The following is a 113,021-nucleotide window of genomic DNA, read 5'->3' as shown; positions in this document are numbered from 1 at the left end:
GCTGGTCGGCCTGCCCAGGCTCTATGGCGCCTGGCACCATGTCATGGTCGGGCTGCTGCAGCATGGCGGCCTGGCCGATAACGTCACCGACCACAGGCTGAACAGCCGCACCGTCTACATGAACCCGATCAGCCGCTTCATCTACTGGAACATGAACTACCATGTCGAGCATCACATGTTCCCGATGGTGCCGTACCATGCGCTGCCGAGGCTGCACGAACTGATCAAGCACGATCTGCCGGAACCGACACCGTCGATCTTGGCCGGCTATCGCGAGATGATACCGGTCTTCCTGCGCCAGCTGCGCAACGAGGACTATTTCCTCAAACGCGAGCTGCCGCCGACCGCACGGCCATATCGCGAAGAATTCCACAACGACACTATCGTCGCCGCGGCGGAATGATCGTGCTTCCATCCGATCTGGACTGTTTATTTTAACGCAATTCCGGGCGGAAAACCGCTGCGCACTTTTTCTGGATTGCTTTTAGGGAGGACTTGAATGAGCGACTGGGTCGAGGCCTGCGCCACCGGCGACATAGACGAGGAGGATGTGATGCGCTTCGACCATGGCGGCCGCACCTTCGCCATCTATCGCAGCCCCGACGACGAGTTCTTCGCCACCGACGGCCTCTGCACGCATGAAAAGGTGCACCTGGCCGATGGGCTGGTGATGGACGACATCATCGAATGCCCCAAGCACAATGGCCGCTTCAACTACAAGACGGGTGACGCCCGCGGCGCCCCGGTCTGCGTCAATCTCAAGACCTATCCGGTCAAGGTCGATGCCGGCAAAGTCCTGATCCAGATCGGATGACTGACATGGCGGGGGGGATGCTCATCATCGGCGCCGGCGAATGCGGCGGGCGGGCGGCATTGGCGCTGCGCGACCTCGATTATCGGGGGCCGGTGACGCTGGTCGGCGACGAGCCGCATCTGCCCTACGAGCGCCCGCCTCTGTCCAAGGAGGCGATGGCCAGCGATGCGCCCGAGATCAAGGCGATCGCCAGCGACGCCATTCTGGCCGAGAAATCGATCCGGCATATACATTCCGTCCAGGCCGTGGCGATCGATCGCGCGGCGCATGCGGTGCGCCTGTCGGACGGATCGGTCCTGCCTTACGACAAGCTCCTGCTGGCAACCGGTTCGACGCCGCGCAAGCTGCCGATGCCGGGACTGGGTCCGCGCTGCGTCTATCTCCGCACCTTTGCCGATGCGCTCGCCATTCGTGCGCATCTCACCGCCGGCAACCGCATCGCCATCATCGGCGGCGGTTTCATCGGTCTCGAACTCGCGGCCGCGGCCCGCAAGCTAGGCGCTGCGGTCACCGTTATCGAGGCGCAGCCGCGCATCCTGATGCGCGGCGTGCCGGCCGAGATCGCCGAAATTATCCACGATGCACACATCGCCGAGGGCGTTGATATTCTGTGCGGGGACGGCATCGCGTCCATCGCCGACGACGGCAACAAGGTGCGCATAGCGCTTGCCGGCGGCCGGGAAATCGTCGCCGACCTCGCGATCATCGGCATCGGCGCCGTGCCGGTGACCGGGCTTGCGGCCGAAGCTGGGCTGGCGATCGACAACGGCATTGCCGTCGATGCCGAGCTGCGCAGCAGCGATCCCGACATCTTTGCCGCCGGCGATTGCTGCTCGTTTCCGCTCGCCGTCTATGGCGGCCGCCGCGTACGGCTGGAAGCCTGGCGCAACGCCCAGGAGCAGGGCGCGCTGGCGGCGAGGAATATGCTGGGTGCCGGCGAGGCGCATGCGGCGGTGCCATGGTTCTGGTCGGATCAATATGGTCTGTCCCTGCAGATTGCCGGGCTGTCCGACGAAGGCAGCAGCACCGTGCGCCGCGACCTCGGCGACGGCGCTTTCATCCTCTTCCATCTGGCCCAGGACGGCAGGCTGGTGGCGGCCAGCGGCATCGGCCCCGGCAACGCGGTCGCCCGCGACATCAGGCTGGCTGAAATGCTGATCGGCAAGCGCGCGAAGCCGGCGCCGGAAGCACTGGGATCGCAGGACGTCAAGCTGAAGTCGCTGCTGGCGGCTTGAGCCTGCTCTGCCCCTTGTGGGAAGGGTAATCGCATATGGAATTCCTGAGATGTCTGCCCGGCACCGACCCCCACCCCTAACCCCTCCCCACAAGGGGAAGGGAGACTTCCGTCGGCGCCGACCTAGGCTAGTCGCCTGACTTTTCGGCGCCAAAGAAGAATAAAAGGCACGCGACAGCGTTCCCTCCCCCTTGTGGGGAGGGTTAGGTTGGGGGTCCTTCTTCGCAAGAGTCCATATGCGATACCCTCCCCACAAGCGGGAGGTAGAGGCCTGAGCTCAAACCCGCTAAAACAGCGCCTTCAGCTCCGCCAATTTGTCATTCACCAGCCAGCCATAGTAATTCTCTTCCGGCAGCTTTTCCGGCTCGCCGGCGGCGCGGCGCCTGTCGTTCTCAGCTTTCAAGGCATCGGCGCGCTGCTCCGGATTGCCGACATTGTAGAGCGTGGCGGTCAGCCCGGGATTGCCCGAAATGTCGAAGCCGGCAATGCTTTTGTAGGCATCGATCGATTTCCGGATCGTCGCGGCGACGTAGGGCAGCGTCAGGTCGGGATCCATGATGGTCTTGTAGACCGAATTGGGATCGCCGACGTCGAGCCTGGGCAGGCCGGAAACCTTGTGCACCAGATCGCTCATCTGTAGGGCGGTCAGCGGATTGAGCTGGCCGAGGCCGAAGGTCTGGCCGGCATAATAGGGCTGGAAGAAGGTGGCGCCGAAACGGTCGTCGGGAAAGTTCGTCCCGCCGACGCTCTTGCCGCGAAACGAACGGTTCCACACCTGTTCGCGGCATTCCCACAGATCGTAGCTGTCGGACATCCCTGCGCATTTCTTGAATTCCGGCCGCTGCACGAAATCGGTGATGTCCTCGCCGTCATAGGCGAAGGACAGCTTGCTGGAGAGATAGGAGATCGCCTTGACGTAGTAGGTCTGCAGCCGGTCATAGGCATCGACATTGTAGGTGTGCTCGCCGACGATGGCGCCGACGATGTGCAAGGGATCGATGCCGTAGGTGGCGGCTGCCTTCTTGATCTTGCCGCGCAGATCGGCGTCGTTCTGCAGCAGGGCGTAGACCTTGCGGTACTTCGCCTGGAAGCTGGTGTTGGTCGCTTGCGTGCGCCGGCTGGAGGCGCCCGGAATATCGGGCTGCACGGCATTGCGATTTCCCGGCGGCACCAATGTCGCTGCCTCGGCGGCGAACAGCGTCGCCGCCAGCGTCAAGCCGAGAATAACCAGAATCAGTTTTTTCATGCACCCGCCGCCCAAGCAATTCCAGGAAAAGTGTGAAACGGTTTTCCGGAATTGCGTCAAACCAAGAGATCGAGAATTGCCGCGCAAACTAGGTAAAGCTCTTGGTCGAGTCGAGAGCGCCCCTTCACCCGGCACTACGAAAGCTGCCAGATGATACCATCTGGCCACACATGATTTTGCTGGCCGGAAAATGTTGCCTGGACCGGCGCCGGAACGTTCCGGCGCCGTCGTTCAAAGGATGAACCGCGACAGGTCGGTATTCCTGGACAGGTCGCCGACATGCTTTTCCACATAGGCGGCGTCGATGGTGACGCTGGTTCCGTTGCGGTCGGGCGCGTCGTAGGAGATTTCGTCCAGCACCCGTTCCATCACTGTCTGCAGTCGTCTTGCGCCGATGTTCTCGACGCTGGCGTTGAGGTCGACGGCAATGCCGGCCAGCGAATCGATCGCGTCGTCGGTGAAGGTCAGGTCGACGCCCTCGGTCTTCATCAGAGCGATATACTGCTTGATCAGGCTGGCCTCTGTCTCGGTCAGGATACGGACGAAATCGTCCTTCTCCAGCGCCCGCAGCTCGACCCGGATCGGCAGGCGGCCCTGCAATTCCGGCAACAGGTCTGACGGCTTGGACACGTGGAACGCACCCGAGGCGATGAACAGGATGTGGTCGGTCTTCAGAGGTCCGTATTTGGTCGCCACCGTGGTGCCTTCGATCAGCGGCAGCAGGTCGCGCTGCACGCCTTCGCGGGAAACGCCGGCGCCCATGCCGCCTTCACGCGACGCGATCTTGTCGATCTCGTCGAGGAAGACGATGCCGTCATTCTCCGTCGCATCGAGCGCCCGGCGCACCACCTCGTCCTGGTCGAGCAGCTTGTCGGACTCGTCGTTGACCAGCAGGTCGTAGGATTCCTTCACCGTCGTCTTGCGCATCTTGGTCTTCTTGCCGCCCATCGCCTTCGACAGCATGTCGTTGATGTTCAGCACGCCGATATTGGCGCCCGGCATACCGGGGATTTCGAAGCCGGGCATGCCGCCAGCGCCGGTGTCGGCAACCTCGACCTCGATCTCCTTGTCGTCGAGTTCGCCGTCGCGCAGCTTCTTGCGGAAACTATCGCGGGTGGCCGGGCTCGCCGTCTTGCCGACCAGCGCTTCCAGCACACGTTCCTCGGCGTTGACGTGGGCGCGCGCCTTGACGTCTTCGCGCATCTTCTCGCGCACCAGGCCGATGGCGATCTCGACCAGGTCTCGGATGATCTGCTCGACATCGCGGCCGACATAGCCAACCTCGGTGAACTTGGTTGCCTCGACCTTGACGAAAGGCGCACCGGCGAGCCGCGCCAGGCGGCGCGAGATTTCCGTCTTGCCGACGCCGGTCGGCCCGATCATCAGGATGTTCTTCGGCATCACCTCTTCGCGCATCTGGCCTTCCAGCTGCTGGCGGCGCCAGCGGTTGCGCAAGGCGATGGCCACGGCGCGCTTGGCGTCCTTCTGGCCGATGATGAAACGGTCGAGTTCCGAAACGATTTCGCGGGGAGAAAATGTGCTCATATCACTAGATTCCACTTTGCCACTGCTTGATGGCCTCGAACGGATGCAGCAGCATGATCACGTTGAGTGTCAGATTGTCCCGGATGAGATAGCCGGTACCGAGTTCGAAGATGATGGCAAGGCTGACGATCACCCATATAGGTAGCCTTCGCGCCATCACAAATCCCAGCACCATGGCCAGTGTGTCGGACACCGAATTGATGATGCTGTCGCCGTAATAGTCGAGCGAGATGGTGCCGGCGCGGTAGCGCTCGATGATGAATGGGCTGTTTTCGAGCAGCTCCCAGCCGCCTTCGATGAAGACGGCGAACGCCAGCCTCAAGCCGATCGGCGAACGCGGGAACAGGAACCGCGCCAGCGCATAGAACAGGAAGCCGTGGATGATGTGCGAGAACGTATACCAGTCCGAAATGTGCTGGGAATTTTCCGAACTCTGCACGACGCCATGCCAGAGCTTGACGTAGCCGCAGGTGCAGATCGGCGTTCGCCCCATGCCGTAGAGCGCCCCGGCCTGGAAGATGATCAGGGCGAGGACGAGCAGAAGCCCCATCCGCCAGCTGTCTTCATAGGCCGAATAGCTGCTCTCCGTGGCCGGTGTCGTCATCGGTTCATTCCCCCTCGTTTCGCGTCGCCGTCTCGATCATCATAAAGCCTTGTCACGCCTTCAGCGGCGGTAGCCGGCGGATCACGGCAGCCGGCAAGGTGGGTTTGACCACAATCCGCCGGATACGCTGCCAGCCAGCCCCGAACAGAATAATCAGCGCGCCAACAACGACCAGGATCAAGGCAAAAGGCGGGATACCCGTCGAATCGGAGGCGGAATTCACCAGATAATAGATGCCCAGCGAGCCGAAGTAAGCCAATGTAGGAACCAGAAGCGAACGGCGGTCTATGGCCAGCGCGACATAGAGGAAGCCAAGGATCAGGACCGTCAGCATGATGGTTGCATTGGCGTCCGGCGCGATATGTCCGAATACGACGTTCTGGCCGGTCGCCATGATAAAGAGCGGATGCACCAGCATGGGCGCCGAGACGACATGCAGCCAGAAAGCGCAATCGGACCAGATCTTGCGTCGATCCCTGTCGTAAATGTCAAAAGCTACACCCGTTGCGAACACGATCAGGCCGCAGATCAGCGGCATGTAAAGTGCCGCTCGGAGCAATTCGGGAACATCCTCAATACGCGGCGGCGCAATCGCACCCGCTGTCACGCTGTCATACAGGATTATCGCCGTTTGCAGGAAGGCAAGCAGTGTAAAGGCGATGGCGATAGCCCCGGCAATGATGGGGACGCGAAAGCGCCAGAAATAGATCGCCGCCGCAATTATTCCTCCGCCCAGGAACAGATATCCGGCCTGGGACGCCGTCTGGCGCAACGCCAATAGCTGCCAGATGGTCTCCGGCTTGCGTATGCCGAAGCTGGCCTCCACTTGTAGCGCCAGAGCGGCCAGAATGGCGGCCATGAAAATCAGGGCAAGCACGGACGACGATAATTTCATCCGGTGCTGACGCGTGACAATTTCGGCGAGCCCCCAGGCGAAAACCGCGAGGATGCCGGCGATCCAGAATGTCTGGCCTGGAAGCAAGGTGGTCAGGACAAAGAAGAAGCCGGCGCTGAGCAGAACGGTTCCGACGGTGACGAACAGGTCGTTGCCGCCGCCGACCAGCCGCAGGTTTTCCTCGTCACCCTCGTCATCGGCGCGCCTGGCCTCGGGGGCGAGAGCGACCGCACGTTCCATGGCCTCCAACTGATCGCGAAGGGTCTGCGAGATCAAACCTTTCGCGATTGCCTTGTCGAGGGTTTCGGCGCTGATCAATTGGGCTCCTGCGTCGCGTCGCGCGCCATCATCAAGGCCGGCCCGTACTCCGATGTTCTGGTGTCAAAAGCAACAAAGCCGGCCTTTTCGTAGGCGCGGATGGCCCTGATATTGCCCGGGTCGGGGTCGATGATGACGCGCGGCACGCCTTCCTCGAACAGCTGTTCGACGAACTGGCGCACGATTGCCGAGCCATGGCCACGCCCGACCAGCTCCGGCACGCCGATCGACACGTCGATGCCGAGCGTGCCGAACGGCTGGTCGGCATAGGGGTGGTCGTCTTCCAGGTGCGGATCGTAGCTTTGCAGATAGGCGATCGGCTTGCCGTCGAGCTCGACGATCAGCGGCTCAACGGAAATGCTACCGATGTGCTCGCGAATGCCGGCGATTTCCGTCTCCGGATCGTCCCACCACTCTGCAACATGCGGCTCGGCGAGCCAGCCGGCGATCATCGGCAGGTCTTTTTCCGTCACCGGCCGAAAATCGTAGCTATCTTCTTGTTCGGCCATGATCTCTGGACGAACGGAACCGTTCGTCCGAGAAAACCGGTTTCCACTTTTCGGGGTCATGGCCGGCCTTTTCAGCCGACATCGAGCGTTTCGACGACGAAATTGTTGTTGGTGTAGACGCAGATATCGGACGCGATCTGCATCGCCTTGCGGGCGATCTCCTCGGCATCCTTGTCGCTGTCCATCAGCGCGCGGGCCGCCGCCAGCGCGTAATTGCCCCCCGAACCGATGGCCATGACGCCGAATTCGGGTTCGAGCACGTCGCCGGTGCCGGTCAGCGCCAGCGAGACCGACTTGTCGGCCACCAGCATCATCGCCTCGAGCCGGCGCAGATAGCGGTCGGTGCGCCAGTCCTTGGCGAGTTCGACGCAGGCGCGCGTCAGCTGGTCTGGATATTGTTCGAGCTTGGCCTCGAGCCGTTCCAGCAGCGTGAAGGCGTCGGCGGTGGCACCGGCGAACCCGGCGATCACATTGCCGCCCTTGCCGATGCGGCGCACCTTCTTGGCGTTGCCCTTCATGATGGTCTGGCCAAGGCTGACCTGGCCGTCGCCGGCGATCACCACCTTGTTGCCCTTGCGCACCGTCACGATGGTCGTGGCGTGCATGGTCAGTTCATTGGACATTTCCTGGCTCCGAGCAGCGCCATCCCGATAAGGCGATCGGCGCGGTACGAGTAACTTTGATCGGCCATATGTATGCATGGGGCCGGTGATTGCAAATCGCCTCCGCGGCAAGGCCGATTCCGCTCCCAGAGGTAACTGGCAATCGCTGGACCATGCTGCTAGAAGGCTTTCGTTTTCAAGCCTGCGAGCGCTTGAAGCCTCTGAGCCGGTCACGATGTGAACCTCTGCGACAAGGATAGAGTGATGCCGCCCCGTTCCGCCGAAGCAAGCCGCAAGACCAAGGAAACCGACATCTCCGTGTCGGTCCATGTCGACGGCTCCGGCAAGTCGGATATCGCCACGGGGGTCGGCTTCTTCGACCATATGCTGGACCAGCTCTCGCGCCATTCCCTGATCGACATGACGGTCAGGGCCAAGGGCGACCTGCATATCGACGATCACCACACGGTCGAGGATACCGGCATCGCGCTCGGCCAGGCGCTGGCCAAGGCACTGGGCGAGCGGCGCGGCATCATGCGTTATGCCTCGATCGACCTTGCCATGGACGAGACGCTGACGCGCGCCGCGATCGACGTGTCCGGCCGTCCGTTCCTGGTCTGGAACGTTTCCTTCTCATCGCCGAAGATCGGCACCTTCGACACCGAGCTGGTGCGCGAGTTCTTCCAGGCGCTGGCGCAGAATGCCGGCATCACGCTGCATGTCACCAATCACTACGGCGCCAACAACCACCACATCGCCGAGACCTGCTTCAAGGCGGTGGCGCGCGCGCTGCGCGTTGCTCTCGAACGCGATCCGCGCCAGCCGGATGCGGTTCCCTCCACCAAGGGATCGTTGAAGGGATAAGGCCATGGCCACCTATGTCGTGATGGAACCGCCAGGCCGCAGCGAGAAGGCCGATGCAACGGCCTTTGTCCGCGATGGCTTCACCTGGCTGGGTCTGCTCGTGCCGCCGCTATGGTTCGCCTGGCATAGGCTGTGGATCGAGGCAGCGCTTGCCTTCGTCGTCATGGGCCTGCTTTCGATGCTGGGCCAGAAGCTCGGCCTTGGTCTGGCCGGCTCGCTGCTGTCGTTGTTGGTTTCGCTCTATGTCGGACTGGAAGGGCAAGGCCTGCGCATCGCGGCACTTCGCCGGCGCGGTTGGCACGAATGGGGCGCGGTCGAAGCCGGTTGGCTCGACGACGCCGACACACGCTATGCGCTGGAAGCGGAAGCGCTTGCCGATGAGGTTGTGCCGGCGCCGCGCATGGTCCCCGATGCTGCCCTGGCGCGGCCAGCGCAGCCGGGCATGGCGCTGGGGCTGACCCACATTCCGGGAAGAAGCTGACATGCGGGTTGCGATCATCGACTACGGCTCGGGCAATTTGCGCTCGGCCACCAAGGCTTTCGAGCGCGCCGCGCTGGAAGCCGGCATATCGGCCGATATCGACCTGACCGCAGATGCCGAGCGGGTGCGCACGGCCGATCGCATTGTCCTGCCCGGCGTCGGCGCCTATGCCGACTGCGCGGCCGGCCTGCAGGCCGTCGAAGGCATGTGGGAAGCCGTCGAAGAGGTCGCGATCGTCAAGGGCCGGCCGTTCCTGGGCATCTGCGTCGGCATGCAGCTGATGTCCGAGCGCGGCCTGGAAAAGACAATCACCAACGGCTTCGGCTGGATATCGGGCGACGTGAAGGAGATCATGCCTTCCGATCCGGCGCTGAAGATCCCGCAGATCGGCTGGAACACGATCGAGCTCAAGCGCCAGCATCCGCTGTTTGCCGGCATACCGACTGGCGCAAGCGGGCTGCATGCCTATTTCGTGCATTCCTATCATCTCGATGCGCGCAAGGCGGACGAGGTTCTGGCGGTTGCCGACTATGGCGGCCCGGTGACGGCGGCTGTCGCCCGCGACAATCTCGTCGGCACGCAGTTCCACCCGGAAAAGAGCCAGGCGCTCGGCCTGACGCTGATCACCAATTTCCTGCGTTGGAGGCCCTGAAAACCGATGAGCAAGAAGGGCTACTGGATGGCGATGGTCGAGGTGACCGATCCGGAAAACTATCCGCTATACATTGCCGCCAACAAAGCGGCTTTCGACAAATATGGCGCAAAATTCCTGACCCGCGGCGGTCAGTCGTCGAGCCCGGAAGGGCCATCGGGCAATCGCCATGTCATCATCGAGTTCGAGAGCTACGCGGTCGCACTCGCCTGCTTCCATTCGCCCGAATACCAGGCGGCGCTGAAGTTCCGACGCCTCTATTCGACGTCGCATTTCGCCATTGTGGAAGGCGCCTGAACGGATGATCCTTTTCCCCGCCATCGACCTCAAGGACGGCCAGTGCGTGCGCCTCAGGCACGGTGACATGGCCACCGCGACCATCTACAACGACGATCCTGCCGCTCAGGCGCGAGCCTTCGAGCAACAGGGCTTCGAATGGCTGCATGTCGTCGACCTCAACGGCGCCTTCCAGGGCCAGAGCGTCAACAGTGCGGCGGTCGGCGCCATCCTCAAGGCGACGAAGAACCCGGTGCAGCTCGGCGGCGGCATCCGCACGCTGGCGCAGATCGAGGACTGGCTCGATCGCGGGCTGGCCCGCGTCATCCTGGGCACGGTGGCGGTGCGTGACCCGGACCTGGTCAAGCAGGCCTGCAAGGCGTTTCCGGGCAAGGTCGCCGTCGGCATCGACGCCAAGGGCGGCAAGGTCGCCGTCGAGGGCTGGGCCGAGGCGTCGAGCCTTGGCGTCATCGAACTGGCGAGGAAATTCGAGGGCGCCGGCGTCGCCGCCATCATCTACACCGACATCGACCGCGACGGCGTTTTGACCGGCATCAATTGGGACGCCACCATCGACCTCGCCGATGCCGTGTCGATCCCGGTGATCGCTTCCGGCGGCCTCGCCTCGATCGCCGACATCGTGCGCATGACCATGCCCGATGCGCAAAAGCTCGAAGGCGCGATCTCCGGGCGCGCGCTCTATGACGGTCGCATTGATCCGGCCGAGGCGCTGGCGATCCTGCAGGGCCGGCCAGCGGCGGAGACGCAGACGTGAAAATCTCCATTATCCTGGCGTCCTATGACAGCGGCCATTACCATGGCGGCATGGGCCAGGGTCCGGACGCGCTGGTCTCAGGCGGGCTCGTCGACGCCCTGACGATGGCCGGCCACGATGTGATGGTCGAGGATATCGGCAAGGTTGGAGATGCCCAGGAGCGCGAAATCGCCACCGGCTTTGCCGTCTGCAACGCGGTTGCGAGCGAGGTTCGCCTTGCCCGTGACGCCGGTCGGTTTCCCATCGTCCTTGCGGGAAACTGCCTGACCAGCGCCGGCGCGGTCGCCGGTGAGGACGCCGATGCGATCATCTGGGCCGACCAGCATGGCGACCTGAACACGCCCGAGACATCCACATATGGCTTTCTCGACGGCATGGCGCTGGCGACGGTGCTTGGCCTGTGCTGGCGGCCGATGGCGTCGGCCATTCCCGGCTTCAGGCCGATCGATCCGTCGCGTTGCGTGCTCGTCAACGCGCGCGATCTCGATCCGGACGAGAAACGGCTGCTGGAGACATTGCCGATCGTGCGGACGGAATGCTCCGGGGTGGCCCAGGCGGCCGAAAGACTGAAGATAGCCGGCGCCAGACGCGTGCACATGCATCTCGACATGGACGTGCACGATCCCCGGGAGCTGCAGGCCAACCGCTATATCACTTCGGGCGGCCCGAGCCCGGAACAGCTGCGCGACGCCACTTGCGCCATGGCGCTTGCGGTGCCGGTCGTCGGCATCACCGTCTCCGCCTACGACCCGGCCTTCGACGCCCAAGCCGATGTTCCGCCGCTGGTTGGCCAGTTGCTGAACGATCTCATCGCCACGATAGAGGGCCGCTGATGCTGAAAGCCCGTGTCATCCCCTGTCTCGACGTCAAGAACGGCCGTGTCGTCAAGGGCGTCAACTTCGTCGATCTCGTCGACGCCGGCGATCCGGTCGAGGCGGCCAAGGCCTATGACGCGGCCGGCGCCGACGAACTCTGCTTCCTCGACATCACCGCTTCGTCGGACAATCGCGAAACCATCTTCGACGTCATCGCACGCACCGCCGAACAATGTTTCATGCCGCTGACCGTCGGGGGCGGCGTGCGCCAGGTCGCCGATATCAGGAAGCTGCTCTTGGCCGGCGCCGACAAGGTGTCGATCAACACGGCCGCGGTGAAGAACCCGGATTTCGTTGCCGAGGCCGCCGACAAGTTCGGCAACCAGTGCATCGTCGTCGCCATCGACGCCAAGAAGGTGTCGGGCACCAGTGAGACCGACCGCTGGGAGATCTTCACCCATGGCGGCCGCGAAAAGACCGGCATCGATGCGGTCGAGTTCGCCCGGAAAATGGTCGATCGCGGCGCCGGCGAGATCCTGCTGACCTCGATGGATCGCGACGGCACCAAGGCCGGCTACGACATCGCGCTGACCCGCGCGATATCAGACGCCGTGCGCGCGCCGGTGATCGCTTCCGGCGGTGTCGGCACGCTCGACCACATGGTCGAAGGCATTCGCGACGGCCATGCCGGCGCGGTGCTGGCCGCGTCCATCTTCCATTTCGGCACCTACACGATAGCGCAGGCCAAGGCGCATATGGCCGCCGCGGGGCTGCCGATGCGGCTGGACTCTGTGAATAATCGGCCCTAAAGCATGATCCCGAAAAGTGGGAACCGGTTTTCGGAAAAGATCATGCTTAAACAAGCAGATAGATGGCGCCATGGCTGAGTTTTCGCTTTCCGATCTGGAAAAAATCGTTGGGGAACGCGCCCATTCCGGCGACCCGGACTCGTGGACGGCAAAACTGTTCGCGCGCGGCATCGACAAGGCGGCGCAGAAGCTCGGCGAGGAGGCGGTCGAGACGGTGATTGCCGCCGTCAAGGGCGACAAACCGGCCATCGTTTCGGAAAGTGCCGATCTTATATATCATTGGCTCGTCGTTCTCGGCCTCTCCGGGGTTCCGCTGAGCGACGTGCTTACGGAACTCGAAGGCCGCACCCGGCGTTCGGGCATCGCCGAGAAGGCGTCACGGCCCAAGGGCTGACCGCGAGGAGGGCAGGTATCTCGATGGATCAGCTCGCGCCAACCGAGAAATATTCCCCCTTTCGTTTCTTCTCCGCCGATCAATGGTCGCAATTCCGTGCCGACACGCCGCTGACGCTGAGCGCGGACGAATTCCGCCGCCTGCGCTCGCTCAACGATCCGGTCGATCTCGAAGAGGTCACGCGCATCTATCTGTCGCTGTCGCGGCTTTTGTCCGCGCATGTCGAAGCGAGCCAGCTGCTGTTTCGGCAACGCCAGGCCTTCTTCAACGCGGTCGACGTGGTCAAGACGCCCTTCATCATCGGCATCGCCGGTTCGGTCGCCGTCGGCAAATCGACCACCGCACGCGTGCTGAAGGAACTGCTGGCGCGCTGGCCGTCGAGCCCCAAGGTCGATCTCATCACCACCGACGGCTTCCTGCTGCCCAACGAGGTCCTGCGCCGCGAGAACCTGATGGAGCGCAAGGGGTTCCCCGACAGCTACGATGTGGGCGCACTGCTGCGCTTCCTGTCGGGCATCAAGTCGGCGCTGCCCGATGTCCGCGCGCCTGTCTATTCGCACCTGACCTATGACGTCATTCCTGGCGAGTTCGTCACCATCGACCGGCCCGACATATTGATCTTCGAAGGCATCAATGTCCTGCAGCCCGGCAAGCTGCCGCAGGACGGCAAGATCGTCCCTTTCCTGTCGGACTTCTTCGACTTCGCCATCTACATCGATGCCGACGAAAAGCTGATCCACAACTGGTACATTTCCCGCTTCATGCGGCTGCGTGAGACCGCCTTCCGCAACCCGGACTCCTTCTTTCACCGCTATTCGCAGCTGTCGGAGGGTTCGGCGCGCGCCATCGCCGAAGGCCTGTGGACCAACATCAATTTGAAGAATCTGCGCGAGAACATTCTGCCGACGCGAGCGCGCGCCGACCTCATCCTGCGCAAGGGCGCCGACCACCTGATCGAGGAAGTGGCGCTCAGGAAGCTGTGACGGCCGGCTCCGTCACCCGTCGTAATGTCAGATTGATCCGCCCACCGTTTTTCAGCAGTGCCGAGGTCGAGGGATAGATCCGATCGACGCCGTGAAAGCACAGCCGCCCCTCGCCGCCGAGCACCACGACGTCACCGCTTTGCAGCCTGAACGACCGGGTCGCCCCGTCACGCGTCGTCTGGCCGACCCTGAACAGGCAATCGTCGCCCAGTGAGACGGAGACGACCGGCGCCGAAAAATCAGCCTCGTCGCGGTCCTGATGCAGCCCCATTTTTGCATCCGGCGTGTAGAAATTGATCAGGCACGCTTCCGGTGGATTGGGATAGCCCGATACCTGCCGCCACAGCTCGAGCAGCGCCTCCGGGATTGGCGGCCATGGTGAGCCTGTCGCGGGATGCGTCGGCTGGTAGCGGTAGCCCTGTTCCTTGTCGGTGACCCAGCCGAGCGGGCCGCAATTGGTCATGCGCACGCTCATCTCCTTACCGGTGCGCGGCATCGCAGGCACGAACAGCGGCGCTTGCTGCACGATGCTTCGCACCTCATCGACCAGCGTCTCCTGGACACTGCGTGACAGGTAAGCCGGCATGTGGCGGACACCTTTGGGCAGAACGAGCACGGATTCGGTCACCTCCCGGATGGTTCGGAACCGTAAAATGTCACGATCAAAAGAAAACGGCGACCCGAAAGCCGCCGTTCTAACTCTTTGTTTGGCACAATTCCGGACGGAAAACCGTTTCACACTTTTCCTGGAATTGCTTTTCGCAAATTGGCATCGCCTTGATCAGGCGAGATCTGGGATGCGCAGCACCTGGCCCGGATAGATCTTGTCGGGATGGGTCAGCATCGGCTTGTTGGCCTCGAATATGACCGTGTTCTTGACGCCTTGGCCCTTGCCGTAGCTTTTCTCGGCGATCTTCCAGAGATTGTCGCCCTTCTTCACCGTGTAAAAGGTGGGCTCCTTGGCCGGGGCGGCGGCCGTGCCAGACGCTGGCGCGACCTGCAATTCGTCCGCCTGCACCTTGGAGACGCCGAGCGTGTTGCCGACGGCGATGACTGCCTTTTCGAAGATCGATTGATCCTTGACCACGCCCTTCAGCACCGCCGTGTCACCCTTGACGACGACCTCGACGCCATCGGTGCCGAGTTTGTGCGAATCGAGCTCCTTCTTGAGCGTGTCGGCCGTGGGTGCGGCTTCTTCGTCGCCGCCGATGCCCAGTTTCTTGCCGACGCTCTTGACGAAATCGAACATGCCCATCCTTGGGTCTCCCTTGCTAATGGCAATGGTTGAACCTTGCATCTGCGGCCCAAAATGGGAAGTCGTTTTGTGCGCGTGATTGGTGTGGTGCTTAATCGTTCTCCACCCGGCCGCGCAGCTTCTTGATCGTGCCGCGCCCGGCCTTGCTCTTCAGCCGCCGCTCCACGGCGCCCTTCGATGGCCGTGTCTTCTTGCGCGGCGGCGGTGGCGGTTCGGCGGCCTTGGCGACCAATGCCGTCAGCCGTGCCCGCGCATCCGCCCGGTTCTGTTCCTGGGTGCGGAAGCGGCCTGCCTCGATGACGATGACACCGTCCTTGGTGGCACGCTGGCCGGCAAGTTTGATCGTCCGCTCGCGCACGCGCTCCGACAGACCCGTTGCGTTGGCCGCGTCGAAGCGCAGCTGCACCGCCGTCGCCACCTTGTTGACGTTCTGGCCGCCGGGGCCGGACGAGCGGATGAAATCCTCGTGCAGGTCGCCCGGATGGATAACCGCATCGCCTGATATGATGATGTTGTCGTCGCTCGCCATGCCGCAGTCATGGCGCGGCGGATCGAAAAAGAAAAGGCCCGATCGAACCGGGCCTTTCAACGAAAGCTGAACCCTGTGGCGCGATTACTCCGCCGCTTCCTGCATGCGCGGCGCGGCGCCCAGCACCACGGCGTCGACATGGCTTTCGAATTTCTCGAAATTGACGGCGAACATGCCGACCAGCCTTGCCGCCTGCCGGTCATAGCCGGCCTTGTCGGCCCAGGTCGCCCGGGGGTCCAGAATCATCGGGTCGAGAATGCCGCTGTCGACGCCCGGGACAGCCACCGGCACCTCGAAACCGAAATGAGGGTCGGTGCGGAACTCGGCCGTCTTCAGCGAGCCGTCAAGTGCGGCGGCAAGCAAGGCGCGCGTCGCCTTGATCGGCATGCGCTTGCCGGTGCCGTAGGCGCCGCCGGTCCAGCCGGTATTGACCAGCCAGCAATCGGCGCCGTGGCCTGCAATCAGCTCGCGCAGCAGATTGCCGTATTCAGAGGGATGGCGCGGCATGAACGGCGCACCGAAACAGGTCGAAAACGTCGCTTCTGGCTCGGTTACCCCCTTTTCGGTTCCGGCGACCTTGGCGGTGTAGCCGGAGAGGAAGTGATACATCGCCTGCGCCGGGGTCAGCCGCGCGATCGGCGGCATCACGCCGAAGGCGTCGGCGGTCAGCATGATGATGTTGTTGGGATGGTTGGCGCGGCCGGTCTTGCTGGCATTGGGGATGAAGTCCAGCGGGTACGCGCAGCGTGTGTTTTCGGTCAGCCTTCCGTCGTTGAAATCCGGCACGCCATCGGCGTCGAGCACGACATTTTCCAGCACCGTGCCGAAGCGCTGCGTGGTGGCGAAGATTTCCGGCTCGGCTTCCGCCGACAGCTTGATCGTCTTGGCGTAGCAGCCGCCTTCGAAATTGAAGATGCCGTGCGGTCCCCAGCCATGCTCGTCGTCGCCGATCAACGTGCGCGAGGGATCGGCCGAGAGCGTCGTCTTGCCGGTGCCCGACAGGCCGAAGAAGATGGCGGCGTCGCCGGCCGCACCCTCATTGGCCGAGCAATGCATCGGCATCACGCCTTTCGCCGGCAGGAGATAGTTGAGCATGGTGAACACCGACTTCTTCATCTCGCCGGCATAGGAGGTGCCGCCGATCAGCACGATCTTGCGCGAAAGATCGACGGCGATCACCGTTTCGGTGCGGCTGCCGTGACGGAGGGGATCGGCGCGGAAGGACGGCAGGTCGATGATCGTCATCTCGGGCACGAACTGCTCGAGTTCGGTGGCACCGGGACGAATGAGCAGATTGCGGATGAACAGCGAGTGCCAGGCAAATTCGGTGATCACCCTGGTCGGCAGCCTCGACTCCGCATCGGCGCCGCCGACCAGATCCTGGACGTATAGATCCTTGTCCGCGGCATGCGCCTGGAAATCGGCGAGCAGCGTGTCGAACTGGGCCGGCGAGATCGCCTTGTTGTTCTCCCACCAGACATGTGGTTCGGTGTCACCGTTGCGGACGACGAACTTGTCCTTGGGCGAGCGGCCGGTGTGCTGGCCGGTCTCGGCGACCAGCGCGCCATGGGCGGTTAAGCGGGCCTCGCCGCGCCGGATCGATTCCTCATAAAGGGCAGCCGCACCGAAATTATAGCGCACCACGCCGGTGGTTTTCAGGCCGATATGATCGATCGCGCAGGCGGAATTGCGTTTGCCGACTTCCGACATCGAGTGTCCCTCTTGGATTTGCCGCATCTTTGCCGGCACGTTTCCAGCACGCCCACTACGCGGGCTGAGATGGTCAGAACCAGAAAAGGCAAATGATATCAAATCATTAATCGATTTAAATATTTTGAAAGTTGTTTAAATCGTTTATATGTGCAAAAAGTTTCGCGGTTGCCCAAAGGATTGGCGATGTACGTTCGTCCAACCCATGTCGAGGTAGGATTGTGGCCGCCGGCATGCCGCGCGTGACAGCGGACAAGGCCTATGCCACATTTTGTACCTAATTTGTCCTGCAAAAGCCCCTTCTCTACGACAGAAGGGACAGCTCATGAGGGAGCCGCTTGAAATGGCAACAATCGCGCTTGTCGATGACGACCGCAACATTCTGACATCGGTGTCGATCGCCTTGGAATCCGAGGGGTATCGCGTCGAGACCTACACGGATGGTGCGTCGGCGCTGGAAGGCCTGGCGGCACGCCCGCCGAACCTTGCCATCCTCGACATCAAGATGCCGCGCATGGACGGCATGGAACTGCTGCGCCGGATGCGCCAGAAGTCCGACCTGCCGGTGATCTTCCTGACCTCCAAGGACGATGAGATCGACGAGTTGTTCGGTCTCAAGATGGGCGCCGACGACTTCATCCGCAAACCCTTCTCGCAGCGCCTGCTGGTCGAGCGCGTGCGCGCCGTGCTGCGCCGCGCCAGTGCCCGCGAGGCTGCCGCCAAGACGCCAAGCCAGCAGGCCCGCTCGCTCGAGCGCGGCCAGCTCGTCATGGACCAGGAGCGCCACACTTGCACCTGGAAAGGCGAGCCGGTGACGCTCACCGTCACCGAGTTCCTGATCCTGCATTCGCTGGCGCAGCGTCCAGGCGTCGTAAAAAGCCGTGATGCGCTGATGGATTCGGCCTATGATGAACAGGTCTATGTCGACGACCGCACCATCGACAGCCACATCAAGCGGCTGCGCAAGAAGTTCAAGGCCGTCGACGACGACTTCGAGATGATCGAAACCCTTTACGGAGTCGGATACCGGTTCCGCGAAGCGTAAGTAGCAGGGCCTGCTATTCGATGGCAGTGGAAGCACAGCGAACAAGACCGGCGGGCGCCTCCAGGCGGCCGTCGCGGATCATGCCGTCCTTCGTCTCGAAGATCACGGTGCCGATGCGCCGCTTCCTTGGTCATCATATCTTTTCCAGCCTGACGCGGCGTATCCTGTTCCTCAACCTTGCCGGCCTCGCCGTCCTGGTGACCGGCATCCTCTATCTCAACACCTTCCGCGACGGACTGATCGACGCCCGCGTCGAAAGCCTGATGACCCAGGGCGAGATCATCGCCGGCGCCATTGCCGCGTCGGCGACCGTCGAGACGGATTCGATCAGCATCGACCCGGAAAAGCTGCTTGAGCTGCAGGCCGGCGAAAGCCTGGGACCCGGCTCCGACCAGCTCGACAATCTCGACTTCCCGATCAACCCGGAGCGGGTCGCGCCGGTGCTGAGAAGGCTGATCTCGCCGACCAGGACCCGCGCACGCATCTATGACCGCGACGCCAATCTGCTGCTCGATTCGCGCCACCTCTATTCGCGCGGCCAGATCCTGCGCTACGATCTGCCGCCGGTTGAAGAGGAAGAGCCCGATCTTGTCGAGCGCATCCAGAAATTCGTCTTCGACTTCTTCCGCAACACCGAGCTGCCGGTCTATCACGAGCAGCCGGGCGGCAATGGCGCCGCTTTCCCGGAAGTGGTCAAGGCTCTCACCGGCAGCCCGTCGACCATCGTGCGCGTCAGCGAGCAGGGCGAGCAGATCGTTTCGGTGGCGGTGCCGATCCAGCGCTTTCGTGCCGTCCTCGGCGTGCTGATGCTGTCGACCGAAGGCGGCGACATCGACAAGATCGTCGCCGCCGAGCGCAAGGCGATCCTGCGCGTCTTCGGTATCGCGGCCCTTGTCACCGCCATCCTGTCGATGCTGCTTGCCTCCACCATCGCCAATCCGCTGCGCCGGCTGTCGGCGGCGGCGGTGCGGGTGCGGCGCGGCGTCAAGAGCCGTGAAGAGATCCCCGATTTTTCCGACCGTCAGGACGAGATCGGCAATCTGTCGATCGCCATACGCGACATGACCAACGCGCTCTACGCCCGCATCGAGGCGATCGAAAGCTTCGCGGCCGATGTCTCGCACGAGTTGAAGAACCCGCTGACGTCGCTGCGCAGCGCGGTGGAAACCTTGCCGCTGGCCAAGAACGACGATTCGCGCGGCCGGCTGATGGATATCATCCAGCACGATGTCAGGCGGCTGGACCGGCTCATCACCGATATTTCCGACGCATCGCGCCTGGACGCGGAGCTCGCGCGTGAAGATGCCGGGACGGTCGACCTGAAGAAATTCATCACCGATCTCGTCGCCGTTTCGCGCGAGGCGACGCGTAACAAGAAGGCGGTCGAGATCGAGTTCAAGGCCGCCAAACTGCCGCAGGGCGTCAAAGGCTACGTCGTCGTCGGGCATGATCTGCGCATCGGCCAGGTCATCACCAATTTGATAGAGAACGCCCGCTCCTTCGTCCCCGAGGATCATGGCCACATCAGCCTGTCGCTGGCGCGTGCCGGCAAGTTCAACATCGTCACCGTCGACGACAATGGCCCCGGCATCCGCGCCGACAACATCGACCGCATCTTCGAGCGCTTCTACACGGATCGGCCGGCCGGCGAGGCATTCGGCCAGAATTCGGGCCTTGGCCTGTCGATATCCAGGCAAATCGTCGAGGCCCATGGCGGCACGCTGACCGCCGAGAACATCCCCGGCACCAAACCCGGCGAGATCAAGGGCGCACGCTTTGTGGTGACATTGCCGGCCGAAGGCTGAGAGCATGAATTCCAACCACGCTTGGTCCAGCCGTGCAGCCTGAAAACATTCACGCGACAATGGTTTTGATCGGCGAGCGCGGCATTCTCGTCACCGGAGCATCCGGCTCGGGCAAGACGACGCTGGCACTGGCGCTCATCGACCATTGTCGCCATCGCGGCCTGTTCTCGCGGCTCGTTGGCGACGATCAGCTCTTCGTCGAGGCGCATGCCGGGCGGCTGCTGTGCCGCGCTCCCGCCGCCATAGAAGGCCTCGCCGAGGTGCCGGGGCTCGGCCCCCGACCTCTGCCATTCGAGCCGGCAGGCCTCGTCGACCTCCATGTCCGCCTGGTGCCGGCCGGCGAAGCGGTGCGCTTCCAGGAGGATACCGCAAGCAGCATTGCGGGCTGTCTGGTGCCGCGGGTCGACGTGGTCGAACGCAATGTCCCAGCGGTCTTGCCGGTCGTGATGGCGCGGCTGTCGATCGCGCCTTTTCTATGATCCGTTCCGGGTTTTTTGCTGCAATGCGTCAAAATGGCATGTGCCTGCGCAATTTTGGGCTTGTCAACGGGCCGTGCGTCGACAAGATAGCGCTCCCGCCGCCTGGATTGGCTGGCGAGCATAAAATGCGCCTGTGAAGCGGCGATGACGGGAGCCACCAAAGAATGATCGGACTCGTGCTTGTAACGCACGGTCAACTGGCCACCGAGTTCCGACATGCCGTCGAACATGTCGTCGGGCCACAAGACAATTTCGAAACCGTGGCGATCGGTGCCGACGACGATATGGAGCAGCGTCGCCGCGACATCGTCGACGCTGTTGCCCGTGTCGATACCGGGGCGGGCGTCATCGTGCTGACCGACATGTTCGGCGGCACGCCCTCCAACCTTGCCATTTCGGTGATGGAATCCGGCCGCACCGAGGTGATCGCCGGCATGAACCTGCCGATGCTGATCAAGCTCTCCTCGATCCGCAAGGGCGACAATATGGCCGCCGCGCTCGATGAGGCTCAGGCCGCCGGTCGCAAATACATCAACGTCGCCAGCCAGCTCCTGAGCAGCAAATGAACGCCCTGTCGCCGGAAAAAGATCAGATTGTCCGGGACTTTCCCATCATCAACCAGCGTGGCCTTCATGCCCGCGCTTCGGCGAAGTTCGTCCAGCTGGCCAGCGGCTTCGATGCCTCGGTGCATGTCGAGAAGGATGGCGTCAAGGTCGGCGGCACCTCGATCATGGGCCTGATGATGCTGGCGGCAAGCCCCGGCTATTCGATCCGCGTCACCGCCAGCGGGCCGGAGGCCCGGCAGGTCATCGACGCCCTGGAGCAGCTGGTGGCGTCCCGCTTTGGCGAGGAATGCTGAGTGCAGATGCGCGCCTGAGAGACATGCAGGGATAAAGATTTCTTTATATCCCATTGTCGACCCTGCTCCGATCTGCTAGTCAGGCCGGCAATTCGCGCCCTTCGACGCGCCGACCGGCGCGGGCGTGTCCGCAACAAATTCGCAAGCACAACATTCGCATCGGAGTACTGCCATGACGGGTAGCAAGGACTATGTGGTCGCCGACATCTCGCTTGCCGGCTGGGGCCGCAAGGAACTCGAGATCGCCGAAACCGAAATGCCGGGCCTGATGGCCTGCCGTGAGGAATTCGGTCCCAAGCAGCCGCTCAAGGGCGCGCGCATCACCGGTTCGCTGCACATGACGATCCAGACGGCGGTGCTGATCGAGACGCTGAAGGAGTTGGGCGCCGATATCCGCTGGGCCTCCTGCAACATCTTCTCGACCCAGGACCATGCGGCCGCGGCCATCGCCGAAGCCGGCATCCCGGTGTTCGCCGTCAAGGGCGAGTCGCTCGAGGAGTATTGGGACTACACCGACAAGATCTTCCAGTGGGCCGATGGCGGCCTCTCCAACATGATCCTCGATGATGGCGGCGACGCCACCATGTACATCCTGATCGGCGCCCGCGCCGAGGCCGGCGAGGATGTGCTGTCCAATCCGCAGAGCGAGGAAGAGGAATACTTCTACGCCCAGGTCAAGAAGCGCCTGAAGGCTTCGCCCGGCTTCTTCACCAAGCAGAAGGCGGCGATCCGCGGTGTCACCGAAGAGACGACCACCGGCGTCAACCGGCTCTACCAACTGCAGAAGAAGGGCCTGCTGCCCTTCCCCGCCATCAACGTCAACGACTCGGTCACCAAGTCGAAGTTCGACAACAAATATGGCTGCAAGGAATCGCTGGTCGACGGCATCCGCCGCGGCACCGACACGATGATGGCCGGCAAGGTCGCTGTCGTGTGCGGTTATGGCGACGTCGGCAAGGGCTCGTCGGCCTCGCTCAAGGGCGCCGGCGCCCGCGTCAAGGTCACCGAGGTCGATCCGATATGCGCCCTGCAGGCGGCGATGGACGGTTTTGAAGTCGTCACGCTGGAAGATGCGGCCCCCACCGCCGACATCGTCATCACCACCACCGGCAACAAGGATGTCGTCACCCTCGACCATATGCGCTCGATGAAGGACATGGTCATCGTCGGCAACATCGGCCATTTCGACAATGAGATCCAGGTCGCCGCGCTGCGCAATTTGAAATGGACAAACGTTAAGCCGCAGGTCGACATGATCACCTTCGCGGACGGCAAGCGGATGATCCTTTTGTCGGAAGGGCGGCTGCTCAATCTCGGCAACGCCACCGGCCACCCGAGCTTCGTCATGTCGGCATCCTTCACCAACCAGGTGCTGGCCCAGATCGAGCTCTACACCAAGCCCGGCCAGTACGAGAACCAGGTCTATGTCCTGCCCAAGCATCTCGACGAAAAGGTCGCGCGCCTGCATCTCGACAAGCTCGGCGCCCGCTTGACCGAACTGTCGGGTGAACAAGCCGCCTATATCGGCGTCACGCCGCAGGGTCCGTTCAAGCCGGAACACTACCGCTATTAACCAAAGCTAAAATTGCTACCAGATATTGAGGCCGGGCGATTGACTTTTCGCCCGGCCATATTTTTGCGCGCCATCAGCCTTCACGGCGATTCGGCGAGGGGTTATTGTCAGGTGATTCGGCGATGCTTCCAGCCCGAGAGGGTCAAGAGAGGCACGCATCAGGGCGGTCTTGCATTCAGGCGGCGGAGAGGACCAAGACATGCCGGGGCAACACCCGCACAGAGCGGGACGGGCCGTTTCCGGCGGCCATGACGATTCGGGGATTGCTGGCTCCGCCCTGGAAGGCGGGAGCCTGTCCTGGCGCGCCCGCGCGTCGACATTTCTTGCCACCTCCGCGCTCACGGTCCCCTTGGCTGGCGCCGTCGCGCATGCCGAAACCGCTGCTGCCAGCGTGGCTGGACTGTCGCTGAGCGCCATCGAGGTCATGCAGCTTGCCGTGTTCGTCGGCGTGACTGGTGCCGCGCTGATATCGGCCATCGTTCTCATCCGCGAAAGAGCCCGCACCTCGGCGGAGAATGTCGAACTCAGGAGCCGCCTCGCCGACATCAACGCGGCGCTCCGCCGCTCCGAGGCGCTGCTCAATCTGCGCGACCAGCGCGTCGTCGTCTGGGCCGCGGAAAACAAGAAGCCCGAGCTCATCGGCACATTGCCCGTCGAAAGCGGCGCTCCCGAGGATAGGGCCGCTTTTCTTGCTTTCGGCCGCTGGCTGATGCCGCGTTCGGCGGCGGCACTCGAACATGCCGTCGCGGGATTGCGCGAAAGGGCCAAACCCTTCGACCTCGTCATCGAATCGCAGGCCGGCGCGCCGCTCGAAGTGCATGGCCGCAAGAGTGCCGCGCATGTGCTCGTGCGTTTCGTCTCGCTCTCGGAGACGCAGCGCAGCCAGGCCAGGCTGAAGATCGAGAACCAGCGGCTGGCCGCCGACCACGACACGATGATCGGCCTGCTCGACGCGATGAACATGCCGGCATGGCTCCGCGGCGAGGATGGCGGGCTGAAGTGGGTCAACCGCGCCTATGCCGATGCCGTCGAAGCCGAAAATGCCGAAGCCGCGGTTCGGGAGAAAAGGGAGTTCCTCGGCGGTCAGGCGCGCGATGCTATTGCCGCCCAGCACAAGACGCATCCGGTTTTCGAGCAGTCGCTGTCCACCGTGATCGAAGGTGACCGCCGTGTGTTCGCGGTCACCGATTTCGCCGGCAGCGATGGCTCGGCCGGCCTTGCCTGCGACACCAGCGCCATTGAGGCCGTTCGCGGCGAATACGAACGGACGGTGCGAAGCCACGCCGACACGCTCGACCAGCTCAACACGGCGGTCGCCATTTTCGACATCGACGAGAAGCTGCGGTTCTTCAATCAGGCCTTCCAGAAGCTTTGGGGGCTGGACGCCGGCTTCCTGCACAGCGCACCCGACAATGCCTTGCTGCTCGACCGGCTGCGCAGCGAAGGCAAGATCGCCGAACAGCCTGAATGGCGCCGCTGGAAGGAAGGCCTGCTCGGCGCCTATCGCGCCGTCGAATCCCAGGAACATTGGTGGCATCTGCCGGATGGCAAGACCATTCGCGTCGTCGCCAATCCGCAGCCCAAGGGCGGCGTGACCTGGGTGTTCGAGAACCTGACCGAGAAGATGGACCTCGAAAGCCGCTACCAGACAGCGGTGCGGGTTCAGGGCGAGACGCTCGACAATCTTGCCGAAGGCGTGGCGGTGTTCGGACCCGACGGCAGGCTCCGGCTGTCGAATCCTGCCTTTGCCACTCTCTGGGGATTGAGCGGTGAAGCGGCCAAGCCCAGCGTCCATGTGTCGGCGATACGTGACCTCTGCGACCGGCAGGCCGCGGACAGCCCCTGGCCCAGCTTCGTTGCCGCCATCACCGGCTTTGACGACGAGCGCCGCGACCGCCACGGACAGACCGAGCTCAACAACGGCAATGTGCTGAGTTACGCCATGATCCCGCTGCCCAACGGGCAGGTGATGATGACCTTCGTCGACGTTACCGACAGCGTCCATGTCGAGCGGGCGCTGAAGGACAAGAACGAGGCGCTGCAAAAATCCGACCAGCTCAAGAATGAATTCGTCCAGCACGTCTCCTATGAACTGCGCTCGCCGCTGACCAACATCATCGGCTTCACCGAACTCCTGTCGCAGCCCACGACCGGTCCGCTGTCGCAGAAGCAGCGCGAATATGTCGAGCATGTCAGCTCGTCCTCCTCGGTCCTGCTCACCATCGTCAACGATATCCTCGACCTGGCGACGGTGGACGCCGGCATCATGCAGCTCGACATTTCCGAGGTGCAGGTCGATCGCACCATCGCCGCTGCGGCCGAGTTGGTGGCCGACCGGCTGGAAGAGCATTCGATCAGTCTCCAGGTGGACGCCGTTGCGGCGCCGAAGACGTTCCATGGCGATGAGGTCCGCGTCCGCCAGATCCTCTACAATCTGCTCAGCAACGCCGCCAATTACGCCCCGGAAGCCAGCATCATCCGGCTCACTTGCCGCCATCTGGCGGATGGGGTGGAATTCTCGGTTCATGACGACGGCCCCGGCATGCCGCCGGATGTGCTTGATTCGGTGTTCCGCCGTTTCGAGCCGCGCGCCAATGGCGGCCGCCGGCGCGGCGCCGGCCTCGGCCTGTCGATCGTCAAGAGCTTCGTCGAGCTGCATGGCGGCAGCGTTCGCATCGAAACCGGCAAGGACAAGGGCACGACCGTCATCTGCACCTTTCCAGACATGCCGGGCATCCGCGCCGCGGCCGAGTAGCGCGTTCGATGACCGGACTGGTGCTGGAGCGATTACTCGCCGACGAGACCCACACAGCGCGGCTGGGCGAAGATCTGGCGCTGTCGCTGCGCCCGGGCGACGTGATTGCCCTCAAGGGCGATCTGGGCGCCGGCAAGTCGACGCTGGCGCGGGCCTTGATCAGGACCCTGGCCGACGATGCCGGCCTCGACGTTCCGAGTCCGACCTTCACATTGGTGCAGAGCTACGACACCCGCATTCCGGTCCATCATTTCGATCTCTACCGCCTGTCCTCGGCGGACGAGCTCGATGAGCTTGGGTTCGACGAAGCCCTGGCGCAGGGTGCTGCTTTGGTCGAATGGCCGGAACGGGCGGAAGCCCATCTGCCGAAAACCACGATCCTGATAGAGCTCGTCCAGCATGGCGACGGCCGGCTGGCGCGATTGTCAGGGCAGGGTGATGCCTTCGATCGGGCGGCACGGTCGCTGGCCATGCGCGACTTTCTCGTGAACGCCGGCTGGGGGGAAGCGCAGCGCCGCCATTTCATCGGCGATGCCTCGGCCCGCTCCTATGAGATCGTTTCGCTGCCGGACCGAAAGCCGCAAGTGCTGATGAACTCACCACGGCTGGTGCTCGGCCCGCCGGTTCGCGACGGCAAGCCCTATGCAGAGATCGCGCACACCGCCCAGTCGGTCTCCGCCTTCGTAGCCATCGACCGCGCCTTGAAAGCGGGTGGGGTCAGCGTTCCGGAAATCCATGCCGAGGACCAGGAGCAGGGATTTTTGCTGCTCGAACATCTCGGTTCCGAGGGGTTTCTCGGCGGCGATGGCCAGCCGGTGGCCGAGCGCTACATGGCGGCGGCCGAGCTGCTGGCCATGATGCATGGCAGGACCTGGCCGCAGCGCCTGGAAACAGGACACGGCGGCTTCCACGATGTGCCGCCTTTCGACCGCGATGCCATGATGATCGAAGCCGATCTGCTGGTCGACTGGTATGTACCGGCGATATCGGGCGACCCGGCAAGTGACAGCTTGCGCGCCGGTTACCACAAGCAATGGAACGCGCTCCTCGACCGGCTGCAAGGCCGCGAGTACACGCTGATGCTGCGCGATTTCCATTCACCCAACATCATCTGGCGCGGTGATCGTTCCGGCCATGACCGGCTGGGCATCGTCGATTTCCAGGATGCGCTGATCGGCCCGTCCGCCTATGACGTCGCTTCGCTTGCCATGGACGCTCGTGTTACGATGTCGCCCGAGCTCGAGAGAGCGGCGCTCGACGCCTATGTCGCCGCGCGCCACGCAGCCGGTGCTTTCGACGAAGCAAGCTTCCTCGAAACCTACGCCGTCATGGCGGCGCAGCGGAATTCCAAGATCCTCGGCATCTTCGTCCGTCTCGAAAAGCGCGACGGCAAGCCCTATTATCTGAAACACCTGCCGCGCATCCGCGATTATCTGCGCCGGGCCTTGTCTCATCCGGCGCTGGCAAGCCTGCGCGAGTTCTACGACGCCCACGGTTTGCTGGAGGAGCGAGCGCTGTGACAGCAGGACCCGACACCGCCATCGTACTCGCAGCCGGGCTTGGCAAACGCATGCGGCCGATTACCGACACCATCCCCAAGCCGCTGGTCAGGATAGCCGGCAAGACGTTGCTCGACTGGAGCCTCGACAGCCTGGCCGCCGCCGGCGTCGGCAAGGCGGTCGTCAACGTCCACTACTTTCCCGAACAGATCGTCGCCCATGTCACTGCCCGCCGCGCGCCAAACATCGTCATTTCCGACGAGAGCGAACAACTGCTCGATTCCGCCGGCGGCATCGTCAAGGCGTTGCGGGAACTGGGCGATCAGCCCTTCTACATCCTCAACGCCGACACGTTCTGGATCGATGACGGTCCTCTCAATCTCCAGCGCCTCGCCCTTGCATGGGACGCGGCGAAAATGGATATTCTGCTGATGCTGGCGGATCTCCAACAGGCGACCGGACACTGCGGCAGCACCGATTTCCTGGTGGCGCCGGATGGCGGCTTGCGGCGTTCGAAAGGCGACCCGGCGGGGCTGATCTATGCCGGGGCGGCGATCGTCCATCCGCGCCTGTTCGAGGGTGCACCGGCCGGGCCGCACTCGCTCAACGCCTATTTCGATTCCGCCATCGCGGCCGGCCGCCTGTTCGGCATGCCGATGCATGGCCACTGGATCACCGTCGGCACGCCCGATGCCGTACCGCTCGCGGAAGCGGCGGTCGCCGGTGCGCTCATCGAGTCGCAATGAGCGGCTCCAGCCGCGTTTTCTCGATCCCGCCCGGAGCGCCGTTTCTGCCGACGCTTGCCGAGGCGCTGCTTGCCGGCCGTCTTGTCCCGGGGTTTCGATTTGACGGCGACCCGCTCGCTTTGGCCGATGTCACCATCTATGTGCCGACACGCCGTGCTGCGCGCGCTCTGCGGGGTGTCTTCGTCGACAGCCTGGCGGCACGCGGCGGCGGCGGCTCGGCGATCCTGCCGGTCATCCGGCCACTGGGCGAGTTCGACGAGGATGAGGCCGCATTCGAGACGGAGGCATCGGCGGCCATCGATCTCGCGCCGCCGATTTCGGCAACCGAACGCCTGTTGCTGCTGACGCCGCTGGTTCGGGCCTGGAAACGCCGGCTGCCGGCGCATGTCGCCGCCCTTTTCGCCGAGGAGATCGTCATCCCGGCTTCCACCGCCGACGCAATCTGGCTGGCGCGCGATCTCGCCCGGCTGATGGACGAGATCGAGACGGAAGGCACCGACTGGGCCAAGCTCACAGATCTGGTGACCGGCAATCTTGCCGGATGGTGGCAGGTGACGCTCGAATTCCTCGGCATCGTCACCGAAGCCTGGCCGAAATTCCTCGCGGAAAGCGACCGCTCCAATCCGGCCGCGCATCGCAGTGCGCTGATCCGCGCCGAGGCGGCGCGGCTGCTGCGCAATCCGCCCGCCGGCCCCGTTATCGCCGCGGGCTCGACCGGCTCGATACCCGCCACGGCCGAACTGCTTGCCGCCATCGCCGGCCTGCCCGGCGGCGCCATCGTGCTGCCCGGCCTCGACCGTACGCTGGACGAAGCGTCGTTCCAGGCAATCGCCGCGCCAGGCGCGCGTCCAGCCGTGCTCGGCCACCCGCAATATGGCCTGGCCAGATTGATCGCCAAGGTCGGCGGGCTGCGCGGTGACGTCGACGAGCTCGGCGTGGCCGAGCCGCGTCTGGCGCTCCGCGCCGCTCTTGTCGGCGAAGCGCTGCGGCCGGCCGAGACCACCGAACTCTGGGCCGAGACACGTGCGGGCTTCCCGGCCTCCGATATGGCCGGCGCCTTCGCCGGGGTGACCTTGCTCGAAGCTGCAAGCGAACGTGATGAAGCCGTCGCCATCGCCGTCGCGCTCAAGCGCGCGGTTGAACAGCCCGGCCAAAGGGCGGCTCTCGTCACCGGCGACCGCGCGCTGGCGCGGCGCGTCTCGATCGAGCTCCAGCGCTTCGGCGTCGCGGCCGACGATTCCGGTGGCACGCCGCTCGCCAACACCCCCGCGGCCAGCCTGCTCAGGCTGGCGCTCGAGGCATTATTCAGGCCAGGCGATCCGGTCGGCCTGCTGTCGCTGCTCAAGCATCCGCTGCTTGGCCTTGGCCTCGAACGGGCCGATGTGCGCCACGCGGCGGAACTGGTCGAGCTGGTGGCGCTGCGCGGCGGCACCGGCCGCCCCGACATCGTTTCGCTGCCGGAACTGTTTGAGGCCCGCCTCACCGGCCTGGGCGGCGGCAGCCGGCAGCCCTTCTGGTTTTCCCGGCTGACCGTGCGCTCCATCGAAACCGCCCGGAATTTGCTTGAACGTCTCAAGCAGGCGCTGGCGCCGCTCGCAGCCTTCCGCGGCCGGGACGATGCCGACCTTGCCGCGCTTGTCAGGGCCAGTGTCGCCATCCTCGAAAATCTCGGCCGCACCGTCGATGGCGGCCTTGCCGAACTCTATGCCGGTGACGCCGGCGAGAAGCTTGCCGAACTGCTGCGCGGGCTGGTCGCGGCTTCGGCTTCGCTATCCTTCGCGGCGACCGAGTGGCCCGATATCATGGCGGCGCTGATCGCGCCTGAAACGGTCAAGCCGGCACACGGCACCGACCGGAACATCGCCATCTGGGGCGCGCTGGAAGCGCGCTTGCAGACTGTCGATACGCTGGTCATCGGCGGGCTCAACGAGGGCGTGTGGCCGCGCAAGCCAGAGAGCGACCGCTTCATGTCGCGGCTGATGAAGACCGGCATCGACCTCGAACCGCCGGAACGGCGCATCGGCCTTGCCGCGCATGATTTCCAGATGGCCATGGGGGCTGGGAAGGTCGTGCTGTCCCGCTCGGCGCGTGCCGGCGACGCACCCGCCGTGCCATCACGCTGGCTGCAGCGGCTGTTGACCTTCATCGGCAACGATCAGGCAGCAGAGTTGCGCCGGCGTGGCGACGAACTGCTCGCCTGGGCGCGCGCGCTGGATACAGGCCCAAGGCAGGATTTCGCGCCACGGCCGCAGCCGAAGCCGCCCTTGTCGGTGCGCCCGACGCATTTCTCGGTCACCGAGATCGAGACCCTGCGCCGTGACCCCTACGCCGTCTATGCAAGACGCATCCTCGGCCTGATGCCGCTCGGTCCGGTCATTCGCGATCCTGGTGCGGCCGAGCGCGGCACGCTGTTTCACGCCATCCTGCACCTGTTCTCAGGCAGCGTCGCCGATCCGCGCGCGCCCGATGCGCTTGCCGGCCTTATCGCCGCCGGTCACGCCTGCTTTGCCGAAGCCGCCCTTCCTGCCGATGTCGAGGCGGTGTGGTGGCCACGTTTCGAGAAACTCGCCGCAAACATCATCGAGTGGGAGCGCACGCGCGCCGATGCGGTGACAAGGCGCCATGCCGAGGAGCGCGCCGGAAAGACCGTCGTCGGCCAGTCCGGCGTGACGCTGTCCGGCTACGCCGACCGCGTCGATCTGCTGGCCGGCGGCATGGCCGACATACTGGATTACAAGACGGGGTCCTCGCCGTCCAAGGCGCAGGCGCACACACTGCTTGCGCCGCAACTGGCGTTGGAGGGCGCGCTGCTCAGGCGCGGCGCCTTCAAGGATCTGGGCGCGCGCGAGCCCTCTCAACTGGCCTTCATCAGGCTGAAGCCGAATGGCGAGGTGTTCGAGGAATCCATCCTCGAACACAATCGCCAGCCGCGGACCGCGACCGATCTTGCCGAAGAGGCCTGGGCGCGGCTGGAAAAGCTGTTGATCCACTATGCCGATCCTGCGACGGGTTATCTGTCGCGCGCGCTGCCGTTCCGCGAAGGCGAGACCGATGGCGACTACGACCATCTTGCCCGCGTGCTCGAATGGTCGGCAGGCGGCGATGCCGGTGACGAGGGAGGGGAGGCATGAAAAAGGCCTATCCGATCCCCAGCGACACCGCGACCAGCCAGGCCCGCGCCGCCGATCCCGGCAATTCCGCCTGGGTGTCGGCGAATGCCGGATCCGGCAAGACCCATGTGCTGGCCCAGCGCGTCATCCGGCTGCTGCTGCGCGGCACCGATCCGTCAAAGATACTGTGCCTGACCTATACGCGTGCCGCCGCCGCCAACATGTCGAACCGGGTGTTCTCGACGCTGTCGGAGTGGACGACGCTTGGTGACGCGGACCTTGCGGCAAAGGTCGAGGCGCTGGAGGGCCGCCGGCCCGATCTCGAGACCATGCGCCGGGCGCGGCGCCTGTTTGCTGAGGCGCTTGAAACGCCTGGCGGGCTGAAGATCCAGACCATCCACGCCTTCTGCGAATCGGTGCTGCACCAGTTCCCGCTGGAAGCCAATATCCCGGCCCATTTCGAGATGCTCGACGGCCAGATGGAGGCATCGCTTTTTGCCGCGGCGCGCCGCGAGATGATTTCGGGCACATCCGCCGGTGACAGGGATCTGGCCGAGGCTTTTGCCGCCATTCTCGATCGGGGCGGCGAAGCCGGGCTAGACGCCTTGCTGGGTGAGATCGTGCGCAAGCGCGACGGCTTGCGCAATTTCATCGACGCCGTCGGGCGTGACGGCACGCGCTTCCAGGCCCTGTTCGACGAATTCCATTTCCACCCAGGCCAGACGGCCGAGGGCATAGCCGCTTCGGTATGGCCGTTGCCGGGTTTCCTGCCCGACTATTTTGCCGGCTTCGCCCACGCAGCCGAGGCCACCGACGCCAGATCGGTGCTGAACAACATCTTGCCCTATGCGCGGCAGGCTTTCGCCGAGGGCGATCCCATTCGGCGCCTGCAACTGCTCGCGCGAGCCTTCCTCAAGACGGATGGCGACGCCTACGACCCGGCAAAGGCCTTCAAGAAGGCCCTGGTCGACCGGCTGCCGGATCTGGCGGAGCGCTATCTCTCGGCCGCCAACGCCATCGTCGAAACCACCGACCGGCTGGCCCTGTTCCGGATGCTGGAGGGCACAGCTGCCGCGCTGACCATCGCCGACTGGCTGATCGCCCGCTACGAAATGCTGAAGCGCAGCCGCGGCTTTCTCGATTTCAACGACCTGATCACCCGCACCGTCAACCTGCTGGCGCGACCAGACGCCGGCCCCTGGGTGCAGTACAAGCTCGACCAAGGCATCGACCATATCCTGCTCGACGAGGCGCAGGACACCAGTCCGGACCAATGGGAAGTGGTGAAACGGCTGGCGGAAGAATTCTTTGCCGGCTTTGGCGCGCGCGACAGGGTCCATCGCACGGTCTTCGCCGTCGGCGACGAGAAGCAGTCGATCTATTCGTTCCAGGGTGCCGCCCCGGACTCCTTCGCCGACAGCCGGCTGTTGTTCGCGGGACGAGTGCGCGACGCAAAGGCGTCCTTTGCCGACCTCAAGCTGACCTGGTCGTTCCGCTCGACCGACGATGTTCTGACCGCGGTCGACCGCGTCTTTGCCGACGCGAGCGTGCGGCGCGGCATCAGCCATGATCCCGATCCGCTGCGCCACCAGGCGATCCGCACCGACGCACCGGGCTATGTCGAGGTGTGGCCGTCAGTCGGCGCCGATGTCGTCGATGAGCCCGACGACTGGACGCAAGCCATCGACCATGCGCACGCGCCGGCGGTGCGCGTGGCCGAGAACGTCGCCGCCACCATAGCCGGCTGGATCGGCACCGGTGAGATCATCGAGGGTCGCGGCAAGCGGCTGCGGCCGGGCGATGTCCTGGTGCTGGTGCGCAAGCGCGATCGCTTCGTCCATGCGCTGACCCGCGCACTCAAACGCCGCGACATTCCGGTCGCCGGCGCCGACCGGCTGAGCCTGCCCGGGCACATCGCGGTCAAGGACCTGATTGCGCTCGGTCACCTCCTCATCCAGCCGCAGGACGACCTGTCGCTCGCCGCGGTGCTGCGCAGCCCGATCTTCGATCTGCCGGAAGAGACGCTTTTCACGCTCGCCGCGCAGAGGCCGGCTGGCCTGTCGTTGATCGCATCGCTGCGCCAGCACGCCGGCGAAAGCGAGAGAATGGCGAAGATCGTCGCTCAGGTCGACATCTGGACGAACGAGGCCGCCTTCAAACCGGTGTTCGAGTTTTACGCTTGCCTGCTGGCGCGCGATGGCGTGCGCCGCAAGATGATCGCGCGGCTTGGGCCCGAAGCCGGCGACATTCTCGACGAGTTCCTGAGCTTCTGCCTTGCCGAGGAGCGGACCGGCCTGCCGGGGCTGGAAGCCTTCCTGTCGACGCTGGAAAACGCCGGTCCCGAGATCAAGCGGGAGATGGACCAGACCCGCGACGAGGTCCGGGTCATGACCGTGCACGCTGCCAAGGGGCTGGAAGCGCCGGTCGTGTTCCTGGTCGATGGCGGTTCCGCCCCGTTCAGCGACCAGCATTTGCCGCGCCTGATGCCCTTCGACGGCTCCGGCGCGAACTGGGACGGCAAGGGCTATCTCTGGCGCTCGGCCAGCGACGTCGCCAACGGCTTTTCCAAAGCAGCGGCAGCGCGGGCACGGGAACTCGCCGACGACGAATACCGCCGGCTGCTCTATGTCGGCATGACCCGTGCCGAGGACCGGCTGATCGTCTGCGGCTATCACGGCAAGCGGGCGCCGAACGCCGGCACCTGGCACTCGATCGTCAGCCGCGCGCTGATCGGCGCGCCGGAAAGCGAACAGCGTGCGCATCCCGCCGGCGGCGAGCCGGTGCATCGTTTCCATGTCACCAAGCTGCCGCCGGTCGCACAGGCTTCCAGCGAGCAGGCGCGGCGGACGGATGCTTTCGGACCTTTGCCGGCGACTTTGTTCCGGCCCTTGCCGCCCTTCGAGGATCTGCCGCGTCCGCTGTCGCCATCCGGTGTCTCGGCGCTGATAGACGAAGGCAAGGAAGCTGTGGTCGACAAGACGTCTCCGGTGCTGGACGCCGATGCCGAGCCGGGCTTTGCCGTGCTGCGGGGGCTTGCCCTGCACAAACTGCTGCAGATGTTGCCCGGCATTGCGGAGCCTGACCGCTCGGACGCCGCCGAGCGCTATCTCGCACGAACGGGTGCTGATTGGCCTCCGTCAGAGCGTAAAAAGGCCCTGGCGTCGGTCACGTCAATCCTTGCCGATCCCGGCTTCGGTCAGCTGTTTGCACCGTCGTCGCGCGCCGAGGTCGCGATCATGGGCAGCCTGGAGGTCAAGGGCAAGAAGCGCTCGATTTCCGGCAAGATCGACCGGCTGGCGGTGACATCGGACAGTGTGTCGATCGTCGACTACAAGACCAATCGGCCGGCGCCCGGCTCTCTGGCCGAGGTTACGCCGGCCTATGTCCTGCAGCTCGCGCTCTATCGCGCCTTGCTGCAACCGCTCTATCCCGGCCGCATGGTCAAGGCGGCCTTGCTGTTCACCGAGGCGCCACGGCTGATCGAACTGCCGGCCAGCGCCATGGACGACGCTCTTGCTCGACTCACGCGAGCGTGACACAACACCTGCTTGAAGAAGGGCGCGATCGCCACCACATTTGGTGGTACAAAAACTTTCAAAAGGATTTTTCCATATGGCAACCGTGAAGGTCGACAAGAGCAACTTCCAGGCTGACGTGCTTGACGCCAGCGTACCGGTCGTCGTCGATTTCTGGGCGGAATGGTGCGGCCCCTGCAAGCAGATCGCTCCGGCGCTCGAAGACATCGCCACCGAACTCGGCGCCAAGGTCAAGATCGCCAAGCTGAACATCGACGAGAATCCCGAGCTTGCCGCCCAGTTCGGCGTGCGCTCGATCCCGACGCTGATGATCTTCAAGGGCGGCGAAATGGCCGACATGAAGGTCGGTGCGGCGCCGAAGACCGCGCTGTCGCACTGGATCAATGGCAACCTCGCCTGACCTATCTGAAATTCCTGATATCAAGCCCGGCCTCGCGCCGGGCTTTTTGTTGGCGTCATTGGTAACAGGCTCTGGCCCTCACATCCGGGCAATCCATGTCTTCTGTTGGCAGCGCAAGCAGGGAGAAATGATATGACCGGATCCGCCAAGGCCACCGTCTTCATCGACAATGAGCGCGTCATCGTCACCGAATACCGCTTCCAGCCCGGCGACAATACTGGCTGGCATCGCCATGGCCATGACTATGTCGTGGTGCCGCTGATGGACGGCAAGGTGAAGCTGGTGACCAAGGATGGCGAGAACTTCGCCGAGATGAAGAAGGGCGCACCCTATTTCCGCAAGGAAGGCGTCGAGCACGACGTGATCAGCGCCAATGAGGGTGAATACGCCTTCATCGAGATCGAGCTGAAGTGATGGCGTGCCATCATCTGCCATCTTGATGGCAGGGGCAGGAAAGGCTATATCTTTTCAAAAGGGAGTTTGAAATGGCCGAACCCCAGCTTTCCGTCCGCAGCGCAAAAGCACGTGATCTTGCGCATCGACTCGCTCGTCGCGAAAACCGCTCAATAGCTGATATCGTCGAACGCGCGCTTGAATCCTATGAGATTCGCGAGGCCGGGCGAGAACCGGCATCCGCCTTCTACTCCCGCCTGACGGCAAGCGTTGGCGTCGACATCGATCTGGAAAAAATCATCCGGGAAAACCGCAAGGTCCATACAGGGCCGGAGCTTTGATTTTCGTCGACACCAATGTGATTTCTGAGAGCCTTGGAAAGGCGCCTGACGCGGCTGTCATGGCTTGGCTGGTTCGCAACGATACCGAACTGGCGCTTCCCACGGTGGCGATTGCCGAAATCGCTTTCGGTATCCAAAAGATACGACCTGACGAGCGTGCCGATCGCCTGGAGCAAGGTCTCTCCCAATGGCGCCATCGCTTTGCCGGTCGCATTTTTGGGCTGACGGAGGAGGCGGCTCTGGCTTATGGCGAGATTATGGGAACGGCGACGCGCAAGGGCCGGGGCATGTCGGCACCCGATGGCATGATTGCAGCGATAGCGCGCGTGAATGGCGGTCGGCTGGCAACGCGTAACCTGAACGACTTCGGCCCGGCCAACCTCGAGCTGATCTCACCTTGGGATTTCTAATGCATGTCGCCCAAAAGTGATCTCTGTTTTGGGAAGACGACATGCATAAAAACAATGGCCTAAAGCGGGTCACCTGAATCCGTTCAGACGCGACACGCGTTAGGGCGTTTCACCGTTTCACGGAAAAGGAGGAATGCTCTACCAATCGGCGATGCGGTCGCCGCCGGCGAACTGTGCGCTTTTGCCGGTGTATTCGAACAGCTCGATCTTCACGCCGTTGGGATCGCGGATCCACGCCTGGAAAGTGTCGTCGCAGGCGTGCTTCTTGGCCGTGACGTCGATGCCCTTCGATTTGATGTGATCGATCGCAGCATCGATGTTTTCCACCTCGAGGCAGAAATGGTTGATCTGGTTCTGCTCGGTGTAGGCCGTGCCGTCCTTCTGGAACACCTCGATGTGGCTGCGCCCGCCGCAATTGAGGTAGAACCCGAAAATGTTGCCGTCGCGCAGGAAATTGAACTGCGTATCCAGGCCCAGCACGTCGCGATAGAAGCTTCGCGTTGCCTCCAGGTCATGCGCGAAGATGCAGACGTGAGCGAGCTGCTTGACCTTGATCATGACGGGTTCCTCGCAACTCCGACCTCAGGTCGGCGGAGTGCCGTTCTCGGCCAGCACCGCGCCGGTCAGATACAACGAACCGCTGATCAGGATGCGTGGCGCCGGGCCGTCCCAGGTGTCGCGCAGCAGCATCAGCGCGCTGGCGACGGAACTCACCGGCTCGGCGGTCAGCCCGGCTTCCGTCGCGCGGATCGCCAGTTCGTCATTAGGCACGCCGGCCTCGCTGAGGCTCACCGGCACCGTGTAGACATGCCGGGCGAGGCCCTTGAAGGCACGGAAATAGCCGCTCTGGTCCTTGGTGTTGATCATGCCCGAGATGAGGAACAGCGGACGCGGGTTCTTCTCTTCCTGCTCGGCCAACGCTTCGGCAACCACCACGCCGGCGCCCGGATTGTGGCCACCGTCGAGCCAGATGTCGGCGCCCTTGGGTGCCAGTTCGGCCAGCCGGCCCTGCATCAGCTTCTGCATGCGGCCGGGCCAGGCGACATTGATCATCGCCTTTTCGGCGGCGCGATGGCTGATCTCGAAACCGGCCGCCTTGACCGCGGCGATCGCCGCCGCCGCATTGGCGAACTGGTGGCGTCCGGGCAGCCTGGGCGGCGGCAGGTCCATCAAGCCGTCTTCGTCCTGGTAGACCATGCGGCCGTTTTCCTCGAAGGCAAGGAAATCCTGGCCGTAGACGAAGGTGGGGCATTCAAGCCGCTCGGCGGTTTCGATCAGCACCTGCAGCGCCGTCTCGCTCTCCTGCGCGCCGATGACCACCGGACAGCCGGGCTTGATGATGCCGGCCTTTTCGGCCGCGATCAGTTCGACACGGTCGCCGAGATAGGCCTCGTGGTCGAGCGACACCGGCATGATCACCGACACGGCGGGCTCCTTGACGACATTGGTCGCGTCGAAGCGGCCGCCGAGCCCGACCTCGATGATGGCGGCGTCGGCCTGGTGTTCGGAAAACAAGAGGAAGGTGACTGCGGTGAGAATCTCGAAGACGGTGATCTTCTCGCCCTCATTAGCCCTGGCGGCACGGGCAATAGCATCGGCGAAAACCCTGTCTTCGACCAGCCTGCCGCCGCCATCGGCGGCCAGCCGGTAACGCTCATGCCAGTTGACCAGATGCGGCGAGGTATGGACATGGACGCGGTAGTCCGCGGCCTCGAGCAGGGCGCGCGAAAAGGCGGCGCACGAGCCTTTGCCGTTGGTGCCGGCGATGTGGATGACCGGGGGCAGCCGATCCTGCGGATTGTCAAGCCGCTCCAGCAGCCGCGAAATGCGGTCGAGCGAAAGGTCGAAGCCTTTCGGATGAAGTGCCATCAGGGCTTCGATTTCGCGGTCGGCGGCAAGCGTCGTCATGGGTAGAATCCTAGCGCATGAGCCTGAAAACCAGAATCGTTTCGGATGGCCATGGCAATCAAAAGCTACAGCGCGCCGAAGCCCTCGTGCAATCGCGGTCGCGGCGCCTCGTGTCGCTTCAGGCTTGCGGCCGAGCTTCCGCGGCGACCGCCGCCGGCGGCAGGATTTCCGGCTCCAGCGGCTTTTGCTCCTCCGGCAGCTTGAGCAGCATCTTGAGCAGCCGCGATATGGTTTCGCGCAGCTCCAGCCGCGACACCACCATGTCGACCATGCCGTGCTCCATCAGATATTCGGAGCGCTGGAAGCCGTCGGGCAATTTCTCGCGGATCGTCTGTTCGATGACGCGCGGTCCGGCAAAGCCGATCAGCGCGCCGGGCTCGGCAATGTGCACGTCGCCCAGCATGGCGTAGGAGGCGGTCACGCCGCCCGTGGTCGGGTTGGTCAAAACGACGATATAGGGCAGGCCGGCTTCCTTCAGCCGGTCGACACCGATCGTTGTCCGCGGCAATTGCATCAGGGACAAAATACCTTCCTGCATGCGGGCGCCGCCGGAAGCGGCGAACAGGATCAGCGGCCGCTTGCGCTGCAGGGCCACTTCGAAGCCATGCACGATGGCGTCGCCGGCAGCCATGCCGAGCGAGCCGCCCATGAAGGCGAAGTCCTGCACCGTGACCACCACCGGCAGACCCTCGACGGTGCCCAGCGCATTGATGATCGCGTCCTCAAGGCCGGTCTTGGCCTTGGCGTCCTTCAACCGGTCGACATAGCGCTTCTCGTCGCGGAATTTCAGCGGATCCTGCATCACCTTGGGGTTGTCCAGGGTCTCGTATTTGCCGCCATCGAAGAAGAATCTCAGCCGCTCCTTGGCCGAAATCTTCATATGATGGCCGGACGAGGGAATGACGAACTGGTTGGATTCCAGGTCCTTGTGGAACACCATCTCGCCGGTCTCCGGATCCTTGATCCAGAGGTTCTCGGGCATGTCGGTGCGCCGGCCGAGCATCGAATTGATCTTCGGGCGAACGTAATTGGTGATCCAGTTCATCGCTTCGGCTCCTGTCCTGACGAAGAGTTAGTGCATGTCGCCTAAAAGTGGAAACCGGTTTTGGGATAACGACATGCGCAAAAGCTGAGGTAGGAGAACTATTCGGCAGCAGCAAGGCGGGCCGAACGCACGCCTTGCGCAAGGCCGCTGACCAGCGTGGCGACGGCTTCGGCCGGATCGGCGGTCTTTTCGCCCTTCGGTCCCAGCACATTGGCTACCGCATTGACGATCGCGGTGCCGACGACCACGCCGTCGGCATTGGCGCCGATCACCCGGGCCTGCTCGGCGGTCTTGACGCCGAAGCCGACGCAGACCGGCAGGTCGGTGTGGCCCTTGATGCGCTTGACCGCCGCCGCCACCTTGCCGGTGTCGGCCAGCGCCGAGCCGGTGATGCCGGTCATCGAGACGTAATAGACGAAGCCCGACGTGTTCTGCAGCACTTTCGGCAGGCGCTTGTCGTCGGTGGTCGGCGTCGCCAGCCGGATGAAATTGATGCCGGCCTTGAGCGCCGGAATGCACAGTTCCTCGTCCATCTCGGGCGGCAGGTCAACGACGATCAGCCCGTCGATGCCGCTGGCGATCGCGTCCTTGAGGAAGCGGTCGACGCCATAGATGTAGATCGGATTGTAATAGCCCATCAGCACGATGGGCGTCTCATTGTCGCCAGCACGGAAGTCGGACGCCATCTTCAGCGTCTTGACCAGCGTCTGGCCGCCCTTCAGCGCCCGCAGGCCCGCTGCCTGGATCGCCGGGCCGTCGGCCATCGGATCGGAGAACGGCATGCCGAGCTCGATGATGTCGGCGCCAGCCTTGGGCAGTGCCTTCATGATCGACAAAGAGGTGTCGTAGTCGGGGTCGCCGCCCATGAAATAGGTGACGAGCGCCGGGCGGCCTTCGGCTTTCAGTTTTGCCATGCGGCGGTCGATGCGGGTCACCATGATCAGATCTCCATGCCCAGCATCGAAGCCACCGTGTGCACGTCCTTGTCGCCACGGCCGGACAGGTTGACGATGACGATCTGGTCCTTGTCCATGGCGGGCACGATCTTCACCGCATGCGCAATGGCATGCGCGGATTCCAGCGCCGGGATGATGCCTTCGACGCGCGTCGTCAGCTTGAAGGCCTCCAGCGCTTCGTCGTCGAGGATCGGCACATATTCGACGCGGCCTGAATCACGTAGCCACGAGTGCTCCGGGCCGACACCAGGGTAATCGAGGCCGGCCGAGATCGAATGGCCATCCATGATCTGGCCGTCAGAGTTCTGCAGGAGATAGGTACGGTTGCCGTGCAGCACGCCGGGCGCGCCGGCATTCATCGACGCGCAATGCTCGATGCCGTCGAGACCGCGCCCGCCGGCTTCGATGCCGATGATGCGGACATCCTTGTCGTCGAGGAACGGATGGAACAGGCCGATGGCGTTGGAGCCGCCGCCGACAGCGGCGATGATCGTGTCCGGCAGCCGGCCCTCCTGTTCGAGGATCTGCGCCCGCGCCTCGATGCCGATCACCGACTGGAAATCGCGCACCAGCTCCGGATAGGGATGCGGGCCCGCAGCGGTGCCGATCAAGTAATAGGTGTCCTCGACATTGGTCACCCAGTCGCGCAACGCCTCGTTCATGGCGTCCTTCAGCGTGCCGTGACCGGCGGTCACCGGCCGCACTTCGGCGCCGAGCAGCTTCATGCGGAAGACATTGGGGCTTTGCCGGGCGACGTCGGTGGCGCCCATATAGACGACGCAGGGAAAGCCGAAGCGGGCCGCGACCGTGGCCGACGCCACGCCGTGCTGGCCGGCGCCGGTCTCGGCGATGATGCGCTTCTTGCCCATGCGCTTGGCCAGCAGGATCTGGCCGAGGCAATTGTTGATCTTGTGCGAACCGGTATGGTTCAGATCCTCGCGCTTGAAATAGACCTTTGCGCCGCCGAGATGCTTCGTGAGGCCTTCGGCGAAATAAAGCTTCGACGGCCGTCCGGCATAGTGGGTCGACAGGTCAGTCAGCTCGGCCCTGAAATCCGCATCGTTCTTGACCTCGTTCCAGTGCCGCTCCAGATCGAGGATCAGCGGCATCAACGTTTCGGCAACGAAACGACCGCCGAAAATGCCGAACATGCCCTGTTCGTCGGGTCCGGTGCGGAAGGAATTAAGTGTCGCCGGCTTGTTCATCGCCGATCTCCTGGCTTGTCGTTTACAGCACGCTCAGGCTGCGCGGGTGTTCCGCGCGGCCCTGACGGCCCGGAAAAACTGTTCGATCAGCGCCGGATCCTTGATGCCCGGCGCGCTTTCCACGCCTGAGGAAATGTCTATTCCGGGCGGGTCGGCAAGCCGAAGGGCATCGCCGATATTGGCGGCGTTGAGCCCACCGGAAAGCATGTAATCGACGCTGCCGTCAAGGCCGGCGAGGATGTGCCAGTCGAAGGCCACGCCGTTGCCGCCCGGCAGTTGCGAGCCTTTCGGCGGCTTGGCGTCGAACAGGAACCGGTCGGCTATGCCGATGAACGGCTTTATCCGTTCGAGATCGGCGGCCTCGCTGAGCGGCAGCGCCTTCATCACCGGCAGGCCATAGCGGGCTTTGACCTCGGCGACGCGATCGGGCGTTTCCGCACCATGCAGCTGCAGCATGTCAGGCTGCATTTTGGCAACGATTTCATCAAGGAAGGCGTCGCTGGTATCTACGGTGACGGCAACCGCCATCGCCTTGCCGCGCGCAGTCTCGCGCAGACGGCCAGCCTCGGCAGGTTCGACATAGCGCGGGCTTTTGGCGAAGAAGATAAACCCGACATGGCTGGCGCCGCCGGCCAGCGCCGCGGCCATTGCCCCGTCGGTCTTCAAGCCGCAGATCTTGATGTCGAGTGCCATGGCGCGGGAATTGGCATGAAAAGCGAAAAGAGTCGAGAAAAAGCATGCTGTTTGCCGACACGGCCAAAGGCGCTACCTATGGATGAACAGGACACGGCGGGAGCACGATCATGACCGACAGGACAATTGCCGAACTCAGGCAGAAGGTCGCGCAGGCGCGCGAGGTCATCGCGCACCTGATCGACAAGGCTGCCTTCAACGGCGCCGAAGCGCACCGGGCGCTCGACTATTTCGGCGGCGATGAATTCGACGGCAATTTCCTGCCGTGGCCGCATCATGGCGATGAGGGGTTGCGGCCTGAGGACTTGAACGCCGCAAACGACGACTGAGCGATCTACTCGAACATGATCGCCTGCAGCGCACCGCCATTGCGCTTCAGCCAGTCCTTGCAGCGATCGGTGTCGGGGCAGAGCTTTTCGCACAATTTCCAGAATTTCGGACCATGGTTCATCTCCTTGAGATGCGCCACTTCATGCGCGACGAGATAGTTGATGACCGGCGACGGCGCCATCATGATGCGCCAGGAGAAGGACAGATTGCCTTCGGAGGTGCAGGAGCCCCAGCGGCTCGACGTGTCCTTGAAGCGGACGGCCTTGGCGCGTTTGCCTAACGCCTGGGTGTGCTTGAGCACCAGCTTCTCGATGTCCTTCTTGGCCTCGCGCTTGAGGAAGTCGGCGATGCGGCGCGGTAGGTGTATGCGATCGCCGTGCACGATCAGCAGCGGGCCGCGCTCATCGCTCGACACCGTCACGGTCCCGCGCTTTGATGGCTCATGGACGATGCGGTGCGCCACGCCACGCACCGGGATCCTGATGCCGGGCCGCACCTGCGGCCGCGTCGGCACCTTGGCCAGTCGCTGCTCCAGCCAGTCCTGGTGCCGCTCGAGGAACCTGTCTACCTCGCCGCGGCGCAGGCCTGGCGGCACGGTGATGCGCAGACCCTGGCCGCCTGAATCGATGCGCAGCGTCATTCGGCGCGCCCTGGCGCTCTCGACGATCTTGAGCGGCAGCGTGCGGCCGGCGATGCAATATTCGCGTTCCACGACAGGCGTGGGCTTGGGCTTTGTCAGATTGCGAAAGAAGCCGAGAGTCATGGCGGGACGATACGCGATTCGAGAAAAACGACTAGAACAAAAAAGAAACGGCGCCGCTCGCGCGACGCCGTCGTCATACCTTGGCCTGTCCTACAGCGCCGCGCGTCCTCTGGGACGCGCAAAGGACGCTGTAGCACTTTAAGTTGGCGCATGACCCGAAAACCGGTTCCGGTTTTCGGGGTTATGCGTCGGGCCTCAGTCGTCAAGCAGGTTCGAACCCTTGCCACGCTTGGTGGTCGTCGTTCCGGCGCCCGGATCGGTCTTCGTCGGAGCCGTCGACTTGTTGCGGTTGGCCATGAACCGGTCGAACTCGTCCTGATCCTTGGCGCGGCGCAATTCGCGGGCATACTCGTCGAACTGGGTCAGCATCTCGTCGAGCTTGCGACGCTCTTCGTTCAGGCGCTCCAGTTCCTTTTCGCGCCAGTCGTCGAAAGCGACGTTGCCGGTGCGGGCGGAGCCATTGCCCCAGCGCGCGGCCTTGTCGGAACCGCGGCGGCATCCGGCGAAGATGCCGTCGGTCGCGCGGTTGACGTCACGCTTGAAGCCATCGAGGCGGTCGCCCCAGATGATGTAGGCGAGCATGGCGAAGCCGAGTGGCCAGAACACCATGAAACCCACAACCATCAACGCGATGGTTGCGGGCGTCCAGGCCGGACGGATCAATGCGGATGTGTTCATTTTCTCCCATTCCTTCGGTTGGAGACAGCCAAACCCGGCTGCGTGGAATCGAAATGGGAAGAGAAAAACGGCGATTCAAGACAATGTCCGCCAAATCCGGACAAGCATCTGAAATGATTACCGCTTTTTGATCATATCGAGGGAAAGCACGACCAACCCGGCAATCAGGCCCCAGAATGCGGCGCCAACGCCGAACAGCGTCAGGCCCGACGCGGTGACGACAAAGGTGACGGTGGCGGCCATGCGATCCGCCTCTTCCTTCAGCGCGATAGACAGCGCGTTGGCGAGCGACGCCATCAGCGCCAGGCCTGCCACCAGCACGATCAGGCTCTGCGGCAGCACCGCGAAGATCGCCACCAGCGAAGCGCCGAAAATAGCAAAGATGAGATAGGCGAGCGCATAAAACGGCCCGGTCTTCCAGCGCTCGGCGGGATCGGGGTGGACGTCCGGCCCGGTGCAGATCGCCGCCGAGATCGCCGCCAGATTGGTCGTCGAGCCGCCGAACGGCGCCGACAGCAGCGAAAACAGGCCCGTGACACCGATCAGCGGGCCGGGCTCCGGGTGATAGCCGGCGGCGCGCAGCACGGCGAGGCCGGACAGGTTTTGCGACGCCATGGTGACGAGGTAGAGCGGCAGTGCCAGGCCAATCACCGCCTTGGTGGTGAAGTCAGGCGCAATCAGCGTCAGCGTCGACAGTTCCGGTGTCGGCAGGCCACCGACACGGCCGGTGAGGAAAGCGGCGAGGCCACCGCCGATCAGAACCGCCAGCACCGACAGCGCCGGGTTGAACAGCCTGATAACGAAGAAGACGGCGATCAGCGGCAGGATCAGCCACGGGTCGATCGGAATGGTCTTCACCGCATTGAGCGCGAAGGTGACGACGATGCCGGCCAGCATGCCCGAGGCGACGGAGGGCGGTATCCTCGAGATAAGCTTGGTCAGGGGCCGAAACAGCCCTGTGGCGATCAGAAGGACGCCGGTGACGATGAAGGCGGCGACGGCCTCGCTCATCGAAAAGCCGCTCGATGCCGCGATCAGCGCCAGGCCCGGCGTCGACCAGGCGGTGATGACAGGCATTTTCGTGCGCCATGACAGCCACAGGCTCTCGATCGCCATGGCCAGGCAGATCGTCGTCACCCAGCTTGCCGTCTCGATCTGCGTCGCACCGACTGCGGTGGCGGCTGCGATGACGATGGCCAGCGTGCCGCCGAAGCCGACGATCGCCGCGACGAAGGCGGATATCGGGATGGAAAGGCGCATCAGTTTCCCCTCTGCGCCATCGCATCGACGGCCCGCACCAGCATGTCGAGATCTTGGGGTCGCGACAAGCGATGGTCGCCGTCGGGGATCAATGACAGTGTCACGTCGTCGGCGGGCAGCAAGCTGACCAGCTTCAGTGCGTGGCTTGCAGGCACGTCCGCATCGGCCAGGCCCTGCAGGATGTGCACCGGGCAATGGGTGTCGATCGGGCCTGTCATAACCCGGTTGTAGCGCCCGTCCTCGATCAGGGCGCGGGTGTAGATGTAGGGTTCCGTGGAATAGTCCGACGGCTCTTCGAAGAAACCTTTTTTGGCGAGATCGCGCTTCTGCGCCTTGGTCAGCACCGGTTCGACCAGGTCGGCGGTGAAATCCGGGGCTGGCGCCAGCAGCACCATGCCGGCGACGTTGCTATCGCCTGCCTTGCGCAATTCCTGCACCATGCGCAGCGCGATCCAGGCGCCCATCGAGGAGCCGACCAGGATCTGGCTGCCCCGGGTGAAATGCCGGAACACGGCAAGGCTCTGCGCAAGCCATGTCGAAATCGTGCCGTCGGCAAAGGCGCCGCCGGATTCGCCATGGCCAGAATAATCGTGGCGCAGGAAGGCGCGGCCTTCTTTCGCCGCCCAGTCCGTCAGCGTCTGCGCCTTCGTGCCCAGCATGTCCGACTTGTAGCCGCCGAGCCAGACGATGCCTGGCGCAGAGCCAGCAGTATGGCGCACCGCGATGCGCGATCCATCTACATCCAGAAAGATTGGGGGCGTAGCAGTCATGGCTTTTCCTCAACGCGGGTCTTGTGACACAGCCGGTGGCGTGGCGAAAAGTGCTCACGATGTTGTTTGTTTGGTGCAGAGCAGCGATCAGGGTGATTTTCTGTCAATGCTGTGCTATTGACTCCGCCCGCGCGCTCACCACATTGCGCGTCCACGCATCAACACTGACGAACCTGAACGAAACGGCCAAGGAGACCACGACCATTCGCAGACCTTTCAAAGCAGCGGCGCCGACCAAGGATGGCCCGCGCTCCAACCGTGACATCCGGGTTCCCCGGGTCCAGCTTATCGACGCCGATGGCCAGAACCGCGGCGATATTTCCATCAACGATGCGTTGCTGCTCGCCGAAGAGGCTGGGCTCGATCTCGTCGAGATATCGCCCAATGCGGTGCCCCCCGTCGTCAAGATCCTCGATCTCGGCAAGTTGAAATACGCCAACCAGAAGAAGGCGGCCGAGGCGCGCAAGAACCAGAAGGTCATCGAGATCAAGGAGATCAAGATGCGCCCGAACATCGACAGCCATGACTACGAGACCAAGATGAAGGCGGTTCGCCGCTTCTTCGAGGAAGGCGACAAGGTCAAGCTGACGCTGCGCTTCCGTGGCCGCGAGATGGCGCATATGGAACTCGGCATGCAGCTTCTGAACAAGGTCCGCGAGGAAGTGGCGACGATCGCCAAGGTCGAAGCGGAACCGAAGCTCGAAGGCCGCCAGATGATGATGGTGCTGTCGCCGCGCTAGAGCGATCCCCGTCAAAAGCAAAGGCCGCTTCGGCGGCTTTTGTTTTGTTTTGCCTCCGCCATGATTTCTCCGCAAGTTGCTTCGACAAGGATTCTGGTTGCCGGTCCTCGCGGCGAAAGGATTCTCCCATGACCGCTGCGGCACGTTCTACAAGTGAAATGGGTCGCTATCAGCGGCGCCGGCGCGTCCTGCTGGCGCTGCTAATCGGCGCTTTTTGCGCTTTGCTGATCTTCGGCGGCTCCCCGCACGATGAACTGACCCACGAACGCATAGAGGCGCACGGGATCGCCCTGATACTGATCGGAATCGGCGGCCGGCTCTGGTCGATCCTCTATATCGGCGGCCGCAAGTCGGCCGAAGTGGTTGCAACCGGCCCATATTCGGTGATGCGCAACCCGCTGTATTTTTTCTCCACCGTAGCGGCCGTCGGCATCGGCACCCAGACCGGCAGCGCGATCGTCGCGGTAGCGTCGGCGGTTTTGTGCGCGGCCGCGTTCCACATCGTCACGCTGCGCGAGGAACGGCATTTGACGACCGTGCTCGGGGCGCCGTACAAGGACTACGTTGCACGGGTGCCGCGTTTTTTTCCCAATCCCCGGCTTTATCGCGATCAGGCCGAGGTCACCTTCACACCGCGCATCTTCAATCACACGCTGCGCGACGGCTTGATGTTTCTGGTTTCCATACCGTTTTTCGAACTCATCGAGTCCGGACAGGAAAGCGGTGTAATTCCCGTCCTCTTCTGGCTGTATTGAGCTGCGGTAGGCAGTCAAAAGAGGCGACATGCATTAAATCCGCCTGAATTATCCTGCAAGCCGTCCCAACGATCGGCGGGGCCCTGTTTTCTTGGCCAGAAGCTGCGATCGCCGGCAAGTTTTTCGACGATCGGATTCCGCCATGGTCAATGAAATCAAGTCTGCGCCCGTCGAGGCACACGGGCTGGGCAACTACCAGCATATGCGCCGCATGGTGCTTGCGGTGCTGGTGGTGGTGCTGTTTCTGGCACTGCTGTTCGGCCAATCGACGTTTCCGCCTGAAACCTGGGTGCATGAGTCGATCGAAATGTTCGGCGTGCTGCTGATTTTCCTCGGCATCGTCGGGCGCCTTTGGGCGACGCTCTACATAGGCGGGCGCAAATCTTCCGAGGTGGTGACCGGCGGGCCTTACTCGATCACCCGCAACCCACTTTATGTGTTCTCGACCGTGGCCGCGGCGGGCGTCGGCGCCCAGATCGGCTCGTTCTCCGGCATCATCCTCTTTGCGCTGCTGTGCGCGGGTGCCTTCCACATCGTCATCCTGCGCGAAGAGAAGTTCCTCAAGGAAGCGCTCGGCGCGCCGTACCAGGCCTATCTGGAGAAGGTGCCGCGCTTCTTCCCGAAGCTGTCGCTCTACCAGGAGGGCGATACGGGCAGCTTCAAGCCCCGCCTGTTGCTGACCACGCTGCTCGACGGCCTGGTCTTCCTCGTCGCCCTGCCGGCCTTCGAGCTGATAGACGGAGCCCAGCTGTCAGGCATGTTGCCGGTCTGGTTCACGCTGCCCTGACCAAGGACACAGCGCCGCATCTCCACAGGTGTTGCACGCGGGCCGTCTTTGACGTATAGCACCGCCGTTCAAGAAAACCGCCCGGCAGGGCATGCCGTGGCGGTTTCATTTGCTTTTCGGGCTTTGGTCGGCCCGAAGCGAACAAGAAGCGCGATAGTGCGCCAACAATACGGAGTAGCAAAATGCCCAAGATGAAGACCAAATCGGCCGCCAAGAAGCGGTTCAAGATCACAGGTACGGGTAAAGTCCTGTCGGCTGCGGCCGGCAAGCGTCACGGCATGATCAAGCGTTCCAACAAGTTCATTCGAAATGCCCGCGGCACGATGGTTCTGGCTGAACCGGATGGCAAGAAGGTCATCAAGAATTTTCTGCCGAACGGTCTCTAGGGAATGATGCCAAAAAGTTGCAGACTTTTTGGAAAACATCATTCGCCAAAATAAGATCATTCGGTCCGGACACGCATTTGTTTTACGCAATTCCGAACGGAAAACCGCAAGGCACTTTTCCTGGAATTGCTTTTAAGGAGATCATGACATGGCACGCGTAAAAAGAGGCGTCACTTCGCACGCCAAGCACAAGAAGGTCCTGAAAGCCGCCAAAGGCTTCTACGGCCGCCGCAAGAACACCATCCGCATCGCCAAGCAGGCGGTGGAAAAGTCGATGCAGTACGCGTATCGCGACCGCAAGAACCGCAAGCGCTCGTTCCGCGCGCTGTGGATCCAGCGCATCAACGCCGCGACGCACGAGCATGGCCTGACCTATGGCCGCTTCATCGACGGCCTCAACAAGTCGGGCATCGAGATCGACCGCAAGATCCTGTCGGACATGGCCATCCATGAGCCGCAGGCTTTCGCAGCCCTGGTCGCCAAGGCCAAGGTGGCGCTCGAATATCTGAAGAACACCACGCCGAACGCTTTTGAAAGCGCTGTCGCCTAAGACCAGCGCTTCCCAAGCATTCGCAATTCTGATTTGGGGAACCCGCGCTGGCACGGCTGGCGCGGGTTTTTCTTTTGCCTGAACTTTCAACTTAAAAGTGACTTTCACTTTGAGCTGATTTCCAACGTAGCGAGTTTGACCGTGAACGACGCAACCACTGGCCTGGATACGCTTGAAAACTCACTTCTGGCCGAAATCGCCTCGGCCGCCGATGAGCCGGCCATCGAGGCCGTGCGCATCGCTGCTTTCGGCAAGAAGGGCGCCGTGTCCGAGATGCTGAAGACCCTTGGCGCCATGACCGCTGAGGAGCGTCAGGTCAAAGGCCCCGCAATCAACGGGCTCAAGAACCGCGTCACAGATGCGCTGACGGTGCGCAAGGCCGAGTTGAAAGATGTGGCGATCACCGCCCGCCTCGCCGCCGAAAGGGTCGATGTGACGCTGCCGGTGCGGCAGTCGCCGGCCGAGCGCGGCCGTATCCACCCGATCAGCCAGGTCATCGATGAGATCGCGGCGATCTTCGGCGACCTCGGGTTTTCCATCGCGGAAGGTCCCGATATCGAGACCGATTACTACAATTTCACTGCGCTGAATTTCCCCGAAGGCCATCCGGCGCGCGAGATGCACGACACCTTCTTCTTCCAGCCGGACGAGAAGGGCGAGCGCAAGCTTTTGCGCACGCACACTTCGCCGGTGCAGATCCGCACCATGGAGACGAAGAAGCCGCCGATCCGCATCGTCATTCCGGGCAAGACTTACCGCCAGGATTCGGACGCCACTCACTCGCCGATGTTCCATCAGGTCGAGGGGCTGGTGATCGACAAGACGGCCAACGTCGCCAACATGAAGTGGGTGCTGGAGGAGTTCTGCAAGGCCTTCTTCGAGGTGCCGCAGGTCAAGATGCGCTTCCGGCCGTCCTTCTTCCCGTTCACCGAGCCGAGCCTCGAGGTCGACATCCAGTGCGACCGCTCGCGGCCGGGCGAAGTGCGCTTCGGCGAAGGCTCCGACTGGATGGAGATCCTCGGCTGCGGCATGGTCCATCCCAACGTGCTGCGCCATGGCGGGCTCGATCCGGACGAATATCAGGGCTTTGCCTGGGGCATGGGCATCGACCGCATCGCCATGCTGAAATACGGCATGCCGGACCTGCGCGCCTTCTTCGATGCCGACGTGCGCTGGCTGTCGCATTACGGGTTCAGGCCGCTCGACATGCCGACGCTGTTTGGGGGCCTGAGCGCATGACAGCGCCCTACGCCGGCGGCTGTCGCTGCGGCACCGTGCGGTTCGAGGCATCGGCCGAACCGCACCACGTCAGCTATTGCCATTGCGGCGATTGCCGGCGGGCCAGCGGCGCGCCTGTATCGGCCTTTGTCGGCTTCCCGGCCGGTCAGGTCGCGTTCACCGGCAAGGCGCTGAAGATGTTCGAGAACGGCCCGGTGACGCGCTCGTTCTGCGGCACTTGCGGCTCACCCATCGCCTATGTCGACGAGCGGCTGGAAGACGACATCTACTTCATGCTCGGCGCCATGGACATGCCAGCCGATTTTGAACCCACGCTGCATGCCTATGTCGGCGAGCAGCTGCCCTACCTGCATATGTCCGACGACCTGCCGAGACATCTGAAATCAAGCGTCAAAAGACCAGACGGAACAGCCCCATGAAATTCACCCTCTCCTGGCTCAAGGACCACCTAGAGACCGACGCTACGCTCGACGAGATCGTCGAGCGGCTGACCTCGATCGGCCTCGAAGTCGAGCATGTCGACGACAAGTCAAGCCTGAAGCCCTTCGTCATCGCCAGGGTGCTGACGGCGGTCCAGCATCCCGATGCCGACCGGCTGCGCGTGCTGACCGTCGATACGGGCGACGGCAAGCCACCCGTGCAGGTCGTCTGCGGCGCGCCAAACGCCCGCGCTGGCCTGATCGGCGCCTTTGCCGCGCCCGGCACCTATGTGCCCGGCATCGACGTGACGCTGGCGGTCGGCAAGATCAGGGGGGTCGAAAGCCACGGCATGATGTGTTCCGAGCGCGAGCTGGAACTGTCAGACGAACACAACGGCATCATCGACCTGCCCGAGGATGCGCCGGTCGGCACCAGCTTCGCCGCCTATGCGCATATCGACGATCCGGTCATCGAGATCAATTTGACGCCGAACCGGCCGGATGCCACCAGCGTCTATGGCATCGCCAGGGATCTGGCGGCGAGCGGGCTTGGCCGCCTCGTTGGCGGCGCCATCATGCCGCATGTCGGCAATGGCATGTGTCCGGTCAAGGTGACGATCGAAGCGCCGGAGCTTTGCCCCGGCTTCGCGCTCAACCTGGTCAAGGGCGTCAAGAATGGGCCGTCGCCAAAATGGCTGCAGCAGCGGCTGATCGCCATTGGCCTGAGACCCATCAGCGCGCTGGTCGACATCACCAACTACGTCACCTTCGACCGCGGACGCCCGCTGCATGTGTTCGACGCCAGCAAGGTTGCCGGCAATCTCGTCGTGCGCCGCGCGCGCGATGGTGAAAAGGTGCAGGCGCTCGACGGCCGCGAATACACGCTGACGCCGGAAATGTGTGTCATCGCTGATGACAATGGCGTCGAGTCCATCGCCGGCATCATGGGCGGCGAGCATTCGGGCTGCGACGAGAACACGACCGACGTGCTGATCGAATCCGCCCTTTGGGATCCGATCACCACGGCGCGCACCGGCCGCACGCTCGGCATCATCACCGACGCGCGCTACCGCTTCGAGCGCGGCGTGGACCCCGAATTCATGGTTCCCGGCGTCGAGTTGGCAACGAAACTGGTGCTCGATTTCTGCGGCGGCACGCCGACCGAAATGGAAGTCGTCGGTTATGCCGACTATCAGCCGAAGATCGTTTCCTTCCCGCTGGCGGAAGTGAAGCGGCTGACCGGCATCGAGGTCGACGAGGATGAGAGCCTATCTATCCTTGAGCGCCTGGGTTTCAGTGCAGAGCCAACCTATCGACCCCATGCCAACTATGTTGCTCCGCCGCCCGGCACACGAGATTTCTCGTCTCAAGAAAAGATATCGGGCGTCTTCGACGTCGCCGTGCCGTCCTGGCGCCCCGACGTCGATGGCAAGGCAGATCTGGTCGAGGAAGTCATGCGCATCCACGGCGTCGACAACATCGCGCCGCAGCCGCTCGGTGCGCATGACGCGGTCAACGCCAGGATACTCACCACGCTGCAGGTCCGTACCCGCACCGCCAAGCGCGCGCTTGCCGTGCGCGGCATGATGGAAGCCGTCACCTGGTCGTTCATTCCGGCCAAGCATGCCGAGCTGTTCGGCGGTGGCCAGACCGCGCTGAAGCTCGCCAACCCGATCGCCGCCGACATGTCCGACATGCGGCCGTCGCTGCTGCCCGGGCTGATCGCCGCTGCACAGCGCAATGCCGACAAGGGTATTGGCGACGTGGCGCTGTTCGAAGTGTCGGGCACCTATGAGGGCGACGGCGCCGACCAACAGCGGCGCGTCGCCGCCGGTGTGCGTCGCGGCACCGCCAAGCTCGACGGCTCCGGCCGCAACTGGGCCGGCAATTCGGGTGCGGTCGGCGTGTTCGACGCCAAGGCCGACGCGATCGCCGCGCTCGAAGCCTGCGGTGCGCCGGTCGAGCGGCTGCAGATCGAGGCCGGCGGTCCAGCCTGGTACCATCCCGGCCGTTCCGGCACCATCAAGCTCGGCCCGAAAACCGTGCTCGGCACCTTTGGCGAATTCCACCCGAAGACGCTGGAGGGGCTCGATGTTTCCGGGCCGCTGTGCGGCTTCGAGGTGTTCGTCGATGCGGTGCCCGAACCGAAGGCCAAGCCGACGAAAACCAAGCCGAAACTGGAACTGTCCCCCTTCCAGGCGGTCAAGCGCGACTTCGCTTTCGTCGTCGACAAAACGGTCGAGGCCGGCACGCTGGTCCGCGCGGCGCTCGCCGCCGACAAGAAGCTCATCACGGGCGTTTCGGTCTTCGACATCTTCGAAGGCGCTTCGCTCGGCGAGGGCAGGAAGTCTATTGCCATCGAAGTGTCGATCCAGCCGGTCGAAAAGACGCTGACCGACGAGGATTTCGAGGCACTGGCCAAGCGTATCGTCGAGAATGTCGGCAAGCAGACGGGCGGCGTTCTGCGCGGCTAAGACTTGCGAGCAGATGGCGAATCGCCCTCCAAAGGGCGATGGACCATCTGCGCTATTCCGGACTTCCTTTCGAAGAACAGCGCGCGGCGTTTCTCGCCATCGTGCCTGCCGACCCGCTGGTCCGCGACGCGCTGGCGCGGGCTCGCACGCTCGACCTGCCGGGCTGGCTGGTGGTGTCCGGCGCGCTCTACAACAGTGTCTGGAACCACCTGACCGGCAAGCCTTCGGGTTACGGCATCAAGGACGTTGATCTCTTCTACTTCGATGACAGCGACCTGTCCTACGAGGCCGAGGACGCGGTGATCCGCCGGGCGGCGCGGCATTTCGAGGGGCTAGCGTTGCCGGTCGAGGTGCGCAACCAGGCGCGGGTGCACCTATGGTATCCGCAGAAGTTCTGCCAACCCTGCCCGCGCTATTCGAGCGCCAGCGAATCCGTCAGCTATTTTGCGTCGAAGACCCATGCGGTGGGTGTGCGATACGATGCGGATGGGCAGCTCGAGATCGTGGCTCCATTTGGTCTTGACGATATTTTTTCGTTCCGCATCACACCGAACCGGGTGATGGACAATCAGCGCACGCATGAGGTTAAGGGCAGACGCGCCCAGGAGTATTGGCCGGAGACCACTGTCGTGCCTTGGTAGGGAGTTGCCGGAATGTTGGCGCGAGGCACCCCCCTCTGGCCTGCCGGCCATCTCCCCCGCAAGGAGGGAGATTGGCAACTTCATCGGCGGCACCCTTCTTGCAACGTTGGTGATTGGCGAAAGCCGGCGTGACATCCGATCTCCCCCCTTGCGGGGGAGATGTCCGGCAGGACAGAGGGGGGTGCCTCGCGCCAACGTCACGCAACCTTCTGCACCATCGCGCATGAAAAGGGGCGCCGAAGCACCCCTTCCGCTTACTCACCAGCTTTCACCCATTCACCAGCGCCAACTCCTTCTGCGCATAGCGCCTACCGACCACCTTGTCGGGCGACAGCGCATCGCCAATCGCCTGCACCTCGACAGCGCTAAGTGCAATGTCCGCCGCCGCCGTGTTCTGCTCGAGATGGCGGATTTTGCGCGCACCGGGGATCGGTACGATGAAATCGCCCTGGTGCAGCACCCAGGCCAGCGCCAGCTGCGCCGAGGTTGCGCCCTTTTCAGCCGCCAGCTTTTCCAGCGTGGCGATGACGGCGGCATTGGCTTCCATCGCCTCGGCCTGGAAGCGCGGCAAGGTCCGGCGCCAGTCGTCGTCGCTCAAGGCCTCGGGCTTGGCGATCGTGCCGGTCAGCAGCCCACGGCCGAGCGGGCTATAGGGAACGAAGCCGATGCCGAGCTCGCGGCAGACGGCGAACACCTCGTCTTCCGGGTCGCGGCTCCACAGCGAATACTCGCTCTGCACGGCCGATATCGGATGAACGGCATGGGCCCGGCGGATGGTCGCGGCACTCGCCTCGGACACGCCAAGCGCGCGCACCTTGCCCTCGCGCACCAGTTCGGCCATGGCGCCGACCGTATCCTCGATCGGCACGTTGGGGTCGACACGGTGCTGATAGTAGAGGTCGATCACATCGGTGCCCAGCCGTTTCAGCGAGGCCTCGGCGACCGCCTTGACGTGCTCGGGGCGGCTGTCGACGCCCGCCATGCGGTCGAGGCCTGTGCCTTCCTCCAAAATCTTGAAGCCGAATTTTGTCGCGATCGTCACCTTGTCACGCACCGACTTCAGCGCCTTGCCGAGCAGGATCTCGTTCTCGTAAGGGCCATAGACTTCCGCCGTGTCGAAGAAATTGACGCCGATGTCGACGGCGCGGTGCAGCGTGGCGATCGCATCGGCTTCCGCTTGGCCGCCATAGGCGAAGCTCATGCCCATGCAGCCGAGGCCGACGGGGTAGACGTTCAATTCAGTTCCTAGCTTGCGGGTTTGCATAACGCGTCTCCTTGTTGCGATGTGGGAGAAATAGCGCCTTGCCTTGTGTTCGATAATCGGTTTTCATCCGCACGGGCTGTACTAAAAGATAGATCAATGAATCGAGCGCATCTTTCACAACTGGCGGTGCTGGCGACTGTCGCTCAATGCGGCAGCTTTCGCGGCGCTGCCAGGGAATTGGCCATCGCGCCTTCGGCGGTTAGCCACGCGGTATCCAGCCTCGAAGCCCGGCTTGGCGTGCGCCTGTTGGCACGCAGCACGCGCAGCGTTGCCCCGACCGAGGAGGGCGCGCAACTGCTCGAGCGATTGCGGCCGGCGCTTTCCGAGATCGACCTGGCGCTGGAGACGGCAATCGAAGCGCGCGACCGGCCGGCCGGCAATCTGCGGCTGACCGTGCCGCGCACGGCGGCCCATTTGGCGCTGACGCCACGGCTGGGCGCCTTTGCGTCGGCCTATCCCGACATCGTGCTGGAGATCGTCATCGAGGACCGCTTCACCGACGTGGTGGAAGGCGGCTTCGATGCTGGAGTCAGGCTAGGCGAGAGCCTGCAGCGCGACATGATCGCGGTGCGCATCGGGCCGGACCTTCGCGGCGCGGTGGTCGGCGCCCCGGTCTATTTCGAGGTGAGCCCCAAGCCGCTCCACCCGCGCGACCTAGCCGGCCACCGCTGCATCCGCTTCCGCTTCTCCAGCGGCATCCTCTACCGCTGGGAATTCGAGAAAGGCCGCGAGAGGATCGAGATGGCGGTGGAGGGACCGCTGATCCTCGACGAGGACCATCTGATCGCCCAGGCGGCGGTCGACGGCGCCGGGCTTGCCTTCGTCTTTGAGGATTATGTCCGCGCACCGCTCGCCGACGGCAGGCTGATCCGCGTGCTGGAGGACTGGTGCCCGCCCTTCGACGGCTTCTTTGTCTATTATCCGAGCCGCCGTCAGATGCGGCCAGCGCTTAGGGCGTTTGTCGATTTCTTCAAGGTGAGTGGATAGAGCGGGCTCGCCCCTCCCCCTGGTGGAAGAAAACCGGCATCGCGGTCGTTCACCAACGATGCAAACATCGATCACCAATAGCACGACCAGCTACGGCTGGGGCGCGATCATTCTCCACTGGCTGATTGCGCTCATCTTCATCGGCCAGTTCGGACTCGGCTTCGTCATGGTGCGGCTGACCAGCCAGCGCACCGCCTTCGAACTGATCCAGCTGCACAAATCCTTCGGTTTTCTGCTGCTCGGCCTGATCGTCCTGCGCATCGCCTGGCGCCTTGGCAATGTATGGCCGCCGCTGCCGCGCTCGGTCGGGACTCTGGAGCGTCGGGCGGCACCGTTGGCCCATTTTGCGCTCTACGCGTTCCAGCTTGCCTTGCCCTTGTCCGGCTGGGCGCTGGTGTCGGTCTCGATGCTGGAGATTCCCAGCCTGCCGTTCAACCTGTTCATCATGCCGAACCTGCCGCTGGCCGAATCGGATGGTGCCGAAAGCTTCTGGGCGGCGGCGCACTGGTATCTCGGCTATGCCGGCATGGCTCTGGTCGCGCTCCACGTCGCGGCGGCACTGCGGCATCATTTCCAGCTCAGGGATGGCGTGCTCACGCGCATGATCACGCCTTCGTCAGATCCGGAATAGAGCGAGCGGTTCATTCGTTCATGGAGTGAGGGCGCAAGAAATGCGCTGCCTCCAACAAGGAACATCCCATGTACACGCGCATCCTCGGATTTGCGGCGGTCGCCGCTTGCCTTGCCATGCCTGTTTCAGCGGCCGTCGCGCTTGGTGACGCCGCCGGCAGCTATTCGATCAGCCCGGCCAGCTCCAGCATCCGCTTCTCCATCGACAAGGTCGGCGGCGGCGGCCTCAATGGCGCCTTTGCCCGCTTCAAGGGGTCGATCCGCATCGACAACAGCGATGTCGGGCGCTCGCAGGTCAATTTCACCATCTTTCCCGAAAGCGTCAGCACCGGCCAAGGCCGTATCGATGCCTTCCTGCGCTCCGACGCGGTGTTCGATGCCGCCAAGAACCCGGAAATCCAGTTCCGCTCGACCAGCGTGACCCGAACCAGCGACACCACGGCCCTCGTCAGCGGCCGGCTGACGGCGCGCGGCAAGACGTTCCCGGAAAAATTCACGGCCGAGCTTGGCGGTCTCAAGGCTGGCACCATAAAATTCCATGTCACCGGCAAGGTGTTGAGGTCACGCTACGGCATGGATGTCGGCACGCCGATCTATTCCAACATCGTCGACTTCGACATGACGCTGACCGGCAAAAGGGGCTGACCTTGTCATTGGCTTTTCCGGCGATTTCGGGCAAACCTCGTCGCCTGTAATCGAGAGGAGAAGCCTGATGTTCCGATGGGGTGTGTTGTCGACGGCCAAGATCGGCCGCGAGCATTTGTTGCCGGCCATGGTCGAGGCGGAGAATGGCGTGCTGTCGGCGATCGCCAGCCGCGACCTGTCGAAGGCCAAGGCGCTCGCCGACCGCTTCGGCGCGCGGCATGCCTTCGGCTCCTATGAGGAACTGCTCGCCTCGAAAGAAGTAGACGGCGTCTACATCCCGCTGCCGACTTCGCAGCATGTCGAATGGACGGCAAAGGCCATCGAAGCCGGCAAGCACGTGCTGGTCGAAAAGCCGCTGGCGCTCGACGCCAACGACATTCTTCCGCTGATCAAGCTGCGCGACCAGAAAAAGGTGCTGGTCTGCGAGGCCTTCATGGTCATCTACCACCCGCAATGGATCAAGGTACGCGACCTGATCGCCAGCGGCGCCATCGGCCGGCTGCGCCATGTGCAGGGTGCCTTCTCCTACTACAATGTCGACCCCAGCAACATGCGCAACCAGCTCGACCTCGGCGGCGGCGCGCTGCCCGACATCGGCGTCTACCCGACCGTGTCGACGCGCTTTTCGACCGGCAAGGAGCCGCTGCGCGTGCAGGCGACGATCGAGCGCGACCAGAAATTCGGCACCGACATCTACTCCTCGATCCGCGCCGATTTCGGTGACTTCGAACTGTCCTTCTACCTGTCGACGCAGATGGCGGCGCGCCAGGTCATGGTGTTCCACGGTGAGAAGGGTTTCATCGAGTTGTTCTCGCCTTTCAATGCCGGGCTCTACGACCACCACCGCGTCGAACTGCACAACCAGAACCACTCCGAGGCGCAGGTGTTCCGCTTTCCCGGCACGCAGCAGTACCGGCTGGAGGTCGAGACCTTCGCGCGTGCGGCACAGGGCGGCAAGGAGCGCGTCTTCACGCTGGAGGAATCTGTGCTCAATCAGAAAGTCATCGATGCCATCTTCCGCGCCGGCGGCAAAGAAGGCTGGGAGGCCGTCTGACCCCTTGCGTTGAATTAGCCGGCTAATTCTGGGAGGAAAGATGGCTGACGATGCGGACGTGATCATTGTCGGCGCTGGCCTTGCAGGGCTGGTTGCCGCCGCCGAGCTTGCCGAGGCCGGCAAGAAAATCATCATCGTCGACCAGGAGCCGGAGCAGTCGCTCGGCGGCCAGGCGTTCTGGTCGTTCGGCGGCCTTTTCCTCGTCGATTCGCCCGAGCAGCGGCGCATGCGCATCCGCGATTCGCATGACCTGGCGCTGGAAGACTGGCTGGGCACCGCGGCTTTCGATCGGCCCGAGGATTTCTGGCCGCGCAGATGGGCGGAAGCCTATGTCGGCTTCGCCGCCGGCGAAAAACGCTCCTGGCTGATGCAGCGCGGCCTGAAATTCTTTCCGGTGGTCGGCTGGGCCGAGCGCGGCGGCGGCAATGCCATCGGCCACGGCAATTCGGTGCCGCGCTTCCACATCACCTGGGGCACCGGCCCCGGCGTTCTCGAACCGTTCGTGCAGCGCGTGCGCGAGGCACAAAAACGCGGATTGATAAGCTTCAAGTTCCGTCATCGGGTCAATGAACTGACGCGGACGGGTGCTGTTGTGACCGGTGTGCGTGGCGACATCCTGCAGCCCAGCGCTGTCGAGCGCGGCCACAAGAGTTCGCGCGAAATATCAGGTGATTTCGAGCTTCACGCCCAAGCGGTGATCGTCGCCTCCGGCGGCATCGGCGCCAACCATCAACTGGTGCGGGAGAATTGGCCCAAGCGGCTTGGCACGGCGCCCAAGCGCATGATCACCGGTGTGCCCGACCATGTCGACGGCCGCATGCTGGCGATCACCGAACGGGCCGGCGGCTCGATCGTCAACCGCGACCGCATGTGGCACTATGTCGAGGGCATCAAGAACTGGGCGCCGATCTGGACCGACCATGCGATACGCATCCTGCCCGGCCCGTCATCGCTGTGGCTCGATGCGCGCGGCAAGCGCTTGCCGGTGCCGCTCTATCCCGGTTTCGACACGCTGGGCACGCTCTCCCACATCATGAGCACAGGCTTTGACTATTCCTGGTTCATCCTGACCAAAAAGATCATCCAGAAGGAGTTCGCGCTGTCGGGCTCCGAGCAGAACCCTGATTTGACCGGCAAGAGCTGGCGCCAGGTGCTCGGCCGCGCCACATCTGGCATTCCGGGTCCGGTCAAGGCGTTCATGGAGAAGGGCGAGGATTTCATCGTCGAGGCTGATTTGCCGGCGCTGGTCGCGCGCATGAACGCGCTTGCCGGCGGTGAGCCGCTTCTTGAGGTGGCCCAGGTCGAGCGCGAAATCCGCGCCCGCGACCGGCAGCTCGACAATCCGTTCTCCAAGGACATGCAGATCACCGCTTTGCGCGGCGCCCGTGCCTATCTCGGCGACCGGCTGATCCGCACGGCAAAGCCGCACAAGATGCTCGACCCGGCAAACGGCCCGCTGATCGCGGTGCGGCTCAACATCCTGACCCGCAAGACGCTGGGTGGCCTGCAGACCGACCTCGACAGCCGCGTGCTGGATGCCGATGGCCTGCCGGTCGCCGGGCTCTATGCGGTCGGCGAAGCCGCCGGCTTCGGCGGCGGCGGCGTGCATGGCTATGCGGCGCTCGAAGGCACCTTCCTCGGCGGCTGCATCTTTTCCGGCCGCAGCGCCGGCCGGTCGGCGGCTGCCTCGGTGTAATAAGGTTTCAGGCGGCGAGGCGAAAAGACCGCTCACCAGTGCCAGGCACCCTGTCCAAGGGCAGCAACCGCGTCAACGATCCGGGTAAAACTCGCGCGGGCGCGGCCGACCGTGTGCCGGGCCCTGAGATAGCCGTGCACCAGGCCCGGTTCCTCGAACCAGTATGCCCGTCCGCCGGCCGCGACGATGCGGTCGCGATAGGCTTCGCCGTCGGACGACAGGGGATCGCATTGCGCGGTGATCAGCACTGTCGGCGGCAGGTAGGCGAAATCGGCGTCGGCAAGCGGCGACTGCGTGATGTCGCCGGTGCCGTCTTGCCCGCCGGTGCGGATGTTCTTGTAGAATTCGAGATCGCGCGTGGTCAGCATCGGCGCTTCGGCATGCGTTATGTACGATCCTTGCGACCGGTCGCCGCCGAGGCCGGGATAGATCAGCACCTGGCCAACCGGCCTTTTCGAATGGCCGCGCGTGGCGTGACTGACGGCGGCGCAGAGATTGCCGCCGGCGCTGTCGCCGCACAGCAGAATTGGGTGGTTGCGGGTGGAGGTGGCCCATTCGAAGGCGCTCATCGCATCGTCGAAGGCGGCCGGATGCAGATGTTCCGGCGCCAGCCGGTAGTCGACCGAAACCACCTCATAGCCGGTGCGGGCACAGAGTTCAGCGCAGACATCGTCGTGGCTGTCCAACCCACCAAGGATAAAGCCGCCACCATGGACATAGAGCACCGTCACCGCAGCCTCGCGTGTGCTTCGGTAGATGCGGATCGGGATGTCGTGCGTGGGCGTTGCAATGGCGGATGTTTCAACCGTGACCCCCTCGGGGTAGCCGGCAAAGAATTCCCGGCACATGCGATCGTAAATCTCGCGCTGCTGCGCGATCGTGTAGTCGATCGTGTCCGGTGGATAGTAAGAGTTGGTCCGCTCGATGAAGGCCCAGGTCTCGGCGTCGATGAGGGTTTTGTAGTCGGTCATGAGTGAGGCTGCCGAAGTCGAACCTGGGCACCCCCCTCTGGCCTGCCGGCCATCTCCCCCGCAAGAGGGGAGATTGGCAGTTTCGATCGCGGTGCTCTTCTTGCAGCGTCGACTATTGGCGAAAGCAGAAACGACGTCCGATCTCCCCCCTTGCGGGGGAGATGCCCGGCAGGGCAGAGGGGGGTGTGACGGAACGCCATCGTTCCTGCTACTTCCCCTTCCAAACCGGCTCACGCTTCTCCGCAAAAGCGCGAAAACCCTCCATGCCGTCCTCGGAGCCGTAGAGCGCATCGACCGTCGGCAGCTGCCGCCGCGTCACCCTGTTCATCGCGTCCTGGAAGGTCAGCGCCTCGGCCACCCGCGCCGTTTCCTTGATCGCGGCAAACACCAGCGGCGGGCCGCCGGCCAGCAGCCGGGCGATCTCCCAGACGCGATCTTCCAGCCTTTCCTTTGGCAGCACTTCGTTGACCAGGCCCCAGCGATGCGCCTCGGCCACATCCATCCAGCGGCCGGTCAGCAGAAGGTCCATGGCGACATGGTAGGGGATGCGCTTCGGCAGCTTGATCGTCGCGGCGTCGGCCAGCGTGCCGGCGCGAATCTCGGGCAGCGCGAAGGAGGAATGATCGGAGGCGTAGATGAGGTCGCAGGACAGCGCCAGCTCGAAGCCGCCTCCGACCGCCATACCGTTGACGCAAGCGATCACCGGCTTGTTGAGGTCGCGCAACTCCTGCAGCCCGGCAAAGCCGCCGACGCCATAGTCGCCATCGACCGCATCGCCGCCGGCGGCCGCCTTCAAATCCCAGCCGGCACAGAAGAACTTGTCGCCGGCGGTCTTGACGATGGCGACGCGAAGCTCCGGATCGTCTCGGAATGCCTTGAACGTCTCGCCCATCAGCCGCGAGGTCTTCAGGTCGATGGCGTTGGCCTTGGGCCGGTCGAGCGTGACTTCGAGGATGGTGCCCTCGCGGCGGGTCGAAATGACGTCAGACATTCTTCTTGTCTCCCAGCACCAGCAGTGCGTCGGCGATCCAGGCGCCTTTGCCCTCCGCGCAGACGATCAGCGGGTTGATATCGAGTTCCTCGATCTCGCCGGCATTCTGCTGCACGAAGGCGGCAATGCCCGAAATGGCGTCGATGGCGGCCTGGACATCGGCCTTCGGCCGGCCGCGATAGCCTTCGAGCAGCGGGAACAGCTTCAGGCCGCGCAACGCCGCCTCGATGTCGTCGCGGGTTGCCGGCAGCATCAGCGTGACGCTGTCGCGCAACAGCTCGACCAGCACGCCGCCTGTGCCCAAGGTCATCACCGCGCCGAACATCGGATCGCGGGTGAAGCCGACGATCAGTTCAGCGACACCGTCGCGCACCATGCGCTCGACATAGAGCCCGGTGCCGAGCGGCAGCAGGTCATGCGCTGCGGTGCTGACGGATTCGGCATCCCTGAGATTGAGCCTGACAGCGCCAACTTCGGATTTGTGAGTGACGCCGAGCGCCTTCAACGCCACCGGGAAGCCGAGCGCCATGGAAGAGATCACCGCCTCGACCGCATTGGCGGCGCGTTCGCCCTTCGGCACCGGCAGGCCAGCCTTGATCAGCCGTGACTTCGCCTCGGCCTCATCGGGCGTGACGTGGTCGCCGCCAGGCGCACCGGATGCGGACGTGTCGATCGGCTGCGCCTGCGGTTCAGCCCAAGCCCAGCCGATGAAGGCCGCCGCCCCGGCGGCATCCATGGCTTCCGAAATGCCGAACAACGGCACCATGCCGCGCGCCATCAACTCGGCCGTGTATTCCTCCGGCAGGTTCTCCGGCAACGAGGAGACGATCGCGCCATGCGCCTTGTTGGTCTTCAGCGCCGATTCGAAGGCGCGCAGCGTCGCCCACCAGTCGGTGACCGAGCAGCGGTCGGGGCGCGGAAAATCGAGCACCAGCATGTTGAGGTCGAAGCCGCCCGACACCATGGCGGTGAAGGTGGCGGTCATCGCCGGCTCGTTGTTCCAGATGAAGGTGTGATAGTCCAAGGGATTGGCGACCGCGACCAGCGGCCCGAGCGTCGATTTGACATGGGCGCGGTGGCTGTCGATCAGCACAGGGAAATTGACCCAGCGCCCTTCGGCGCTGTCGGCCATGACGGAGGCCTCGCCGCCGGAGCAGCTCATCGACGACAGCCTATAGCCTGGCAGCGGGCCGGTGATGTGCAGCAGCTTCAGCGCCTCGATGAAGGCGGGGATCGAATCGACTCTCGCAATGCCGAGCCGCCGCAGGAACGCACCCGAGGCCGCGTCCGAGCCGGCCAGCGAGGCGGTATGCGAGACAGTCGCCTGCCTGGCCTGTTCGGAACGGCCGACCTTCATGGCGATGATCGGCTTCTTCAGCTCGCGCGCCCGTGCCGCCAGCCGCTCGAAGCCGGCTACCGAATCGAAAGCCTCGATATGCAGGCCGAGCGACGTGACCCGCTCGTCCTCGATCAGGCCGAGCGCCATTTCGGACAGGCCGGTCTGCGCCTGGTTGCCGGCGGTCATCAGGAAGGCGATCGGCAGGCCGCGCCTTTGCATCGTCATGTTGATGGCGATGTTGGAGGACTGGGTGATGATGGCGACGCCCTTGCCGCCCTCGGCCAGTCTTATCCCGCCATGCTGGTCGGGCCACAGAAGCGCGCCGTCGGCATAATTGATCAGGCCGTAGCAATTCGGCCCGATGATCGGCATCGAGCCGGCCGCCCCGACCAGCTCGGCCTGCAGCCGCTCGCCGTCGTCGTCATAGGCCTCGGTTTCGAGGAAGCCGGCGGCAAAGCAGACGGCGCCGCCGGCGCCGCGTTCGGCCAGCGCCTTGACCACCTCTATGGTCAAATGCCGGTTGACGCCGACAAAGGCGGCGTCCGGCGCGGCCGGCAGGTCGGCGACCGAGCGATAGGCCTTGCGGCCGGCGACCTCGTCCTTGGTCGGATGCACCGGCCAGATCTCGCCGGCAAAGCCCATCTTGATCGATTGCGCGACGACGGCTGCAGCCTGCGCACCGCCGAATACGGCAATCGACTTCGGCCGCAGGAGACGCTCAAGTTTATGCATATGTTATGCCCCAAACGGACGCAGCAGCGCCCGTGAAATGATGTGGCGCTGGATTTCCGACGTGCCCTCCCAGATGCGCTCGACGCGGGCGTCGCGCCAGATGCGCTCCAGCGGCAAATCGTCCATCAGCCCCATGCCGCCATGGATCTGGATCGCTTCATCGGCAACGTATGCAAGCATTTCGGTGGCCTTCAGTTTGGCCATGGCCATGTCCTGGTCGGTGACTGTGCCCTGATCGTACTTCCAGCCGGCTTCGAACACCATCAGGTCGGCGGCCTTCAGTTCGGTCGCCATGTCGGCAAGCTTGAACGATACGCCCTGGAACTTGCCGATCTGCTGGCCGAACTGCTGGCGCTGCGCGGCATATTCCACCGCATGGCCAAGCGCCCGCTCGGCACGGCCGAGACAGGTCGCGCCGACCTGCAGGCGGGTGGCGCCGAGCCATGAATTGGCGACGTCGAACCCTTTATGGACTTCGCCCAACACTTGGGCGGCGGGAAGCCGGCAATCGTCGAATTCGAGGATGGCGTTGGTGTAGCCGCGATGCGAGACGTTGCGGTAGCCATCGCGAACGGTGAAGCCTTTGGTGCCCTTATCGACAAAAAAGGCGGTGATCTTCTTGCGCTTGCCGCGCGGCGAATCCTCTTCGCCGGAAGCCATGAACACGATAGCAAAGTCGGCGAGGTCGGCGTGGGAGATAAAATGCTTGGTGCCGTTGAGCACCCAGTCGTCGCCATCCTGCACGGCCGTCGCCTTCATGCCGCGCAGGTCGGAGCCGGCGCCCGGCTCGGTCATCGCCAGGCAGTCCCATTTCTCGCCGCGGATGCAGGGGAACAGATACTTCTCGCGCTGCTCGGGCGTGCCGGCCAAGAGGATGTTGGAGGGCCGCGCCACGCAGGTCCAGTGCAGCGCATAGTTGGCGCGGCCGAGTTCCTTTTCGTAGAGCAGCCAGGTCACCGTATCCAGGCCAGCGCCGCCGACATCGGCCGGCATGTTGGCGGCATAGAGCCCGGCTTCGATCGCCTTGACCTTGATCTCCTCGATCAGGTCGCGGCGCAGCACGCCGGTGCGCTCGACCTCGCGCTCATGCGGGTATAGCTCGTTCTCGACGAACGCCTTCGTCGTCTCGACGATGAGCCTCTGTTCTTCCGACAGCCCGAAATCCATGCTTCAGCCCTTCTTCTTGCCGGTCTTTTTCTTCGGCTTCTCGGCTTTTTTCACCGGCTTCAACGCCTTGGCCTTCTCGGCCGCCTTGGAGGCCGTGGGCTTCTTCGCCGCCAGTTTGGCCAGCTGCCTAGTATAGTCCTTGTGCAGGGCGCCGGCGCCCCAGCCCTTGCCTTTGTTCTGCTTCGACAGCGCGTCCATGATGGCGACCAGATTATCGTCGCGGATCTTTTCCAGTTCGCGGATCGACAGGCCATGCGCCTGGTCGTCCGACTGCGTGGCGATCAGGTCGACCAACTCGTCGTTGAACTCCGGCACATCCATCAGCTTGGTCCATGGCCATTTCAGGCAGGGCCCGAACTGCGCCATGAAGTGGCGCATGCCGGCCTCGCCGCCGGCGACGCGATAGACCTGGAACATGCCCATCTGCGCCCAGCGCAGGCCGAAGCCGTAGCGCATGATGTCGTCGAGTTCCTCGACCGTGCAGATGCCGTCCTTGATCAGCCACAGCGCCTCGCGCCATGCCGCTTCGAGCAGGCGGTCGCCGACGAAGGCCTCGATCTCCTTGCGGATGACGACCGGCTTCATGCCGATCGAGGCATACATCTCCTTGGCGACCTCGATCGCCTCGGGAAAGGTCTGCTCGCCACCGACGATCTCGACCAGCGGCAGGAGATAGACCGGGTTGAACGGATGGCCGACGACCAGCCGCTCCGGATGCTTCTTCATCGCCACCTGCATGTCGGTCGGCTTGATGCCGGAGGTCGATGAGCCGACAATCGCATTGGCCGGCGCGTGGGTATCGATCTCGGCGAGCACCCGGTGCTTGAGGTCGAGCCGTTCCGGCACGCTTTCCTGAATGAAATCGGCATCGGCCACTGCCTCGGCGATGGTCTTGGCGAAGGTCAGCTTGCCCTCCTTGGGCAGGCCGCCGGGCACCATCTGCTTGTAGGCGCGGCGCGCGCCCTTCATCACTTCGCCGACCTTGCGCGACGCCTCGGGATCGGGATCGAAGATCGACACGTCGATGCCGTTGAGCAGCAGCCGCGCCACCCAGCCGGCGCCGATGACGCCGCCACCGATGGCGGCTGCCTTGTTGATGATGCTCATGCGGAAGCTCCGGTTCTGGTCATGGCGGTTGTGGGATCTATGAGCGGCACGCGTTCGCCGGCGCGGATCACGGACGGGTCGTAGGCCTTGCGGGCAAAGGCTTCGAGCACGAAGGGCCGGAAGAATTCGATCGGCAGGGTGTCATAGTCGGGGTCGAAGCTCGACTGGTCCCAGCGTTCGCAAAACTGGTCGCAATCGTCGAAATAGGCGTGGCCGGCAAAGCGGTCGCGCGCATGGCGGTTACCGCCCAGATGATGGGCATAGTAGAGCCGCTGGAAGTCGCCATGCTTTTCCACCACCCAGGTGCATTGTTCGCGCACGAAGGGTTTCAGGATCGAAGCGGCATATTCGTCGTGATTGTATGGCGCGTAAATGTCGCCGATGTCGTGCAGCAGCGCGCAGGCGATCCAGTCGGTGTCGGCGCCGTCGCGCCAGGCACGCGTCGCCGCCTGCAGCGAATGGCCGAGCCGGGTGATCTTGTAGCCCGACAGGCCCGCGTCGAGCTGCACCAGCGCATCGAGCAGCCGCTCGCCTGTCCTTGCCGCATAGTCGATCTCATGCGCGGTCAGGAACTCGTAGTCGTCCCGGTCGCCATCCTTCATCGCGGTGAATTTTACGGTAGTCATGCCGACCCTCCCGATGAATAATTTATGCCGCGATCGGCGCCCGCTTGGTGAGGTTGAGCTTTTGCCGCACCTCTTCCGGCCCAAGAATCCTGGCGCCGAGATTGGTGACGATGCTGGCGGCACGCTCGACCAGCTGCGCATTGGTCGCCAGCACGCCCTTGTCGAGCCACAGATTGTCTTCGAGACCTACCCTGACATTGCCGCCAGCCAGCACCGCCGCCGCGGCATAGGCCATCTGGTTGCGGCCGATGGCGAAGGCCGACCAGTTCCAGGTGGACGGGACATTGTTGACCATGGCCATGAAGGTGTTGAGGTCGTCAGGCGCACCCCACGGCACGCCCATGCAGAGCTGCACCAGCGCATCAGGGTTGAGTACTTTTTCCTCGACCAGCTGCTTGGCGAACCACAGATGACCGGTGTCGAAAGCCTCGATCTCCGGCTTGACGCCGAGCGCCGTCATCATGCCGCCCATGGCGCGCAGCATGCCGGGCGTGTTGGTCATGACATAGTCGGCTTCGGCGAAATTCATGGTGCCGCAGTCGAGCGTGCAGATTTCCGGCAGGCACTGGCGCACATGTTCCATGCGGTTGGTGGCGCCGCCCATGTCGGTGCCTTTTTCGTTGAGCGGCAGCGGCGCTTCCGGCGATCCGAACACCATGTCGCCGCCCATGCCGGCGGTCAGGTTCAGGATGACGTCGACTTCCGCCGCGCGGATGCGCTCGGTCACTTCGCGGTAGAGATGCACATCGCGCCTCGGCTTGCCGGTTTCGGGATCGCGCACATGGCAGTGCACGATCGCCGCACCCGCCTTGGCTGCGTCGATGGCGGAATCGGCGATCTGCTTGGGCGAGCGTGGCACATGCGGGCTGCGGTCCTGCGACCCGCCGGACCCGGTCACGGCACAGGTAATGAAGACCTCACGGTTCATCGCAAGCGGCATGGAACTCTCCTCCGATAGAAACAGACCACAACAATGCCCGACTTGCCGGAAACTGTTTTGCGCTTTACGAAGCTTCCATGACAAAAAGCGAAAAACCGACGATCTTTCGCGCCGAGCGTCTGCCGCTCAAGGTGACGCTGCTGGTGTTTTCCGGCTCGTCGATCATGTGCGTGGCCTCGGCCGTCGATCCGCTGCGCGCCGCCAACCGTATCTCCGGCGAGACCCTGTTCGATTTTCGGCTGGTCTCGGTGACCGGCGAGGCTCCGGTCACCACATGCGGCCTGCCGGTGGCGGTCAGTGGCCGTTTCGACGCGGGCGAGCCAACCGACGTCCTTGTCGTCGTCGCCGGCTTCGGCACCCAGAACTATGCAACTTCGGCTTTGTTGTCCGGACTGCGCCGGGCCGCACGCACGGCGCGTGCTTGCGGCGGTGTCGAGGCGGGCACTTGGCTGGTGGCACGCGCCGGCCTGCTGGAAGGGCGCAGCGCCACCACCCACTGGGAGGACATGGAGGATTTTTCCTCGGCCTTCCCTGGCGTCGATGTCCGCCCGGATCGCTACGTCATCGACGGGCCGGTGTTCACCTCGGGCGGCGCTTCGCCGACCTTCGACCTGATGCTGCATCTCATCCGCACGCGGCTCGGCATGGCGGTGGCGCTCGATGTCGCCAGCGTCTTCATCTATGACCAGGCGCGCGCCGCCACCGACGCACAGCCGCTGGTCTCGCTCGGCCGGCTCGACGGCTACGATCCGCGGCTGGCGCATGCGATCCGGCTGATGGAAGCGCATGTCGACCAGCCTCTGACCATAGAGGCGGTGGCAAAGCGTGCCGGGGTGACGGCACGGACGCTGGAAAGCATCTTTCGCAAATCTATCGGCGAGACACCGGGCGCCTATTACCTCAGGCTGCGCCTCGGCGCCGCGCGCCGGCTGGTGGTCGATACGAGGGTTGCCATGGCCGATATTGCCGGGCGGACCGGGTTCTCGTCCGCCGCCGCATTTTCGAGAGCGTTTTCAAGGACTTTCGGCGAAGCGCCGGTCAGATTGCGGAGGGGGTAGGTTTCAACGGGCGATCACGCCGCGTTCTGACGGTCGCCGTCGATCTGCGAGCGCATCTGCCTGGCCAGACGGGTCTCGAAGCGGCTGGCGACAGCGCGATCCCATTCGTTCGCAATCTTGGCGTCGTCGGATTTCCTCGGCATCGCCATCAGCCGGTCGATGATCGATCCGGCCTCGCCAGGTGAGAGCAGGGCGTCGATTTCACGTTCGTTCTGCATATCGGTTCGCCTCCTTCTTCCTCTCCCGCCACGAGCCAGTCTTATACGAGATTCGTGACGGCAGTTTGAAGGCAAGAGCGAGGTCATTGAAGGGCGTCGAAGGGCAAAACCATGTCGCGGGACCGGGCAATGCGCAAAGCTGTTCCTGCGCCTTGGCAGGTCAGGTCAAGGAGAGATCTACAGCCGCTTTTCGAACAGCACCGTGGTGAAGCCACTGTCCCATTCGTCGTCTGGATAGCGGTTTTTCTCGATATAGCCGACCGCCTTGTAGAGTGCTTGTGCGGGCAGATTGAACGTGTCGGTTTCCAGCCGCGCCTGCGCCAATCCGGCGGCGCCGATCGCCTGTTCGGCGTGGGAAAGCAGCTTGCGGCCGACACCTTGCCCTTGACGGGATGCCGTCACGTGCAGGGCCTCGATGAAATCCGCGCGCCAATGGATCAGGCCGGCGACCTCGCCATCGATCTCGGCAACGGCGAATTCAGGCCAGCTCTGGTCGACATAGCGCCCGCCAATATCCGTCTCGACATAGCGCCGCGCCGCTGCTTCGGTGATGTTCGGCAGCCATGTGCCTTCGAAGGTTTCATGCAGCACCTGCTTCAACGCCGGAATATCGCTCGCCTGCGCCGGGCGCACGATGATTCGATCCTCTGCCATTTTCCGTCTCCCGCCAATGCATGTCGCCCAAAAGCGCACAGCGATTTTGGGATGGCGACATGCATAAAATAAAGGCTGCCGCACGGGCCCTCTTTCGGCGGCACGCGTGGCATCTTGATCACACGCTGGCTGCCGAAGATCTGTGCGATCCTCGGCAGCCTCGTGCGAAGTGGGCTGACTAGCAGATGGCGATGGCGGCGGCTTTCAGCCAGTGGTGTCGGATGTCGGTCCAGAGATGGAGCGGCGCGCGCCTTACACGTAGCGGTTGACGATATTTTCCAGCAGTTCCTGGCGACCGGACCTCGGCTGCGGCTCGATCTTCTTCTTGACGACGCGCTCGGCGATATCCTCCAGCGTGCGCTTGCCGGCGAGCATCGCCTTGCCCTCGGCCGTGTTCCAGCCGGCATAACGTTCGGCCAGCGGCGCCGATAGCGCCTTGTCCTCGACCATGCCGGCCGCGGCTTTCAGGCCGCGTGCGCAAGAATCCATGCCGCCGATATGGCCGATCAGCAGGTCCTGCGGATCGAGCGACTGGCGGCGCAGCTTGGCGTCGAAATTGGTGCCGCCGGTCTTGAAGCCGCCGGCCTGCAGGACCTGATAGTAGGCCAGCGCCATTTCCGGCACGTTGTTGGGGAACTGGTCGGTGTCCCAGCCCGACTGGTAGTCGTTGCGGTTCATATCGATCGAACCGAAAATGCCGAGCGCATTGGCCAGAGCCAGTTCGTGCTCAAAGGAATGGCCGGCCAGGATGGCGTGGCCCTGCTCGATATTGACCTTGACCTCCTTCTCCAGCCCGAAGCGCTTGAGGAAGCCGTAGACGGTGGCGACATCGTAATCGTACTGATGCTTGGTCGGCTCCTGCGGCTTCGGCTCGATCAGGATCGTGCCCTTGAAACCGATCTTGTGCTTGTAGTCGACGACCATGCTGAGGAACCGGCCGGCCTGTTCCTGCTCGCGCGCGAGGTCGGTGTTGAGCAGCGTCTCATAGCCTTCGCGCCCGCCCCACAGCACGTAGTTTTCGCCCTTCAGCCGCTTGGTGACGTCGATGCAGCTTTTTACCGTCGCCGCCGCGTAGGCAAAGACGTCCGGATCGGGATTGGTGGCCGCACCCGACATGAAGCGGCGATTGGAGAACAGATTGGCGGTGCCCCAAAGCAGCTTGACGCCGGTCTGCTTCATCTTGCCCGCGAAGTAATCGGCGATCTCGTCGAGGCGCGCGGCACTTTCGGAAAAGTCCTTGCCCTCCGGCCGCACATCAGCGTCATGGAAGCAGAAATAGGGCGCGCCGAGCAGCGAGAACATCTCGAAGGCGACGTCCGCTTTCAGTTTTGCCAGCTCCATCGTGTCGGTGCCGCCTGCCTTGGGAAACCACGGCCGGTCGAAGGTCTGGCCGCCGAACGGATCGCCGCCCGGCCAGGCAAAGGAGTGCCAGTAGGCCACGGCGAAGCGCAGATGATCTTCCAACCGCTTGCCGGCGACGACCTCGTCGGGATTGTAGAACCTATAGGCCAGCGGATTGGTCGAATCCGGCCCTTCATATTTGATTTTCTTGATGTCGCCGAAGAATCCGCTGCTCATGATTTCTGTCCTCTCACAAAGTTCTGCCGCCATTACCTCAGGCGTAATTGGTTTCAGGCCAGCGCTGGTCGAAAAAGGTCATGTCAAAGCCACCAAACGAAGGAGACAGACCATGACCGACCTCACCAAGATCGCTGAAAACTACATCACCGCCTGGAACGAAAGCGATGCCGGCCGCCGGGCCGAATTGCTCAAGGCGACCTTCACGGAAGACGTCAGCTATCGTGATCCGCTCATGCAGGGCGACGGCCATGAAGGCGTCACGGCTCTGATCGACGGCGTGCAGCAGCGCTTTGCCGGCTTCCGGTTCTCGCTGAAGGGCACGCCGGATGGTTTTGCCGACAAGATCCGCTTCTCGTGGAACCTCGGACCTGAGGGGACGCCTTCGGTGATCGAAGGTACCGACATCGGAATCATCGAGAACGGCCGCCTGAGGAGCGTCACCGGCTTTCTCGACAAGGTGCCTGCGCAGTAAGGACTTCTGGGGGAGGCGGGCGTGAAGCGCCCCCCTCTGGCCTACCGGCCATCTCCCCCGCAAGGGGGGAGATTGGTTGGCATCCGCGCCTTCGCCAATCACCCACCTTGCAGGACTGGCATACCCGCCAACGCTGCTAATCTCCCCCCCTGCGGGGGAGATGCCCGGCAGGGCAGAGGGGGGTGCCTCGCGCTCACTCACGCGGTCACGCTCTTAATTGCCGGGTACAGCGACCGGTAGCGCTGATATGCATCCGCATACGCCCCAGCGAGCGCAGCGTCCGGTTCAACGGTAGCATCCGTCCTGGGCGCCGTGCACACAGCCAGCGGATCGGCACCCGTCGCAGCAATCAGGCCGAGCCGTGCGGCGCCAAAGGCGGCGCCGAAATCGCCGTCGGCGGGAATGTCGACAGGCCGTTGAAGCGCGGTGGCAATCGCCTTCAACCAGTAGTGCGAGCGCGAGCCGCCGCCGATCGCCGTCACCCGCGTCAAGCTCGTGCCGGCCGTGGCCAGGGCTTCGAGGCTGTCGCGGAAGGCAAAGGCCACACCCTCCAGCACGGCCTGGGTCAGCACGGCACGGCTCGATTCATGCGCCAGCCCGGCAAATGCTCCGCGAATGGCGGCATCATTGTAGGGCGTGCGCTCACCCGAGAGATAAGGCAGGAAGGACACGCCGCTGGGCGCCTTCAATGTGTCGCCGAGCTCAGCGGTCAATTCGCCGGCGCTCTTCCCGGTGATTTCCGACAGCCAGTTGAGCGAATCCGTCGCCGACAGGATGACCCCCATCTGGTGCCAGGTGTTCGGCAGGGCGTGGCAGAAGGTGTGAACCGCGCTAGCCGGGTTGGGCAGGTAGGAAGCGTTGGCGGCAAACAGCACGCCCGATGTGCCGAGCGAGACGAAAGCGTGGCCGGCGCCGACCGTGCCCATGCCGCAGGCCGAGGCCGCATTGTCGCCGGCGCCGCCGGCGATCGGAATGCCGGCCTGGACGCCCCATTTCGATGCCAATTCGCTGCGCAGTGCGCTTGCCTTGTGCGTACCCTCAACCAGCGACGGCATCTGCCTCTGGTCGAGCGATGTCGCCGCGAGCAGGTCCGCACTCCAGCGCCGCTTGCCGACATCGAGCCAGGACGTGCCGGCAGAATCCGACATTTCCGAAATGTGTTCGCCGCTCAGCCAGAGCCGCAGGAAATCCTTGGGCAGCAGCACTTTTGCGACCTTGGCGAAGACAGCGGGTTCGTTGTTCTTCACCCAGGCAAGTTTCGGCGCGGTGAAACCGGGAAAGACGATGTTGCCGGTCAGGGCGCGGAAGCGCGGATCGGCGTCGAGCACGGCCGCCTCGGCATGGCTGCGCGTGTCGTTCCACAGGATGCAGGGACGCAGCACCTTGTCGGCGGCGTCGAGCAGCGTGGCGCCATGCATCTGCCCGGACAGGCCAATGCCCTTGACTGCCGCGAGTTCATGCGGATGGGACGATTTGAGCTCGGCGATTGCGTCTTCGCAGGCCCGGACCCAGTGCTCGGGATTCTGTTCCGACCAGCCGGGATGCGGTCGTGAAACATCAAGCGAACCGTGGCCGGAACCGATGACGGTTTGCCCGGCATCGATCAGCAGCGCCTTGACGCCCGATGTCCCGAGATCGAGGCCCAGATACATGTCTTCCTCCCACGCCAGTTAATTTTTTCGGGTCTCGAAAAAATCTGGCTTGGCCAGTTTTTAAAACAAGATCCGCTTCGGGTCAATTCTCCGACAAATCGGCGGCGCGTCGCACAAACAGCGCTGACAGCGGACTGTCGGGCCGCGCCATCGAACGCTCCGCCGTGAGCGCCCTGGCCAGCGCACCCTCACCGGCGCGCAACGCTGCCTCGATCAGCGTCAGGTCGATAACATCGCGTTGGGCGTGGCTGCCGCCGAAACGATGGGAGATCGAGCGGATCGGCCGGATCAGGCGCACGGCCTCGGTGTAGCTGCCCTCACCGAATGCCTTGATGGCGAGCGTCAGCGGATGGCCGACATCCCGCGTGAAAGCCGCATTGTCGTCGCTGCCACGCATGGCCTCGCGCTGCGCCTCGAGCAAAGCGAGGGCCGGCGCATCGAACCCTGCACCGACAAAGGCCATCATCGCGTGGGCATCGTTGAAGGCATAAAGGCCCGCTCCGGCCTTGCGCCAATTGGCGGCAAGCGCTGCCCAGCGGTCGCCGACGTCGACGCCGCCGAGGGCGAGCCGCCACAGGACTGCCGAGGCATCGACCATGTTGAGCGCCATCGTCGATTGTACGCTGTAGATAGGGCCGTCATAGAGGGCCAGCACCGCGTCGGTCTCGCCGAGATCATAGTGGAACAGCGCCAGGTGCCACCAATTGTGGACCTGCAGGAAGCTCTCCCTTGTCCACGCTTCCGGGTCGGCCTGCATCCAGGCGATGCCATCTCTTTGCCGGCTCTGCATTTCCATGACGTGGGCGACGGCGTGCTGTGCCCAGCCGTCGCGCGGCTCCATGTCGACTGCCGCGCGGCCAAGCTGCTCGGCCCTGACATAATCACCCATTTCCTCCAGCCCGAAGGCCTGCATGCCGAGCATGGCGTGGTAGCCGGGCATGCAGCTTTGCCATGACGGCAGGGCCCGTGCGATGCGGTCGCGCAGCATGCGTGCATTGCCGGTGAAGAAATCGATCTGGTGGCCGACCTGCAGCGCCAGCCCGTCGCGGGGGGTCTCGATGGTGATGTCCTCGAGAATGCGGCTGGCTTGATGCCATCGTCCGCTGGCGAGATGCCCGAGGGCCGAGACATGCGCCCGCTCGCGCGTGGTCGCGGCAAGCGGCAGTGCGGCCTCATGGCAGGCCTTGGCCACGGCCGTCGCCTCCCGCTCGGTGGCGAGGCCGAACAGATAACCCTTGAAGACATGCGCCATGACGAAGCCGGGATCTTCCGCGATGGCGCGGTCGACGGAGGCTACGGGATCGCCGATGAAGCACTGCAGTTCATGCACTGCCTGGCTGTAGGGGGTGAATCCCGCCTCCGTGGCGCCCGAAAGTGCCAGGCCGAATGCGTCCCTGGTTGCCATGCGATGTCCTTTTATCGACCCGTGACAGGCCTCGATCCTTCGGCCCAAACCGATCCTAAAGCATGGGCCACGGCAACGCCAACCGCGCGCTACGCCAGGTCATTTGAGTAGTCTTTGCAGTTTAGCAACCATGCGGGGCAGATTAGGCTTTGTAAAATCGAATGAATTGTGTCTTCATTACGGCGACTGGCGGGGGCTGGAAATCGCGAATCGAGAGGGGACGCGATGCGGCATATGAAGAACTCACTTCCGAACAGTCATTCGGAGGATGTGCAGGTGGCAGTTGCTTCGCTACGGCGAAAGCCGCATCCGCTACACCCGTGGCTTATTAGCATCCTCTCAACTACGGCTTTTGCGTTGCTGCCCAACTCCGCCGCGTTTGCCGCATGCGTGCTGGGTCCATCCGCCGGAAACACCGTTTACACCTGCGACAGCGGCGATTCAGGCGGCAGCCTCGCCGATCCCGATGGCGACAACACGCTCAATTTTCCCGCCGGGGGCACCGGGCAGATATCAGGCAATGTCACCTTTGGTGTCGGCACGGACCGCATCGATATGCAGTCAGGCGCCATCACCGGCACCGTCGATCAGGGCGGCGGCACCGATTTTTTCACCATCGGCGCGGGTACCGTCGCCGGCAATGTCCAGCAGGGCGCCGGCATCGACGACTTCAACATGAGCGGCGGCCAGATCGGTTCGCTCAACCAGGGCGACGGCCTGGACACCTTCACCATGACCGGCGGGCGCATCGTCGATTTCTTCGACGACGGCGACCGTGCCGTGATGACCGGTGGCCGTATCGGCCGCGTCAACATGAAGCTCGATCAGAATTACTTCAACATGTCCGGCGGCACCATCGACCGCAACCTCGTCACCGGCTTCGACAAGGACACGATCATCCTGTCGGGCGGCACCATCGGCGGCAACATCAGCGTCAGCGGCGGCAACGACAGCGTCACGGTCACCGGCGGTACGGTCGGTGGCGATATACTGATGAGCTTTGGCGCCGACAGTTTCGTCTGGAACGGTGGCGGCATCATCTATGGTTCCGTCGATCTCGGCGGCGACAACGACACCGCCGAACTCAGCAACCTCACCAACGCCAATCTCGGTGCCACGAATACCATATCGGGTGGTCTCGGCACCGACGCGCTCACCCTGGACAACGTCAAACTAGATGGGATCAGCCGGCTCCAGAACTGGGAAAGCATCGACGCCACCAATGACACCGAGCTGACGCTCGACGGCAATCTGGTGCTCGGCGACAGCGGCACCGGCACAGGTTCGCTCAGTGTCGATGCCGCAAGCACGCTCTATGGCGGCGGTTTCAACGCGGCGATCCAGGCGTTTACGGCGGGTCAGTTGGCGCAGGTCACCAATGCCGGACGCATCGACCTGACCAATGGCAGCACCGGTGCCACCGACAGCCTGACGATTTCGGGCAATTATGTCGGCCTGGGTGGCCTGCTGCTTATCCAGACCGAGCTCGGTGACGATTCCTCCGCATCCGACAAGTTGGTCCTGTCGAGCGGAACGGCTTCCGGTTCGGCCGGCATCTCCGTGGTCAATCTCGGCGGCGCGGGGGCTGCGACCACGCAGGACGGCATCATGGTCGTCCAGGCAATCAACGGCGCCACCTCGGGCGCCACGACATTTGCGCTCGACGCCCCGGTCGCCGCCGGTGCCTTCGAATATTACCTGTTCAAGGGCGGCGTCAGCGCCGGCAGCGAGGAGAACTGGTACCTGCGCTCGACGCTGAACACGCCGGCCCCGCCGGCCGCAGCCCCGCCGGTGCTGGAACCTGCTCCGCCGCCGGAACCTGAGCCGCCGGCGGCCGAACCGCCGCCGCCGCCGCCCATCGACCCTGCGCCGCCGCCGCCGCCGGAATCCACCCCCGGCGACCCCGATCCGGTTGATCCGGCGCCGCCGGTCGTGCCGACCGATCCGCCGCCCGCGACACCACCGGCACCACCGCCGGCACCAGTGGCAGATCCGCCCCCGCCGCCGCCGGTGGTGCCAACGGAGGTGCCCGACCTACCGACACCAGCGGCGGGCGAGGAGATCCTGCTCTATCGCATCGAGGTTCCGGTCTATTCGGCCTTGCCGCCGGTCGCCGAACATCTGGCGATGACGACGCTCGGCACCTTCCACGAACGGCGCGGCGAGCAGAGCCTGTTGTCGAACACCGAGCTGTCGCCGGTCTGGGGCCGCATCTTCGGTCAGGACAGCAAGATGGCGTATTCAGGAACGGTATCGCCGTCCTTCGACGGCACCCTGTTCGGCCTTCAGGCGGGCTTCGATCTGTTCGGCCGCGAAACCGCGTCGGGCCAGACCGATCGCGCCGGCCTGTTCGTCGCCTATGCCAGCATGAATGGCGACGTGCGCGGCCAGGCGCTGGGCTGGGACAATCTGTCCGTCGGCAGCATGGATATCAACGGCACCAGCGTCGGCGGCTACTGGACCCGGATCGGTCAGGGTGGCTGGTACCTGGACGGCGTCCTCATGGCCACCTTCTTCGGCGGAAACGCAACATCGTCGCGCGACATCGGCATCGATGTCGGCGGGACCGGCATCACCGCTTCGCTGGAAGGCGGCTATCCCATCGCGCTGGGGCAAGGCTGGACGCTTGAACCGCAGGCGCAACTGGTCTGGCAGCAACTGTCGCTCGACGATGCGTCGGACCGCTTTGCTTCGGTTTCCTTTGATACGGACGGCAGCGTGACCGGCCGGCTCGGCGCACGGCTGCAAGGCGAAACAACGATCAATGGCATGGCGCTGCAGCCGTACCTCAAGGCCAACATCTGGCACGATTTCGGCGGCACGAGCCATGTCAATTTCGACACCACCGATATCTCCACCGAGGGCAGATCGACCTCGTTCGAATTCGGTGGCGGTGTGATCGCCAAGGTGACGGACAAGGTCAGCATCTTCGCCACCGGCGACTACACCACCAATCTCGGCGGCGACGAGCGTCGGATCCTCGAAGGCAATCTGGGGTTCAGCGTCAAATGGTAAGGCCGGTCATGACCCCGAAAAACAGTTTCGGGGTCACGGTCAGACAGAGAGCCTAATTGCTGGAACGCATCGCCACCGTGGCGATGCCGGCGCCAACCAGCAGCGTGCCGCCGGTGCGGTTGAAGATGCGGATCGCCTTGGGATTGCGCACCACGTTGCGTGCGCGTGAGGCGATCAGCGCATAGCCGAAAGCATTGGCGAAGGCGAGCGCCAGGAAGGTCGTCTCGAAGATCAGCATCTGCGTCCAGAAATCGGCGTGCCGGTCGAGGAACTGCGGCAGGAAGGCGACGAAGAAGGTGATGCTTTTCGGATTGAGCGCGGTAACCAGCCAGGCGTGTGCCATCATCTTGGCCGAGGAGACCGCGTCGGTGCGCGGTTCGGCTTTCAGCGCGCCGCCTGCGCGAAACAGTTTCACGCCGAGATAGATCAGATAGCCGGCGCCGATCAGCTTCAGGATGGTGAAGACGGTCGCCGAAGCCGCCAGCAGCGCGCCGATACCCAGCATCGACAAGGTCATCGCCGTGAAGTCGCCCAGCGCCACGCCGATCGCCATCGGCAAGGCGGTGCGCCAGCCCTGGCCCAGCGCGTAGGACACGACGAGAAGGATGGTCGGACCCGGAATGATGAGAAGGATCGTCGATGCGGCAGCGAAGGCGGCCCAGTTTTCGAAGGACATGCTCATCTCCTTTGAGCTTAAAGAAGAGGATAAATCCTGAGGCCCGGGAGAATGTAAAGAGGCGATTTCCCTAACTGCGCCAGCGGCAGATCGATGTCAGTTCGCGCCGCTCAGCGTGCTCACGATATCGGCCAGGCTGACGTTTGCGCCGAGAACCGTTGCCGCCGCGACAATGGCAGCGGCAAAAAGCTTGATGTCGGTTTTTAAGGTCTTGCACATGGAGGCCCCTCGCTGATCGCTTGAGAAGTAGGAAACACCAGTGCCGGGATTATGACCCGACCGAGGTCTTTTTGTGCGGCAGTTCGCAGTCAAGGGTCAGCAGGAAGGTCGAGCGCCCGCCGGGCCATGCGCAAATGCAGGCTGTGCAAGGTCTTCACGCTTTATCAACCATGAATGATGAAAATGCCCGCTATCCGGCCGGACCGTGCTTCCCGCCGACAGCGTAGGGTCTGGGTATATGCGTATGTTGCCGCAAGGTCTGACGCCGCCGCGAAACGGCGACGCAATCGAAACCGATCATCATCTCTCCCGCCGCGCCATCCTGTCCGGGGCTGGCGCGCTGGCGCTGCTGAGCGCCGCCGGTTGCTCGACCTCGGGCGGGGGTTTGCCGGCGCTCGAGCTCGACGACGTCACCACGGGCTCCGTGCGGCCGATCCGGCCAAGCATCAGTGTCGACAAGAACATCACCAGCCCCGGCGTCATGTATGCCGGGCTGACCGACGGCGGCTTCAACGTGCCGGAAGTGCCGTATCTGAAGGTCAAGCCGGAATTCCGCCGCCAGATCGTCGTCGACACGACAGGCGAGGCGCCCGGCACCATCGTCGTCCATCTGCAGGAGCGCATGCTCTATCTCGTCCAGCCGGGTGGCGACGCCATTCGCTACGGCGTCGGCATCGGCAAGGACGGCTTCCGCTGGTCCGGCCGCGCCAACATCCAATACGGCAGGGAATGGCCGACCTGGACGCCGCCGCCCGAGATGATCGCGCGCAAGCCGGAACTGGTGAAATGGCAGGCCGGCCAGCCCGGCGGCCTCACCAACCCGCTCGGCGCGCGTGCCCTCTACATCTACCAGGACGGCAAGGACACCGGCTATCGCATCCACGGCTCGCCTGAATGGGCGAGCATCGGCCAGGCCATGTCGTCAGGCTGCGTGCGCCTGATCAACCAGGACATCATCGACCTCTACAGCCGCGTCTCCAAGAAGAACCCGGTCGTCGTCGTCTGACCCTTATGCGGCGTGTTGGCGCCGCTCGAAACTCCCGTTGCGCGATGCGGCAAGACAGGCCAAGGTGCTTTGAAAACCATCGCGCCGGGAGAAATCAAGCATGGCTGGAACGTTTGTCATCGCGCAGGGCGGCGGCCCAACCGCCGTCATCAACCAGACCGTGGTCGGGGCGACGCTGGAGATCCGCAAGCGGCATCCCGGCGCCAAGGTCCTCGGTTCCATCCACGGCGTGCGCGGCATCCGTGACGGCAACTATGTCGACCTCTCCGCGATTCCTGAGGATCGTCTGCGGCTGATTGCCGGCACGCCAAGTGCGGCCCTTGGCTCGACCCGCGACAAGCCGGATGCCGCCTATTGCGACGTCATCCTCAACGGGTTGAAGAAGGCCGGCGCCGACGCCTTCATCTATATCGGCGGTAACGATACGTCGGGCACCCAGCAGATTCTAACCGATGCCGCAGGCGGCTCAATTGCCTTCGTCCATGCGCCGAAGACCATCGACAATGACCTCGAGGAAAACGACCACACGCCGGGCTTCATTTCGGCGGCCGAGTTCGTCGCCGGCGCCTTCCTCTCCGTCGATCTCGATTTTCGCGCGCTGCCCGGCATCTATGTCGGCATTGTCATGGGTCGGCATGCCGGCTTCCTGACCGCGGCCGCGGCCGCCTGGCAGCTCGACCCCGATAGCGGCCCGCACCTCGTCTATGTTCCCGAGCGCCCATTCTCGGCCGCCGGCTTCATCAACGACGTGCGTGCCACGCTCGACCGCCACAAGCGCTGCATCGTCGCTGTGTCGGAAGGCGTCAGCACCGCCGACGGCAAGGCGCTGGTCGAAAGCCTGGTCCCGCCGGACAAGCTTGAGCGCGACGCGCATGGCAACGTCAAGCTGTCGGGCAGCGACCTGCCGGCCGCACTCGAGCGCGCGCTGGCCGAGGGCCTGCCTGGCAAGCGTGCTCGCGTCGACGCCCTCGGCTACATGCCGCGCGGCTATATCGGCGCCATCAGCGCGGTCGATGCGCAGGAGGCCTTCGATGCCGGCGCCTTCGCCGTCTCTGTCGCCGAACAGGGCGGCGGCTCGGTGGCGCTGCAATATGACGGCACCAGAACGGTGCTGAAGAAGGTGCCGCTCAAGAACGTCGCCGGCAAGACACGCCACATGCCGGACGATTTCATGAAGCCCGATGTCAATCAGCTGTCGGATGCCGGCATGGCCTATCTCAAGCGACTGGTGCCGGAAAAGTACAAGGTCGGGAAGCCCTTCGTCTGATGCCGGGCTCACACTTGATGCCAGGCTGGTTCAGCAGGAGCGTCGTCGACGACAAGACGACGATGCTGACCGAGCCCTTCGTGCATGCCTATGTTCGGGCCAATATCTGGCATCTGCGCGGTCGCGATGCCGACCTGCTGGTCGACACCGGCATGGGCATCTGTCCGCTGGCGCCGCAGATCGAGACGGCGGACGGCAAGCCGCTGCTGGTCGTCGCCACCCACATCCATCTCGACCATGTCGGCTCGCTGCATGAATTCCCGTTGCGGGCCGGGCCAAGGATAAGCGCGGAACAATTCGAGAGCATGGATGAGGCGGCGACCTACGCCTACATGTTTCATGACCTCGAGGATGCCGTCTCGAAACTGCCGGCGCCCGGATGGAAGTCGGCCGACTACAGGATCCCGCCCGCGCCCTTGACGCGAACCCTGGACGAGGGCGATGTCGTCGATCTTGGCGACTGGCAATTTCGCGTGCTGCATTTGCCGGGCCATTCACCGGATTCGATCGCGCTGTTCGACGAGGTCGACGGCCTGTTCTTCAGCGGCGATGCCATCTACGACGCCATGCTGATCGACGACCTGCCGGATTCCGACCGAGCCGCCTATGTCAGCACGATGCAGCGCCTGCTCGACTTGCCGATCCGCATCGGTCACGGAGGACACGGACCGAGCTTCGACGGCAAGCGCATGCGCGAGATTGCCACGGCCTATCTCGAGCGAACCGCCGGTGGCTGAGGCTCCAGCGAGGCAGCAAGGCGGGGCCCGACGACTTTGCGACGCTGCCGCCGTGCGGATATTAAATCTTCGTAAGGTCGCCCTAAAACCCTAAATCGGGCGAATCCGCGCCCTAGATGCAAGGCCGTCGATCCGGTTGGCTGCCATGTAGGCGAGACGGGCAATTGCGACCTCGACACGCCGATGACCGATTTTCCCCGCACGGGAGAGGCCACGGCGCTGGATCAACTCTCGCCCGGACAAACGACCATGTCAGATATCCTTCGTAGGCATCGCGTCGCGGCCTTGCTGGGCGCTGCGCTGATCATATCCCCCTTCGTCATGTCTTTTGCCCAAGGCGAGGGCAACACTATTCCGACGACCCAGACGCCTGTCGCCGGCATCACCGCGCCCAATGGCTCGTTCGCACCCATCGTTGCCGCCGACAAGCCGGCGGTGGTGACGGTCACCACCGTCATGAGGGCACAGCCTGAAACGATGAGCGATGCCTCTCCTTTCGACGGCGGCTCGCCTTTCGATGACTATTTCCGCCAGTTCTTCGGTGACCAGGGCATGCCGACGCCCAAGACGCCGCCACAACAGCAACCGCAGCGCGCCGAGGCGCTGGGTTCCGGCTTCATCGTCGGCGCGGATGGTACCATCGTCACCAACAATCACGTCATCGATGGCGCCTCTTCGATCAAGGTTACGCTCGATGACGGCACCGAACTTCCGGCCAAGCTTGTCGGCCGCGATGCCAAGAACGATCTCGCCGTACTCAAGATCAAGTCGGACAAACCCCTGCCGACAGTCAAATGGGGCGATTCCGACAAGCTCATGCCAGGCGACCAGGTGCTGGCCTTCGGCAACCCGTTCGGCATCGGCACGACCGTCACGGCAGGCATCGTCTCGGCGCGCGGCCGCGACCTGCATAGTGGGCCTTTCGACGATTTCATCCAGATCGACGCGCCGATCAACCACGGCAATTCCGGCGGCCCGCTGGTGGATGTCGCCGGCAATGTCGTCGGCATCAACACGGCGATCTATTCACCCAATGGCGGCAGCGTCGGCGTCGGTTTTGCCATTCCGTCGGGCCAGGCCCAGAAGGTGGTCGCCAAGCTGATGAAGGGCGGCTCTATCCAGTACGGCTATATCGGCGTTCAGATCCAGGAGGTGACGCCGGATGTCGCGAGCGCCATCGGGCTCGACCATTCCGGCGGCGCACTGGTCTCAGAGGTCAACGACGGTTCGCCGGCGGCCAAGGCCGGCATCGAGACGGGTGACGTCATCACCAGCTTTGCCGGGCAGGACGTGAAGGATCCCAAGGACCTGTCGCGGGCGGTCGCCGATGTCGCGCCGGGCGCCCGGGAAACGGTCGATGTCTGGCGCAAAGGCAAGCCGATTCGGATTTCCGTCGATGTCGGCCAAAACAGCGCCGATGCGAAGACCGCGTCGCTGGACGACGGGTCCGACGCGCCGAGCGCCGGGCGCGCTCCGGCGATAGGGCTCGGCTTGATGGATATAACACCCGACATTCGCCAGCAGATGAACCTTGCCGGCAAGCAGCACGGCGCGGTGGTTGCCAGCGTCAACCCCGACAAAGCGGCCGCCGCTTCCGGAATACAGGCCGGCGACATCATCGTTGCCGTCAATCAGGTGCCGGTCAAGAATGCCAGGCAGGTAACCCAGGCGATCGCCTTGGCCGGCAAGTCCGGCAGGAAATCGGTGCTGTTGCTGGTCGAGCGTGGCGACGCTCAAATGTACATCGCGGTGCCTTTCGCCAATGGCTGAGAAATGGCGTTGACGTGCACGCGGAGCGGCAGGTCCATCGGTGACGATCCCGCTGGTCTCCGCCCGTCAAGATTTCGGTTGCCCGTCACGACATCTTCGAGAACATTGCGTCAGGCCGATAGTGGCCTGATTGCATGGGGATTGCCGCTATGGTCACCCGAGGTTTCTCTTCAGGACGGCGCCCGCCAACCGATGGCGATGCCCGCATCCCGCCGGGCCAATATCTGGAACAGGGTTTTCCGGTGCTGTCGGCCGGTCCGACGCCGCGCGTGCGTACCGAGGATTGGTCTTTCACGCTGAAACATGGGCCACGCCCGATCAAGAAATGGAACTGGGCCGAGTTCAACGCGCTGCCGTTGACCAAGATGACACGCGATATCCATTGCGTGACAGCATGGACCAAGTTCGACACGCCGTGGCAGGGCGTGCTGGTCGACGATATCCTTGCCGATGCGGGTGTCGAGCCGCCGACCGGTTTCACGCTGGCGCACGCGTTCGACGGTTACACCACCAACGTACCGGTCACGGATCTCACCGCCGGCAAGGCCATGGTGGCGCTGCTCTATGAAGGCAAGCCGATCACACCGGACCATGGCGGCCCGGCAAGGCTGCTGGTGCCGCATCTTTATTTCTGGAAATCGGCCAAATGGTTGAACGGCCTGCAATTCACTTCGCGCGACGAGCCCGGTTTCTGGGAATTACGCGGCTACCACATCTATGGCGACCCATGGCGCGAGCAGCGCTACACGGATGATCCATGAGCGATGCGGCAGCAGTGCAGTCGCCCTGGCAAACAGCCAGCATCGTCCGCATCGAAAAGCGCACGCCGCGTGTCGCCAGCTTCTTTTTCCAGCCGTCTCGGCCCTTCGCCTATCGCGCAGGGCAGCATGTCGACGTCAGGCTAACGGCGCCGGACGGCTATCAGGCGCGCCGCTCCTATTCCATCGCCTCCGCGCCCGAAACGCATGGCGTAATTGAACTGGCGATCGAAAAACTCGACGATGGCGAGGTCTCGCCCTTCTTCCACGAGGTCGCGGCAGTGGGCGATGAAATCGAACTGCGCGGGCCGCTTGGCGGGCATTTCGTCTGGCCCGAGGATGAGAGTGGGCCGCTTGTTCTGGTCGGCGGCGGTTCGGGCGTCGTGCCCTTGATGTCGATGCTCCGCCACCGCGCCGCACGTAATTCAGCGGTGCCTGTCGTCCTGGTCTTTTCGGTCCGGGTCTGGGACGAAGTGATCTTTCGTGACGAGCTAATCGTTCTCGACGAGCGCCAGGACGGCTTCGCCCTGGTGCTGACACTGACCCGCGAAGCTGCACGCCGTCCAGCCGACTATGCGCGGCGGGTGGACGTCGCGATGATGGTGCAAGCCATGACGCGGCTGCCGGAGCCGCCTGGCATCGCCTTCGTCTGCGGCTCCAACGCCTTCGTTTCCGCGGCCGCCCAGGCACTGATCGATGCCGGCGTTGCAGCCGAAATCATTCGCACCGAACGCTACGGAGTGTGAACCGACGCCGCCTTTCGAGAAAGGTTCGTCGGATTCGCCGTTAGCCAACCGGCGAGAAATCCGCCGACAGCAGCTCGAAGGGTAAGGCGCCATAAGCAGCCACCGTGGCCGCGTCGTTCCATTCACGAAACTGCCGCGACGGTCGCGCCTCTAGCGTCCAGGCAGCTCGCGCGCCGTCGAGCGTCACCTTGCCGCGAAAATGCAGCACGCGTTCCCTGCCGGATCGGCTGATGGCCATGGCGCGCAGGCGAGCGATATGCTCGCCACCGTCATTGATCTCCATTTCGATGCGGCGCCGGACCGGCGGAACGCCGATCCTGACGGTGATATCGAGCATCATGTCGCCGGTGGTTTGCGGACAGGCGATGGCCTGCGAAAACATCAGAGGCGCCGATGCTGCTTGCGGCTTGCGCGCGGCCGGTCTGCCGCGCCAAGGTTTGGCGGGTGGCTCCTGTTGCAACCGGCCCTTCTTCCGCTTCAGGCGCAACTGCTTGGCAAGCCCGCGCGACAGCCAGACCAGGCCGCCGAAATCCGTGCGCGGCTTGGCTTGCAGAACCGACGACCAACGCGACAAGCCAGCTCCGTCGGCCATCTCTAAGATTCTGACCATTGTCGATTCCGGCACCGGAATGCCGATCTCGAACGCCAGATAGGATAGCGCCACCGCCGCTGGAACCGCCAGGCCGCGTCTGCCGACGATGTCGAGGAACATGTCCCAATCGACCTCTTCGCCATGGATGGCGACCGCGCAGTCGACAAGCCAGTCGCTGTGGGTGTGGGCGTCGAGGCCGCCATGGGCGATGGCCAGGGCCATGCGATCGGCCGGCGACGGCACGAAGACCGCGACGCCGCTGAATTCGGCTGGGACCGCCCGTTGCCAGATCGCCAGGTCGTCTTCCGCGCTCGTCTGCGACCCGTCATAGCCGAGCTGGTGCAGGTCGATGTCACCGAAACGGCCCTTGAAGAAGTTCATCGACCGCAGCGACGCCAACCGGGTTCGCAGATATTGCGCGCTGACGCCCGAGGCGATCTGCCAGTCGCGATCGCGCAAGATGTCGAAGACGGCAGCCATGTCGCGCGGGCGCACCAGTATGTCGATGTCGTGCGCCACCCGGCCACGCTGCGCCGACGCGTTCAAGGCAATGCGGCTGGCGCCCTTTATCAGCATGATGTCGGCGCCGCCGTCTGCCATCGCCTTCAGCGCCGGTTCGGCCTCGCGCATCGCCATGCGCGACTTCGTCCACAGCATCTTCTGCAGGCCGACGAGGCGCGGGTGCGCGGTATGCCCGGCCAGCTTCCTGCCGAACCTGTCGGAGATGGCGGCGAGCAGGCGATGTTCTCGAAACGAGACGAGATCGATGTCGTTCTCGTCCAGCCAGCGCGCGGCGCAGCCGGCGGCTGCGTCCTCGTCGGAGAGCAGCGCCGCCTTTAGCAACAGGTCCAGCTGGCCGGTGGGCCACGACCAGCCATAGTCCGGGAAGCGGCGGCCGATGCGGCGAACGGGCCTGGCGTTCAATTGGAGCCTGCCTTGTTCCGGGCTCGCCGCTGCATGGCGAGCCTTGCGACCTGGAGATAGCCCCGGTCGCGTGCCGGATCGCGGCCGTAGGAAAGGCTGCCCGGACGGATGCGGCGCAATGCAAGCACGTCGTCGAGCATGGCAAGGGCAAGGCCTGCCTCACGAACCCGGGCGATCCAGTCGATCATCTCGCCGCGACCGCCTGGTGGGTCGAGGATGGGACCGATGCGCGGCACCACCTCCTGGCGGATCATCATCGTCGTGCGCGACCAGCCAGCTCCACTGGTCGCATCGGGCAAATCGGGGCTGTCGCCGCGAAACGTCCGCCAATGCGTAAAGACGCCCGCTGTCCCGGGATGACGGCCGAGATAGGCCAGCTGCTTTTCGACCTTGTCCGGCAGCCACAAATCGTCGGCATCGAGCGTCGCGATGAGCGGCGTCGAGAGTGCCGCAATGCCACGGGTCGTTGCGCTGCCAGGTCCGGCATTGTCCTGTCGCAGCACCGTCACCGGCAGGTTCATCGCATCGATCACCGCAGCCGTATCGTCGGTTGAACCGTCATCGACCACGACGATGGCCTCCGCCTTTGCCGTCTGGGCCAGAACGGAGTTCAGGGCCGCGCCTATGGTGGCGGCCGCGTTGAAAGCCGGAATGACGACGCCGTAGCCTGCCATCAAAGGAACCGCCACTGCGCGAGATCCTTGAAGTCGAAGATCCCCTCCACCCGGCGCAAGCTGGGATCGGCCTTGCGACGCTTCATCGACTTGTGAATGGCGCGCATGAACTCGCGAAAGGGCACATCGGCTTCCTTGGTCATGTTGCCGGGATGACGCCTGTAATAGAGAGCCACCGTATCGGGCATAACGTATTTTGCCTGGCTCTCAAAGATACGCAACAGATAGTCGGTGTCCTCGGCCTGTTTGAAATCCTCGTCGAAACCACCGGTGCGCTCGATGAGGTCTCGCGCAAAGATCCCGGCGGACAGGTGGATCCCTCGCACGGTTATGGAGTGGCTGTCGGCGGCCGGTTCCAGCGTCTCTCCATCTATCTTGTCTATCAGCGTCATGCGCGAATAGGTCAGGTCGAGGCCCGGATCCTCTTCGAAGCAGGCGAGATCCGCCTTGAAGCGCCCTGTCGGGGAGATGTCGTCCGAATCGAGAAACGACACCAGGCCGGTCTGCGGCAGCAACTGCTTCAGCCCGGCATTGCGCGCCTTGGTGACCCCGCCATTGACCTGCTGGAAAAGACGAATGCACGGGGCCTCGTCGATCAACGACCGCACGACGGCCGCAGAGCCATCGGTCGACCCATCGTCGATGACGATGATGTCGAGATCGATGTCTTCGCGCTGCCTGAGCAGCGAGCGCAGCGCCAGGCCAACGAACTGTTCGCGATTGTAGACCGGCATGATGACGCTCAGCCTCATTGGCGTCTCCAGCAGCGTTCCGGGCTTGGCTGATCCGACCCGATTGTGTCGAGCATCATAGCATTCGCCAATCGGCGGGACTCTTCAATTCGAAGATGCCCTGGACCTCACGCCGTGACGGATCGGCCTTGCGCCGCCGCATCGACTTGTGGATTGCACGCAAGTGGTTGCGGACCCTGCCGCTATGTTCCTTGGTGACATTTCCGGCATGGCGTCGGTAGTAGATCGCGACGGCGTCCAACAATTCGTAGTTCGGTCCCGCCTCGAAAACGCGCAGCAGATAGTCGGTATCCTCAGCCTGCTCGAAATCCTCATCAAACTCGCCCGTCCGGTCGACAAGCCCTCTGCTGAACACGGCGGCGCTCAGCGAAATTCCCCGAAGCGTCATCGTGCGGCTGTCGACTGCCGGTTTCAGCCGCTCATCGTCGATCCGGTCGACCAGCGTCATCAGCGAATAGGTCAACTCAAGCCCGGGGGTAGCCTCGAAGCGGGCGAGATCGGCCTTGAACCGTCCGGCCGGCGAGATGTCGTCAGAATCCAGAAACGAAACGAACTCCGCATCCGGCGGCAGTTGCCGCAGCCCGGCGTTGCGCGCCCTGGCCACGCCCATGTTGGATTGCTGGAACAGTCGGATACAGGGGTTTTCGCGCATCATCGAGCGCACGGCCTCAGCAGAGCCGTCGGTCGAGCCGTCGTCGATGACGATGATGTCGAGATCGGCGGCGTCCCGCTGCCGCACCAGCGAGCGCAATGCCGAAACGACATAGCGTTCACGGTTGTAGACGGGCATTATCACGCTCAGTTTCACGAATCGCCCCGCGCGAGAAAGTCGGCAATCGTGCCGGCTATCTCCTGGGGCTGCGTCCCCAGCGACAGACGATAGCACGGCAGCAGGCGGGTCAGGTCGCTGAAGAAGCGAAAGCCGCTCTCTCGCTCGCCCGGCATCTGCGCTATGCCGGACGGTGCCAAGGCGATCATGGCATCCCTGCGCGACACCGGCACGATTGAACTTGCCTCGCCTCCGCCGATATGTGGCACCACCAGCGCAACGATGTCCAGAGTTTCGGGCACGGGTCGGGGCGCGATGTCATCAATGTGAAAAGCATGCTTGCCTTGCCAGTTGAGCGGACCATGCGCCGGCAGCCGATGCTTCAGCCCAAGCCGCGCGAACCCTTGGGGATCCTGCTTGAGCGTTGAAAACAGTGGGCGGGCAGTCACGCCGTTGGCAAGGTCGACCAGCACATAGTCGTCGCCGACGCTGTCCAGTCCGTTGAGGAGGCCGGCGGCAACGGTTCCGGATTTCCCAGCCCCGCCCGCACCGGCCAGCAGGACGCCCTTGCCATTGGCGCCGAGCGTGCCGGCATGGGCAAGGCGCATGCCGCGCGCCCCATATTCCCAATGCAGGAAAGCCCGCAGCGGCGCTCCCGGCTCCCACGGCGGAAAGGCGTCGGCCGAAGCCATCAATTGCACGCCAACGCGACGTTGCGGATCATAGAACTGCCAGAAATCCAGGTCGTGGAAATGGTTGCCACGCAAACCGGCTTCCGCCAGTTGGGTGGCGAAGCCATGCTGCGTGAAGGCTCCCTGGCCCCACCTGGCCGGTGCCGCGATGCCGTCTATGCCGGGATGCGCGACGAAGACGCGGCAGATGTCGGCAGGCGTTCGGTTGCCCGGAGCAGTGACAAAGCCATGAGCGACGGCATCCGCCAACGCGCCGGCGCTGACATGCGCGGTCAGATCCAGATGCGGCAAGCTCGCCTTGCGGGTCAGTGGATAATGCGCGGCGCTGCTCTCTGCTTGCGCCAGGACATGACGTGCGTAGTCAACCAAGTTTTCGAGAGTGACGTTCGGCATGGGTTTGCCTGTTCCGGAGCTGTCCGGCAACGAGAACCTGATGGGCGCTTCAGTTGGCTTGCTTCACCGCGGGCCAGCCGAGGGGCTCCTCGACCTCGTGGATGGGATCGACGACAATGAGATCGGCGAGATCGTCATGGATGTCGACCTTGAGGGGCTCTCTGGCAGCGGCGAGCTGAGCCAGCAATTCGCTTGGAACCGGTCTTGCCACGCCATCGGTTACGGCCGCCAGCAAACCGAATTCGAGCAATTGTGAAACAAAGCCGTCAATCGCGGCGGCATCGAGGGCGCCAATTCCGGTCGTGGCGCCGACCAGTTCGGAGGCAGGCACGCCGGACGACAGTGCATCCCAAAGTCTGCTGCCTGAATCAGAGAAGCCGAAATATTTGCCCGTGGTCAGGTCAAGAACGACGGCTTCGCCGTCGAAGGATTCAAAGACGATATCCTTGCTGGCAATGGCATAGATGCCGGATTGTCGCATGTTTGCTCCCCCGCCGAGCAGGCCGCGGAGATGATCTTCGGGCCTTACGGTCAACCCCACCGTTGCAGGCGTCTAACCATTTGCAGGGTTTTTGGCAAGATAGCGCAGGCTCGGGGCGAGCGCAGCCGATCACGCTTCGATTTCAAGCGCAGAAAGCGGCTTCGAGCAACAGGCGAGGATAAAGCCGTCCTCGATTTCGTGATCGAGGATGCCGCCATTGTGGCTCATCTCGACATCGCCCGCGACCTTCCTCACCTTGCAGGTGCCGCACAGGCCGAACTCGCAGGCGGCGGGAATCCGCACCCCAGAGGCGCGTGCCGTCTGCAGCACGGTCTGGCCGGCGACGCATTCGGCATCGACATCGGAAAGCGAGAACCGGATTGGTGTCACGGCCTCGACAGCAGCAGCGGCGCCGTCTTCCGCCGGCGGCGAGAACGGCGCCGGGATCTCCTCCACGGCAGGCGCCGCAAAGCTTTCCTGATGGTATTTCGCCATGTCGAAGCCGGCGGCGTCCAGCATGCCGCGCACGGCGCGCATGAAGGGATCGGGGCCGCAGCAGAAGATCTCGCGCTCACGGAAATCGGGCGCCAGCAATGGCAGCCGGATCGCGTCGATGCGGCCCATATGGCCGAACCAGCCCTCGCGGCTCGACCGCTCCTCGATCATGAAGCCGAGCGACAGGCCGGGCATGCGGCTGCCGAGCAGCTCGAGTTCCTTGCGGAAAATGATCTCTTCCGGGCGGCGCGCACAGTTGACGAAGCCGACATCTGTCCATGGCGCGCAGTCGTTCAGCCAACGCAGCATCGACATCATCGGCGTCACGCCGGAGCCGGCCGAAATGAACAGATATTTGGCCGCCGGGTGGCTGTGTAGCGAGAAGTCGCCGGTCGGCCCATAGGCCTTGACGTGCGAGCCCGGCGTCAGATGGTCGAACATCCAGCGCGTACCGGTGCTGCCCGCCTGCGCCTTGACCGTCACCGCGATTGAGAACGGCCGCGACGGCGAGGACGACAGCGTGTAGGTGCGCATCAGCGGCCCGTCCGATGTCGGTAATTCCAGCGTCACGAACTGGCCCGGTTTGTAGCGGAACCAGGTCTGGTTGTCGGAGCGGAAGGTGAAGGTCTTCACGTCAGGCGCTTCGTCACTGACGCCGATCACTTCCAGCACCTGCAGCCTGTCGTTCCAGGGCGTCATCTGGTCGAGATGGCGATAGAGGCCAAGGTCCGTCATCGCATTCATCCTCTTGTCCCCTGGGCTAGGCGACGCTGCGCAGGGCCGGCCGGTCGCCTTCTGCAAGGCGCGGTCCGATGAACGACGCGTACCACTCGACGAACTGGATCACGCCGCCCTCATGCAGCTCCGAATAGGGGCCTGGTTCGTAGGCCGGCGACAAGATGCCGAAGGCGTTTTCCTCGACGATGCGACGGTCCTGGTCGTTGGTCTCGGTCCAGACATGGGTGAGCTCAGCGAGATCGTAGTCGACGCCTTCGACCGCATCCTTGTGGACGAGCCATTTTGTCGTCACCGCGGTTTCCGTGGCACTGATCGGCAGCACGCGGAAGGTGACGGCATGGTCGCCGAGGATATGGTTCCAGGTTGTCGGATAATGATAAAGCAGCAAGGAGCCGATGCGGTCGGTTGAAACGCTGTCGGACAGGTTCTTCTGGACCGCCCGTTTTCCCGTCATGGTGTAGCTGACGGCATCGCGCAGCAGCGGCGCGCGGGTGGCGCGGTACTGCCCTGCCGGATCGATGCGGAATTTGCTCGGCAGGCCTGATGCCTCGCATTTGGCCCAGTGCGCGACCATTTCAGGGTCGCTGTCGGCGCCGTTGACGCCGGTCACGGTCGGAGCCTCGGGGAAGGTCTTGCACAGCTCAGGATGATTGGCGGCGCAGTGATAGCACTCGCGGTTGTTTTCCCAGACCAGCTTCCAGTTGCCCTTCTCGACGATCGTGCTCTCGAAGGCGATCTTTGCTTCACGCAACCGGTGCGGCAAAAGATAGGGTTCGATCATCGCCCGCATCGGCGCGAAATCCGCCGGCTCCTTGGCCAGACAGATGAAGATGTAGCCGCCGACGCTCTCGCAGGCGACCGGCTTCAGGCTGAAATCACTCTTGTCGAAACCGTCGGCCATCTGGCGGGCAAACAGCAGGCGGCCGTCCAGCTCATAGGTCCACTGGTGATAGGGGCAGACGAGCTTTGCCGCCGTGCCCTTCTCCGTGTTGCATACACGGCTGCCGCGATGGCGGCAGGAATTGTGGAAGGCGTTGATCTTGCCGTGCTGGTCGCGGACAAGGACCACCGGATAGTCGCCGATCTGCACGGTGATGTAGCTGCCCGGCTTCGGCAGTTCGCAATCATGGCCGATGAACAGCCAGTCGCGATACCAGATCAGCTCCATGTCGAGCTTGAAGTAGTCCGGATCGGTGTAGAAGGGCTGCTCCAGCGAAAAGCCTTGCCGGCGCCCCTTCAGGAGCCTCAGCATGTCGTTGCGGGTATCCATGTCCTGTCCTCGTTTCTAAGGACTGAACTGGTGGTGATGGAGGAAGGATTGAAACGCAGGCCGGCTAGGTGCCAGACATGCGCTATCCACCTCTTGACCGCCCACCGCGATCAGTCGAGTCTAACAATCTCGGGCTGGTTTCCGGGCTCTGGAGTTGTCCTTGCGGACCATCGCGACACCTTCCCAGGCAGTTGCCCAGTGGTCTCCCGTTGCGACTTGAACTCCACCACCGTTGCGGGGGCAGCGCCGGATTCTGACCGGCTTCCCAATTCTCCGCCTCGTCGTCACGAAGCGGCACCTGAGATGGTATGATCTAACCACGATCGGGGGCGCGCCGTCGGCATGAAAACGACATCGTATCCATGCGGCGCGACACGGCCTGCGAACGTTCCCGCAGACCGTCGCGGGCTGAAATCCACCTCCCGGATGACCATTTTGCCGGCTGCGATATCCCCGAATCGGACCCCTTGGCGGGGTCAAAAAAGGTTAACGGTTTCGAAAAGTGACTATTAGCTCGATCTAAAATCGAACCGAACGGTTCGTTTCTGTTGACGGTGCGTGCAGGACGGTGTGAACGCTGGGCCTCTGAAACAGTCAGTGATCCATCCAGCGGTTACACTTAACATGCTGATTTAAAGAAGAAAAATATACCCGTAGATTCCCTTGGCACAATTTCAAGGTGTGGATTCATGGTCCACACGGAACAACTTCGTGATTGGAAAAGGCGGGGTTGCCCTCCCACATCGGGGCTGTCCGAACGACGCGATTTCATTTCCAAGACACGCCGCTAGACGGACGGAAAAAGACGATACTGGAGTACAAAAATGAAAAAGATCATTCTCACTGCCGCAGCCCTTCTGGCCATTTCCGGCAGCGCCTTCGCTGGTAGCGACCACTACGGTTCGAACGCCGCGGCAGCCACTGCTGTCGACAGCTCGTACACCGCTTCGACCAAGAAGTCGGAACCGGCTGCTCAGGCGCCTGCCCAGGGTGCTGACCGCAACGTCTTCGGCAACAACTAACAGCCGATTCCCAGTCGACGGCGGGCTCGCCCGCCGCCCTGGCGAAATTCAGACATTCAGGAGTATTTAAGATGAACAAGATCCTCATTGCTGCCGCCGCCGTTCTGGCCATCTCCGGCAGCGCTTTCGCCGGCAGCGACAACTACGGTTCGAACGGCTCTAACCAGCCTGCCGCCGCAGTGGACCAGTCGTACACGGCTTCCACCAAGACCTCGGAACCGGCTGCCCAGACGCCCGCTCAGGGCAGCGACCGTAACCTCTTCGGTCGCTAACAGCCAATTTCGCAAGCGACGGCAGCTGTGTCTGCCGTCCTGGCGAAATCCAGAATTCAGGAGATTAAAATGAACAAGATCCTTATTGCTGCCGCCGCCGTTCTGGCCATCACCGGCAGCGCGTTCGCCGGCAGCGACAACTTTGGCTCCAATGGCGCCAATCAGCCTGCGGTTACTTCGGTTGACAGCGCGCATACGAGCTCGGTCCGCAACAGCGGTGGCCTCGTCGAGAAGCTGCTCAATTCGTCGGGCGACGTGGAGAAGTCCGCCCCTCAGGGCAGCGACCGGAATCTCTTCGGCCGTTAACAGCCGAAGCTGATCTTCTACAAAAGAGCGGCGGGCCTAGCCCGCCGCTCTTTTTGCGTCCAACACGCGGGCCTGCCTCAGGCCGCCTTCGCTTCAGCCTCATGAAGGGCAAACGACCGTCCGTCAGCGTCGAAGATATGCAGGTCCTCGCCATTGGCGCTCAGCCGCAACGTCGAACCACGCTTGACCTCGACATTGCCGGGCAGCTTGGTCACCAGCGGCAGGTCGGCGCGACCGATGTCGACATAGACCAGCTGAACCTCGCCGAGCTGCTCGAGATAGTCGACCGTCCCCTCGAACAGATAGTCCGCGCCGCTGGCGATGATCAGGTCCTCCGGCCGCACGCCAAAGCTCACCGCAGCACCCTTCGCCGAAGCAGGCGTTGCGATCGGCACGGTTGCCTTGCGTCCGCCGACATGGCTGACGACGGTCGGATTGCCGGTCTTTTCGATGGTCGCGGGCAGGATGTTCATGGCCGGCGAGCCAATGAACTGGGCAACGAACAGATTGCCGGGCTTCTTGTAGAGATCCATCGGCGTGCCGACCTGCTCGATATGGCCGTCCTTGAGCACCACGATGCGGTCGGCAAGCGTCATCGCCTCGACCTGATCGTGGGTGACGTAGATCATGGTCGTGTTGGGCATCGATTCCTTGAGCTTGGCAATTTCGATGCGGGTGGCGACGCGCAGCGCGGCGTCGAGGTTCGAAAGCGGCTCGTCGAACAGGAACACCTTCGGATTGCGCACGATGGCGCGGCCGATGGCGACGCGCTGGCGCTGGCCGCCTGACATCGCCTTGGGCAGGCGGTCGAGATATTTGGTCAATTGCAGGATCTCGGCGGCCTGACGCACACGGCGGTCGATCTCGGCCTTGTTCTCTTTGCCGATCTTCATCGAGAACGCCATGTTGTCGTAGACGGTCATGTGCGGGTAGAGCGCGTAGGACTGGAACACCATGGCGATGCCGCGCTTCGACGGCGGCACGTCGTTCACCACTTCGCCGGCTATTCTAAGCTCGCCGGAGGTGATTTCCTCGAGCCCGGCGATCGATCTCAGCAATGTCGACTTGCCGCAGCCCGACGGGCCGACGAAGACGATGAACTCGCCCGACTTAATATCGAGGTCGATGCCGTGGAGAATGTTCAGATTGCCGTAGGACTTCTTCACTTGTCTTAGCGTGACATCGGCCATTGGTTTCCTCCAGTGATTGGAAATTCAGTCGAGACGCCCGAACCAGGCGCCGTAGCCGCCAAGCTCGATGGAACCGCTGTTCGCCTGCCCCGAAAATCCGTGCCCGGGCAGAGGTTGCAGCGATCGGCCGCCAAGGTCAACCTTGGCCGGCCCTGCTCCCAGATTGAAGACGCAGACGATCTGCTCGTTGCCTGCGCGGCGCGTGAAGGCGACGGTATCTCCCTCACTTTCGATGAAGGTGATGTCGCCCTTGGCGAGCGCCGGATGGGCACGCCGGAAGGTGAGAAAGCGTCGGTAGTGCTCAAGCAGCGAAGCCTCGTCGCCCTGTTGGACATTGACCGCTTGCGCTAGATGCTTGGCCGGCACCGGCAGCCAGGGCTTTGCTGGGGAGAAGCCGCCATTCTTGGCGCCGCCATCCCACACCATCGGTGTGCGGCAGCCGTCGCGGCCCTTGAATTCCGGCCAGAAGCGGATGCCATAGGGATCCTGCAAATCCTCGAATCGCAGCTCTGCTTCACCGAGCCCAAGCTCCTCGCCCTGATAGATGCAGACCGAACCGCGCAGGGACATCAGCAGCGCCGAGATGACCTTGAGATAGGCGGTCGGGTCGGCCTCATTGGCCGCCCAGCGCGAGGCCGGACGCATCACATCATGGTTAGAAAAGGCCCAGCACGACCAGCCATCGCTGGCGACCTTGCCGAAGGATTCCAGCACCGAGCGGACCTTGCCCGCGCTGATCTTTTCCGGCGCCAGGAAATCGAAGGAGTAGCACATGTGCACGCGCTTGCCGCCGGCGGTGTAGGCGGCAACCACTTCAAGCCCGCGCTGCGAATCGCCGACCTCGCCGACCGCTGCGGTTGCCGGATATTCATCGAGCAGGGCGCGGAACCGTTCGAGGAAGCCGAGGTTCTCGGGGCGGCTCTTGTCGTAGAGATGGTCCTGGTAGTTGTAGGGGTTGACCGCCGGCGCGGTCTGGTCGTTGCGCTCTTCCGGCGGCAGCGGCGGATTGTTTTCCAGGCCCTGGCTGTGGAAGTAGAAATTGATGGTGTCGAGCCGGAAACCATCGACGCCGCGCTCCAGCCAGAAGCGGGTGACGTCGAGCAATGCGTCCTGGACTTCGTGGTTGTGGAAGTTGAGGTCGGGCTGTTCGGCCAGGAAATTGTGCATGTAATATTGCTGGCGACTGGTGTCCCATTGCCAGGCCGAGCCGCCGAAGATCGACAGCCAGTTGTTGGGCGGCGTGCCGTCCGGCCTGGCGTCCGCCCAGACGTACCAGTCGGCTTTCGGGTTGCTGCGGCTCGACCGGCTTTCCTTGAACCATGGGTGGTTGTCGGCGGTGTGCGACAGCACCTCGTCGATCATCACCTTCAAGCCCAGCCTGTGTGCCTCGGCGGTCAGCGCGTCGAAATCGGCCAGCGTGCCGAACATCGGATCGACATCGCAATAGTCTGACACGTCGTAGCCGAAATCCTTCATAGGCGACTTGAAGAACGGCGAAATCCAGATGGCGTCCGCGCCGAGTGCGGCGATGTAGGGGAGGCGGCCTATGATGCCCTTGAGATCACCGATGCCGTCGCCATTCGAGTCCTGATAGCTGCGCGGATAGATCTGGTAGATCACCGCGCCCCGCCACCAGTCGCGATCGATGGCGAGGTCAGGCTTCGAGCTGGCCTTCAAAGCGGATTGCATCGTCTCAGCCTCCTTTCACCGAGCCGGCAAGCAGCCCGCGGACAAAATAGCGCTGCAGCGAGAAGAACACGATCAGCGGCACAATGATGGTCACGAAAGCCGATGTCGTCAGAATCTCCCAGTCGCCGCCGCGCGAGCCCAACAGCGCGTTGAGCTTGGCGGTCAGCACGATCTGGTCTGCCTCTGTACCGAGGAAAACCATCGCCACCAGCAGATCGTTCCATACCCACAGGAACTGGAAGATGGCAAACGAAGCCAGCACCGGGAACGACAGCGGCAAGACGATCTTGACGAAGATCTCGAAATCGCTGGCGCCGTCGATGCGCGCCGATTCCATGATTTCGCGCGGCAAGCCGGCAATGTAGCTGCGCAGCAGGTAGATGGCGAAGGGCAGGCCGAAGCCGGTATGCGCCAGCCAGATGCCGAGATAGGTCTTCGACGGCATGCCGAAGAAAGCGCCGACGCCATTATAGAGTTTCAACAACGGGATCAGCGACATCTGCAATGGCACCACCAGCAGGCCGATGATAACCGCGATCAGCAGCGCCCGGCCGGGAAACCGCATCCAGGCCAGCGCATAGGCGGCAAAGGCGGCGATCAGGATCGGGATGATTGTCGCTGGGATAGTGACGGTCAGCGAATTCATGAATGACCGTCCGATGCCCTCGGAGAACAGCACGGTTCTGTAATTGTCGGTGGTGAATTTCGGCGGCGCCGATGAGGCATAGTAGATGCGCTGGCCGCGATCGCCTTCGAACGCTTTCGGGGACTGCATGATGAAGCTGCCGTCGGCATTGAGTTGCAAGGTCACGCCGTCGCCGAGATCGGCTGTCGTGCCGGAGGTATACTGCGTCGGCGCCGCCGATTTGACGCCGAAGGCGCTGATGTCGCGCTTGGCGCCGTCGCCGAAGATATTGCCTTCGAGGACGAACTTGCCGTCCTTCTCGGCTTGCGCCGAGGCGGGCGGCAGCCGGCCGGCTTCCGTCTGGGTGGAACTGGCGAACGAGTTCCACCATCCCGAGGCGATGATCTGGTTCTTGTCGCGCAGCGACGAGACCAGGATGCCGAGCGTCGGTATGGTCCAGATCGCGACGAAGATGAGCACGGCGATGTGGACGCCAAAGCGGCTGGCGAAGGAATTTCCGGTCGCGACGGCCATCTCAATGTCCTCCCGTCTCTTTGTTCGCCTGGCGGATGTTCCAGACCATGATCGGAATGACCGCGATCATGATGATGATGGCAATGGTGGCGCCGCGGCCGAAATCGCCGCCGCCGCGGAACATCCAGTCGAACATCAGATTGGCCAGCACCTGGCTGTTCCACTGGCCGTTGGTCATGGTCAGCACGATGTCGAACACTTTGAGCACCAGAATGGTGATCGTGGTCCAGACCACGGCGATGGTGCCCCAGATCTGCGGCACCATGATCTTCCAGAAGATCTGGAACGGATTGGCGCCGTCGATGACAGCGGCTTCCAGCGTTTCCTCGGGGATGCCGCGCAGGGCGGAAGACAGGATGACCATGGCAAAGCCGGTCTGGATCCAGATCAGGATGATCATCAGGAAGAAATTGTTCCAGAACGGCAGCGATATCCAGACCTGCGGTTGGCCGCCGAAATGCTGGATGATGGCGTTGAGGATGCCGATCTGCGTCTGGCCTTCGCCCCGATACTCGTAGATGAATTTCCAGATGACGCTGGCGCCGACGAAGGAGATCGCCAGCGGCAGGAAGATCAGGCTCTTGGCGATCGTGCCCCACCAGATCTTGTCGGTGAGCACGGCGATGATCAGCCCGAGGAAGGTGCAAGCTGCCGGCACCACCGCGAGCCAGATGATGTTGTTGAGGATCGAGTTGCGGAACTCGCGATCGCCGAACGCCCATTCATAGTTCGCCAGGCCGACGAAATTGATGCCGCTGCGATCGAGGAACGACAGCCGCAGCGTCTCGACCACCGGATAGATCAGGTAAATGGTGAGGATGATCATCGCCGGACCGACGAACAGCCATGGCCGGACCAGCCCTTGCCGGCGCAGATTGTCGATGGCCGCGGCACCGGCGACGCCGCGTGACGGGAATATCAGGTCGACCAGCCTGTTGGCGCCCCAGAAATAGGCGACGCAACCGCCGACCCCGATGATGATGACAGTTATGGCCGAGAAAATCTGAGCCGCCATGGGTCCCTCTCCCCCTGCGCATGATCCGACAAGGAATGACCTTGGTGACGGGGACCAGGCGCCGATTCAGTTGTTTGGAGCACGTCATCGGCGGTTTGCGCACATTGCCGATCGCGCTTCATGTCAATGCGCTCATGACGAAAGGCTGCGGCACGGGCCGCCGTCGGATCCGGGCCAGTAGGGCCCGGACCCAGTGCGAGAATGGTTGGTCGCTTACGTGCCGGCCGCTACTTGATCGCGTCCCAGCTCTTCTGGATGTCAGTGGCGACGTCCTGCGCCGACTTGCCGCCGACCAGGTCGATCATGCCGGTCCAGAAGGCGCCGGCGCCGATCTTGCCCGGCATCAGGTCGGAACCGTCGAAGCGGAAAGTCGAGGCATTGGCGAGGATTTCGCCCTGCTTCTTCAGCGCGTCGCTGGCATAGGCATCCTTGTTGACCGACTTGAGCGGCGTCACGAAGCCGCCTTCGGCCATCCAGATCTCGTGGGCGAGCGGCATCTTCAGGAATTCGATGAACGCGCGCGCACTCTTGCTGTCCTTGGTGATCATCGCCAGCGTACCGGCGCCGAGCACGGGCGTGCCCAGTTCAGGCTTGGAGGCATAGGGCGGGAAGTAGAAGAAGTCCGCGTCCTGGCCGACCTTGGTGCCTTCCGGGAAGAAGGTCGGGATGAACGATGCCTGGTGGTGCAGGTAGCATTTCGGCGGCACCGAAAAGAGACCCTTCGGACTGTCGCGGAAATCGGTCGCCGCAACCGCCTTGGCGCCGCCGTCGACCATCTTGTCGTCGGTCGCGATCTTGCCGAATATGTCGATGGCGTTGACCACCGCCGGATCGTTGAACGGAATCTCGTTCTTCACCCATTTGTCGTAGACCTCCGGAGGCTGGGTGCGCAGCATCAGGTCTTCGACCCAGTCGGTCGCCGGCCAGCCGGTGGCGCCGCCGGAGCCGAGGCCGATGCACCATGGCTTGCCGCCATCGGCGATGATCTTCTTTTCGAGATCGGCGAGTTCTTCCTGGGTCTTCGGCACCTTGTAGCCGGCTTCCTCGAAATTATCCGGCGAGTACCAGACCAGCGACTTCACGTCGGCCTTGTAAGGGAAGGCGAAGAAGCCCGGCTTGCCGTCTTTGTCCTTGAAGGTGCCGAGATCGACCCATGACTGGCCGGCGCCATAATTGTCCTTGACCCATTTGGCGGTGTCGTCACCGAGTGGCGTCAAAAGGCCCTTCGATGCCAGATCCTGGATCAGGCCCGGCTGGGGCAGCACGGCGATGTTGGGCGGGCTGCCGGCCTGTGTGTCGATGACGATCTGCTGCTCGTAATTCTCCGAGGAGGAGTATTTGATCTCGACGCCGGTGGCTTCCGAGAAATAGTCGAGAACGCCGCGCACCAGGCCTTCGTCCTCGCCGCGCCACGGCCCGAAGATCGACAGTGTCTCACCCTTGAGGTCGACTTTCTTGAGTTCTTCGTAGTTCGCCCAGTTGAAGCGCTTGTCTTCGCCGGGCTTGAACTTCAGTTCGGCCTGCGCGGGCGCGTTCAGGGCGAACGTGGCAAACGCAGCACCCAGCAAAAGCATTTTCTTCATCGGTATTCCTCCCAGTGGGTCTCACACACCGGACGGAACCTCCATTCCGCCCGCCGACGCCGCAGGACTGTGACTCAGTCGGAAAGGAACCGCAACCTTTCGAAGAGTCTTCCAAAGCGCTTTGGCTTTTTCGATCACGCCATTGAATTGCCAGGAAGTCAAGAGGCTGGCGAATTAATCGATTTAGGTTCGCGCATCTTAACTCCTGAAAGTGCGCTGCAGCATACTATTATGGCGATGCAGCAGCAATTTTTGTTTCAAACACGCCCAAACCGCGTCTATGGTTCGGCTTGTATGGCTCGGCCTCGGTGGCACTTGGGTCGATTCAATTTAAAAGCGCTTTGAGGGAATGGAGACTTTCGTGAACCTCAAGCAGCTCGCCCACATGCTGGCACTTTCGCAAACCACGGTAAGCCGCGCTCTGAACGGCTATCCCGAGGTCAACGAGGAAACGCGCAGGCGTGTCATGGATGCCGCCAAGCGCCATGGCTACCGTCCCAACCCGAGCGCGCGCCGGCTGGCGACCGGCAAGACCGGCATGATCGGCTATGTCCTGCCGACCGGTGCGTCCGTCGACATCGATCCGCATTTCGTCGAGTTCCTGTCCGGTCTTGGCGACTATGCCCGCTCGCACGAGCTCGATCTTGTGCTGTCGCCGGCCGACGCCGACGACCAGGAAACCACCTACCGGCGCATCGTCGCCAACCGGCAGGTCGACGCCGTCTACATCTCCTCGCCGCGGCCCGTTGACCGGCGCGTGGCGCTGGTCAACACGCTCGGCATTCCCTTCATCGTCCATGGCCGCAGTGAGGGCTTCGACTTCGACTATGCTTTTACCGACATCGACAATGAGGGCGCCTTCCACGAAGCGGCCAGGCTGCTGATCCAGCTCGGTCATCGGCGGCTGGCGCTGATCAATGGTGACGACCGCGAGACCTTCGCCATCCATCGAGAACGCGGCGTGCGCCGGGCGCTTGCCGCGAGCGGACTGACATTGAGCGAACGCCATGTCTGCTCGGTCGATATGACCGAGGAGAACGGCTATCGCGCCACCAGGCGCTTGCTGGAAGAGGACGACGCGCCGACCGCGATCGCCTGCTCCAGCCTGATCATGGCGCTGGGCGTCGTGCGTGCGGTGCGCGACCTCGGCCTGAGCATTCCGGGCGACGTGTCGCTGATCGCCCATGACGATGTCTTCCCCTGGCTGAGGCCGGAGAATTTTTCGGTGCCGCTGTCAACGACGCGTTCATCGATCCGTCTGGCCGGCGCCCGTGTCGCCGAGCGGCTGGCGGCACGGATTTCCGGCCTGGAGGAGGGTGCCCGCGGAGAGGTCTGGCCGGTCGACCTGGTGGTTAGGGGATCGGTGGCGGGGGCGCCTGTTTAGAACTGTCTCCCGAAGCGCTGCAAGCGCCGACCTTACTCCTTCGCAGCCCCTGCCGCCTTGATGTCCAGCAGCCCGTAGCCGAAATCATTGTCGCGTCCCTTTGGGCCGAGATCCCTGGCCGTCGCCGCGAGCGCTTTCTCGATGTCGTCGGCCGAACGATCAGGCGCGGCATGGATGAGATTGGCGATGGCGCCACTCACGATCGCCGCCGCAAACGAGGTGCCTGTGACCACGTCCGAACCGCCGCCGCTCGGCGCCACCATCTCGACGCCGGGCGCCGAGATGAAGACATAGGCGCCGCGATTGGCCTGCGGCATCAGCCCATCCTTGGCGTCGGTGGCGGTGACTGCGATGACACCATCGAAGGCCGCCGGATAGCCATAGGGCGCCTTCGGCCCGTTGTTGCCGGCTGCGGCGACCAGCACCATGCCGAGTGCGCGGGCATTGCGGCAGGCGACGCCGAGCAAATCGTTCTTCGGCCCGACGAAGCTCATATTGATGATGCGCACGTCCTGTTCCGCCGCCCAGTCGAGCGCCGACAGGATGACGTCCATGGTCGACTTGCCGCCCTCGAAGGCGCGGGCGTGATAGATTTTTGCGCCCGGCGCCATGCCTTCCAGCACGCCGACGCCGGCGATCAGCCCGTCGATCGACGTGCCGTGATCGCGCTTTTCGATCGGCACGTCGGGCATGGCGTCGAACTGCCCGGCAATGACGCCCGACAGCGCCGGGTTGGTGTCGTCGATGCCGGTGTCGATCACCGCGATGCGAACGTTTTCGCCGCTGGCCTGTTTGGAATCGAGCGCGATATGATCGAACGCATAGTTGACGATGCCGGCGGCCTGCTGCAGCGAATACACATGATTGGGCTCGCGCCGCTGTGTGCGGCCGTCGGCGGCCAGTTGCGCCAGCACGACGCCGACGGGCCGGCCGTCGGGAATGCCGAAGCGCACCAGCGTGGTGCCAAGCAGCCGCGACTGGCGCTGCGAGCGCACCTGCAGGCCGAAGGAGGCGGCGATCTGCTGCACGGCACCGGCATCGCCGTCGACGGTCACCAGCACCTCGTCGGGCACGAAATCGCCGACCACGGCGCGCCGCGGCTGAACGGCGATGAGATCGGTCGGCGAGACGATCGGGCCGCCAGGCGGGGGGCCGGCTTGAGTATCGGCAGGCAGCGTCGCGGGTGCCGGCCGTGGCGTCGGCACAGGGGTCGGAGGCGCCTCCGGGTTGGGAAACAGGTCGACGATCAGCGCCGGCAGGAAGACGGCGCCGGATTGGCCTGCGTCCGATCCGCCCTTTGTGTCATTGCCGTTCTTGGCGCAGTCGGCTCCCGCCGCATTGGTCCCGTCGCGGCAGTCGATTTTGGTCTGGTCTGGATTGGGGTCGTTGGTCTGCGCCGACGCGGGCACGGCGACGATTGTCATCGCCGCCGCAAGGATTGCCGCAAATCGAATGACTGCCTCAGCCGCCATCAACGGGTTTCCTTCCCTCGATCACAGTTTCCGTGAAAGCCTGGGCGGCAACAAGGCCGATTTGCTTGTTGTAGTCGGCAGCGGTCGGGGCCGGAATGCCAAGCCGGAACACGCCGTCGGCGGTCGGTCCGCCGATGATCTTCAGCCCGTTGCTGCCGAGGAAGGCGGATATGTCCGACATGTTGGCATCCGGCTTGAACTTGACCAGGGCGAACGGCATTTTCGCCGGATCGTTTTCCGCGCCGGCAATCTCGAAATCATTGCCTTTGCCGCCTGGTTCGACAAACGACTGCACCATGACCAGGGCCAGCAGAACCGCGGCTGCCGCCCAGGCGACACCGACCGGCACCGCCATGAAGCGGCCCCAGGCCTGCGCCAGCCAGGACGATCCTGCCGGCTTGCGCGCAGGCCCGGCCTCGGCGTCGAGTGCCTTGGCAAAGCGGCTGAGCGCATCGGCCGGCGGCCGGATTGCTTCGTTGGCGGCCGTGGCGCCGGAGAATTCGGCTTCAGCCTCACCAAGGGCGGCAAGTGCGGCCGGATCGCTGGCCAGCCATTCCTCGACCGCTTCCAGATCGGAACCTTCCAGCGAGCCGTTCAGGTAGAACGGCAGCAGCGTTTCCATTTCGTCGCGGCGCGACATCTTTTCAGCGGCGCTCATGGCCACCCCCTGTCGTAACCGGCGGCCTTGAGGGCCTCTCCGAGTTTCTTGCGGGCGTAGAACATCCGGGTCTTGACGGTGGCGACCGGAATGTCGAGCACCTCGCCGATCTCGCTCACCGACTGTCCGTGATAATAGGCAAGATCGATGACGACGCGATGCTCTTCGGGCAAGGTTTCGACGAAGCGCCGCAGGGCGGCGGCCTTGTCTTCCTTCATGGTGACGACTTCCGGCGTGTCGGCGCCGTCGGGCACCGCGGCGGCGGCCTCGTCGTCGATCCAGTCTTCCTTCTTCTTGCGCAGAAAGGACAGCGCCTTGAAACGGGCGATGCCGAGCAGCCATGTCGAGACTTCGGAGCGCCCTTCGAAGCCCGGCGCCTGGCGCCACAGCTCGAGGAAGACTTCGTTGGCGATATCGTCGGCCATCATTTCCGATCCCGTCTGGCGCGTCACGAAGCGGTAGACCCGCGCATGGTGACGCATGAACAGGAGCCGCACGGCGGCACGGTCGCCCTTCGCGACCCGGTCGACGAGAGCGCGATCGGTCTCCGTCGCTGCCGTCATGGCCGGTCGAGCCGCCTGGCTCCTGTCTGCTCTGTCGCTGATCGGTCCAAAAAGGTTCATCCTCCGCCAAGGAATTTTTAGGAGGCTAACCGAAGAGCGGGGCGGTTGCCAGAGCATCCCTTCTCCCCCGTCACTATACGGGGAGAAGGTGCCGGCAGGCGGATGAGGGGCGGCGCCGGCGTTCGCTGTTCATATGCCATGTTGGCGCTGCCCTCATCCTTACCCTCTTCCCGTAAAGGACGGGGAGAGGGGGACGCCAACGGAGCGCTTGTCACCCCAAAAACGGCTTCGCCTTCATCGTCTCCGGTATTGCCACACCCAGCCGGCTCAGCACTGTCGGCGCCAGCTGCAGCTGGTCGAGCAGCGTGTCGGCCTGCGGACCCTTATCTTGTCCAAAATAGTACAGCGCGAAATCCTGCATCTCGTCGTCATGGCCGCCATGATGGCCACGATCGGTCTGGCCGTGATCGGCGGTGACGATCACCTCATAGCCGGCTTCGATCCAGCGCGGCAGGAAGGCCGCCAGCATGCCGTCCATCGCATAGACGGCATGGTCCATCTCGTGGCAGTCGTGGCCGAAGCGGTGTCCCATCGAGTCCAGCGTGCAGGTGTGCAGGATGCCATAGTCGATGCCATGGCGTTTCGTCAGCATCGTCAGCGTGGCGAACAGGTCGACATCGCTCGGCGTCATCTGGTTGCGGAGATTGTAACCAGTCATGGTGTGGAAGCGGCCATGCGTGATCGGCCCGCTTGGCTCGTCGAATTCCATGTCCTCGACCAGGTCGAACGGATAGGCGCGGAAGAATTCCGACCAGTAGGAATGGGTCACCGCCCCCGTCTTGCCGCCTGCCTTGCTGACCTCGGAGAAGATATCGGGCTGCTCGACGCGGAACCGGTTCTCGTTGGAGAGAATCCCGTGCACCTGCGGTGAAACCCCGGTGTGGATCGACGCATAGCAGCAGGCCGAGGTCGACGGCAGCACCGAGCGCATTTTCCAGACGCGCGCCTCGCCCGATTGCACCCAGCCTTCGAGATTGCCCATCAGCCGGCGCCAGTTCCGGTAAGGCACGCCGTCGAGGATGATCAGCAAAAGCTTGGATTTGAGCGCCATGGGCGGCTCCTTGCGGCTTGGCAGTTGAAACGGAACGCCGTGTGCCGTCTTGGGCACACGGCGTTCTTGATAGATGAAATCGGACGATCAGAGTCCGCTCAAGCGTTGAGCCAGCACTCGGCAAGCGCGTAGCCGTCCATCATTTCGCCGATAGGGCTCTTGGCATAGCCGCCGATCTTGTTGGTGGCGGCCGCGTCGATGAACTGGTTGAAGAAGGGCACGATCAGCCCGCCTTCGTCACGCATCATCACTGCCATATCGTGGTAGATCGCCTGGCGCTTGGCCTGGTCGAGCTCGCCGCGCGCGGTAAACAGCATCTTGTCGAATTCCGGCCGCTTGAAGCGCGTGTCGTTCCAGTCGGCGGTCGAGACATAGCCGGTGGAATACATCTGGTCCTGCGTGGCGCGTCCGCCCCAGTAGGAGAGCGAGAAAGGCTGCTTGTTCCAGACCTCCGACCAATAGCCGTCGCCGGGTTCGCGCTTGATCTCGATCTTGATGCCGGCTTTGGCGCAGGACTGCTGATAGAGCTGTGCGGCATCGACGGCGCCCGGGAAGGCGACGTCCGAGGTGCGCAGCACGATCGAGCCGCTGTGGCCTGATTTCTTGTAGGCTGCCGCCGCCTTGTCCGGATCGAACTTGCGCTGCTCGATGTCGGCGGAAAACAGCGGATAGGCCTCGTTGATCGGGAAGTCGTTACCCACCGAGCCATAGCCGCGCAGGATCTTTTCCAGCATCTCGTCGCGGTCCATGGCTAGCTTCAGCGCCATGCGCAGATCGTTGCTGTCGAAGGGGGCGGTGTCGCAGAACATATTGAACGGGTAGTAACCCTTGCCCGAGACGTTCTCGATGGAAACGCCGGCGATGCGCTTGACGAGATCGACGACCTTGGGTTCGACGCGGTTGATCATGTGCACCTGGCCGCCCTGCAAGGCTGCAAGCCGTGCCGTCGCATCATTGATGACGATGATCTCGACCTGGTCGGCATGGCCGGCCTTGTCGCGCAGCCAGTAATTGGCGAAACGCTCGCCGCCATGGCGCACGCCGGGCTGGTTGACGCTAACTTTATAGGGACCGGCGCTGATGCCGGCGTTCGGATCGTCCTTGCCGCCATTCGGCTGGATGGTGAGATGATAGTCGGCCATCAGATAGGGGAAGTCGGCATCGGCGTCGCCGAGCGTGACGATGACCTCCTTGCCGCTCGCCTTGATCCCCTTGATGTTCTTGAGGATGCCGAGTGCTCCGGACTTGGACTTCTCATCCGCATGTCGCTCGATGGTGGCGGCAACATCCTCCGCGCCGACCGTCTTGCCATTGTGGAACTCGATGCCGTCGCGGATCTTGATTGTCCATGTCTTGGCGTCGGCCGAGGCGCCAATCTCCTCGGCAATCAGGTTGACCAGCTTGTTGTCCGGTGTGAGGCGCACGAGATACTCGCCCCAAAGCTTGCCGAAGCTGAAGGTAACCTGGCTGAGGTTCAACGCCGGATCGAGACTGTTGGTGGATTCACCGCCCTGCAGGCCGGCCTTGATGATACCGCCCTTCACCGCCGTCTGGGCAAATGCCTTGCCGGCCAGCGCCGGCATCAGGGCCGCCGATACGCCGAGCGCGGCGGCGCGCCCGAGAAAGGCGCGACGCGATATCCGGCCTTGACCGGCGAGTTCAGCGAGATAATCGAGTTCAGTCTTCATGTCCTACCCCTGTTTAAAAGTCGTGCGAGCGGCGCTTGTCCCGAAGGACGTGTGGCGTTCTAGTGTTGCATCCGGATGACGGTCGCCGGCGCCCCGATGTGGCGGCTTGATCTGACGCGATTTCCAGGGAAGCGCCCTGCATTTCTTCCGGGAGTACTGGTCTCCAGTTTTCCCGGAATTGCTTTAGTTCCCCGCGCTGGCCATGCGCCGTCCCTTGATTGCCTTTTCCAGCCAGCCGATTTCCATCTCTGGAACCGAGGAGAGCAGGAGGTCGGTATAGGCGTCGAAGGGCGGGCTCAGCACCTTGCTCTTGGGGCCATAGCGCACCACTTCGCCGCGATACATCACCGCGATCGAATCGGCGATAGACTTCACCGTCGCGAGGTCATGCGTGATGAACAGATAGGCGACGTTCTCTTCCTTCTGCAGCTCGAGCAGCAGCTCGAGAATGCCGTGTGCCACCAGCGGATCGAGTGCCGAGGTGACCTCGTCGCAGATAATCAACTTGGGCTTGGCGGCAAGTGACCGGGCGATGCAGACGCGTTGCTTCTGGCCGCCGGAAAGCTCGGCCGGGTAGCGATCGGAAAAGCCCTTGCCCATCTCGATCTTGTCGAGCAGTTCGGTAACGCGCCTGTCGCGCTCGCGGCCGCGCATGCCGAAATAGAATTCGAGCGGCCGGCCGATGATGGTGGCGACGGTCTGGCGCGGGTTCATCGCCACATCGGCCATCTGGTAGATCATCTGCAACTGGCGCAGATCCTCCTTCGGCCGGTCGGCCAGCCGGTTGGCCAGCGGACGTCCGTCGAAGGTCACTGTACCCGCTTCGGGTGGCAAAAGCCCGGTGATGGCGCGTGCCAGCGTCGATTTGCCGGAGCCGGACTCGCCGACCACGGCCAGTGTCTGGCCCGGATAGATGTCGACCGAGACGTTCTTCAGCACCTTGATGTCGCTGCGGCCATAGGCGGCGGTGACGTTCTTCACCGACAGGAACGGCGTCGTGCCGGGTTTCTGCTCCTGGTGTTCGATCTCATGCACCGAGACCAACGCATTGGTGTATTCCTGGCGCGGCTCCTTGATGATCTGCCTTGTGCCGCCCCATTCGACCAGCCTTCCATGGCGCAGCACCATGATTTCGTCTGAGACCTGGGCGACGACGGCAAGGTCGTGGGTGATGTAGAGCGCCGCCACATGGGTGTCGCGGATGGCGTCCTTGATCGCCGCCAGCACGTCGATCTGCGTCGTCACGTCGAGCGCCGTTGTCGGCTCGTCGAAGACGATCAGGTCCGGCTCGGAGCAGAGTGCCATCGCCGTCATCACACGCTGCAACTGGCCACCCGAAACCTGGTGCGGAAAGCGCTCGCCGATGGTTTCGGGGTTGGGCAGGCTGAGCTTCTTGAACAGCGCAACCGCGCGCTTCTCGGCCTCGGCGCGTGTCGCCGTACCGTGCAGCAGCGTGGCTTCCACCACCTGGTCCATGAGCCGGTGCGCCGGGTTGAAGGCGGCTGCCGCCGATTGCGCGACATAGCAGACCTCGCGGCCGCGTAATTTGCGGAAGCCGTCCTTGCCGCCCTTGAGGATGTCGCGGCCGTTCAGGATCACCTCGCCGCCGGTGATGCGCACGCCGCCGCGGCCATAGCCCATCGACGACAAGCCGATGGTCGACTTGCCGGCCCCGGACTCGCCGATCAGGCCGAGCACCTTGCCTTTTTCAAGCGTCAGCGAGACATCGTGCACCAGCACGATGTTCTTTGGCGGCTCGCCGGGCGGGAAGACGGTGGCTTCGATACGCAGATTGCGGATGTCGAGCAGCAGGCCTGATTTCGCTTTGGTGTCGGCCATCACCCGCGTCCTCCCTTGAGGCTGGTCGTCCGGTTGAGCACCCAGTCGGCAACCAGGTTGACGGAAATCGCCAGCAGGGCGATCGCCGCCGCCGGGATGAGTGCGGCCGCGATGCCGAAGACGATGCCGTCCTTGTTTTCCTTGACCATGCCGCCCCAGTCGGCGTCCGGTGGCTGCACGCCAAGGCCGAGGAACGACAGCGTCGACAGGAACAGCACGGCATAGATGAAGCGCAGGCCGAGTTCGGAAACCAGTGGCGACAATGCGTTGGGCAGGATTTCGCGGAAGATGATCCAACCGCTGCCCTCACCACGCAGTTTCGCCGCCTCGACATAGTCCATGACGTTGATGTCGACGGCGACCGCGCGCGACAGGCGATAGACGCGGGTCGAATCCAGAATGCCCATCACCAGGATCAGCGTCACCAGGTTGGTCGGTAGCACGGACAGCACGACGAGACCCATGATCAGCGTCGGGATAGACATCAAGAGATCGACGAGGCGCGACAGCAGCGTATCGAACCAGCCGCCGAAGACGGCCGCCGAGAAGCCGAGGATGGCGCCGAGCGAGAATGACAGCGCGGTGGCCAGCACCGCGATGAACAAAGTGATGCGGGCGCCGTAGATCATGCGCGAAAGCAGGTCGCGGCCGAGATTGTCGGTGCCTAGCAAATGAGCAGCCGACATCGGTTCCCAGACATCGCCGACGATTTCGCCATTGCCGTGCGGCGCGATCCAGGGGGCGAAGACCGCCGCCAGGACGAACAATGCCGTCAGCACGATGCCGATCAGAGCGGGGATGGGGATGCGTTTGATATCGAGCATATCCGCCCCCTATTTCGGGTGTCTGAGACGCGGATTGGCGACGATGGCCGCTATGTCCGCAATGATGTTCAGGCTGATATAGACGGCGGCGAAGATCAGGCCGACCGCCTGCACCACCGGCACGTCTCGCTTGGTGACGTGGTCGACCAGATACTGTCCCATGCCCGGGTAGACGAAGATCACCTCGACCACGACGACGCCGACGATGAGGTAAGCGAGGTTGAGCATGACGACGTTGATGATCGGCGCGATGGCGTTGGGGAAGGCGTGCTTGCGGATGACGTTGAAGGCCGACAGGCCCTTCAGTTCCGCTGTCTCGACATAGGCCGACTGCATGACATTGAGGATCGCCGCGCGTGTCATGCGCATCATGTGGGCGAGCACGACCAGCGTCAGCGCTGCCGCCGGCAGGGCGATCGCCTGCATGCGCTCGCCAAAAGGCATGCCGTCATAGACGGTCGAGATGCCCGGGAAGATTTGCCATTTCACGGCGAAGAAATAGACCAGCACATAGCCGATGAAGAACTCGGGAAAGGAGGTCGAGGCCAGCGCCAGCCCGGAGATCAGCTTGTCGACCCAGCCATTGCGGTAGCGCACCGCGATCAGGCCGAGAATGATCGCCAGCGGCACGGCGACGATCGCCGCCCAGAAGGCGAGGAACAGCGTGTTCCACAGCCGCCCCTTGATCGACGTGGCGATATCCTGCCCGCTCGACATGGCCGTGCCGAGATCGCCGGTCAGCACACCGCCGAGCCAGCGGAAATACCTGATATAGGCCGGATCGTTGAGGCCGAGCTGCTCGCGCAGATTGGCGAGCGACTCCGGTGTCGCCGATTGTCCGAGAATGGCTTGCGCGACGTCGCCGGGCAAGATCTGGGTGCCGGCGAAGATCAGGACCGAAACGGCCAACAAGAGGAGAATGCCCAGCGCAACGCGCTGGGCCACCAGTTTCAAGATGGGTGAGGACATATCCGCAAGGCCAAGCTCAGGCTTCGAGCCAGCACTTCGCCAGCGCGTAACCGTTCATCAGCTCCTGATGTGGATCGTCGACCCAGCCGTCGACCTTGGCGCCGGTAGCGTCGATGAACTGGTTGAACATCGGCAAGATCAGGCCACCTTCGTCGCGGACCAGGACAGCCATGTCATGGTACATCTGCTTGCGCTTGGTCTCGTCTAGCTCGGCGCGCGCGGCCAGCACCATTTTGTCGAAGTCCGGGCGCTTGAAACGCGTGTCGTTCCAGTCGGCGGTCGACAGATAAGCGGTGGAGTACATCTGGTCCTGGGTCGAGCGGCCACCCCAGTAGGAAGCGCAGAAGGGCTGCTTGTTCCAGACCTCGTTCCAATAGCCGTCACCGGGCTCACGCTTGAGCTCGATCTTGATGCCGGCCTTGGCAGCGCTCTGCTGGAAGAGCTGGGAAGCGTCGACGGCGCCCGGGAAAGCGACGTCCGAAGTCCGCAGCAGCACGGCGCCGTCATGGCCCGACTTCTTGAAGTGGAACTTGGCCTTGTCGGGATCGTACTTGCGCTGCTCGATATCAGTGAACAGCGGGTAGGAAGCGTTGATCGGGAAATCGTTGCCGATCGAACCGTAGCCACGCAGGATCTTGTCGAGCATTTCTTCGCGGTCGATGGCCAGCTTCAGGGCCATGCGCAGATCGTTGTTGTCGAAGGGGGCGGTGTTGCAATGCGCGATGAAGACATAGTGGCCAGGACCCGCATGGTTGCGGATGGTCACGCCAGGCAGGCGCTTGATCAGGTCGACGATCTTCGGCTCGACGCGGTTGATCATGTTGACCTGGCCGCCTTGCAGGGCGGCGGTGCGCGCCGTCGCATCGTTGATGACGATGATCTCGATCTGGTCGGCATGGCCCATCTTGTCGCCCTGCCAATAATTGGCGAAACGCTCGCCGCCATGGCGCACGCCGGGCTCATTGGTCGTGACCTTGTAAGGACCGGCCGAGATGCCTGCGTCGGCCTTGTCCTTGCCGCCATTCGGTTGGACGATCAGGTGATAGTCGCTGAGCAAATAGGGCAGATCGGCATTGGCTTCCTTCAGGGTCAGCACGACTTCCTTGCCGCTGGCCTTGATGGTCTCGATGCCCTTCATGTAGCCGAGCGCGCCGGATTTCGACTTCTCGTCGGAATGGCGCTCAAGTGTGGCGGCCACGTCCTCGGCGGTCACCGTCTTGCCGTTGTGGAATTCGACGCCGTCGCGGATCTTCA

At 63.5% G+C, this 113,021-nt stretch carries 112 protein-coding genes and 1 riboswitch (2 of these 113 only partly in view); of the genes, 55 read left to right on the top strand and 57 right to left on the bottom strand.

From position 1 onward, the window contains the following. The 3 genes from NKI21_RS02700 to NKI21_RS02690 all read left to right on the top strand — a co-directional run. A protein-coding gene (locus NKI21_RS02700; RefSeq protein ID WP_352440527.1) for a fatty acid desaturase family protein crosses the window boundary here: on the top strand, positions 1–403 show its 3' end. It extends 689 nt beyond the left edge of the window; the window shows 403 of its 1,092 coding nt (coding positions 690–1,092); its start codon lies beyond the left edge, outside the window; the stop codon is at positions 401–403. Between the two features lie 96 nt (positions 404–499). Next, on the top strand, positions 500–814 hold the full coding sequence (locus NKI21_RS02695; RefSeq protein ID WP_027161041.1) for a Rieske (2Fe-2S) protein: 315 nt from the start codon (positions 500–502) through the stop codon (positions 812–814). Beyond that, positions 811–2,049, top strand: a complete 1,239-nt coding sequence (locus tag NKI21_RS02690; RefSeq protein WP_352440526.1) for an NAD(P)/FAD-dependent oxidoreductase — start codon at positions 811–813, stop codon at positions 2,047–2,049. Before NKI21_RS02695 ends, NKI21_RS02690 begins: the two co-directional genes overlap by 4 nt. Before the next feature lie 285 nt (positions 2,050–2,334). Here the strand turns inward: NKI21_RS02690 and NKI21_RS02685 are convergent, their stop codons facing one another. From NKI21_RS02685 to hslV, 6 genes are all read right to left on the bottom strand, one after another. Then, on the bottom strand, positions 2,335–3,294 hold the full coding sequence (locus tag NKI21_RS02685; RefSeq protein ID WP_352440525.1) for a DUF1402 family protein: 960 nt from the start codon (positions 3,292–3,294) through the stop codon (positions 2,335–2,337). A 231-nt stretch (positions 3,295–3,525) separates the two neighbouring features. Then, complete coding sequence (gene hslU / locus NKI21_RS02680) at positions 3,526–4,839, bottom strand: ATP-dependent protease ATPase subunit HslU (RefSeq protein WP_023810648.1); 1,314 nt, start codon at positions 4,837–4,839, stop codon at positions 3,526–3,528. A 4-nt stretch (positions 4,840–4,843) separates the two neighbouring features. After that, the gene (locus NKI21_RS02675; RefSeq protein ID WP_352440524.1) at positions 4,844–5,443 is read right to left on the bottom strand and encodes a DUF2585 domain-containing protein; all 600 of its coding nucleotides are present in this window, start codon (positions 5,441–5,443) and stop codon (positions 4,844–4,846) included. A 52-nt stretch (positions 5,444–5,495) separates the two neighbouring features. Beyond that, positions 5,496–6,656, bottom strand: a complete 1,161-nt coding sequence (locus NKI21_RS02670; RefSeq protein ID WP_352864396.1) for a hypothetical protein — start codon at positions 6,654–6,656, stop codon at positions 5,496–5,498. Next, entirely contained in the window at positions 6,653–7,165 is a 513-nt protein-coding gene (locus NKI21_RS02665) for a GNAT family N-acetyltransferase (protein WP_352864393.1), read from the bottom strand. The genes NKI21_RS02670 and NKI21_RS02665 overlap by 4 nt, the downstream gene beginning before the upstream one ends. Before the next feature lie 71 nt (positions 7,166–7,236). After that, a complete protein-coding gene (gene hslV / locus NKI21_RS02660; RefSeq protein ID WP_127289530.1) occupies positions 7,237–7,788 on the bottom strand; it encodes an ATP-dependent protease subunit HslV in 552 nt (183 codons plus the stop codon). A gap of 243 nt (positions 7,789–8,031) precedes the next feature. Here hslV and hisB point away from each other — a divergent pair, with 243 nt between their 5' ends. From hisB to coaA, 9 genes are all read left to right on the top strand, one after another. Further along, entirely contained in the window at positions 8,032–8,631 is a 600-nt protein-coding gene (gene hisB, locus NKI21_RS02655) for an imidazoleglycerol-phosphate dehydratase HisB (RefSeq protein ID WP_127289532.1), read from the top strand. 4 nt (positions 8,632–8,635) lie between these two features. Next, positions 8,636–9,112, top strand: a complete 477-nt coding sequence (locus NKI21_RS02650; protein WP_027039976.1) for a DUF2628 domain-containing protein — start codon at positions 8,636–8,638, stop codon at positions 9,110–9,112. A gap of 1 nt (position 9,113) precedes the next feature. Then, on the top strand, positions 9,114–9,764 hold the full coding sequence (gene hisH, locus NKI21_RS02645; RefSeq protein ID WP_352864388.1) for an imidazole glycerol phosphate synthase subunit HisH: 651 nt from the start codon (positions 9,114–9,116) through the stop codon (positions 9,762–9,764). Between the two features lie 6 nt (positions 9,765–9,770). After that, on the top strand, positions 9,771–10,061 hold the full coding sequence (locus tag NKI21_RS02640; RefSeq protein ID WP_127289536.1) for a DUF1330 domain-containing protein: 291 nt from the start codon (positions 9,771–9,773) through the stop codon (positions 10,059–10,061). A 4-nt stretch (positions 10,062–10,065) separates the two neighbouring features. Next, positions 10,066–10,815: a 1-(5-phosphoribosyl)-5-[(5-phosphoribosylamino)methylideneamino]imidazole-4-carboxamide isomerase gene (gene hisA, locus NKI21_RS02635; RefSeq protein ID WP_352864383.1), complete on the top strand. Its 750-nt coding sequence runs from the start codon at positions 10,066–10,068 to the stop codon at positions 10,813–10,815. Then, positions 10,812–11,648 (top strand): arginase family protein, encoded by an 837-nt coding sequence (locus tag NKI21_RS02630; protein ID WP_352864380.1) that lies wholly within the window; start codon positions 10,812–10,814, stop codon positions 11,646–11,648. The genes hisA and NKI21_RS02630 overlap by 4 nt, the downstream gene beginning before the upstream one ends. Then, positions 11,645–12,439, top strand: a complete 795-nt coding sequence (gene hisF, locus NKI21_RS02625) for an imidazole glycerol phosphate synthase subunit HisF (protein WP_164748906.1) — start codon at positions 11,645–11,647, stop codon at positions 12,437–12,439. The genes NKI21_RS02630 and hisF overlap by 4 nt, the downstream gene beginning before the upstream one ends. 70 nt (positions 12,440–12,509) lie before the next feature. Continuing rightward, complete coding sequence (locus NKI21_RS02620; protein ID WP_352864377.1) at positions 12,510–12,833, top strand: phosphoribosyl-ATP diphosphatase; 324 nt, start codon at positions 12,510–12,512, stop codon at positions 12,831–12,833. A 23-nt stretch (positions 12,834–12,856) separates the two neighbouring features. Further along, entirely contained in the window at positions 12,857–13,816 is a 960-nt protein-coding gene (coaA, locus tag NKI21_RS02615) for a type I pantothenate kinase (protein ID WP_027039969.1), read from the top strand. On the opposite strand, the gene NKI21_RS02610 is transcribed toward coaA, so the two are convergent. From NKI21_RS02610 to NKI21_RS02595, 4 genes are all read right to left on the bottom strand, one after another. Then, a complete protein-coding gene (locus NKI21_RS02610) occupies positions 13,803–14,432 on the bottom strand; it encodes an alpha-ketoglutarate-dependent dioxygenase AlkB family protein (RefSeq protein WP_352723393.1) in 630 nt (209 codons plus the stop codon). The two genes, coaA and NKI21_RS02610, sit on opposite strands and share 14 nt — an antisense overlap. 165 nt (positions 14,433–14,597) lie before the next feature. After that, positions 14,598–15,071, bottom strand: coding sequence for a peptidoglycan-binding protein LysM (gene lysM, locus NKI21_RS02605; RefSeq protein WP_128302729.1), 474 nt, complete (start codon positions 15,069–15,071; stop codon positions 14,598–14,600). Positions 15,072–15,162: 91 nt separating this feature from the next. After that, the gene (arfB, locus tag NKI21_RS02600) at positions 15,163–15,600 is read right to left on the bottom strand and encodes an alternative ribosome rescue aminoacyl-tRNA hydrolase ArfB (RefSeq protein ID WP_023810634.1); all 438 of its coding nucleotides are present in this window, start codon (positions 15,598–15,600) and stop codon (positions 15,163–15,165) included. Positions 15,601–15,684: 84 nt separating this feature from the next. After that, on the bottom strand, positions 15,685–17,310 hold the full coding sequence (locus NKI21_RS02595; protein WP_352864371.1) for a phosphoenolpyruvate carboxykinase: 1,626 nt from the start codon (positions 17,308–17,310) through the stop codon (positions 15,685–15,687). A 343-nt stretch (positions 17,311–17,653) separates the two neighbouring features. On the opposite strand from NKI21_RS02595, the gene NKI21_RS02590 reads away from it, so the two are divergent. The 15 genes from NKI21_RS02590 (at position 17,654) to NKI21_RS02520 (ending at position 36,261) form a co-directional block, all read left to right on the top strand. Continuing rightward, the gene (locus NKI21_RS02590; RefSeq protein ID WP_013528337.1) at positions 17,654–18,355 is read left to right on the top strand and encodes a response regulator transcription factor; all 702 of its coding nucleotides are present in this window, start codon (positions 17,654–17,656) and stop codon (positions 18,353–18,355) included. A gap of 20 nt (positions 18,356–18,375) precedes the next feature. Next, positions 18,376–20,160, top strand: a complete 1,785-nt coding sequence (locus tag NKI21_RS02585) for a sensor histidine kinase (protein WP_013528336.1) — start codon at positions 18,376–18,378, stop codon at positions 20,158–20,160. Between the two features lie 32 nt (positions 20,161–20,192). Beyond that, a complete protein-coding gene (locus NKI21_RS02580) occupies positions 20,193–20,639 on the top strand; it encodes an HPr kinase/phosphorylase (RefSeq protein ID WP_023810631.1) in 447 nt (148 codons plus the stop codon). A 164-nt stretch (positions 20,640–20,803) separates the two neighbouring features. Beyond that, complete coding sequence (locus NKI21_RS02575; protein WP_010912939.1) at positions 20,804–21,205, top strand: PTS sugar transporter subunit IIA; 402 nt, start codon at positions 20,804–20,806, stop codon at positions 21,203–21,205. Further along, positions 21,202–21,498: an HPr family phosphocarrier protein gene (locus NKI21_RS02570; RefSeq protein WP_023810630.1), complete on the top strand. Its 297-nt coding sequence runs from the start codon at positions 21,202–21,204 to the stop codon at positions 21,496–21,498. Before NKI21_RS02575 ends, NKI21_RS02570 begins: the two co-directional genes overlap by 4 nt. Positions 21,499–21,670: 172 nt before the next feature. Beyond that, positions 21,671–23,071, top strand: coding sequence for an adenosylhomocysteinase (ahcY, locus tag NKI21_RS02565; RefSeq protein ID WP_023810629.1), 1,401 nt, complete (start codon positions 21,671–21,673; stop codon positions 23,069–23,071). Between the two features lie 199 nt (positions 23,072–23,270). Then, the gene (locus NKI21_RS02560; RefSeq protein ID WP_023810628.1) at positions 23,271–25,826 is read left to right on the top strand and encodes a sensor histidine kinase; all 2,556 of its coding nucleotides are present in this window, start codon (positions 23,271–23,273) and stop codon (positions 25,824–25,826) included. Between the two features lie 8 nt (positions 25,827–25,834). Then, positions 25,835–27,346, top strand: coding sequence for a tRNA (adenosine(37)-N6)-threonylcarbamoyltransferase complex ATPase subunit type 1 TsaE (tsaE, locus tag NKI21_RS02555; protein ID WP_023810627.1), 1,512 nt, complete (start codon positions 25,835–25,837; stop codon positions 27,344–27,346). Next, positions 27,343–28,071 carry a nucleotidyltransferase family protein gene (locus tag NKI21_RS02550; protein ID WP_023810626.1) on the top strand — a complete coding sequence of 243 codons (729 nt, stop codon included), beginning with the start codon at positions 27,343–27,345 and terminating at the stop codon, positions 28,069–28,071. Before tsaE ends, NKI21_RS02550 begins: the two co-directional genes overlap by 4 nt. Beyond that, positions 28,068–31,202: a double-strand break repair protein AddB gene (gene addB, locus NKI21_RS02545; protein ID WP_352773858.1), complete on the top strand. Its 3,135-nt coding sequence runs from the start codon at positions 28,068–28,070 to the stop codon at positions 31,200–31,202. The genes NKI21_RS02550 and addB overlap by 4 nt, the downstream gene beginning before the upstream one ends. Further along, complete coding sequence (gene addA, locus NKI21_RS02540) at positions 31,199–34,717, top strand: double-strand break repair helicase AddA (RefSeq protein ID WP_352440515.1); 3,519 nt, start codon at positions 31,199–31,201, stop codon at positions 34,715–34,717. The genes addB and addA overlap by 4 nt, the downstream gene beginning before the upstream one ends. Before the next feature lie 76 nt (positions 34,718–34,793). Beyond that, complete coding sequence (gene trxA, locus NKI21_RS02535) at positions 34,794–35,117, top strand: thioredoxin (protein ID WP_352440514.1); 324 nt, start codon at positions 34,794–34,796, stop codon at positions 35,115–35,117. Between the two features lie 132 nt (positions 35,118–35,249). Further along, complete coding sequence (locus NKI21_RS02530; protein WP_023810622.1) at positions 35,250–35,531, top strand: cupin domain-containing protein; 282 nt, start codon at positions 35,250–35,252, stop codon at positions 35,529–35,531. A gap of 71 nt (positions 35,532–35,602) precedes the next feature. Next, positions 35,603–35,851 carry a plasmid stabilization protein gene (locus NKI21_RS02525; RefSeq protein WP_352440513.1) on the top strand — a complete coding sequence of 83 codons (249 nt, stop codon included), beginning with the start codon at positions 35,603–35,605 and terminating at the stop codon, positions 35,849–35,851. After that, positions 35,848–36,261: a type II toxin-antitoxin system VapC family toxin gene (locus NKI21_RS02520; protein WP_352440512.1), complete on the top strand. Its 414-nt coding sequence runs from the start codon at positions 35,848–35,850 to the stop codon at positions 36,259–36,261. Before NKI21_RS02525 ends, NKI21_RS02520 begins: the two co-directional genes overlap by 4 nt. A 138-nt stretch (positions 36,262–36,399) precedes the next feature. Here NKI21_RS02520 and NKI21_RS02515 read toward each other — a convergent pair whose 3' ends face one another. The 6 genes from NKI21_RS02515 to NKI21_RS02490 form a co-directional block, all read right to left on the bottom strand. Next, a complete protein-coding gene (locus NKI21_RS02515; protein WP_352753072.1) occupies positions 36,400–36,819 on the bottom strand; it encodes a VOC family protein in 420 nt (139 codons plus the stop codon). A gap of 24 nt (positions 36,820–36,843) precedes the next feature. Further along, positions 36,844–38,169, bottom strand: a complete 1,326-nt coding sequence (locus NKI21_RS02510; protein ID WP_352440510.1) for a bifunctional folylpolyglutamate synthase/dihydrofolate synthase — start codon at positions 38,167–38,169, stop codon at positions 36,844–36,846. 118 nt (positions 38,170–38,287) lie between these two features. Further along, the gene (gene accD, locus NKI21_RS02505; protein ID WP_023810617.1) at positions 38,288–39,214 is read right to left on the bottom strand and encodes an acetyl-CoA carboxylase, carboxyltransferase subunit beta; all 927 of its coding nucleotides are present in this window, start codon (positions 39,212–39,214) and stop codon (positions 38,288–38,290) included. Between the two features lie 98 nt (positions 39,215–39,312). Next, a complete protein-coding gene (trpA, locus tag NKI21_RS02500; protein WP_352440508.1) occupies positions 39,313–40,152 on the bottom strand; it encodes a tryptophan synthase subunit alpha in 840 nt (279 codons plus the stop codon). Positions 40,153–40,154: 2 nt separating this feature from the next. Then, on the bottom strand, positions 40,155–41,375 hold the full coding sequence (trpB, locus tag NKI21_RS02495) for a tryptophan synthase subunit beta (protein ID WP_352773863.1): 1,221 nt from the start codon (positions 41,373–41,375) through the stop codon (positions 40,155–40,157). A 33-nt stretch (positions 41,376–41,408) separates the two neighbouring features. Then, positions 41,409–42,068 carry a phosphoribosylanthranilate isomerase gene (locus NKI21_RS02490; RefSeq protein WP_023810614.1) on the bottom strand — a complete coding sequence of 220 codons (660 nt, stop codon included), beginning with the start codon at positions 42,066–42,068 and terminating at the stop codon, positions 41,409–41,411. Between the two features lie 110 nt (positions 42,069–42,178). Here NKI21_RS02490 and NKI21_RS02485 point away from each other — a divergent pair, with 110 nt between their 5' ends. Then, on the top strand, positions 42,179–42,397 hold the full coding sequence (locus NKI21_RS02485) for a hypothetical protein (protein WP_023810613.1): 219 nt from the start codon (positions 42,179–42,181) through the stop codon (positions 42,395–42,397). 5 nt (positions 42,398–42,402) lie between these two features. On the opposite strand, the gene NKI21_RS02480 is transcribed toward NKI21_RS02485, so the two are convergent. From NKI21_RS02480 to NKI21_RS02465, 4 genes are all read right to left on the bottom strand, one after another. Then, a complete protein-coding gene (locus NKI21_RS02480; RefSeq protein ID WP_023810612.1) occupies positions 42,403–43,161 on the bottom strand; it encodes a M48 family metallopeptidase in 759 nt (252 codons plus the stop codon). A 195-nt stretch (positions 43,162–43,356) separates the two neighbouring features. Continuing rightward, on the bottom strand, positions 43,357–43,839 hold the full coding sequence (locus tag NKI21_RS02475) for a DUF2852 domain-containing protein (RefSeq protein WP_023810611.1): 483 nt from the start codon (positions 43,837–43,839) through the stop codon (positions 43,357–43,359). A 117-nt stretch (positions 43,840–43,956) separates the two neighbouring features. Beyond that, positions 43,957–45,099: a benzoate/H(+) symporter BenE family transporter gene (locus NKI21_RS02470; protein WP_023810610.1), complete on the bottom strand. Its 1,143-nt coding sequence runs from the start codon at positions 45,097–45,099 to the stop codon at positions 43,957–43,959. Beyond that, positions 45,099–45,869, bottom strand: a complete 771-nt coding sequence (locus NKI21_RS02465; protein WP_023810609.1) for an alpha/beta hydrolase — start codon at positions 45,867–45,869, stop codon at positions 45,099–45,101. The genes NKI21_RS02470 and NKI21_RS02465 overlap by 1 nt, the downstream gene beginning before the upstream one ends. A gap of 203 nt (positions 45,870–46,072) precedes the next feature. On the opposite strand from NKI21_RS02465, the gene infC reads away from it, so the two are divergent. The 9 genes from infC to NKI21_RS02420 all read left to right on the top strand — a co-directional run bounded on the left by infC (position 46,073) and on the right by NKI21_RS02420 (position 53,860). Then, entirely contained in the window at positions 46,073–46,609 is a 537-nt protein-coding gene (infC, locus tag NKI21_RS02460; protein ID WP_023810608.1) for a translation initiation factor IF-3, read from the top strand. Positions 46,610–46,737: 128 nt separating this feature from the next. Next, entirely contained in the window at positions 46,738–47,364 is a 627-nt protein-coding gene (locus NKI21_RS02455; RefSeq protein ID WP_023810607.1) for a methyltransferase family protein, read from the top strand. A 142-nt stretch (positions 47,365–47,506) separates the two neighbouring features. After that, positions 47,507–48,151, top strand: coding sequence for a methyltransferase family protein (locus tag NKI21_RS02450; RefSeq protein WP_023810606.1), 645 nt, complete (start codon positions 47,507–47,509; stop codon positions 48,149–48,151). A 182-nt stretch (positions 48,152–48,333) separates the two neighbouring features. After that, positions 48,334–48,537 (top strand): 50S ribosomal protein L35, encoded by a 204-nt coding sequence (gene rpmI, locus NKI21_RS02445; protein WP_006201248.1) that lies wholly within the window; start codon positions 48,334–48,336, stop codon positions 48,535–48,537. A 148-nt stretch (positions 48,538–48,685) separates the two neighbouring features. Further along, positions 48,686–49,087, top strand: coding sequence for a 50S ribosomal protein L20 (rplT, locus tag NKI21_RS02440; protein WP_023672281.1), 402 nt, complete (start codon positions 48,686–48,688; stop codon positions 49,085–49,087). 141 nt (positions 49,088–49,228) lie between these two features. Then, positions 49,229–50,326 carry a phenylalanine--tRNA ligase subunit alpha gene (pheS, locus tag NKI21_RS02435; protein ID WP_352554632.1) on the top strand — a complete coding sequence of 366 codons (1,098 nt, stop codon included), beginning with the start codon at positions 49,229–49,231 and terminating at the stop codon, positions 50,324–50,326. Next, entirely contained in the window at positions 50,323–50,745 is a 423-nt protein-coding gene (locus NKI21_RS02430; protein ID WP_352864359.1) for a GFA family protein, read from the top strand. The genes pheS and NKI21_RS02430 overlap by 4 nt, the downstream gene beginning before the upstream one ends. After that, positions 50,742–53,219: a phenylalanine--tRNA ligase subunit beta gene (pheT, locus tag NKI21_RS02425; RefSeq protein WP_352864356.1), complete on the top strand. Its 2,478-nt coding sequence runs from the start codon at positions 50,742–50,744 to the stop codon at positions 53,217–53,219. The genes NKI21_RS02430 and pheT overlap by 4 nt, the downstream gene beginning before the upstream one ends. Before the next feature lie 38 nt (positions 53,220–53,257). Beyond that, positions 53,258–53,860, top strand: a complete 603-nt coding sequence (locus NKI21_RS02420) for a nucleotidyltransferase family protein (RefSeq protein ID WP_352611044.1) — start codon at positions 53,258–53,260, stop codon at positions 53,858–53,860. Between the two features lie 268 nt (positions 53,861–54,128). Here NKI21_RS02420 and NKI21_RS02415 read toward each other — a convergent pair whose 3' ends face one another. After that, entirely contained in the window at positions 54,129–55,124 is a 996-nt protein-coding gene (locus tag NKI21_RS02415; RefSeq protein WP_352864353.1) for an aldo/keto reductase, read from the bottom strand. Between the two features lie 96 nt (positions 55,125–55,220). Here NKI21_RS02415 and NKI21_RS02410 point away from each other — a divergent pair, with 96 nt between their 5' ends. The 5 genes from NKI21_RS02410 to NKI21_RS02390 all read left to right on the top strand — a co-directional run bounded on the left by NKI21_RS02410 (position 55,221) and on the right by NKI21_RS02390 (position 60,136). Further along, on the top strand, positions 55,221–56,111 hold the full coding sequence (locus NKI21_RS02410) for a LysR family transcriptional regulator (protein WP_352440498.1): 891 nt from the start codon (positions 55,221–55,223) through the stop codon (positions 56,109–56,111). A 58-nt stretch (positions 56,112–56,169) separates the two neighbouring features. Next, positions 56,170–56,742 carry a cytochrome b gene (locus tag NKI21_RS02405; protein WP_023810599.1) on the top strand — a complete coding sequence of 191 codons (573 nt, stop codon included), beginning with the start codon at positions 56,170–56,172 and terminating at the stop codon, positions 56,740–56,742. A gap of 68 nt (positions 56,743–56,810) precedes the next feature. Then, entirely contained in the window at positions 56,811–57,386 is a 576-nt protein-coding gene (locus NKI21_RS02400; protein WP_352864348.1) for a YceI family protein, read from the top strand. 67 nt (positions 57,387–57,453) lie between these two features. Next, positions 57,454–58,440, top strand: coding sequence for a Gfo/Idh/MocA family protein (locus NKI21_RS02395; RefSeq protein WP_352440495.1), 987 nt, complete (start codon positions 57,454–57,456; stop codon positions 58,438–58,440). 40 nt (positions 58,441–58,480) lie between these two features. Then, a complete protein-coding gene (locus tag NKI21_RS02390) occupies positions 58,481–60,136 on the top strand; it encodes an FAD-binding dehydrogenase (protein WP_352440494.1) in 1,656 nt (551 codons plus the stop codon). 32 nt (positions 60,137–60,168) lie between these two features. Here the strand turns inward: NKI21_RS02390 and NKI21_RS02385 are convergent, their stop codons facing one another. The 7 genes from NKI21_RS02385 to bcoG form a co-directional block, all read right to left on the bottom strand. Further along, positions 60,169–61,107 (bottom strand): alpha/beta hydrolase, encoded by a 939-nt coding sequence (locus tag NKI21_RS02385; protein WP_352440493.1) that lies wholly within the window; start codon positions 61,105–61,107, stop codon positions 60,169–60,171. A gap of 208 nt (positions 61,108–61,315) precedes the next feature. Next, positions 61,316–62,098, bottom strand: coding sequence for a carnitinyl-CoA dehydratase (locus NKI21_RS02380; RefSeq protein WP_352440492.1), 783 nt, complete (start codon positions 62,096–62,098; stop codon positions 61,316–61,318). Beyond that, entirely contained in the window at positions 62,091–64,169 is a 2,079-nt protein-coding gene (locus NKI21_RS02375) for an acetate--CoA ligase family protein (RefSeq protein WP_352440491.1), read from the bottom strand. The genes NKI21_RS02380 and NKI21_RS02375 overlap by 8 nt, the downstream gene beginning before the upstream one ends. 3 nt (positions 64,170–64,172) lie before the next feature. Further along, positions 64,173–65,336, bottom strand: coding sequence for an acyl-CoA dehydrogenase family protein (locus NKI21_RS02370; RefSeq protein WP_352440490.1), 1,164 nt, complete (start codon positions 65,334–65,336; stop codon positions 64,173–64,175). A 3-nt stretch (positions 65,337–65,339) separates the two neighbouring features. Beyond that, positions 65,340–66,443, bottom strand: coding sequence for a carnitine 3-dehydrogenase (locus NKI21_RS02365; protein WP_127322329.1), 1,104 nt, complete (start codon positions 66,441–66,443; stop codon positions 65,340–65,342). Further along, a complete protein-coding gene (locus tag NKI21_RS02360) occupies positions 66,440–67,069 on the bottom strand; it encodes an HD domain-containing protein (protein WP_023810590.1) in 630 nt (209 codons plus the stop codon). Before NKI21_RS02360 ends, NKI21_RS02365 begins: the two co-directional genes overlap by 4 nt. Before the next feature lie 22 nt (positions 67,070–67,091). After that, positions 67,092–68,009: a 3-dehydrocarnitine:acetyl-CoA trimethylamine transferase BcoG gene (bcoG, locus tag NKI21_RS02355; protein WP_023810589.1), complete on the bottom strand. Its 918-nt coding sequence runs from the start codon at positions 68,007–68,009 to the stop codon at positions 67,092–67,094. A 77-nt stretch (positions 68,010–68,086) separates the two neighbouring features. On the opposite strand from bcoG, the gene NKI21_RS02350 reads away from it, so the two are divergent. Continuing rightward, on the top strand, positions 68,087–69,067 hold the full coding sequence (locus tag NKI21_RS02350; protein WP_023810588.1) for a GlxA family transcriptional regulator: 981 nt from the start codon (positions 68,087–68,089) through the stop codon (positions 69,065–69,067). Positions 69,068–69,081: 14 nt separating this feature from the next. Here the strand turns inward: NKI21_RS02350 and NKI21_RS02345 are convergent, their stop codons facing one another. The 3 genes from NKI21_RS02345 to xylA form a co-directional block, all read right to left on the bottom strand. Then, the gene (locus NKI21_RS02345) at positions 69,082–69,285 is read right to left on the bottom strand and encodes a hypothetical protein (protein ID WP_023810587.1); all 204 of its coding nucleotides are present in this window, start codon (positions 69,283–69,285) and stop codon (positions 69,082–69,084) included. 177 nt (positions 69,286–69,462) lie between these two features. Next, entirely contained in the window at positions 69,463–69,939 is a 477-nt protein-coding gene (locus NKI21_RS02340; protein WP_352440489.1) for a GNAT family N-acetyltransferase, read from the bottom strand. A 252-nt stretch (positions 69,940–70,191) separates the two neighbouring features. Continuing rightward, complete coding sequence (xylA, locus tag NKI21_RS02335) at positions 70,192–71,517, bottom strand: xylose isomerase (protein WP_023810585.1); 1,326 nt, start codon at positions 71,515–71,517, stop codon at positions 70,192–70,194. Positions 71,518–71,629: 112 nt separating this feature from the next. Between xylA and NKI21_RS02330 the strand changes: the two genes are divergently transcribed. Next, positions 71,630–71,992, top strand: a complete 363-nt coding sequence (locus NKI21_RS02330) for a nuclear transport factor 2 family protein (protein WP_023810584.1) — start codon at positions 71,630–71,632, stop codon at positions 71,990–71,992. Positions 71,993–72,189: 197 nt separating this feature from the next. Here the strand turns inward: NKI21_RS02330 and xylB are convergent, their stop codons facing one another. Then, positions 72,190–73,644 (bottom strand): xylulokinase, encoded by a 1,455-nt coding sequence (gene xylB / locus NKI21_RS02325; RefSeq protein WP_352440488.1) that lies wholly within the window; start codon positions 73,642–73,644, stop codon positions 72,190–72,192. Positions 73,645–73,726: 82 nt separating this feature from the next. Then, a complete protein-coding gene (locus tag NKI21_RS02320; RefSeq protein WP_352440487.1) occupies positions 73,727–75,049 on the bottom strand; it encodes a tetratricopeptide repeat protein in 1,323 nt (440 codons plus the stop codon). Between the two features lie 225 nt (positions 75,050–75,274). On the opposite strand from NKI21_RS02320, the gene NKI21_RS02315 reads away from it, so the two are divergent. Next, entirely contained in the window at positions 75,275–78,064 is a 2,790-nt protein-coding gene (locus NKI21_RS02315) for an autotransporter family protein (protein ID WP_352440486.1), read from the top strand. A gap of 52 nt (positions 78,065–78,116) precedes the next feature. Here the strand turns inward: NKI21_RS02315 and NKI21_RS02310 are convergent, their stop codons facing one another. Both NKI21_RS02310 and NKI21_RS02305 read right to left on the bottom strand, forming a co-directional pair. Next, positions 78,117–78,740 (bottom strand): LysE family translocator, encoded by a 624-nt coding sequence (locus NKI21_RS02310; protein ID WP_352440485.1) that lies wholly within the window; start codon positions 78,738–78,740, stop codon positions 78,117–78,119. Between the two features lie 96 nt (positions 78,741–78,836). Then, positions 78,837–78,959, bottom strand: a complete 123-nt coding sequence (locus tag NKI21_RS02305; protein ID WP_013528283.1) for a hypothetical protein — start codon at positions 78,957–78,959, stop codon at positions 78,837–78,839. Positions 78,960–79,197: 238 nt separating this feature from the next. Between NKI21_RS02305 and NKI21_RS02300 the strand changes: the two genes are divergently transcribed. The 6 genes from NKI21_RS02300 to NKI21_RS02275 all read left to right on the top strand — a co-directional run bounded on the left by NKI21_RS02300 (position 79,198) and on the right by NKI21_RS02275 (position 85,243). Next, a complete protein-coding gene (locus NKI21_RS02300) occupies positions 79,198–79,965 on the top strand; it encodes a L,D-transpeptidase (protein ID WP_352440484.1) in 768 nt (255 codons plus the stop codon). A gap of 100 nt (positions 79,966–80,065) precedes the next feature. Next, positions 80,066–81,232, top strand: a complete 1,167-nt coding sequence (locus NKI21_RS02295) for a diphosphate--fructose-6-phosphate 1-phosphotransferase (RefSeq protein ID WP_352440483.1) — start codon at positions 80,066–80,068, stop codon at positions 81,230–81,232. 17 nt (positions 81,233–81,249) lie between these two features. Further along, the gene (locus tag NKI21_RS02290) at positions 81,250–81,969 is read left to right on the top strand and encodes an MBL fold metallo-hydrolase (RefSeq protein WP_352440660.1); all 720 of its coding nucleotides are present in this window, start codon (positions 81,250–81,252) and stop codon (positions 81,967–81,969) included. Positions 81,970–82,218: 249 nt separating this feature from the next. Beyond that, positions 82,219–83,739, top strand: a complete 1,521-nt coding sequence (locus NKI21_RS02285; protein ID WP_352440482.1) for a DegQ family serine endoprotease — start codon at positions 82,219–82,221, stop codon at positions 83,737–83,739. 149 nt (positions 83,740–83,888) lie between these two features. Beyond that, positions 83,889–84,500: a sulfite oxidase-like oxidoreductase gene (locus NKI21_RS02280; RefSeq protein ID WP_352440481.1), complete on the top strand. Its 612-nt coding sequence runs from the start codon at positions 83,889–83,891 to the stop codon at positions 84,498–84,500. Then, positions 84,497–85,243, top strand: a complete 747-nt coding sequence (locus NKI21_RS02275) for an FAD-binding oxidoreductase (RefSeq protein ID WP_352440480.1) — start codon at positions 84,497–84,499, stop codon at positions 85,241–85,243. Before NKI21_RS02280 ends, NKI21_RS02275 begins: the two co-directional genes overlap by 4 nt. A gap of 40 nt (positions 85,244–85,283) precedes the next feature. Here the strand turns inward: NKI21_RS02275 and NKI21_RS02270 are convergent, their stop codons facing one another. From NKI21_RS02270 to NKI21_RS02235, 8 genes are all read right to left on the bottom strand, one after another. Continuing rightward, positions 85,284–86,759 (bottom strand): nucleotidyltransferase family protein, encoded by a 1,476-nt coding sequence (locus tag NKI21_RS02270; RefSeq protein ID WP_352440479.1) that lies wholly within the window; start codon positions 86,757–86,759, stop codon positions 85,284–85,286. Beyond that, a complete protein-coding gene (locus NKI21_RS02265; RefSeq protein ID WP_352440478.1) occupies positions 86,756–87,433 on the bottom strand; it encodes a glycosyltransferase family 2 protein in 678 nt (225 codons plus the stop codon). The genes NKI21_RS02270 and NKI21_RS02265 overlap by 4 nt, the downstream gene beginning before the upstream one ends. Beyond that, positions 87,433–88,185 carry a glycosyltransferase family 2 protein gene (locus tag NKI21_RS02260; protein WP_128302759.1) on the bottom strand — a complete coding sequence of 251 codons (753 nt, stop codon included), beginning with the start codon at positions 88,183–88,185 and terminating at the stop codon, positions 87,433–87,435. The genes NKI21_RS02265 and NKI21_RS02260 overlap by 1 nt, the downstream gene beginning before the upstream one ends. A 55-nt stretch (positions 88,186–88,240) precedes the next feature. Then, entirely contained in the window at positions 88,241–88,975 is a 735-nt protein-coding gene (locus tag NKI21_RS02255) for a glycosyltransferase family 2 protein (RefSeq protein WP_352440477.1), read from the bottom strand. A gap of 14 nt (positions 88,976–88,989) precedes the next feature. Further along, positions 88,990–90,039 carry a serine kinase gene (locus NKI21_RS02250; protein ID WP_352440476.1) on the bottom strand — a complete coding sequence of 350 codons (1,050 nt, stop codon included), beginning with the start codon at positions 90,037–90,039 and terminating at the stop codon, positions 88,990–88,992. Positions 90,040–90,088: 49 nt separating this feature from the next. Beyond that, positions 90,089–90,520 carry a PqqD family protein gene (locus NKI21_RS02245; RefSeq protein WP_352440475.1) on the bottom strand — a complete coding sequence of 144 codons (432 nt, stop codon included), beginning with the start codon at positions 90,518–90,520 and terminating at the stop codon, positions 90,089–90,091. A gap of 129 nt (positions 90,521–90,649) precedes the next feature. Beyond that, positions 90,650–91,750, bottom strand: coding sequence for an FAD-binding oxidoreductase (locus NKI21_RS02240; protein ID WP_127289670.1), 1,101 nt, complete (start codon positions 91,748–91,750; stop codon positions 90,650–90,652). Positions 91,751–91,775: 25 nt separating this feature from the next. After that, positions 91,776–93,023, bottom strand: coding sequence for an aromatic ring-hydroxylating oxygenase subunit alpha (locus NKI21_RS02235; protein WP_023813654.1), 1,248 nt, complete (start codon positions 93,021–93,023; stop codon positions 91,776–91,778). 115 nt (positions 93,024–93,138) lie between these two features. Further along, a riboswitch (cobalamin riboswitch) is annotated at positions 93,139–93,340 on the bottom strand. Positions 93,341–93,847: 507 nt separating this feature from the next. Between NKI21_RS02235 and NKI21_RS02230 the strand changes: the two genes are divergently transcribed. From NKI21_RS02230 to NKI21_RS02220, 3 genes are all read left to right on the top strand, one after another. Further along, entirely contained in the window at positions 93,848–94,045 is a 198-nt protein-coding gene (locus NKI21_RS02230) for a DUF680 domain-containing protein (protein ID WP_352440474.1), read from the top strand. 71 nt (positions 94,046–94,116) lie between these two features. Next, on the top strand, positions 94,117–94,317 hold the full coding sequence (locus tag NKI21_RS02225; protein WP_023813653.1) for a DUF680 domain-containing protein: 201 nt from the start codon (positions 94,117–94,119) through the stop codon (positions 94,315–94,317). 69 nt (positions 94,318–94,386) lie between these two features. Beyond that, positions 94,387–94,623: a DUF680 domain-containing protein gene (locus NKI21_RS02220; protein ID WP_023813652.1), complete on the top strand. Its 237-nt coding sequence runs from the start codon at positions 94,387–94,389 to the stop codon at positions 94,621–94,623. A gap of 77 nt (positions 94,624–94,700) precedes the next feature. Here the strand turns inward: NKI21_RS02220 and NKI21_RS02215 are convergent, their stop codons facing one another. The 5 genes from NKI21_RS02215 to NKI21_RS02195 all read right to left on the bottom strand — a co-directional run bounded on the left by NKI21_RS02215 (position 94,701) and on the right by NKI21_RS02195 (position 101,259). Then, positions 94,701–95,813: an ABC transporter ATP-binding protein gene (locus NKI21_RS02215; RefSeq protein ID WP_023813651.1), complete on the bottom strand. Its 1,113-nt coding sequence runs from the start codon at positions 95,811–95,813 to the stop codon at positions 94,701–94,703. A gap of 24 nt (positions 95,814–95,837) precedes the next feature. After that, complete coding sequence (gene bglA, locus NKI21_RS02210) at positions 95,838–97,502, bottom strand: beta-galactosidase BglA (protein ID WP_031213706.1); 1,665 nt, start codon at positions 97,500–97,502, stop codon at positions 95,838–95,840. Between the two features lie 4 nt (positions 97,503–97,506). Next, on the bottom strand, positions 97,507–98,661 hold the full coding sequence (locus NKI21_RS02205) for a carbohydrate ABC transporter permease (RefSeq protein ID WP_023813649.1): 1,155 nt from the start codon (positions 98,659–98,661) through the stop codon (positions 97,507–97,509). A gap of 1 nt (position 98,662) precedes the next feature. Continuing rightward, a complete protein-coding gene (locus NKI21_RS02200) occupies positions 98,663–99,676 on the bottom strand; it encodes a carbohydrate ABC transporter permease (RefSeq protein WP_023813648.1) in 1,014 nt (337 codons plus the stop codon). 227 nt (positions 99,677–99,903) lie between these two features. Then, complete coding sequence (locus tag NKI21_RS02195; protein ID WP_127267791.1) at positions 99,904–101,259, bottom strand: ABC transporter substrate-binding protein; 1,356 nt, start codon at positions 101,257–101,259, stop codon at positions 99,904–99,906. 361 nt (positions 101,260–101,620) lie between these two features. Here NKI21_RS02195 and NKI21_RS02190 point away from each other — a divergent pair, with 361 nt between their 5' ends. Next, a complete protein-coding gene (locus tag NKI21_RS02190) occupies positions 101,621–102,643 on the top strand; it encodes a substrate-binding domain-containing protein (protein WP_023813647.1) in 1,023 nt (340 codons plus the stop codon). Positions 102,644–102,675: 32 nt separating this feature from the next. Here the strand turns inward: NKI21_RS02190 and NKI21_RS02185 are convergent, their stop codons facing one another. The 9 genes from NKI21_RS02185 to NKI21_RS02145 form a co-directional block, all read right to left on the bottom strand. Then, positions 102,676–104,115: a S8 family serine peptidase gene (locus tag NKI21_RS02185; RefSeq protein ID WP_023813646.1), complete on the bottom strand. Its 1,440-nt coding sequence runs from the start codon at positions 104,113–104,115 to the stop codon at positions 102,676–102,678. Next, positions 104,105–104,773: a hypothetical protein gene (locus NKI21_RS02180; RefSeq protein WP_023813645.1), complete on the bottom strand. Its 669-nt coding sequence runs from the start codon at positions 104,771–104,773 to the stop codon at positions 104,105–104,107. The genes NKI21_RS02185 and NKI21_RS02180 overlap by 11 nt, the downstream gene beginning before the upstream one ends. Continuing rightward, entirely contained in the window at positions 104,770–105,336 is a 567-nt protein-coding gene (locus NKI21_RS02175; protein ID WP_023813644.1) for a sigma-70 family RNA polymerase sigma factor, read from the bottom strand. The genes NKI21_RS02180 and NKI21_RS02175 overlap by 4 nt, the downstream gene beginning before the upstream one ends. A gap of 271 nt (positions 105,337–105,607) precedes the next feature. Beyond that, positions 105,608–106,447 carry an alkaline phosphatase family protein gene (locus NKI21_RS02170; RefSeq protein WP_023813643.1) on the bottom strand — a complete coding sequence of 280 codons (840 nt, stop codon included), beginning with the start codon at positions 106,445–106,447 and terminating at the stop codon, positions 105,608–105,610. Positions 106,448–106,545: 98 nt separating this feature from the next. Then, complete coding sequence (locus tag NKI21_RS02165) at positions 106,546–108,135, bottom strand: ABC transporter substrate-binding protein (RefSeq protein WP_128302766.1); 1,590 nt, start codon at positions 108,133–108,135, stop codon at positions 106,546–106,548. Positions 108,136–108,318: 183 nt separating this feature from the next. Then, complete coding sequence (locus NKI21_RS02160) at positions 108,319–109,974, bottom strand: ABC transporter ATP-binding protein (RefSeq protein ID WP_023813641.1); 1,656 nt, start codon at positions 109,972–109,974, stop codon at positions 108,319–108,321. Continuing rightward, the gene (locus NKI21_RS02155; RefSeq protein WP_023813640.1) at positions 109,974–110,798 is read right to left on the bottom strand and encodes an ABC transporter permease; all 825 of its coding nucleotides are present in this window, start codon (positions 110,796–110,798) and stop codon (positions 109,974–109,976) included. The genes NKI21_RS02160 and NKI21_RS02155 overlap by 1 nt, the downstream gene beginning before the upstream one ends. A 9-nt stretch (positions 110,799–110,807) precedes the next feature. Further along, positions 110,808–111,767, bottom strand: coding sequence for an ABC transporter permease (locus NKI21_RS02150; protein WP_127289704.1), 960 nt, complete (start codon positions 111,765–111,767; stop codon positions 110,808–110,810). A gap of 16 nt (positions 111,768–111,783) precedes the next feature. Then, positions 111,784–113,021, bottom strand: the 3' portion of a protein-coding gene (locus NKI21_RS02145; protein ID WP_023813638.1) for an ABC transporter substrate-binding protein. Its footprint extends 349 nt past the window's final position; only the last 1,238 of its 1,587 coding nucleotides appear in the window; its start codon lies beyond the right edge, outside the window; it ends in the stop codon at positions 111,784–111,786.

The organism is Mesorhizobium sp. M0715 (genome assembly GCF_040320355.1).
In the GTDB taxonomy this organism is placed as follows: domain Bacteria; phylum Pseudomonadota; class Alphaproteobacteria; order Rhizobiales; family Rhizobiaceae; genus Mesorhizobium.
Note: the sequence above shows the minus strand (reverse complement) of the source record. Positions and strands in the feature narration are given on the sequence as shown.

Coding starts and splice junctions, on each gene's coding strand:
- NKI21_RS02340 (WP_352440489.1), bottom strand. CDS start 69,939: ATGGCAGAGGATCGAATCATCGTGCGCCCGGCGCAGGCGAGCGATATT.
- trxA (WP_352440514.1), top strand. CDS start 34,794: ATGGCAACCGTGAAGGTCGACAAGAGCAACTTCCAGGCTGACGTGCTT.
- NKI21_RS02215 (WP_023813651.1), bottom strand. CDS start 95,813: ATGGCCGATGTCACGCTAAGACAAGTGAAGAAGTCCTACGGCAATCTG.
- NKI21_RS02290 (WP_352440660.1), top strand. CDS start 81,250: ATGCCAGGCTGGTTCAGCAGGAGCGTCGTCGACGACAAGACGACGATG.
- NKI21_RS02320 (WP_352440487.1), bottom strand. CDS start 75,049: ATGGCAACCAGGGACGCATTCGGCCTGGCACTTTCGGGCGCCACGGAG.
- lysM (WP_128302729.1), bottom strand. CDS start 15,071: ATGGGCATGTTCGATTTCGTCAAGAGCGTCGGCAAGAAACTGGGCATC.
- NKI21_RS02375 (WP_352440491.1), bottom strand. CDS start 64,169: ATGCATAAACTTGAGCGTCTCCTGCGGCCGAAGTCGATTGCCGTATTC.
- hslU (WP_023810648.1), bottom strand. CDS start 4,839: ATGAGCACATTTTCTCCCCGCGAAATCGTTTCGGAACTCGACCGTTTC.
- NKI21_RS02275 (WP_352440480.1), top strand. CDS start 84,497: ATGAGCGATGCGGCAGCAGTGCAGTCGCCCTGGCAAACAGCCAGCATC.
- NKI21_RS02165 (WP_128302766.1), bottom strand. CDS start 108,135: ATGAAGACTGAACTCGATTATCTCGCTGAACTCGCCGGTCAAGGCCGG.
- NKI21_RS02410 (WP_352440498.1), top strand. CDS start 55,221: ATGAATCGAGCGCATCTTTCACAACTGGCGGTGCTGGCGACTGTCGCT.
- addB (WP_352773858.1), top strand. CDS start 28,068: ATGAGCGGCTCCAGCCGCGTTTTCTCGATCCCGCCCGGAGCGCCGTTT.
- NKI21_RS02620 (WP_352864377.1), top strand. CDS start 12,510: ATGGCTGAGTTTTCGCTTTCCGATCTGGAAAAAATCGTTGGGGAACGC.
- NKI21_RS02250 (WP_352440476.1), bottom strand. CDS start 90,039: ATGCCGAACGTCACTCTCGAAAACTTGGTTGACTACGCACGTCATGTC.
- NKI21_RS02240 (WP_127289670.1), bottom strand. CDS start 91,750: ATGACGGACCTTGGCCTCTATCGCCATCTCGACCAGATGACGCCCTGG.
- NKI21_RS02385 (WP_352440493.1), bottom strand. CDS start 61,107: ATGACCGACTACAAAACCCTCATCGACGCCGAGACCTGGGCCTTCATC.
- NKI21_RS02360 (WP_023810590.1), bottom strand. CDS start 67,069: ATGACTACCGTAAAATTCACCGCGATGAAGGATGGCGACCGGGACGAC.
- NKI21_RS02300 (WP_352440484.1), top strand. CDS start 79,198: ATGCGTATGTTGCCGCAAGGTCTGACGCCGCCGCGAAACGGCGACGCA.
- NKI21_RS02695 (WP_027161041.1), top strand. CDS start 500: ATGAGCGACTGGGTCGAGGCCTGCGCCACCGGCGACATAGACGAGGAG.
- NKI21_RS02560 (WP_023810628.1), top strand. CDS start 23,271: ATGCCGGGGCAACACCCGCACAGAGCGGGACGGGCCGTTTCCGGCGGC.
- NKI21_RS02390 (WP_352440494.1), top strand. CDS start 58,481: ATGGCTGACGATGCGGACGTGATCATTGTCGGCGCTGGCCTTGCAGGG.
- NKI21_RS02260 (WP_128302759.1), bottom strand. CDS start 88,185: ATGAGGCTGAGCGTCATCATGCCGGTCTACAATCGCGAACAGTTCGTT.
- NKI21_RS02420 (WP_352611044.1), top strand. CDS start 53,258: ATGGACCATCTGCGCTATTCCGGACTTCCTTTCGAAGAACAGCGCGCG.
- NKI21_RS02515 (WP_352753072.1), bottom strand. CDS start 36,819: ATGATCAAGGTCAAGCAGCTCGCTCACGTCTGCATCTTCGCGCATGAC.
- NKI21_RS02295 (WP_352440483.1), top strand. CDS start 80,066: ATGGCTGGAACGTTTGTCATCGCGCAGGGCGGCGGCCCAACCGCCGTC.
- NKI21_RS02255 (WP_352440477.1), bottom strand. CDS start 88,975: ATGCCCGTCTACAACCGTGAACGCTATGTCGTTTCGGCATTGCGCTCG.
- xylA (WP_023810585.1), bottom strand. CDS start 71,517: ATGAGCAGCGGATTCTTCGGCGACATCAAGAAAATCAAATATGAAGGG.
- hisA (WP_352864383.1), top strand. CDS start 10,066: ATGATCCTTTTCCCCGCCATCGACCTCAAGGACGGCCAGTGCGTGCGC.
- NKI21_RS02470 (WP_023810610.1), bottom strand. CDS start 45,099: ATGCGCCTTTCCATCCCGATATCCGCCTTCGTCGCGGCGATCGTCGGC.
- NKI21_RS02690 (WP_352440526.1), top strand. CDS start 811: ATGACTGACATGGCGGGGGGGATGCTCATCATCGGCGCCGGCGAATGC.
- NKI21_RS02230 (WP_352440474.1), top strand. CDS start 93,848: ATGAAAAAGATCATTCTCACTGCCGCAGCCCTTCTGGCCATTTCCGGC.
- NKI21_RS02310 (WP_352440485.1), bottom strand. CDS start 78,740: ATGTCCTTCGAAAACTGGGCCGCCTTCGCTGCCGCATCGACGATCCTT.
- addA (WP_352440515.1), top strand. CDS start 31,199: ATGAAAAAGGCCTATCCGATCCCCAGCGACACCGCGACCAGCCAGGCC.
- NKI21_RS02665 (WP_352864393.1), bottom strand. CDS start 7,165: ATGGCCGAACAAGAAGATAGCTACGATTTTCGGCCGGTGACGGAAAAA.
- NKI21_RS02400 (WP_352864348.1), top strand. CDS start 56,811: ATGTACACGCGCATCCTCGGATTTGCGGCGGTCGCCGCTTGCCTTGCC.
- NKI21_RS02265 (WP_352440478.1), bottom strand. CDS start 87,433: ATGGCAGGCTACGGCGTCGTCATTCCGGCTTTCAACGCGGCCGCCACC.
- NKI21_RS02455 (WP_023810607.1), top strand. CDS start 46,738: ATGACCGCTGCGGCACGTTCTACAAGTGAAATGGGTCGCTATCAGCGG.
- NKI21_RS02200 (WP_023813648.1), bottom strand. CDS start 99,676: ATGGCGGCTCAGATTTTCTCGGCCATAACTGTCATCATCATCGGGGTC.
- xylB (WP_352440488.1), bottom strand. CDS start 73,644: ATGTATCTGGGCCTCGATCTCGGGACATCGGGCGTCAAGGCGCTGCTG.
- ahcY (WP_023810629.1), top strand. CDS start 21,671: ATGACGGGTAGCAAGGACTATGTGGTCGCCGACATCTCGCTTGCCGGC.
- hisB (WP_127289532.1), top strand. CDS start 8,032: ATGCCGCCCCGTTCCGCCGAAGCAAGCCGCAAGACCAAGGAAACCGAC.
- NKI21_RS02175 (WP_023813644.1), bottom strand. CDS start 105,336: ATGACGGCAGCGACGGAGACCGATCGCGCTCTCGTCGACCGGGTCGCG.
- NKI21_RS02395 (WP_352440495.1), top strand. CDS start 57,454: ATGTTCCGATGGGGTGTGTTGTCGACGGCCAAGATCGGCCGCGAGCAT.
- NKI21_RS02570 (WP_023810630.1), top strand. CDS start 21,202: ATGAACGCCCTGTCGCCGGAAAAAGATCAGATTGTCCGGGACTTTCCC.
- NKI21_RS02475 (WP_023810611.1), bottom strand. CDS start 43,839: ATGAACACATCCGCATTGATCCGTCCGGCCTGGACGCCCGCAACCATC.
- NKI21_RS02315 (WP_352440486.1), top strand. CDS start 75,275: ATGCGGCATATGAAGAACTCACTTCCGAACAGTCATTCGGAGGATGTG.
- NKI21_RS02235 (WP_023813654.1), bottom strand. CDS start 93,023: ATGGATACCCGCAACGACATGCTGAGGCTCCTGAAGGGGCGCCGGCAA.
- arfB (WP_023810634.1), bottom strand. CDS start 15,600: ATGGCGAGCGACGACAACATCATCATATCAGGCGATGCGGTTATCCAT.
- hisH (WP_352864388.1), top strand. CDS start 9,114: ATGCGGGTTGCGATCATCGACTACGGCTCGGGCAATTTGCGCTCGGCC.
- NKI21_RS02685 (WP_352440525.1), bottom strand. CDS start 3,294: ATGAAAAAACTGATTCTGGTTATTCTCGGCTTGACGCTGGCGGCGACG.
- NKI21_RS02675 (WP_352440524.1), bottom strand. CDS start 5,443: ATGACGACACCGGCCACGGAGAGCAGCTATTCGGCCTATGAAGACAGC.
- hslV (WP_127289530.1), bottom strand. CDS start 7,788: ATGTCCAATGAACTGACCATGCACGCCACGACCATCGTGACGGTGCGC.
- bcoG (WP_023810589.1), bottom strand. CDS start 68,009: ATGCCGCTTGCGATGAACCGTGAGGTCTTCATTACCTGTGCCGTGACC.
- NKI21_RS02345 (WP_023810587.1), bottom strand. CDS start 69,285: ATGCAGAACGAACGTGAAATCGACGCCCTGCTCTCACCTGGCGAGGCC.
- NKI21_RS02305 (WP_013528283.1), bottom strand. CDS start 78,959: ATGTGCAAGACCTTAAAAACCGACATCAAGCTTTTTGCCGCTGCCATT.
- NKI21_RS02185 (WP_023813646.1), bottom strand. CDS start 104,115: ATGGCGGCTGAGGCAGTCATTCGATTTGCGGCAATCCTTGCGGCGGCG.
- NKI21_RS02380 (WP_352440492.1), bottom strand. CDS start 62,098: ATGTCTGACGTCATTTCGACCCGCCGCGAGGGCACCATCCTCGAAGTC.
- rpmI (WP_006201248.1), top strand. CDS start 48,334: ATGCCCAAGATGAAGACCAAATCGGCCGCCAAGAAGCGGTTCAAGATC.
- NKI21_RS02490 (WP_023810614.1), bottom strand. CDS start 42,068: ATGGCACTCGACATCAAGATCTGCGGCTTGAAGACCGACGGGGCAATG.
- NKI21_RS02480 (WP_023810612.1), bottom strand. CDS start 43,161: ATGACTCTCGGCTTCTTTCGCAATCTGACAAAGCCCAAGCCCACGCCT.
- NKI21_RS02195 (WP_127267791.1), bottom strand. CDS start 101,259: ATGAAGAAAATGCTTTTGCTGGGTGCTGCGTTTGCCACGTTCGCCCTG.
- NKI21_RS02245 (WP_352440475.1), bottom strand. CDS start 90,520: ATGCGACAATCCGGCATCTATGCCATTGCCAGCAAGGATATCGTCTTT.
- coaA (WP_027039969.1), top strand. CDS start 12,857: ATGGATCAGCTCGCGCCAACCGAGAAATATTCCCCCTTTCGTTTCTTC.
- NKI21_RS02405 (WP_023810599.1), top strand. CDS start 56,170: ATGCAAACATCGATCACCAATAGCACGACCAGCTACGGCTGGGGCGCG.
- NKI21_RS02330 (WP_023810584.1), top strand. CDS start 71,630: ATGACCGACCTCACCAAGATCGCTGAAAACTACATCACCGCCTGGAAC.
- trpA (WP_352440508.1), bottom strand. CDS start 40,152: ATGGTGACCCGCATCGACCGCCGCATGGCAAAACTGAAAGCCGAAGGC.
- NKI21_RS02510 (WP_352440510.1), bottom strand. CDS start 38,169: ATGACGACGCTTGCCGCCGACCGCGAAATCGAAGCCCTGATGGCACTT.
- NKI21_RS02365 (WP_127322329.1), bottom strand. CDS start 66,443: ATGAGCATCATCAACAAGGCAGCCGCCATCGGTGGCGGCGTCATCGGC.
- NKI21_RS02160 (WP_023813641.1), bottom strand. CDS start 109,974: ATGGCCGACACCAAAGCGAAATCAGGCCTGCTGCTCGACATCCGCAAT.
- accD (WP_023810617.1), bottom strand. CDS start 39,214: ATGAACTGGATCACCAATTACGTTCGCCCGAAGATCAATTCGATGCTC.
- NKI21_RS02650 (WP_027039976.1), top strand. CDS start 8,636: ATGGCCACCTATGTCGTGATGGAACCGCCAGGCCGCAGCGAGAAGGCC.
- NKI21_RS02450 (WP_023810606.1), top strand. CDS start 47,507: ATGGTCAATGAAATCAAGTCTGCGCCCGTCGAGGCACACGGGCTGGGC.
- NKI21_RS02575 (WP_010912939.1), top strand. CDS start 20,804: ATGATCGGACTCGTGCTTGTAACGCACGGTCAACTGGCCACCGAGTTC.
- NKI21_RS02280 (WP_352440481.1), top strand. CDS start 83,889: ATGGTCACCCGAGGTTTCTCTTCAGGACGGCGCCCGCCAACCGATGGC.
- NKI21_RS02170 (WP_023813643.1), bottom strand. CDS start 106,447: ATGGCGCTCAAATCCAAGCTTTTGCTGATCATCCTCGACGGCGTGCCT.
- NKI21_RS02155 (WP_023813640.1), bottom strand. CDS start 110,798: ATGCTCGATATCAAACGCATCCCCATCCCCGCTCTGATCGGCATCGTG.
- NKI21_RS02530 (WP_023810622.1), top strand. CDS start 35,250: ATGACCGGATCCGCCAAGGCCACCGTCTTCATCGACAATGAGCGCGTC.
- NKI21_RS02430 (WP_352864359.1), top strand. CDS start 50,323: ATGACAGCGCCCTACGCCGGCGGCTGTCGCTGCGGCACCGTGCGGTTC.
- NKI21_RS02585 (WP_013528336.1), top strand. CDS start 18,376: ATGGCAGTGGAAGCACAGCGAACAAGACCGGCGGGCGCCTCCAGGCGG.
- NKI21_RS02640 (WP_127289536.1), top strand. CDS start 9,771: ATGAGCAAGAAGGGCTACTGGATGGCGATGGTCGAGGTGACCGATCCG.
- NKI21_RS02465 (WP_023810609.1), bottom strand. CDS start 45,869: ATGACTGCTACGCCCCCAATCTTTCTGGATGTAGATGGATCGCGCATC.
- NKI21_RS02350 (WP_023810588.1), top strand. CDS start 68,087: ATGACAAAAAGCGAAAAACCGACGATCTTTCGCGCCGAGCGTCTGCCG.
- NKI21_RS02595 (WP_352864371.1), bottom strand. CDS start 17,310: ATGTCGGAAGTCGGCAAACGCAATTCCGCCTGCGCGATCGATCATATC.
- tsaE (WP_023810627.1), top strand. CDS start 25,835: ATGACCGGACTGGTGCTGGAGCGATTACTCGCCGACGAGACCCACACA.
- NKI21_RS02485 (WP_023810613.1), top strand. CDS start 42,179: ATGACCGACAGGACAATTGCCGAACTCAGGCAGAAGGTCGCGCAGGCG.
- NKI21_RS02590 (WP_013528337.1), top strand. CDS start 17,654: ATGGCAACAATCGCGCTTGTCGATGACGACCGCAACATTCTGACATCG.
- pheT (WP_352864356.1), top strand. CDS start 50,742: ATGAAATTCACCCTCTCCTGGCTCAAGGACCACCTAGAGACCGACGCT.
- bglA (WP_031213706.1), bottom strand. CDS start 97,502: ATGCAATCCGCTTTGAAGGCCAGCTCGAAGCCTGACCTCGCCATCGAT.
- NKI21_RS02370 (WP_352440490.1), bottom strand. CDS start 65,336: ATGGATTTCGGGCTGTCGGAAGAACAGAGGCTCATCGTCGAGACGACG.
- NKI21_RS02220 (WP_023813652.1), top strand. CDS start 94,387: ATGAACAAGATCCTTATTGCTGCCGCCGCCGTTCTGGCCATCACCGGC.
- trpB (WP_352773863.1), bottom strand. CDS start 41,375: ATGAACAAGCCGGCGACACTTAATTCCTTCCGCACCGGACCCGACGAA.
- NKI21_RS02285 (WP_352440482.1), top strand. CDS start 82,219: ATGTCAGATATCCTTCGTAGGCATCGCGTCGCGGCCTTGCTGGGCGCT.
- rplT (WP_023672281.1), top strand. CDS start 48,686: ATGGCACGCGTAAAAAGAGGCGTCACTTCGCACGCCAAGCACAAGAAG.
- NKI21_RS02205 (WP_023813649.1), bottom strand. CDS start 98,661: ATGGCCGTCGCGACCGGAAATTCCTTCGCCAGCCGCTTTGGCGTCCAC.
- NKI21_RS02180 (WP_023813645.1), bottom strand. CDS start 104,773: ATGAGCGCCGCTGAAAAGATGTCGCGCCGCGACGAAATGGAAACGCTG.
- NKI21_RS02415 (WP_352864353.1), bottom strand. CDS start 55,124: ATGCAAACCCGCAAGCTAGGAACTGAATTGAACGTCTACCCCGTCGGC.
- NKI21_RS02150 (WP_127289704.1), bottom strand. CDS start 111,767: ATGTCCTCACCCATCTTGAAACTGGTGGCCCAGCGCGTTGCGCTGGGC.
- NKI21_RS02525 (WP_352440513.1), top strand. CDS start 35,603: ATGGCCGAACCCCAGCTTTCCGTCCGCAGCGCAAAAGCACGTGATCTT.
- NKI21_RS02225 (WP_023813653.1), top strand. CDS start 94,117: ATGAACAAGATCCTCATTGCTGCCGCCGCCGTTCTGGCCATCTCCGGC.